97 protein-coding genes and 2 tRNA genes (2 of these 99 running past the window's edge) are annotated in these 115,343 nt (G+C 58.8%); 50 read left to right on the forward strand and 49 right to left on the reverse strand.

Features of this window, described 5'->3' with window-relative positions; genetic code table 11:
- Nucleotides 1-4,831: the 5' portion of a sugar-binding protein gene (locus tag SH664x_RS05585; protein ID WP_437205752.1), read on the reverse strand. Its footprint begins 293 nt before the window's first position; only the first 4,831 of its 5,124 coding nucleotides appear in the window; its start codon is at nt 4,829-4,831; its stop codon lies beyond the left edge, outside the window.
- Nucleotides 4,832-5,668: 837 nt separating this feature from the next.
- Here SH664x_RS05585 and SH664x_RS05590 point away from each other — a divergent pair.
- Both SH664x_RS05590 and SH664x_RS05595 read left to right on the forward strand, forming a co-directional pair.
- Nucleotides 5,669-7,609 (forward strand): heavy metal translocating P-type ATPase, encoded by a 1,941-nt coding sequence (locus SH664x_RS05590; protein WP_437205754.1) that lies wholly within the window; start codon nt 5,669-5,671, stop codon nt 7,607-7,609.
- Nucleotides 7,610-8,262: 653 nt separating this feature from the next.
- On the forward strand, nt 8,263-8,670 hold the full coding sequence (locus tag SH664x_RS05595; protein ID WP_437205755.1) for a hypothetical protein: 408 nt from the start codon (nt 8,263-8,265) through the stop codon (nt 8,668-8,670).
- Between the two features lie 208 nt (nt 8,671-8,878).
- Here the strand turns inward: SH664x_RS05595 and SH664x_RS05600 are convergent, their stop codons facing one another.
- The 3 genes from SH664x_RS05600 to SH664x_RS05610 all read right to left on the reverse strand — a co-directional run bounded on the left by SH664x_RS05600 (nt 8,879) and on the right by SH664x_RS05610 (nt 12,325).
- Complete coding sequence (locus SH664x_RS05600) at nt 8,879-10,813, reverse strand: SulP family inorganic anion transporter (protein ID WP_437205757.1); 1,935 nt, start codon at nt 10,811-10,813, stop codon at nt 8,879-8,881.
- Nucleotides 10,814-11,177: 364 nt separating this feature from the next.
- Nucleotides 11,178-11,849, reverse strand: coding sequence for a carbonic anhydrase (locus SH664x_RS05605; protein WP_437205758.1), 672 nt, complete (start codon nt 11,847-11,849; stop codon nt 11,178-11,180).
- Nucleotides 11,850-12,010: 161 nt separating this feature from the next.
- Complete coding sequence (locus SH664x_RS05610) at nt 12,011-12,325, reverse strand: hypothetical protein (RefSeq protein WP_437205759.1); 315 nt, start codon at nt 12,323-12,325, stop codon at nt 12,011-12,013.
- Nucleotides 12,326-13,079: 754 nt separating this feature from the next.
- Between SH664x_RS05610 and SH664x_RS05615 the strand changes: the two genes are divergently transcribed.
- Complete coding sequence (locus SH664x_RS05615; protein WP_437205760.1) at nt 13,080-13,952, forward strand: NlpC/P60 family protein; 873 nt, start codon at nt 13,080-13,082, stop codon at nt 13,950-13,952.
- Nucleotides 13,953-14,041: 89 nt separating this feature from the next.
- On the opposite strand, the gene SH664x_RS05620 is transcribed toward SH664x_RS05615, so the two are convergent.
- Nucleotides 14,042-14,506 (reverse strand): hypothetical protein, encoded by a 465-nt coding sequence (locus SH664x_RS05620; protein WP_437205762.1) that lies wholly within the window; start codon nt 14,504-14,506, stop codon nt 14,042-14,044.
- Between the two features lie 450 nt (nt 14,507-14,956).
- Between SH664x_RS05620 and SH664x_RS05625 the strand changes: the two genes are divergently transcribed.
- From SH664x_RS05625 to SH664x_RS05640, 4 genes are all read left to right on the forward strand, one after another.
- On the forward strand, nt 14,957-15,700 hold the full coding sequence (locus tag SH664x_RS05625) for an NTP transferase domain-containing protein (protein WP_437205764.1): 744 nt from the start codon (nt 14,957-14,959) through the stop codon (nt 15,698-15,700).
- A gap of 78 nt (nt 15,701-15,778) precedes the next feature.
- A complete protein-coding gene (locus SH664x_RS05630) occupies nt 15,779-16,387 on the forward strand; it encodes a pyridoxamine 5'-phosphate oxidase family protein (RefSeq protein WP_437205766.1) in 609 nt (202 codons plus the stop codon).
- A gap of 125 nt (nt 16,388-16,512) precedes the next feature.
- Complete coding sequence (gene rfbA / locus SH664x_RS05635) at nt 16,513-17,439, forward strand: glucose-1-phosphate thymidylyltransferase RfbA (protein WP_437205768.1); 927 nt, start codon at nt 16,513-16,515, stop codon at nt 17,437-17,439.
- 104 nt (nt 17,440-17,543) lie between these two features.
- Nucleotides 17,544-18,533, forward strand: coding sequence for an RluA family pseudouridine synthase (locus SH664x_RS05640; protein WP_437205769.1), 990 nt, complete (start codon nt 17,544-17,546; stop codon nt 18,531-18,533).
- Between the two features lie 51 nt (nt 18,534-18,584).
- Here SH664x_RS05640 and SH664x_RS05645 read toward each other — a convergent pair whose 3' ends face one another.
- The gene (locus SH664x_RS05645; RefSeq protein ID WP_437205771.1) at nt 18,585-19,394 is read right to left on the reverse strand and encodes a hypothetical protein; all 810 of its coding nucleotides are present in this window, start codon (nt 19,392-19,394) and stop codon (nt 18,585-18,587) included.
- 910 nt (nt 19,395-20,304) lie between these two features.
- Between SH664x_RS05645 and SH664x_RS05650 the strand changes: the two genes are divergently transcribed.
- On the forward strand, nt 20,305-20,901 hold the full coding sequence (locus tag SH664x_RS05650) for an STAS domain-containing protein (RefSeq protein ID WP_437205772.1): 597 nt from the start codon (nt 20,305-20,307) through the stop codon (nt 20,899-20,901).
- Between the two features lie 4 nt (nt 20,902-20,905).
- Complete coding sequence (locus tag SH664x_RS05655) at nt 20,906-22,210, forward strand: GspE/PulE family protein (protein WP_437205774.1); 1,305 nt, start codon at nt 20,906-20,908, stop codon at nt 22,208-22,210.
- Nucleotides 22,211-22,276: 66 nt separating this feature from the next.
- On the opposite strand, the gene SH664x_RS05660 is transcribed toward SH664x_RS05655, so the two are convergent.
- Complete coding sequence (locus tag SH664x_RS05660; protein ID WP_437205776.1) at nt 22,277-24,625, reverse strand: tetratricopeptide repeat protein; 2,349 nt, start codon at nt 24,623-24,625, stop codon at nt 22,277-22,279.
- A gap of 317 nt (nt 24,626-24,942) precedes the next feature.
- Here SH664x_RS05660 and SH664x_RS05665 point away from each other — a divergent pair, with 317 nt between their 5' ends.
- The 6 genes from SH664x_RS05665 to SH664x_RS05690 all read left to right on the forward strand — a co-directional run bounded on the left by SH664x_RS05665 (nt 24,943) and on the right by SH664x_RS05690 (nt 33,480).
- Complete coding sequence (locus SH664x_RS05665; RefSeq protein ID WP_437205777.1) at nt 24,943-25,239, forward strand: large ribosomal subunit protein bL28; 297 nt, start codon at nt 24,943-24,945, stop codon at nt 25,237-25,239.
- Nucleotides 25,240-25,848: 609 nt separating this feature from the next.
- Nucleotides 25,849-28,572 (forward strand): pyruvate, phosphate dikinase, encoded by a 2,724-nt coding sequence (ppdK, locus tag SH664x_RS05670; protein WP_437205779.1) that lies wholly within the window; start codon nt 25,849-25,851, stop codon nt 28,570-28,572.
- A 199-nt stretch (nt 28,573-28,771) separates the two neighbouring features.
- Nucleotides 28,772-29,797 (forward strand): DUF1559 family PulG-like putative transporter, encoded by a 1,026-nt coding sequence (locus tag SH664x_RS05675; RefSeq protein WP_437205781.1) that lies wholly within the window; start codon nt 28,772-28,774, stop codon nt 29,795-29,797.
- A gap of 412 nt (nt 29,798-30,209) precedes the next feature.
- A complete protein-coding gene (locus SH664x_RS05680) occupies nt 30,210-32,279 on the forward strand; it encodes a serine/threonine protein kinase (RefSeq protein WP_437205783.1) in 2,070 nt (689 codons plus the stop codon).
- A gap of 202 nt (nt 32,280-32,481) precedes the next feature.
- A tRNA-Arg gene (locus SH664x_RS05685) sits at nt 32,482-32,555 on the forward strand.
- A 487-nt stretch (nt 32,556-33,042) separates the two neighbouring features.
- A complete protein-coding gene (locus SH664x_RS05690) occupies nt 33,043-33,480 on the forward strand; it encodes a hypothetical protein (RefSeq protein ID WP_437205785.1) in 438 nt (145 codons plus the stop codon).
- A 260-nt stretch (nt 33,481-33,740) separates the two neighbouring features.
- Here the strand turns inward: SH664x_RS05690 and SH664x_RS05695 are convergent, their stop codons facing one another.
- Nucleotides 33,741-35,126, reverse strand: a complete 1,386-nt coding sequence (locus SH664x_RS05695; RefSeq protein WP_437205787.1) for a neutral/alkaline non-lysosomal ceramidase N-terminal domain-containing protein — start codon at nt 35,124-35,126, stop codon at nt 33,741-33,743.
- A 198-nt stretch (nt 35,127-35,324) separates the two neighbouring features.
- Here SH664x_RS05695 and SH664x_RS05700 point away from each other — a divergent pair, with 198 nt between their 5' ends.
- From SH664x_RS05700 to SH664x_RS05710, 3 genes are all read left to right on the forward strand, one after another.
- Nucleotides 35,325-36,539 (forward strand): XylR family transcriptional regulator, encoded by a 1,215-nt coding sequence (locus SH664x_RS05700; RefSeq protein WP_437205789.1) that lies wholly within the window; start codon nt 35,325-35,327, stop codon nt 36,537-36,539.
- A gap of 348 nt (nt 36,540-36,887) precedes the next feature.
- Entirely contained in the window at nt 36,888-40,676 is a 3,789-nt protein-coding gene (locus SH664x_RS05705) for a PVC-type heme-binding CxxCH protein (protein ID WP_437205791.1), read from the forward strand.
- A 267-nt stretch (nt 40,677-40,943) separates the two neighbouring features.
- Nucleotides 40,944-42,254 carry a peptidase C45 gene (locus SH664x_RS05710; protein ID WP_437205793.1) on the forward strand — a complete coding sequence of 437 codons (1,311 nt, stop codon included), beginning with the start codon at nt 40,944-40,946 and terminating at the stop codon, nt 42,252-42,254.
- Between the two features lie 289 nt (nt 42,255-42,543).
- Here SH664x_RS05710 and SH664x_RS05715 read toward each other — a convergent pair whose 3' ends face one another.
- The 8 genes from SH664x_RS05715 to nuoH form a co-directional block, all read right to left on the reverse strand.
- Nucleotides 42,544-43,401 carry an alpha/beta hydrolase gene (locus SH664x_RS05715; protein ID WP_437205795.1) on the reverse strand — a complete coding sequence of 286 codons (858 nt, stop codon included), beginning with the start codon at nt 43,399-43,401 and terminating at the stop codon, nt 42,544-42,546.
- A 91-nt stretch (nt 43,402-43,492) separates the two neighbouring features.
- Nucleotides 43,493-43,939 (reverse strand): hypothetical protein, encoded by a 447-nt coding sequence (locus SH664x_RS05720; protein WP_437205797.1) that lies wholly within the window; start codon nt 43,937-43,939, stop codon nt 43,493-43,495.
- 23 nt (nt 43,940-43,962) lie between these two features.
- Nucleotides 43,963-45,645 (reverse strand): NADH-quinone oxidoreductase subunit N, encoded by a 1,683-nt coding sequence (locus SH664x_RS05725; protein ID WP_437205799.1) that lies wholly within the window; start codon nt 45,643-45,645, stop codon nt 43,963-43,965.
- A gap of 88 nt (nt 45,646-45,733) precedes the next feature.
- Nucleotides 45,734-47,374 carry a complex I subunit 4 family protein gene (locus tag SH664x_RS05730; RefSeq protein WP_437205801.1) on the reverse strand — a complete coding sequence of 547 codons (1,641 nt, stop codon included), beginning with the start codon at nt 47,372-47,374 and terminating at the stop codon, nt 45,734-45,736.
- Nucleotides 47,375-47,462: 88 nt separating this feature from the next.
- Nucleotides 47,463-49,895, reverse strand: coding sequence for an NADH-quinone oxidoreductase subunit L (gene nuoL / locus SH664x_RS05735; protein WP_437205803.1), 2,433 nt, complete (start codon nt 49,893-49,895; stop codon nt 47,463-47,465).
- Between the two features lie 104 nt (nt 49,896-49,999).
- Nucleotides 50,000-50,311, reverse strand: a complete 312-nt coding sequence (nuoK, locus tag SH664x_RS05740; protein WP_437205804.1) for an NADH-quinone oxidoreductase subunit NuoK — start codon at nt 50,309-50,311, stop codon at nt 50,000-50,002.
- Nucleotides 50,312-50,375: 64 nt separating this feature from the next.
- Nucleotides 50,376-51,017 carry an NADH-quinone oxidoreductase subunit J family protein gene (locus SH664x_RS05745; RefSeq protein ID WP_437205806.1) on the reverse strand — a complete coding sequence of 214 codons (642 nt, stop codon included), beginning with the start codon at nt 51,015-51,017 and terminating at the stop codon, nt 50,376-50,378.
- Entirely contained in the window at nt 51,017-52,279 is a 1,263-nt protein-coding gene (gene nuoH, locus SH664x_RS05750) for an NADH-quinone oxidoreductase subunit NuoH (RefSeq protein WP_437205808.1), read from the reverse strand. Before nuoH ends, SH664x_RS05745 begins: the two co-directional genes overlap by 1 nt.
- A 408-nt stretch (nt 52,280-52,687) precedes the next feature.
- Here nuoH and SH664x_RS05755 point away from each other — a divergent pair, with 408 nt between their 5' ends.
- The 7 genes from SH664x_RS05755 to SH664x_RS05785 all read left to right on the forward strand — a co-directional run bounded on the left by SH664x_RS05755 (nt 52,688) and on the right by SH664x_RS05785 (nt 58,966).
- Entirely contained in the window at nt 52,688-53,962 is a 1,275-nt protein-coding gene (locus tag SH664x_RS05755) for a glycosyltransferase family 4 protein (protein WP_437205810.1), read from the forward strand.
- A gap of 36 nt (nt 53,963-53,998) precedes the next feature.
- Nucleotides 53,999-54,889, forward strand: a complete 891-nt coding sequence (locus SH664x_RS05760) for a TylF/MycF/NovP-related O-methyltransferase (RefSeq protein ID WP_437205812.1) — start codon at nt 53,999-54,001, stop codon at nt 54,887-54,889.
- 75 nt (nt 54,890-54,964) lie between these two features.
- Nucleotides 54,965-55,609, forward strand: a complete 645-nt coding sequence (locus SH664x_RS05765) for a sugar transferase (RefSeq protein WP_437205814.1) — start codon at nt 54,965-54,967, stop codon at nt 55,607-55,609.
- Nucleotides 55,587-56,546, forward strand: coding sequence for an aldo/keto reductase (locus tag SH664x_RS05770; RefSeq protein ID WP_437205815.1), 960 nt, complete (start codon nt 55,587-55,589; stop codon nt 56,544-56,546). Before SH664x_RS05765 ends, SH664x_RS05770 begins: the two co-directional genes overlap by 23 nt.
- Before the next feature lie 37 nt (nt 56,547-56,583).
- Nucleotides 56,584-57,405: a transketolase gene (locus SH664x_RS05775; protein ID WP_437205817.1), complete on the forward strand. Its 822-nt coding sequence runs from the start codon at nt 56,584-56,586 to the stop codon at nt 57,403-57,405.
- A 55-nt stretch (nt 57,406-57,460) separates the two neighbouring features.
- Nucleotides 57,461-58,411, forward strand: coding sequence for a transketolase family protein (locus SH664x_RS05780; protein WP_437205819.1), 951 nt, complete (start codon nt 57,461-57,463; stop codon nt 58,409-58,411).
- 153 nt (nt 58,412-58,564) lie between these two features.
- Entirely contained in the window at nt 58,565-58,966 is a 402-nt protein-coding gene (locus SH664x_RS05785) for a diacylglycerol kinase (protein ID WP_437205821.1), read from the forward strand.
- A 173-nt stretch (nt 58,967-59,139) separates the two neighbouring features.
- Here the strand turns inward: SH664x_RS05785 and SH664x_RS05790 are convergent, their stop codons facing one another.
- Nucleotides 59,140-61,341, reverse strand: a complete 2,202-nt coding sequence (locus SH664x_RS05790) for a BatA domain-containing protein (protein ID WP_437205822.1) — start codon at nt 61,339-61,341, stop codon at nt 59,140-59,142.
- A 356-nt stretch (nt 61,342-61,697) separates the two neighbouring features.
- Here SH664x_RS05790 and trhA point away from each other — a divergent pair, with 356 nt between their 5' ends.
- From trhA to SH664x_RS05810, 4 genes are all read left to right on the forward strand, one after another.
- Nucleotides 61,698-62,396 (forward strand): PAQR family membrane homeostasis protein TrhA, encoded by a 699-nt coding sequence (gene trhA / locus SH664x_RS05795; RefSeq protein WP_437205823.1) that lies wholly within the window; start codon nt 61,698-61,700, stop codon nt 62,394-62,396.
- Nucleotides 62,397-62,787: 391 nt separating this feature from the next.
- Entirely contained in the window at nt 62,788-64,731 is a 1,944-nt protein-coding gene (dnaG, locus tag SH664x_RS05800; RefSeq protein ID WP_437205825.1) for a DNA primase, read from the forward strand.
- Between the two features lie 30 nt (nt 64,732-64,761).
- Nucleotides 64,762-66,444, forward strand: a complete 1,683-nt coding sequence (rpoD, locus tag SH664x_RS05805; RefSeq protein WP_437205827.1) for an RNA polymerase sigma factor RpoD — start codon at nt 64,762-64,764, stop codon at nt 66,442-66,444.
- Between the two features lie 274 nt (nt 66,445-66,718).
- On the forward strand, nt 66,719-67,438 hold the full coding sequence (locus SH664x_RS05810) for a zinc ribbon domain-containing protein (protein ID WP_437205828.1): 720 nt from the start codon (nt 66,719-66,721) through the stop codon (nt 67,436-67,438).
- A gap of 296 nt (nt 67,439-67,734) precedes the next feature.
- On the opposite strand, the gene SH664x_RS05815 is transcribed toward SH664x_RS05810, so the two are convergent.
- Both SH664x_RS05815 and SH664x_RS05820 read right to left on the reverse strand, forming a co-directional pair.
- Nucleotides 67,735-68,436 carry a hypothetical protein gene (locus SH664x_RS05815; protein ID WP_437205830.1) on the reverse strand — a complete coding sequence of 234 codons (702 nt, stop codon included), beginning with the start codon at nt 68,434-68,436 and terminating at the stop codon, nt 67,735-67,737.
- Between the two features lie 225 nt (nt 68,437-68,661).
- Nucleotides 68,662-68,925, reverse strand: a complete 264-nt coding sequence (locus tag SH664x_RS05820; protein WP_437205831.1) for a hypothetical protein — start codon at nt 68,923-68,925, stop codon at nt 68,662-68,664.
- Between the two features lie 257 nt (nt 68,926-69,182).
- On the opposite strand from SH664x_RS05820, the gene SH664x_RS05825 reads away from it, so the two are divergent.
- The 8 genes from SH664x_RS05825 (at nt 69,183) to SH664x_RS05860 (ending at nt 72,606) form a co-directional block, all read left to right on the forward strand.
- Complete coding sequence (locus tag SH664x_RS05825) at nt 69,183-69,605, forward strand: hypothetical protein (RefSeq protein WP_437205832.1); 423 nt, start codon at nt 69,183-69,185, stop codon at nt 69,603-69,605.
- Nucleotides 69,606-69,879: 274 nt separating this feature from the next.
- Nucleotides 69,880-70,407 carry a tyrosine-type recombinase/integrase gene (locus SH664x_RS05830; RefSeq protein WP_437205834.1) on the forward strand — a complete coding sequence of 176 codons (528 nt, stop codon included), beginning with the start codon at nt 69,880-69,882 and terminating at the stop codon, nt 70,405-70,407.
- A 281-nt stretch (nt 70,408-70,688) separates the two neighbouring features.
- Nucleotides 70,689-70,982 carry a hypothetical protein gene (locus tag SH664x_RS05835; protein WP_437205835.1) on the forward strand — a complete coding sequence of 98 codons (294 nt, stop codon included), beginning with the start codon at nt 70,689-70,691 and terminating at the stop codon, nt 70,980-70,982.
- Nucleotides 70,979-71,116 carry a hypothetical protein gene (locus SH664x_RS05840; RefSeq protein ID WP_437205837.1) on the forward strand — a complete coding sequence of 46 codons (138 nt, stop codon included), beginning with the start codon at nt 70,979-70,981 and terminating at the stop codon, nt 71,114-71,116. The genes SH664x_RS05835 and SH664x_RS05840 overlap by 4 nt, the downstream gene beginning before the upstream one ends.
- 161 nt (nt 71,117-71,277) lie before the next feature.
- Nucleotides 71,278-71,727, forward strand: coding sequence for a 3-hydroxyacyl-CoA dehydrogenase family protein (locus SH664x_RS05845; RefSeq protein ID WP_437205838.1), 450 nt, complete (start codon nt 71,278-71,280; stop codon nt 71,725-71,727).
- 106 nt (nt 71,728-71,833) lie between these two features.
- Entirely contained in the window at nt 71,834-71,971 is a 138-nt protein-coding gene (locus SH664x_RS05850; protein WP_437205840.1) for a hypothetical protein, read from the forward strand.
- A gap of 18 nt (nt 71,972-71,989) precedes the next feature.
- Nucleotides 71,990-72,133 carry a hypothetical protein gene (locus SH664x_RS05855; protein ID WP_437207185.1) on the forward strand — a complete coding sequence of 48 codons (144 nt, stop codon included), beginning with the start codon at nt 71,990-71,992 and terminating at the stop codon, nt 72,131-72,133.
- A complete protein-coding gene (locus tag SH664x_RS05860; protein WP_437205842.1) occupies nt 72,100-72,606 on the forward strand; it encodes a hypothetical protein in 507 nt (168 codons plus the stop codon). The genes SH664x_RS05855 and SH664x_RS05860 overlap by 34 nt, the downstream gene beginning before the upstream one ends.
- Here the strand turns inward: SH664x_RS05860 and SH664x_RS05865 are convergent.
- The 3 genes from SH664x_RS05865 to SH664x_RS05875 form a co-directional block, all read right to left on the reverse strand.
- The gene (locus SH664x_RS05865) at nt 72,571-73,005 is read right to left on the reverse strand and encodes an IS5 family transposase (RefSeq protein WP_437202032.1); all 435 of its coding nucleotides are present in this window, start codon (nt 73,003-73,005) and stop codon (nt 72,571-72,573) included. The genes SH664x_RS05860 and SH664x_RS05865 overlap by 36 nt on opposite strands.
- On the reverse strand, nt 72,960-73,280 hold the full coding sequence (locus SH664x_RS05870) for a transposase (RefSeq protein ID WP_437203707.1): 321 nt from the start codon (nt 73,278-73,280) through the stop codon (nt 72,960-72,962). The genes SH664x_RS05865 and SH664x_RS05870 overlap by 46 nt, the downstream gene beginning before the upstream one ends.
- 977 nt (nt 73,281-74,257) lie before the next feature.
- Nucleotides 74,258-74,479: a transposase gene (locus tag SH664x_RS05875; protein WP_437205844.1), complete on the reverse strand. Its 222-nt coding sequence runs from the start codon at nt 74,477-74,479 to the stop codon at nt 74,258-74,260.
- Nucleotides 74,480-74,935: 456 nt separating this feature from the next.
- On the opposite strand from SH664x_RS05875, the gene mdlC reads away from it, so the two are divergent.
- A complete protein-coding gene (gene mdlC / locus SH664x_RS05880) occupies nt 74,936-76,549 on the forward strand; it encodes a benzoylformate decarboxylase (RefSeq protein ID WP_437205845.1) in 1,614 nt (537 codons plus the stop codon).
- Between the two features lie 63 nt (nt 76,550-76,612).
- Nucleotides 76,613-77,008, forward strand: coding sequence for a tautomerase family protein (locus SH664x_RS05885; RefSeq protein ID WP_437205846.1), 396 nt, complete (start codon nt 76,613-76,615; stop codon nt 77,006-77,008).
- Nucleotides 77,009-77,128: 120 nt separating this feature from the next.
- Here SH664x_RS05885 and SH664x_RS05890 read toward each other — a convergent pair whose 3' ends face one another.
- From SH664x_RS05890 to SH664x_RS05905, 4 genes are all read right to left on the reverse strand, one after another.
- Nucleotides 77,129-77,893 carry an SDR family oxidoreductase gene (locus SH664x_RS05890; protein WP_437205848.1) on the reverse strand — a complete coding sequence of 255 codons (765 nt, stop codon included), beginning with the start codon at nt 77,891-77,893 and terminating at the stop codon, nt 77,129-77,131.
- 64 nt (nt 77,894-77,957) lie between these two features.
- Nucleotides 77,958-78,422 carry a carboxymuconolactone decarboxylase family protein gene (locus SH664x_RS05895; RefSeq protein WP_437205850.1) on the reverse strand — a complete coding sequence of 155 codons (465 nt, stop codon included), beginning with the start codon at nt 78,420-78,422 and terminating at the stop codon, nt 77,958-77,960.
- A 59-nt stretch (nt 78,423-78,481) separates the two neighbouring features.
- Complete coding sequence (gene sigJ, locus SH664x_RS05900; RefSeq protein WP_437205852.1) at nt 78,482-79,333, reverse strand: RNA polymerase sigma factor SigJ; 852 nt, start codon at nt 79,331-79,333, stop codon at nt 78,482-78,484.
- A 27-nt stretch (nt 79,334-79,360) separates the two neighbouring features.
- Nucleotides 79,361-79,849, reverse strand: a complete 489-nt coding sequence (locus SH664x_RS05905; protein WP_437205854.1) for a cupin domain-containing protein — start codon at nt 79,847-79,849, stop codon at nt 79,361-79,363.
- 751 nt (nt 79,850-80,600) lie between these two features.
- Between SH664x_RS05905 and SH664x_RS05910 the strand changes: the two genes are divergently transcribed.
- Nucleotides 80,601-80,912: an RHS repeat domain-containing protein gene (locus SH664x_RS05910; RefSeq protein ID WP_437207284.1), complete on the forward strand. Its 312-nt coding sequence runs from the start codon at nt 80,601-80,603 to the stop codon at nt 80,910-80,912.
- 184 nt (nt 80,913-81,096) lie between these two features.
- Here SH664x_RS05910 and SH664x_RS05915 read toward each other — a convergent pair whose 3' ends face one another.
- From SH664x_RS05915 to SH664x_RS05935, 5 genes are all read right to left on the reverse strand, one after another.
- Nucleotides 81,097-83,472 carry a hypothetical protein gene (locus SH664x_RS05915; protein WP_437205856.1) on the reverse strand — a complete coding sequence of 792 codons (2,376 nt, stop codon included), beginning with the start codon at nt 83,470-83,472 and terminating at the stop codon, nt 81,097-81,099.
- Nucleotides 83,465-83,632, reverse strand: a complete 168-nt coding sequence (locus SH664x_RS05920) for a hypothetical protein (RefSeq protein ID WP_437205858.1) — start codon at nt 83,630-83,632, stop codon at nt 83,465-83,467. The genes SH664x_RS05915 and SH664x_RS05920 overlap by 8 nt, the downstream gene beginning before the upstream one ends.
- A gap of 75 nt (nt 83,633-83,707) precedes the next feature.
- Nucleotides 83,708-84,181 (reverse strand): hypothetical protein, encoded by a 474-nt coding sequence (locus SH664x_RS05925; protein WP_437205860.1) that lies wholly within the window; start codon nt 84,179-84,181, stop codon nt 83,708-83,710.
- A gap of 93 nt (nt 84,182-84,274) precedes the next feature.
- Nucleotides 84,275-84,727: a hypothetical protein gene (locus SH664x_RS05930; protein WP_437205862.1), complete on the reverse strand. Its 453-nt coding sequence runs from the start codon at nt 84,725-84,727 to the stop codon at nt 84,275-84,277.
- Between the two features lie 60 nt (nt 84,728-84,787).
- Nucleotides 84,788-86,032 (reverse strand): phage portal protein, encoded by a 1,245-nt coding sequence (locus SH664x_RS05935; protein WP_437205864.1) that lies wholly within the window; start codon nt 86,030-86,032, stop codon nt 84,788-84,790.
- A 202-nt stretch (nt 86,033-86,234) separates the two neighbouring features.
- Here SH664x_RS05935 and SH664x_RS05940 point away from each other — a divergent pair, with 202 nt between their 5' ends.
- From SH664x_RS05940 to SH664x_RS05955, 4 genes are all read left to right on the forward strand, one after another.
- The gene (locus SH664x_RS05940) at nt 86,235-86,651 is read left to right on the forward strand and encodes a hypothetical protein (protein ID WP_437205865.1); all 417 of its coding nucleotides are present in this window, start codon (nt 86,235-86,237) and stop codon (nt 86,649-86,651) included.
- Between the two features lie 23 nt (nt 86,652-86,674).
- Complete coding sequence (locus tag SH664x_RS05945; protein ID WP_437205867.1) at nt 86,675-87,031, forward strand: helix-turn-helix domain-containing protein; 357 nt, start codon at nt 86,675-86,677, stop codon at nt 87,029-87,031.
- Nucleotides 87,032-87,076: 45 nt separating this feature from the next.
- Nucleotides 87,077-87,388 carry a hypothetical protein gene (locus SH664x_RS05950; RefSeq protein ID WP_437205868.1) on the forward strand — a complete coding sequence of 104 codons (312 nt, stop codon included), beginning with the start codon at nt 87,077-87,079 and terminating at the stop codon, nt 87,386-87,388.
- A 201-nt stretch (nt 87,389-87,589) separates the two neighbouring features.
- On the forward strand, nt 87,590-88,714 hold the full coding sequence (locus SH664x_RS05955; RefSeq protein ID WP_437205870.1) for an ATP-binding protein: 1,125 nt from the start codon (nt 87,590-87,592) through the stop codon (nt 88,712-88,714).
- Nucleotides 88,715-88,816: 102 nt separating this feature from the next.
- Here SH664x_RS05955 and SH664x_RS05960 read toward each other — a convergent pair whose 3' ends face one another.
- The 6 genes from SH664x_RS05960 to SH664x_RS05985 form a co-directional block, all read right to left on the reverse strand.
- Entirely contained in the window at nt 88,817-89,077 is a 261-nt protein-coding gene (locus tag SH664x_RS05960) for a DnaB-like helicase C-terminal domain-containing protein (protein ID WP_437207187.1), read from the reverse strand.
- 287 nt (nt 89,078-89,364) lie between these two features.
- Nucleotides 89,365-90,300 (reverse strand): aromatic alcohol reductase, encoded by a 936-nt coding sequence (locus SH664x_RS05965; protein WP_437205871.1) that lies wholly within the window; start codon nt 90,298-90,300, stop codon nt 89,365-89,367.
- An 80-nt stretch (nt 90,301-90,380) separates the two neighbouring features.
- On the reverse strand, nt 90,381-91,712 hold the full coding sequence (locus SH664x_RS05970; protein ID WP_437205872.1) for a hypothetical protein: 1,332 nt from the start codon (nt 91,710-91,712) through the stop codon (nt 90,381-90,383).
- Nucleotides 91,713-91,797: 85 nt separating this feature from the next.
- A complete protein-coding gene (locus SH664x_RS05975; protein ID WP_437205873.1) occupies nt 91,798-92,043 on the reverse strand; it encodes a hypothetical protein in 246 nt (81 codons plus the stop codon).
- A 251-nt stretch (nt 92,044-92,294) separates the two neighbouring features.
- Nucleotides 92,295-92,368: transfer RNA gene (locus SH664x_RS05980), tRNA-Arg, on the reverse strand.
- A gap of 250 nt (nt 92,369-92,618) precedes the next feature.
- A complete protein-coding gene (locus tag SH664x_RS05985) occupies nt 92,619-93,647 on the reverse strand; it encodes a stage II sporulation protein M (protein ID WP_437205875.1) in 1,029 nt (342 codons plus the stop codon).
- Between the two features lie 119 nt (nt 93,648-93,766).
- Between SH664x_RS05985 and SH664x_RS05990 the strand changes: the two genes are divergently transcribed.
- Entirely contained in the window at nt 93,767-94,558 is a 792-nt protein-coding gene (locus tag SH664x_RS05990) for an RDD family protein (RefSeq protein ID WP_437205876.1), read from the forward strand.
- Nucleotides 94,559-94,624: 66 nt separating this feature from the next.
- On the opposite strand, the gene SH664x_RS05995 is transcribed toward SH664x_RS05990, so the two are convergent.
- The 5 genes from SH664x_RS05995 to SH664x_RS06015 form a co-directional block, all read right to left on the reverse strand.
- Nucleotides 94,625-98,425 (reverse strand): FHA domain-containing protein, encoded by a 3,801-nt coding sequence (locus tag SH664x_RS05995; RefSeq protein WP_437205878.1) that lies wholly within the window; start codon nt 98,423-98,425, stop codon nt 94,625-94,627.
- Between the two features lie 648 nt (nt 98,426-99,073).
- On the reverse strand, nt 99,074-100,534 hold the full coding sequence (locus tag SH664x_RS06000) for an amidohydrolase (RefSeq protein ID WP_437205880.1): 1,461 nt from the start codon (nt 100,532-100,534) through the stop codon (nt 99,074-99,076).
- Between the two features lie 117 nt (nt 100,535-100,651).
- Nucleotides 100,652-101,590, reverse strand: a complete 939-nt coding sequence (locus SH664x_RS06005; protein ID WP_437205882.1) for a UDP-glucuronic acid decarboxylase family protein — start codon at nt 101,588-101,590, stop codon at nt 100,652-100,654.
- 53 nt (nt 101,591-101,643) lie between these two features.
- Nucleotides 101,644-102,615 (reverse strand): NAD-dependent epimerase/dehydratase family protein, encoded by a 972-nt coding sequence (locus SH664x_RS06010; RefSeq protein WP_437205884.1) that lies wholly within the window; start codon nt 102,613-102,615, stop codon nt 101,644-101,646.
- A 10-nt stretch (nt 102,616-102,625) separates the two neighbouring features.
- Nucleotides 102,626-104,026, reverse strand: coding sequence for an ElyC/SanA/YdcF family protein (locus tag SH664x_RS06015; protein WP_437205886.1), 1,401 nt, complete (start codon nt 104,024-104,026; stop codon nt 102,626-102,628).
- A gap of 380 nt (nt 104,027-104,406) precedes the next feature.
- Between SH664x_RS06015 and SH664x_RS06020 the strand changes: the two genes are divergently transcribed.
- Together SH664x_RS06020 and SH664x_RS06025 are read left to right on the forward strand one after the other, a co-directional pair.
- Nucleotides 104,407-105,393, forward strand: a complete 987-nt coding sequence (locus SH664x_RS06020; protein WP_437205887.1) for a GDP-mannose 4,6-dehydratase — start codon at nt 104,407-104,409, stop codon at nt 105,391-105,393.
- A gap of 192 nt (nt 105,394-105,585) precedes the next feature.
- Nucleotides 105,586-106,425, forward strand: coding sequence for a DUF4159 domain-containing protein (locus tag SH664x_RS06025; RefSeq protein ID WP_437205889.1), 840 nt, complete (start codon nt 105,586-105,588; stop codon nt 106,423-106,425).
- A gap of 95 nt (nt 106,426-106,520) precedes the next feature.
- Here the strand turns inward: SH664x_RS06025 and SH664x_RS06030 are convergent, their stop codons facing one another.
- The gene (locus tag SH664x_RS06030; RefSeq protein ID WP_437205891.1) at nt 106,521-107,516 is read right to left on the reverse strand and encodes an NAD(P)H-dependent glycerol-3-phosphate dehydrogenase; all 996 of its coding nucleotides are present in this window, start codon (nt 107,514-107,516) and stop codon (nt 106,521-106,523) included.
- A 223-nt stretch (nt 107,517-107,739) separates the two neighbouring features.
- Here SH664x_RS06030 and SH664x_RS06035 point away from each other — a divergent pair, with 223 nt between their 5' ends.
- The 3 genes from SH664x_RS06035 (at nt 107,740) to ruvX (ending at nt 109,690) form a co-directional block, all read left to right on the forward strand.
- Nucleotides 107,740-107,973, forward strand: a complete 234-nt coding sequence (locus tag SH664x_RS06035; RefSeq protein ID WP_437205893.1) for a hypothetical protein — start codon at nt 107,740-107,742, stop codon at nt 107,971-107,973.
- Between the two features lie 174 nt (nt 107,974-108,147).
- Nucleotides 108,148-109,197 carry a mannose-1-phosphate guanylyltransferase gene (locus SH664x_RS06040; RefSeq protein ID WP_437205895.1) on the forward strand — a complete coding sequence of 350 codons (1,050 nt, stop codon included), beginning with the start codon at nt 108,148-108,150 and terminating at the stop codon, nt 109,195-109,197.
- Nucleotides 109,181-109,690: a Holliday junction resolvase RuvX gene (gene ruvX, locus SH664x_RS06045; protein WP_437205897.1), complete on the forward strand. Its 510-nt coding sequence runs from the start codon at nt 109,181-109,183 to the stop codon at nt 109,688-109,690. Before SH664x_RS06040 ends, ruvX begins: the two co-directional genes overlap by 17 nt.
- A 57-nt stretch (nt 109,691-109,747) precedes the next feature.
- Here ruvX and xylA read toward each other — a convergent pair whose 3' ends face one another.
- The 6 genes from xylA to SH664x_RS06075 all read right to left on the reverse strand — a co-directional run.
- Nucleotides 109,748-111,061 carry a xylose isomerase gene (gene xylA, locus SH664x_RS06050; RefSeq protein WP_437205899.1) on the reverse strand — a complete coding sequence of 438 codons (1,314 nt, stop codon included), beginning with the start codon at nt 111,059-111,061 and terminating at the stop codon, nt 109,748-109,750.
- A gap of 98 nt (nt 111,062-111,159) precedes the next feature.
- Nucleotides 111,160-111,528, reverse strand: coding sequence for a DUF4870 domain-containing protein (locus SH664x_RS06055; RefSeq protein WP_437205900.1), 369 nt, complete (start codon nt 111,526-111,528; stop codon nt 111,160-111,162).
- 40 nt (nt 111,529-111,568) lie between these two features.
- The gene (locus SH664x_RS06060; protein WP_437205901.1) at nt 111,569-111,844 is read right to left on the reverse strand and encodes a hypothetical protein; all 276 of its coding nucleotides are present in this window, start codon (nt 111,842-111,844) and stop codon (nt 111,569-111,571) included.
- Nucleotides 111,841-113,889 (reverse strand): transglutaminase-like domain-containing protein, encoded by a 2,049-nt coding sequence (locus tag SH664x_RS06065; protein ID WP_437205903.1) that lies wholly within the window; start codon nt 113,887-113,889, stop codon nt 111,841-111,843. Before SH664x_RS06065 ends, SH664x_RS06060 begins: the two co-directional genes overlap by 4 nt.
- A gap of 96 nt (nt 113,890-113,985) precedes the next feature.
- Entirely contained in the window at nt 113,986-115,221 is a 1,236-nt protein-coding gene (locus SH664x_RS06070; RefSeq protein WP_437205904.1) for a DUF58 domain-containing protein, read from the reverse strand.
- A protein-coding gene (locus tag SH664x_RS06075; RefSeq protein WP_437205906.1) for an AAA family ATPase crosses the window boundary here: on the reverse strand, nt 115,218-115,343 show its 3' end. 867 nt of this gene lie beyond the right edge of the window; the window shows 126 of its 993 coding nt (coding positions 868-993); the start codon falls outside the window, past its right edge; the stop codon is at nt 115,218-115,220. The genes SH664x_RS06070 and SH664x_RS06075 overlap by 4 nt, the downstream gene beginning before the upstream one ends.

A 115,343-nucleotide genomic window follows, 5' to 3' on the forward strand; every position in this document is an offset into this window, starting at 1 on the left:
ATCCATGCCCAGCTGCGTTGGTGTCGATGTAAATGGTGTTGCCTGTTGCCAGGCCCAGCACATTGCCCGGCAGGTCTGTGATCTGGAACTGGAGTCCGGCGAGTGCCGAAATGTCGGCGCCTGCCAGTTGCCAGCGAGACATCGCCGCCACGATGATCGGTTGCAGCGCCGACTCTGTCAGGGTGGGACCGCCCGATCCGGGACGGGCCGTTGTCGCTGCCAGCTGCGGTGCGGCCAGGTACGCCGTAGCGAAGGTGCTGGCGGTGTTCCAGGCAGTATCGAGCGGGTTGTACCACGAGATGTTCGCATCCCGTGCTCCGCCATCGTCATCATCGTTGACGTAGACATCAAGGCCGAGCTGAGCCCCGGCGGTGACGCTCGATTGCCCGAGTGCCGCCCAGGTAATGCTGGCTTCGATGAAGTAGCCCCCCGTGACTGCCACCCGCTGGGCACTGACGCCGGTCACGGTTTGTGACGCGCCTGCCTGTATCCGGGCAATCGTCAGTGAAGAGCCGTTCCAGGTAAATCGGAACTGGTGGTCGGTGCTGCCGTACCCAGTGCTCGGAGCATCCTTGTTGGCGTCAATGAAGACTTCCACGCTGTCGTCGTTGTAGGTTGCGGTCCCCGAGTCGTTGACTTGAGTGTCGTCTGTGACCTCAACCAGAATATACAGGTTCGTGCTGTCCCAGAGCGTCCGGAAACTTCCCGACAGATCGCTTGAGCCTGAGACCGAACCGCCGACAAGGTTGCCCAGTGTCTTGGTGACCGCATTGTTCCAGACGGAATCAATTGACCCTCCGAGTGTCGGAGCGGTTGTCGTCCGCACAATGGTGATATCCCCGGCGATATTGACGGTCAAAAGGAAGGTGTCGGTCGTTGTCAGGGCGCCATCGTCGACCGTGACGGTGATCGTCGAAGTCCCAGACTGGTTGGCAATGGGGATGACATTGAGCGTTCGGTTGGCACCGCTTCCGCCGAGCACCAGATTTGCCGAATTGTTCGGAACCAGACTGGTATTGGAGGACGAGGCGGTGACGATCAGGCTCGAGGCAGATGTCTGAAGATCCCCGATCGTGAACGAAATCGCTCCGGTCGAATTTCCCTGATTGATTGTCTTGTTGGTGATGTCGGTGATGGTGGGAGCGGTGTTGGTGGCGGCGACGAGAGCCGCTCTCCCGAAGGCACTGGCGGTGTTCCAGGCGGTATCGAGCGTGTTGAACCAGGCGATGTTCGCATCCCGTGCCCCGCCGTCATCATCATCATTGATATAAACATCGAGTCCGAGCTGGGCCCCCTCGACAACGCTCGATTGTCCGAGTGCCGCCCAGGTGATGCTGGCTTCGATGAAGTAGCCCCCCGTGACTGCCACCCGCTGGGCACTGACGCCGGTCACGGTTTGTGACACGCCTGCCTGTATCCGGGCAATCGTCAGTGAAGAGCCATTCCAGGTAAATCGGAACTGGTGGTCGGTGCTGCCGTACCCAGTGCCCGGAGCATCCTTGTTGGCGTCAATGAAGACTTCCACGCTGTCGTCGTTGTAGGTTGCGGTTCCCGAGTCGTTGACTTGAGTGTCGTCTGTGACCTCAACCAGAACATACAGGTTCGTACTGTCCCAGAGTGTCCGGAAGCTTCCGGACAGGTCACTGGACCCGGAAATCGAGCCGCCCACAAGGTTCCCGATGGTCTTGGTGACCGCCGTGGACCAGATTGCGTCCACACTGCCTCCCAGTGTCGGAGCGGTGGCTGTCTGGACGATGTTGACGTCGATTACGCCCGAGCTGCTGACTGTCAGCAGGAAGGTGTCGCTTGTTGTCGTGGTTCCATCGCTGACAGTTACAGTAATGGTGGAGGTGCCTGTCTGGCCGAGGGCGGGAATGACATTGAGGGTGCGGTTGGCGCCACTTCCACCCAGCACCAGATTTGCGGAATTGTTGGGGACGAGAGTCGTATTAGAGGAGGTGGCAGTCACCGTCAGGCTGCCAGCCGCCGTCTCCACGTCGCCAATCGTAAATGAGATCGCCCCCGTGGAGGTGTTCTGGACAATCGTGCGATCGGTGATGTTGGTGATCGTCGGCGCATCGTTCACGCTGTTGACGGTCAGGACGAACGTGTCCGTTGTTGTCAGCGTCCCGTCGCTGACCGTCACCGTGATGGTCGTGGTGCCGAACTGATTCGCGGCCGGGATCACGTTGATCGTACGGCTTGCGCCGCTGCCACCCAGAACCAGATTTATGGGATTGTTCGGTACGAGCGTCGTGTTGGAGGAACTGGCGGTCACAATCAGGCTGCCGGGGGCCGTCTGTGCATCGCCAATGGTGAAGGAGATTGCCCCTGTGGAGCTGTCTTCGTTGATCGTCCGATTGGTAATGTCGGAAATTGTCGGAGCGGTGTTGGTCGGTGCGGGAATAAAGGGTGAGTTATCGAATGCCGAACCGAGCTGATACATCACGATCAGATCGTTGAGGCCGATCTTGAAGTCGGTCGTCTGGTAGGGTTTGCCATAGGTGCCCCGATCCTCGACGAGGGCCTGTTCCCCGGTGCCGGCTTCCCGACCGATCCCGACCATCGTCACCAGCACACCGTTGGAATCATTACGGACATCCACAAGGGGACTGACCGCATCCGAGCCGCCGTTCCCGTCCAGACCGTCAATCCAGATGTTGTCCGAATTGTAGACCTCGAAAACAGTCTGGTCGCGGTGTTCGGTTTTGAAGTTGAGAATCCGCACATTGGACGAGTTCTCGATCGCGACAATGCGGGGCTCATCATTCGGGTTGGTTGTCGTTGTCTGGCTTTTGTTCGCCGGCCGCTCGATATTCAAGCCGTAGATGGTGAGTGGTTGCGAGGTTCCTGAGATTCGCAGTCCTGCATAGTCACCCCGGATCGAGTTCCCGACCTGTGTGATGGGAGACCCGAACCAGCGACCGCCGCCGTTGCCGGTGATCAACACCTGCTGGGAGACGCCGGCTGCGAGCGTTGGATTGGAGGGGAGATACGTTGACCAGGAGAAGATTCCGAGCTCACCCAGATTGGCGACAACCGAGTTTTTGCCAGCCTGCCAACGGACCATTTCCAGCCAGGGAACACGATTCGGGTCACCGATGATGTCCGGAGTCACTGCCTGTTTCACCGGCATGTCGACATTAATGTCGGCCATGTAGGTGGTGGCGGTCGCGCTGTTGACGGTGGTAATCAGATAGGGGCTGGACGTGGCGGTCCAGGCAGGATCGGTGCTGAGGTGGGGGCCCTTGACCACTGTTTCCATATTTGTCGCGCCGAAGATGACAGTATTCTCCTGCAGCGTCAGCGGCTGGGTGATCAGATAGGTCCCCTTCGGCAGAAAGACCGCTTTGCCCTGGGACTGGCCATCATTGATCGCTGTCTGAATGGCGTACCAGTCATCTGTCGTCCCGTTTCCGGTGGCGTTATAGGGAGCCGCTTTGACGTTGATGATATTTGTCGAAGTCCGGATGTCCGGAAGGTCCGGCAGCGCGTGTTGACTGAGCAGATAGGATGGAGGCGCTGCTGCATTCACCACCACAGAAGCGACCTCGGGAAGTTCGGTCGGCGTGCTGCTTCCATTCGAGGTATAAATGCGGCCTCGGCCGTCAATTCCGTCTTTACCTCCGCCGGCATTGGTGTGGTTTTCAGGGTCCGCGTAAGCGTATTCGTCAACTCTCGTCCACGACCCGGAAGCAGCGATGGCTGGTTGCGTGCCGCTCTTCAGAACGTTCGTTGCTCCAGAGAAATAGACGTTCCGCATGTAGATGCTCTCTGCAGCGGAATTGTCGATGGCGTAGGTCGTGCTTCCCCCCACCGTGATTTTCCCATCGATCAGGGTGATGGCTGCAGTCCGGGGCTGCGAAGTGTTGTTCGGGAGGGTGATGACGGGACCGGAGTCTTTTTGAATCTCGAATCCTGCCAGCGTCAGGTGGAACCAGCCCGAACTCTTATAAATCGCTGCCGTTTCCTGGTCGAGAAGTCGTACGTTGGTCACCGCAGAGCCCGCAAAAGCGGTTGGATTTCCAAAATACATACCGTACTGCCCGCCGGTCACTTCAATGTTCGCCACCGTCGAGCCGGAGCTGGGAATGCCCATGATTCCGCCCCAGGCATCCGTGAAGCCGCCTGGTCCATCTCCCGCAATGATGTTCACATTCTGCAGAGAGCAGTACTGGGTACTCGCCATGACGAGCCCTACCGAATTCCTGTTCCCCTGCCCCATGTCAATCGTCAGATTCCGGACGTTGAAGCCGAATGCGAAGGAAGATGCTCCGGTCAGTCCCGTATCGTAGTCATTGTAGAAACGGATGACTGGCTGCAGGTTATTAGTCGTTGTGAAGGCGGAGGTAAACGTATTGTCCGCCAGCTTGATGACCGGTCGGGTTCCCCCTTCGGGCCCGACCAGCGTCGGGCCTGTTGTGGCACCGGTGGTGTTGGGCTGGGGCTGCAGCCCGATGATGGTGTTGTTCACCACATACGTTCCGCTCCGGAGGTACGTCACCAGCTTGTTGGCGCGGGCGTCTTCGATGGCGGTGGTGAGGCCGGCGGTGTTGTTGTTAATTTGCGTCCCGGTAGGACTTGTACTGTTGGTGATGCCGTAGTGGGCTGCGAAGGCCATGACATCCAGGTACCCATTCTGGTACATCGCATCGCTGGTGATTCCGGTCGGCAGCGCGAGCATGATCCGGGCTTCCAGCGCTTCGACATCATTGCCGGTCGAAAGGCGTCGTCGGGCACGCGACCGAAACTTCGAACTCCCCTGTCGGCGTGAGCTGCGGCGATTGAAGGGGAACACGGCGCGAAACAACGACGAGAAGGTGATGAGCATTCGTGTCACTCCTGTGGCCAGAACCGCACGGTTGCCTCGCTGTCGACCGACTTGAGTTGAAGTCAGGGAGTCAACCGGCAGGATGAAACGGAATCGCGAGATGATGACAATGCGACTGCAATGTGGAATCGGGACATTAACATGTGATTAAATAACGTCTAGTATGGATCGCGAATGTTTTCTGTAAATATTGACCAAGCGTGTGTGGCGCGAATTCCGTCGAAAGGCTGCTGAAAAGGCCACATGCACGCGGTTATGAAAGCATTCTGGTGAGGGCGCTACGGGCTATTGTTGCACTATTAAAAGTCGTTCTGGAACATTTTAAAGTGACCTAGTACATTTTGGATGTGATCTGGAACATTTTAAAGGTGCGGTCGTGTTGGCGTGTTGTGTCAAGGGAACGTCGTTTTTGGAATGAAACATGTCCTGCGGCTGGGCTGCCGCAAGTGGATGTCCCGGTCGCCTGTGGTGTCTTTGTCAGTCGAGGTGGTCGCGATCGATGGCGGTCTGGAACGCTCGTGTCGCCGGTGATGCGACCGCAGCCCAACTCAGAGCATCAATCTGCCGAATCCATTCTCCGGAAGGCTTTCCGGGCGCGGCCTGAAGTCACCGTTGGAGAGTGACCGGTGCTGGCAAGGGAATCTGTCGGCAGGACCGGGACCGGAACAAAATTGCGATTTGATTGTGGGGACGACGCAGCGCGCCGGAGTCCTGCATCATCTTCAACGCTGTCAATCTGGTTTTTCTTGCGAGGATGAGCGAGGCTCTTGAAGGGGGCACACGTGAGTGTAGGGGGAGACGAATCGATTCGACTGCGAAGGATTCGCCGAGGACGACATGACCCATCAGGTGCGAAAAACGTCAGGGACGTTTGGTGATCTGGCACTCCTTCTGACCGGATTGACCGTTTTGGGAATGGTGTTTGCGCTGGTTCGATTCCTGCCTGATGTGGGGCAGGCGTCGACACTGCTATCGGGTGTCGGTGTTTCGCTCGTCTATCTTGCGGCGGGAGTTCCGGCTCTGTGGCGCGCGTTGGCGGAACTGAGACGCGACGGTGTTTTCGATATCGACTTGCTGATGGTGATTGCTGCGGTGGCGGCTGCTGCTGTCGGCGCCCCCTTTGAAGGGGCGGTCTTGCTGACGCTCTTCAGTCTTTCGACCACACTGGAAAAGCGGGCGTTGGGGCGGGCTCGCCGGGCCGTCGAAGCTCTGATGGCACTTCGACCGGAAACGGCCTTCCGCCGGCAGGCGGACGGAACGGTGATCGAGATCCCCGCTGCGGACTTGCAGGTCGATGACATTGTTGTGCTTCGTCCGGGGGCTCGGGTGCCGGCAGACGGGACGATCCTGGCCGGCCGAAGTTCTCTCGATGAATCCAGCATCACGGGTGAATCGATGCCGGTTTCCAAGGCATCCGGAGCGCCAGTTTTTGAGGCGACGGTCAATCTGGAGGGGGTTCTTGACGTCCGGGTGACCCGCAATCTGGCTGAGAGTACGGTCGCCAGGATGATTGCCCTGGTCACGCAGGCGCAGGCGACCAAAGCCCCCTCCGAGCGTTTCAGCCACTGGTTCGGCCAGCGGTATACCGTGGCAGTGTTCGTGGGGGCACTTCTGGCGTTTGCCGTTTTTTGCGGACTCGGTCGAGGCTGGGAGGAAGCGCTTTACCGTACTGCCACGCTGGTTGTCGCTGCGAGTCCCTGTGCAATCGTTATTTCAGTCCCGGCCGCAATTCTCTCTGCGCTTTCCGCTGCCGCTCGGGGTGGGGTGCTGTTCAAAGGAGGGGCAGCTCTGGAAACGCTTGCAGCCGTCACTGTTTTTGCGTTCGACAAGACGGGCACGCTGACGACGGGCAAGGCCTCGGTGACCGGGGTCGTCGCCCTTGATGGGGATGAGGACCATTTTTTGTCGCTGCTGGCGGGACTGGAGGCCCATTCGGAACATCACAGTGCCGAGGCCATCCGACGAGAAGTGACCGCGCGCGGGATTCCCTCTGCTTCGGTGTCCAACGTGATGAACCGTCCGAGTGCCGGCATTCTCGGGAGTTTTCAAGACGGGCAACTCTGGGCAGGCAATGCAAGAATGGCGGCCCAGATGAACGCGGTTGTCGATCACCCTGCCCTCGTCCGCCTGTCGGAGGGCTCACAGGCGATTATCTATCTCGGCCGGGATCAGCAGGTCCTCGGGGCCGTCAGTATCGCTGATCAGCTCCGGGCCTCAGCGCGTCCTGCGCTGGCTGCTTTGAGGAAGAACGGTATTCAAAAGATCGTCATGATGACGGGGGATCGGCGACCAGTTGCCTTGCGAATTGGCGAGGAGCTGAGGCTCTCGGTCGGCTGCATCTCCGCGGACATGCTCCCCGAAGACAAGGTTCAAATGGTGGGGAGCCTCGCCAGTGAGGGGAAGGTCGCGTTTGTGGGGGATGGAGTCAACGATGCCGCTGCCTTGGCACGGGCAGATGTCGGGATTGCGATGGGGGCTGCGGGATCAGAAGTTGCACTGCAGGCTGCAGACGTGGCCCTGTTGTCCGATGACCTGCAAGGTCTGGCAGACGCTCTTTGCCTGGCCCGAAGAGCTGCGGCAATCATTCGCCAGAATCTCATCTTCGCAATGGGGGCGATGGCGGTGCTGGTGACCGGGGGCTTATTCTTCGCGCTCCCGCTCCCGCTGGCTGTCATCGGGCATGAAGGGGGAACGGTCCTGGTGGTGCTGAACGGATTGCGACTGCTCGCGACCCCTTTTCGGACTTCCGCCAAGTCTCGGATGGGGGCGGGAATGTGATGTCCGCTGTTCGGAGCCTCTCAGTTGTCGGGACGATGTCAGGCCGTCGATGTTGTTGCCGCGCTTTCATCTTGTTTGGAAAGGCCTTTGGTGTGGGGAGCGGATCATCCTCCCGCGAGGCTTGGTGAAGCGCGGCAGAATATTCCGATTCGGCCGGTCTCGTTTTCAGCAGTTCTTACAGAGACCTGATGGCACTGGTTGTGAATTTGACAACGGAATTTTTGTTGTCGAATACGGTGCGTGAGGTGTCAATGTGTAATAAGTTGTTTTTCTGTATGGGAATATGATGTTTGTTAAATTGATGGCGCGTGTTGTGGCATGGGTAATGCGTTGTGACTCAATTCGAGAACACATTGGTGGTTCTCAGTGATCAAACCCGCCTCAACAGGATCCCTGTCATGCTCAGTTCACTTCGACATGTCGGATTTCTCGCTGTCGTAACACTTCCCCTCACTGCTACCGCTCAAGGGTGGAATGCCCCAACTTCATTCACGCCGTCCCACAACTGTGTGAATGGCGTCTGTACGCCCAATGGACACCAATGTGTTCCGGGCGAGAACTGCGATCCCAGCCAATGCGCAAATGGAAACTGCAGTCCGCTGCAGTGTGGCCCGAATGGTTGTACCGTCCCCCCCACGCAGAGCTTTCCGAATTTGAATTCTCCTGCTGGGGGGCTCAGCCAAGGTTGGGGAAGCCCGTATTATTCCGCTTCCCCCGCCACGGGAGGAGCCAATTTCTCGTCGCAGTTGCCGACCAATGCGCCGGCACTGAATCCGGCCGGGGGGCAGCCCCGGTTTGATCGTCGTCAGGGGGGAATGCCTCCCCGCGGAGGGTTCGGTCGCAATCTGCCTAACCTGCCCGGCAACGGAAATACGGGAATTGTCCCACCCGTCGGAAATTCGGGCTTCGCGCCCTCGCCGATGCCGTGGAGCCCGGCTCCTGGACAATTCTCTTCCCCCGTGGACATGAATTCCCAGATGAACCTGGGAATGGGCATGGGGCTCGAGCAGTTGCGGATTGAGTCGGCTCCGGTCAGTCGAGGAGGCTACAACCTCCAGTAAGCCTGGTGGATACGCAGCGAGATTTCGGAAGGGCTCTCGCCACCTATAAAAAGAAGCCCCTGGAATTTTCCGGGGGCTTCTCGCATTTGGTCCCAAGAGCGTTGGGGCATTTTGGCGATGAATCGCCCCGCGGAGATCAACAGCTGGCCCGGCGAAATCGTTGCAGCGCGGGGACTGCAAGAGCAACCAGCTCGAGATGGGAGGGCTCTTACGCAACGTGGGTTGACACTCTCGGGTCGGGCTTTTCTTCTTTCACCAGCGACCTCAGCGTGTGGAAGTCGATATCCACATTCCCGCCGACAGCCTGGTATTGCTTCGCCCACTCTTCGATCAATTCGAAGCACGCTTGGTCAACTTCACGCAGGTGTCGGAGGTCAATCTCGACTGATTTTCCGGCGGGAAGACGTTCCAGCGCTTGCGCGAGCTTCGGCAGGCGAATAAACGTTGCAGCTCCATAAAGGCGAACGGCATAACGTCCTGAGTTTGCCGACGATTGATCTGTCTGGATTCGCAGCCTGCTGAAGCGGAGGACCAGTCTCAAGACGGCCAATGCCAGGCCGACGAGTACGCCGATCAGCAGGTCAGTTGCCACGATCGTCATCAACGTGGCCGCGTAGATAACCACCTCACCACGACCGTATTGCGCGAGCGATCTGATGACGTTGATATTCACCAGCTTAAACCCGGTGTAAACGAGGATGGCTGCCAGCCCCGCGGTCGGAATCATGCGCAAAAGGCTGCCCAGCAATGCAACGAACGCCAGGAGCCAGATACCGTGCAGAACGGTAGACAGTCGAGTTTTTGCACCTGCCTGCACGTTGGCCGAGCTGCGAACAATGACCCCGGTAATCGGCAAGGCACCGACGAGCCCACAGCACAGGTTGCCAACGCCTTGAGACAGGAGTTCCCGGTTGTAATTGGTCCGGGGGCCGGAATGCATTTTGTCGACGGCACCTGCACTCAGCAGAGTTTCCGCACTGGCGACGACAGCCAGCAACAGTCCAGTTCCCAGAACCCCGCCCCAGTCAGCGTCACTCAAAATGTTCCAGTTAATAAAGTGCAGCTCGTCTTTGATGGAGTCTGGAATCTCCACGTAGAGGACGGGAATTTCCCACATCCACGCCACGGTCGAAACGATTACAATGGCAATCAACGGCCCAGGCACCATGCCCAGTCGCCCCTTGGCGTAGGTCTTCCAGAGAACAAGAATAATAATTGTCAGGATGCCCAGGCCCGCGGCAAACTGTTGGTTGCGATAGGCCGACTGAAAAGCCGACAGCGACTTGAGTGCATCTCGGGAAGACTTAAGGACGACATCAGGGCGGTTGTTTTCAAGATCTTCGAGACTATGGCCAATCGCAGTTAAGGCGTTGGAACCGAGTTCGGCGACCCGCTTCTGTCGGCTCGGCTCCGATGCAAAGATCTTGGTGCTTTCCGAGATCAGCTTTTCAACTTGGCTGTAGATCGCTTTCTGGGTGGTTGCCAGATCTTCAACCTCAATCTTCAGAATTTGTCGGCCGGTTGTATCCTTGCGGGGGATTCGTTCCCCAAGTTGTTCATTGAGCATGACCTGCTGACGGTGGAGTTCGCCCAGCTGCTGGAGCAGTTCACGCCGGGAATGCCAGGCGTCTTTGGAGAACGGCCCAGGTTGAACCATCACCGTCTTCAAAGATTGTGGAATCGAGACCAGGTTCTTGATCCCGCTCCCGTAGGGAGCCTCGTCGAGCATGACGTGAAACTGACTGGCGACGATGAGAACACCAATGCCTGCGAGCATCCCGTGGACAACAGCCGGAGAAATGGCACGGAACCATTGGCCAATCCGTGCGGTTCCTGCGAGGATCTGCAGGATTCCAGCGAGGACGACAATGACTCCCAGCGTCTGCAGTCCGTGGCGCTGCACCGCTTCAAAAACGATGACAGTCAGGCCTGCGGCGGGACCGCTTGCCTGCAATGGGCAGCCTGACAGCGAACCAGCGACAATGCCGCCGATAATGCCGGCCACAAGTCCGGCGCACACCGGCACTCCTGACGCCACCGCGATGCCCATGCAGATTGGCAACGCCACCAGGAAGACGACGATGGACGAGAGCAGATCATTCGGCCAAGTACGCGTGTGAGATGTATCAGTCGTTGGGGTCATGTTTTGGTTTTAGCTGAAGGAACTGTGTCGGGCAAAGCCAGCGCAGCATTTGAACATCGTTCAATGTGAGGCCGGCGACTGCAAATGGACATGCAACCGTCGGGAAGAAAGCAGGGGACGCAGGCCCGTGGGCGTCCCCTGCTCCTTGTCACCCTGCTTTGGGTGTGCAGTGGCTCCATCGCGGGAGAAGTCGAACTCTCCCATGTAGGAAAGGTGGCACGACTCTCGATCTGGAAGTGCTGGTCACTGAACCTGGGCCATCAAATTGACGGCGGTCCCAGGTCACACTGAGCGACATTCGCGCGCAGGCTGAGGGCGGCTGCGCGCACTCATGTCAAAGCCAGTTGGGAAGTGCGGAGGGCACTTAAATCGCGGAAAGCTGTGGAATCGGCCGCTGCAGCGACATCGGACGGTCCCCTTCTTGAACAGGAACAAACTGCTCCTGCTCGCTGTTGTAACCGAAGACCTGCCCCGTCTCCATCTTGTAAACCCAGCCGTGAAGGTTGAGTTGCTTACGAGACAGCGCGGAGAGAACCGAGGGGTGTGTCCGCAGGTTCTCCAGCTGGACCAGCACGTTTTCCTGAATCGCAAGATTCAGGCGTTCGTCTTCGTCGAACGTCTTGCTGTAGTTCTCAGCCATGATTCGACGGGTCGCTTCGGCATGCTTCAGGTATGAGTTCAGAGCGGGATAACGCTCCAGATTCTGGTCATCCACCAGCGCAGAGACCGCGCCGCACAGTGAATGTCCACAGACGATCACATCGGAAACCCGCAACACCGAAACGGCATATTCAATCGTAGCTGCTTCTCCGCCGGCTCCGCTTCCGTACGGGGGGACGATGTTTCCGGCCACCCGCAAGGTAAAGAGGTCGCCCGGCTTGGTCTGGGTGAGGAGGTTCGGGCAGATCCGCGAATCGGCACACGTGATGAACAGGGCCATTGGTTTTTGGCCGTTACTCAATTCGGAGAAGAGTTCGCGTTCTTCGGTGAAAACGTTATTGGTGAAACGGTGAATTCCGGTGACGAGCTTTTTCATCGGTTGGGTCGCCTTCACTTGAATGTGGATTGCAGGCTCCCTGGTCCACACGACGATGACGCCGGATTTTGAGCCGGTGAAGCGTGGGACGGGAGTCGGAGAGTCGATGTCAGAAGCACAACGGGCAGCGCCCGCAGCGACAGCGAAGCACAGCAATTCACCTAAGTGGTGAGGGGAGCATTCAAGCCATTCGCCAGAACATGTCCTGTCGCGACAGAGCCGATCTTCTCGAAAGACGAGGAGCGGTGCAGACGGGATTTGGCACAGGGGACAGCTCCGGGGACTTTCTGCTCACCCGGGGGAGGAACTTCACAGCGATGGCCTACAGAGACCCGTTCCTCGGCGGTTTCAACTCGCTCGTTGGTCTCGACCATTGTTCCCCCTGCAGCGCGGAGGATCGGGAATGGCAAGACCGTCGCCACCATTGAGAAGATCACCAGGGCGAGCTTCAGAATTGGTGAGAAAGATTGCAACATAGAAGTGGGAACAGCGGATTAGGGAATACGCAAGTCCACCTTGCTAGCTAACGGAAAAGTAATGTGCGGCCTCATCCTATCGACTATCAGTCCCGTCGCCAAGACGAAGAAATCCCCTTTTCTGGACATTTTTCACAAGTACTTTTGCGTAAAGTGTTTCAGAGATGTGGATTTTTCGATTTGATCGGCAGACGCCGCTAGAGGTCCACTTTCCCTCCTTGTCGACAGCGGCAGACATGCATAAGCCCATGCCTCGGGGTTCGGGGTGTTTGACTCGGTGTGACGTAAGGGTTTTTACAGTAATGCGTTACGGGAAATGATGTGTCGACGCTCGCTTGCGCACATTTTTACCTGCGATGAATCTTGGTCGATGTAGCTGCACCTGCGTTGCATGCTCGTTGCGTCCGCTCTTGCCTGAGCAGGAGGGGCGTTACAGGTCTCGCGGGGCTCGGGTTTCTATTGGAGAATTGCAGACAGCTGCGTGACGAGCACGGGGCAATCAGAAGTCAAAATGCTCTCACTCGATCCCGTCAGACAGAGTCGTCTTGTTGAGTAGCAGAAATTCTCACAGGGCAAGAACCGGCACCAACAACCTGCTCTATATTTCAGCAGCCTGACCTCGCAGATGCCGGCGGCTCGACCTGGTCGGCATAGCGTCCCGCACCTGCCGGAGGTCTCTCGAATGCGTGGAACCGGTGCCTCCCCGGCTCCACGACAATCCCCATACGACATCGCTGCCAACAACTGGAAACCCATGAACGCAATTCGTTCTGTCTTGGGTGGAGTCCTGCTCCTCATTATCACCTTCAACAGCCCGTTCCTGAAAAGCGACGGTCGATGTGCTGCGGAAGAACCGGGTTCCTACGTCTCGCCGTACCGAGTGAATTTCCGCGGCGAGCGGGAGGAACTGGTTCGCGACCTGCTGGAGACGGAACGGGGAAATCCCCGGCTGGAAGCGGAGGTTCCTCATCTGGAATGGTACTCGCGACGCGTGCATCTGCGATGGGGGGCTTGGGGACCGGTTGCCCGTCACTATCCCGCTGCTGTGCATACGGAAGGCTGGAGCGTCGAGGCGAAACGCGAGCGTGTGATCGCCACTGCGCTCCGCTTCCTCGGCTACGGATATCAGCACCACCACATCCCCGACTGGGACCCGCCACGGGAATGGAAGTGGTTACCCACGTGCGTCGGGCACAATGGTCGGGGCGTCGACTGCAGTAACTTCACCGGCTTTGTCTATAACCAGGCGTTTGGTCTGAAGCTGAACACCGAAGTCGTGCACCAGTCGGAAGAACTCGAGGTCGCCGGCCCCGGGCTGGAACGGACCACGGAACTCCAGCGGATCGAACTCCCTGAGTCCTACCAGGAGCGGATCAACACGCTGCGGACGGGAGACCTGCTGTACATTCGCAGCGACAAAGGTCAGGTCAGTCACGTCGTGCTCTGGATTGGCTCGATTGGCGTTTCGCCAGACGGGGTGCCGCTGATTCTCGACAGTCATGGAGGGGGAGTCGACGACAGCCACGGCGTGTCGATTCCCTGCGGAATTCACCTGCGGCCATTTCACGAGAAGTCGTGGTACAACCACAGTGCCGCTCATGCTCACCGGGTTTTTGTGGACGAGTGAGCTTGCCGGCGTGCAGGCTGTCAATCAGATCGACGGATCGTCAGCGAGACCCATGAGAGGGAATCGGCCCTCGGATCGTGTGGGCAACGTTACTTTTTGCCTTCTTCTTCGTCGAACTCTTCGAAGTTGAAGTCGGAATCAAACGAGTCGCCGCCCGACGCGTCTTCGTCGAACGATTCAAACTCGTTGCCGGAGAGGGCATCGCCATGCTCTTCGAATTCCGAGAATTCGTCGCTCGTGGCGAACTCATCCCCTTCGGCCGGCGAAAATTCTTCGTCCACTTCGGGGGCAGCCACCGTGGGTGCGGCTGTCGACCCCTTCTTGTTGGAGGTCGCTGCCAATGGTGAGCCGGCGGGGAGTTCGTAAGGCGTGGCCCGGAACATGATCAGCGCCCAGGCGGGAAACAGGGCCGCCGCAGCCGCCACGAGCAGGACCAGAATGATCAGCACCAGCAACTTGGTTGGGATCGATTCCAGATTGTTCAACAGCGCGATGACCAGCAGAGCAGAGAGAACTGCGCCGGGAACCGCAGCGACCAGAGATGCGCCTGCCAAGCCCATTTTACCCACGATCGTCCCCTCACAATAAAATCCGGCGTGGCCTCACGGGGTGAAGCACCTCATGACAGTTCTGCCACAGCGCATACAAGTCCGCCCGCCGTTCCAGCAGGCTGCACTTCGAGAATCGTGCAGTCCCCCCCTCGCAGTCAAATGATTCCGGCTGAAACTTGAGTCGCGACGGCGACAATCATTTGGAATCCCTGAGAATCGCGGCAATTGGTACAGCCCGTCGCTGTCAGGCGGCGAGCCCGGGGCTCGCCCTGCCCGGTCTGAAACCGTCGGCTCCTACCGCACGATTGCGGAAGAGCGGTTGTGCTGGAGACGCCGACTGGCCATGATCTGTGGTTCGGCTCCGGGGCGGGCGAAAATGCGGATGATTTCTCGAGTGTTTTCTGCGGCCCGGCCTGTCTACTTTGTGGAGATCTGGCAAGGAGGTTCTGCGACATGGCTGACACAGTGGCAATCATTCTGGCGGCGGGCCAGAGCAAGCGGATGAAGTCGGAAACCCCGAAAGTGCTCCACCAGGCCGCCGGGACACCGATTGTGGACCATGTTCTCAATGCGGCGCGCGAGGCCGGAGCGAAACGGCTGGTCCTGGTGGTCGGCTTTAAAGCCGACGTGGTGAAAGGAGCTTTGCAGCACCATCCCGATGTGGAGTTCGCACTGCAGACCGAGCAACTCGGCACGGGACACGCCGTCATGAGTGCCCGCGACCTGCTCAAGGGCCATCAAGGGCCAATACTGATCCTGGCGGGCGATACCCCACTTCTGCGTGGCGACTCACTTGCCGGGCTGGTCAGCGAACTGAAAAGCAGCGGAGCGGCCTGTGTCGTCGGCACAGCGCGGACCGAGCAGAACGAAGGGCTGGGACGAATTGTCCGCGACGCTCAGGGACATTTTCTTCGAATCGTCGAACAGCGTGACGCCTCTCCGGATGAATTGAAAATCACGGAAATCAATACCGGCTGCTTCGCATTTGACGGGCAGGCGCTCTTCGAGGCGCTCGATCAGGTCCGTCCTGAAAATGCTCAAGGAGAATACTACCTGACCGATTGCGCGGAGATCCTGAGAACGCTCGGCCGGAAGGTCGTTGCCTCCTGTCGGCTCGATATTCAGGAGGCGATGGGTGTGAATACGCAGGAGCAGCTGGCAGAAGTCGAGAAGATCATGCAGGCCCGCACTTCGTGACCCCTGCTGCTGGGACTTCCTCCAGCAAGGCCATGATTTCGGTACAGGCACCCACTGTTTGATTCCCGGATAATGACGATGTCGTTGACTGCCGTTCCCGCCGGACTTGAGGCCATTCTGCCGCTCGTCTGGAACTCTTTGAGTGCTGCGAGCAACCAGCTGGCCAATCCCTGGTGTTATTGCACTCTGGCCACGTTGAAGGAGGGGCACCCGGAGCAGAGGCTGTTGATTCTGCGGCATGTCGACCCGGCCACGCGGGAGCTGGCGTTTCATACCGATCGGCGTTCCCCGAAAATCGGACAGCTTCAAGCTTCTCCGGTTGTTTCCGGCCTCTTCTTTGATGGCGTCCAGCGCCTGCAGTTGACGGTCAACGGGACCGCGAGCATCCACACAAGCGACGCGGTGGCCGAACGGGAATGGGCCCGGGCGAGTGCCGGTCGACGCCGGTCGTACCTGATTCTGCATCCTCCCGGGACACCTGCCGGCGGGCCGTCTCCCAATCTGCCCGACTGGGCACTGCAGCGGCCCCCTGAAGATGACGAACTGGCGGCGGCCCGTCCGAATTTCGCCGTGATTCAGCTGCGGCTGTCGACCATCGACATCCTGTCGATCCAGCCGACGGGTTCCTGGCGGGCCCGCTTTGTATGGAATGAAACGGATTGGCAGGGGGAATGGCTGGAGCCCTGAACCATTTCCGACTGATTTGCCGTCACCGTCCTGTTGCACCCCGCGTATGATTGGCGGAACAGAACATCGACGGGTCCACGGACCTGCAGCGTCTCCCTCTCCGATTTCAGCGGGATCCATTTTCCATGTCACAGCAGATTCAAAAAGGGATCATTCTCGCCGGAGGAGCCGGCACGCGGCTGCACCCCATGACCGCCGTCATCAGCAAACAGCTGCTGCCGATCTACGACAAGCCGATGATCTACTATCCGCTCAGTGTGCTGCTGCTGGCAGGAATCCGCGACATTCTGATCATCAGCACGCCCACTGATCTCCCCCTGTACCGGCGACTCCTTGGTGATGGTTCCGGGCTGGGAATTTCCCTGACGTATGCCGAGCAGGCCGAGCCCCGGGGGTTGGCGGAGGCGTTCATTATCGGCGAGAAATTCATCGGAGGGGGTGGAGTCTGCCTCGTCCTCGGAGACAACATTTTCCACGGGCACGATCTGTTTACACTTCTCCGTTCGGCCGCTTCCCGCAGCAGTGGAGCGACAGTGTTCGCGTATCGCGTGCGCGATCCGCAGCGGTACGGAGTGGTGTCATTCGACGTGCAGGGACGGGCGGTCGAGATCGTGGAGAAGCCCGAGCAGCCGAAGTCGCGGTATGCGGTCACCGGACTTTACTTCTACGACAACGATGTCATCTCCATTGCCAAGCAGGTGCGTCCTTCCGCTCGTGGCGAGCTGGAAATTACAACGGTGAATCAGACCTATCTGGAGCAGGGGAAGCTGCAGGTGGAGTTGATGGGGCGAGGCTTCGCGTGGCTCGATACGGGAACTCCCTCGGCTCTGTTGCAGGCTTCAGGGTTTGTGGAAGCGATCGAAAGCCGGCAGGGGCAGAAGATTTGTGTGCCCGAGGAAATCTGCTGGCAGCTGGGTTACATCAATGATGACCAGTTGAGAAAACTGGCGGAGCCGCTGGGCAAAAGCGATTATGGGCGCTACCTTCTCGATCTGCTGGCCGATGGCAACGATCCCGCGACCCGCCGACTCGCCGGAGCCGGTGGAGGCTGACGAATCTCCGTTCGCTCCGACGGACGATCGGGACGAGCGGGTGACGTGCTCCTCGACCGCAAATCCGCGTCTGCTGTCACCCTGTCCGGCCGCAACCTTCAGATATGCCCGCACCGACATTTGAATTCACTGTCGAAACGGAACTGAGCGGTGTACGCATCGATTCTTTTCTGACGAAGCACCTGCGCAACTACAACTCGTGGCGGCTCCAGCGGATTGCCCGGGCGGGGGGAGTGACGGTCAATGAGGCCCAGGTCACCGAAACGGACCGCGTTTTTGCCGGCCAGCGCGTCCGTATTACGCTCTGGGAACCGCCAGACAAGTTGCTGGCTCCCGAACCGCTGCCGCTGCAGATCCTGCATGAAGATCCCTGGATTATCGTCGTCAACAAGCCCGCCGGTCTGATTGTCCACCCTGTCGGGGAGACGCAGACACGCACGCTCGCCAATGCCCTGCAGTCCCATCTGGATCAGCGGGGGCCTGCGCGCGGAATTCTCCGTCCGGGAATCGTGCATCGGCTGGACCGGCAGACCAGTGGGGCCATTGTGACGGCGACCACTCACGACGCCCATGCGACCCTCTCCGCCGCCTTTGAAGCTTCGCGCGTCGCGAAAACTTACCTCGCACTGGTGGAAGGGCGGGTCGCCGCCGACCGAGGTTCGATGGACTGGGCGATCGGCCGGGCAAGGACGGGACGGCATGTGCTGATGTCGTGTCGGGCCGATGCACTCGACCGCAAGCCGGCCCGCACCAATTACGAGGTCGTGGAGCGGTTTGCGGACTACACGCTGGTCCTGGCCCGTCCGCGGACCGGTCGGAACCATCAGATCCGGGTCCACTTTGCCCAGTTAGGTCACCCGCTGGTCGGCGATGAGTTCTACGAGACACAGGGCCGATTCAAGCCATTTCATGCGGAACGGGCTCCGGATGACGAAAGAGAAATCGAGACCGGTCTGCCAATCCGCCGACATGCTCTGCACGCTGTGCAGCTCGAATTCGCCCATCCCGTTTCCGGGCACTGGCTGCAGCTGCAGGCACCCCTGACAGCGGATTTTGCAGCCACAATCGCGGAGCTGCGGTCGCGCGAGACCTGACCGTGGAGACAGGGCCGCCTGTACGCAGCCAGACGAACTGCGTGGGGAGCATCAGTTCGACAGAAACTCGGACTCGGCGTCTCTTCCAAGGGAGACGACTTGCAGTTCCTCTTCGACGGAACCGGTCGGCTTGAACTCGGAGCGTTCTTCCGTCGAGACTTTGGCCTCGTTCACGGTTTTGGCGGTCCACTTCACAATGCCAAAAGGAATTGTGGGGCTGCGATAGATCTCGGCGGTGGTCAGCGAACGGTAGTTCCCGGTCTCCATGGAAGTCGTCCCCTTCCAGAGCGTTGTCTCAAACTCCCCGGCGGGGGTGGTGACCGTCTGGGATCCGGCGTCGGTCAGCTCGCGAAAATGCCGCAGCAGCGAGACGACGGGGTAGAGATGGAACGTTCCGGCATCAATCGGCTGGGCTGGTTCATCACCAATCCGGCGGAAGCCTTTGACCACCGGCAGAAACTCCGCGAACATCTCGCGATTGTGGGGGATCGGCTTGTTCACCGTTCCCCGGATTTCGCTTTCAGGGACGAGCAGCTTGTACATCCGCACTCCACCGGGGCCGGCGTCGAGGACTCCCTCGGTCGCCTTGCCGGTTTCGGACTTGATTTCAATCCAGCGGCAGGGCTGCACCTTCCCTTCGAATTCCGCATCTTCCCGTCCGACGGATTTAATGGTGACATTGCGTCGCCACTGCAGCTTCAGGTCTCCGTCTGCGGAGTCCGGTCGGCGCGTGATCTGCGTGTAGGTCCCCTCGTAGCGAATCCACTGTCCATCGTCCGGAAGTGACCAGATCAGTCCCTGAGCCATTGCAGTCTGGCTCAGGCAGGTCAGTAAGCCGGCGAAAACGAGGGACCATCTCATGGATTTCACTCCAACGGCCGGGGTAAGCCCGCCACGAAACATAGGGAACGTCGGAAACGACATTCGCGATTGTGCGTTACATTCCGTCAATGCAGTCCTGCAGACGAGTCCGTTCCGACGGTCCGTCATTGGACTCTCGGAAGACTCCCTGCACAGACTTTTCAGTTTCTTCAGAATCGAGTTCCGGCAACAGGAAGTCGCCACCACAATTCCGAAAATTGCGAGTGTAGCGTGCTGTCACGTCGATTGTCCGGAGCGTAACAGCCCCCGACATCGTCGATTCAGCACCGACCCTGTCAGTCCTGCGGATCATGCCCGAGACGACTCCTGTCCGGGCGTCGCCCCCGCACCCTTTGCCCGAAATCGGTCCTCGGCTGAGGATCGCCCACTTTGCTGCTCCAGTTTAGCGGGAAATATCCGTAGCGGAATCATACGGGCCGATCCGGAGAGGTCAGCTGACGGTCAGGCTGTTCTGAGACTCCCCCGGTTGCCCTGCACGGGCCGGTATGAGTCGACAGGGCGCTGCCGCTTCCAAAGCCCCCTGTGGGAGAGCGAGCCTGCCGGCAGGGGGAAATGCTCAGTCTGCCAGGAGAACTGGGCCTTTTATCAATGGGAACAGGTCCTCCGGGGAATGGGAACAGGCGATCTGTTCCCGCCTTCTTGCCGTTCAAGCCTGGCAGACTCGCACTGGAAAACCTGATTTGTCGACCGCGTAGTCTGCATCACTTCGATGCAGCGAAGTTGGAGAGTTCTTGATGAAATTGAAAGCACTCTCTTGCGGGAATCGGTTACGCATCTTGAAATAGTGAAAACCGGGTTTTCAGGTTGGAGGTCAGCCTTGGCTGCAACGTCGACGCCTTGTGAATTGAGACGGCAACCACACTCAGTCACTCTGATCCTTCGTCCCGCCGTGACAGAAGCCAGCTGGTCAGAGATTGAAGCGTTCGGGGCCGATGTGAAGGCCGAGCTGGAGTCCCGCACTCGTCCGGCCTGCCTGGTCGACCTGACGCCGCTGGATTACATGGGCAGCTCGATCGTGGCGCTCATTGTGCGGGTCTGGAAGGTGGTGCAGTCGCGACAGGGGAAGATGGTCGTCGTCTGCACCCATCCGATGGTGCTCGAAGTCCTGCGACTCGCCGGGCTGGATAAAGTCTGGAAGATTGAGACCAACCTCGAACGCGGCGTGGAAGCTCTCGGAATCCAGAGTGGCGATGACGCGATTCTGAAATCCCGCAAAGTCGTGAAGGCGACGACCCGGGTGCGCCGCTGGTCGTATCTGTCCGGTGTGCTGACAGTCCTCGTGGCGATCGGCGGAGCCTGGGTTCTGATTCAGTATACCAGTCTTGGCGAACGCCTGAACAAAGACGAGCCCATTGCGAAAGATGCCACGATTGTGACGCCGACCGCAGAACCGGCTGCTGCCACCGCTCACTCCCTGCTTTCCGAAGAACCCGCCAAACCGGCCGCCAACGAACAGACTCCCGCAGTATCGAAGCAGAAAGAATAGACCTGTGGCCCACGATAAAAGCCTGTCGGGCGACGAGGACATTGACGGCATCACGATCGAGGAGGATTCTCCTCTGCTGCAGCGGCCCCGGGCGTTGCCCCCCGAAGCCCGTCAGCGCGCATTGCATGAAGAGCTGACGAGCCTGATCGGGATCGTCGGTCCAGCTCCCCTGGTCGACCTGCTGCTGGAGCGGGCCTTTGAACTCGGGGCTACCGACGTCCACTTCGACCCCCGCCGTGATGGATTGCATCTGCGGCTGCGGCTGGACGGCATTCTGCACAACATTCTGCGGCTCGATTCCCAGTATGCTCCGCAGGTGATTTCCCGCATCAAGCTGATGGCCGGTATGGACATCACCGAAAAGCGGACCGCGCAGGATGGTCACATTTCGGCCTCCGTCCTCCGACACCAGCGCGACGTGCGGATCGGCTCGGGCCCGACGATCTACGGTGAACGGGTCGTCATGCGACTGATGCCCGACGGCACACGCTATACAGATCTGACGCACCTCGGCCTTTCGGCGACTCAGATCGAACATGTGAAGAAGGCGATCAACTCCCCGTTCGGAGTGGTGCTCAGTGTGGGGCCGGTCGGCTGCGGCAAAAGCACGACCACCTACAGCTGCCTGGAAGCGTTGAATATTCCGCAGCGCAGCCTCGTTTCCATTGAAGATCCGGTCGAACGTCGGATCGACGGCGTCAACCAGATTCAGATGGATCCGCGGATCAACTTTGGCTTCGTGGAAGCGCTGCGAGGCGTTCTCCGGCAGGACCCCGATGTGATCATGATCGGGGAGATCCGTGATCCGGAGACAGCCCACATTGCGATCCGGGCGGGGCTCACCGGAACGCGAGTGCTGAGCACCCTGCATGCCGGGGACACAGGCGCCACGGTCGACATGTTCCGTGAGTTCCAGGTGCCGCGCATGTTTCTGGCCGATGCCATTAAGTGCATCATCGCGCAGCGGCTGCTCCGCAAAGTCTGCGAGAAAGACCGTGAATACTACCATCCCGATGTCGCCGCCGGACAGTTCCTCAAGCTGAGCGAAGAGGAAATTCAGCAGGTCCAGCTGGCCCGCGGAATTCCCTCCGACGCCAACTTTCATACCGGCTATTTCGGGAGGACCGGCGTCTTCGAGGTGATGGCTGTCGATGCTGAGCTGCGAGAGATGTTGCTGAGCGGGAAGCCGGGCCGCGCCATCTATGATGCCGCTCACCAGAAGGGGATGAAGACACTCGAAGAGTCCGCCCGCGAGAAGGTGCTGTCCGGGATCACTTCTATTGAAGAGATGTATCGCCTGCTGATTTGATCGGCAGTACGGCGATGACGGCAGGTCGCACGTGCCATCGCGGTTTGTGGTCAAAGCGTCTCACGCCTATCGGGCCAGGCGTTGCAGCATCTCCGCAACCCGTTGCTGGTTTTCGCTCAGCGTGGCCGGCTTCGCTACAGAACCGGAATTCTGTCCCGCAGGCGTGGCGATTGCGGGAGTGGATTCCAATTGCGCCAGCGCCGCCTGCATGACCGCCGGGGCATTCCCTGACTGGGCCAGCTGCAATAGCCGGAGGACCTCCTGCACATCGGGGCTCTCCGCGCCGTATTGCTCTGTATAAAGCCGTGCTGCCAGCTGCAGGCTTTGTTCCGCCCTGGGGGCCTGCCCCGTCATGATCCACGACTTGCCCAGTTCGATCAGGAGATCGCCGTAGGCTTCGTGCTGTGTCCCGAGCTGTTCGCGGAGTGGTTTCTCCAGCTTCAGTAACTCGCTGGCGGCGGCCTCGGGATGGCCGAGAACCCGTTGCAAACGGGCCCCCTGCAGTGCCACTTCCAGCACGTCCGGATGTGACTCCCCCAGCTTTTCGAGCAGCAGTTGCTGCCCCTTCTGAAACAGGGCCTGACCCCGGTCACGCTCATTGCTTTCGATCAGCACCGTTCCCAGTTCGGTCACGGCATGGGCCACCTCGGGATGGTCTTCCCCCAGTTCCTGACCCAGCAGGCCGACCGCCTGTGTCAGGGCTGTTTTGGCGAGCCCATGTTCGTTGATGTCCCGATAGATCCGGGCTGCCTGCCGCAGCTGATCGGCGTGTTCCGGATGTCTCTGCTCCAGCGCGGAGAGCGCGATCTGTCCGGCAGCTTTCAGGGCATCCCGCGCCATCTCCTGATGATTCATGCGGGCCTGCACGCGAGCGAGATTGGTCAGCGAGGCCGCCAGCGGCTGACTTTGCGACCCGAGTCGGGCTTCCTGAATTTCAATCGCGGTCAGCAGCAGCGCTTCCGCTTGAGCATAGTCCCCTCTTTCTGCGAGCAGCACCGCCCACTGGTTGATCGCCAGCGCGTAGGCCGGATGCTCTTCCCCCACCCGCGCGGCGATGAGTCGACAGGCTTCCCGGACCAGTGGCTCGGCCTCGGGTGTTCTCCCCTGGGCCCGGCGAAGGGTCGCCAGTTGCAGGAGCGGCTCCGCCGTGGCTGATGACCGGCTCCCCGTCAGGGAATCGAAGATGCCGATGGCCGTTGTCAGCCAGGATTCCGCCTCCGCCAGCTTGCGGAGCGGAATCGCCGCCATGGCAGCATTCCCCATTGCGACAGCCACATAAGGATGATTGTCCCCGTGGGCCTTCTGCTGCAGTTCGATCGCCCGCTGAAAGGCGGTCAGGGCCTGCGCAGGCTGTCTGAGCCGCATGGAGTAATTGCCGATCAGGTTGAAATTGTCGGCCAGAGCCGCATCGGGATCCGCTTGTCCGGAGTAGATGCGATTGGCTTCCTGCGCGAAGCGAAGGGCCTGCCGGACGTCGCCCGTTTCGGCAACATACAGCGACAGATTGTTAATCGCTGTGGCGTACTGCAGATCCTGTTCGCCCAACACTTCCTTGGCCATGCGGGCGACGCGGACCTGAATCCGGGCCGCTTCCTGAGTTTCGCCCGCCATGTGCGTCGCTGCGGCGAGGTCTCCCAAAGCTCCAATCAGAACGGGGTGGGGCCCGACCAGCCGCTGGGCGATGCTGGCCGCTTCCGACAGAATCTGCTGCGCATGTGTCGCCTTTTCGGCGTCCAGCATGGTATGCCCCAGCACCCGCAGCGCGATGGCCGTCGTCAGCACGTCACGGCCCAGGACGGTCAGTTGAATATTGGCCACTTCCGTCTGCAGTTTCTCGGCCGTGGCCAGGTCTCCCCGGGCCGCTGCTTTGGAGGCCTGTGCAAACAGCTCCTCCGCTTGCCCCAGTCGCGATCGGTCCTCGTTCGAAAGTTGTGCGATGACCAGGGACCGACTTCGCTCCGCCTCCGCCGACTTCACCTGCCAGTGCACTTCTCCGAAGAGGCTCGAGCGGACTGCAATCGCCTGATTCCAGATGGCGGCAGCGGCAGCGGGGTCGGCGAGATCGTACTGTTCTGCGAGCCAGCTGAGCAGCCCGTTGTGTTCATCGAGCAGTTGCAGTCTCGTCGATTGCGGAAGCGTTTGCTGGAGCAGTGCGGATTCAATCTCACGCACCTCTTCCGCCAGTTGCACCCGTGTTTCGGGGCGTGCGGCGTCTAGGAACTGCTGGAGTAAGGCGGCCCGACGGTCCAGCTTTTGTTGGATCTGGGCGGGAGCGAGTTGCTCGGCCGCGCTCGAGATCCGACAAATGCCAAGGCAAACCGAGATGCAAATGGTGAGGAGGTAGCATTCGGTGACGGGCGCGAGCCTGCTGGCGGTCCTGCACTGACCGTCGTGTCGCGCTGCCGTTTCAACCATGAGCCCTCTCCTCCTAAAGGATTGCAGGCATATACCTTGGAAACGCTGCGCAGGTCAATGCGGGCTTCGCGGCGCCCGAGGGAAGACGACAAGGCATCTGTTGTGGTTGATGTGTTTTTTGGGGGGCATCCGTGTCGCGAGCCATTGTTTCCTTGCGATTGACGCGAATGCCCTGTAGCGGACCGGTTCTCACGGTCGAATTGGGACAGGAAGCCCGTGGGCCGGGGTTTGCGATTGAAGTTCTGATCGCAAGAGACTATTTTGCTCTGTTCCCGCAAGCGGGCAACGATTTCTGATGAGGATGGATCGGGTTTCCCATGAGCACACTGAAGAAAAACAAGCGTCTCAAGCTGGCCAAGAAGTTCGAAAAGTACGGCGAAAACAAGCCAGCCCTGGGGAACAGCCTGTCACAGCGTGGTAAAGCCAAGTACCTCGGCGGTAACGGTCGCAAGACGACCGGGATCACCCGTCGGAAGTTCAAGATCAACCTGCAGTCCATCCGGGTGCTGGAAGAAGGTGAAGTCGTCCGCCGTCGCGTGCCGGTCAGCCTGATTCGCACCGGAATGATCGAAAAGCCGGTTGTGCGCAAGCCGTTTACGCTCGAAGGCAACTGATTTTTCCGTTGGCTCTGCCATGGGAATTTGCCTGCTTTCATGCGGTCGATCTCGCTGCGATTCTCCCTCAGGGCTGGGGGGTGGTTGCAGAGTTCGAGGAGTACGCGTGGGAGCTGCATTCGCGCACTCCGGGCTTTCAGTGAAACATGCTCCCTGCGGGTGAGCTGGCATTGCATCGCGCGGACGCTGCCTTTGTTGCGGGCAATCGGCTCGGCAATGGACACGGAAGGACTGTGGCCTGCTGCGCGGGTCTCCCTCCCTGTCGCCTTGACGAGTAGTGCTAACTACAGTCTTGACGGTTAATGTATCGGGCGGTGTTGATGCGGCTCGGTTTGTTTCCGGCATCCCCGCGAGGTCTCCGTGTTCCCGGTCGCACTCTGACTCGGCTGTCAGCACTTGCATTGTGATCGTCGAGTTCCCTTTGAGTCTGGGGGGAGTGTGTGAGCCTGCCCGACCGTTCTGGACGGATCGCAACGCTTGAAGCGCAGGCTGCAGACTGATAGTTTGCGGCGGAGAATTCTAATCAGACCCGGGAGGGACCGATGAAGGTCCGCCCCGCTGGCGTGCTCGGGCTCGCCTCAAAGAGCCAGTTTTTCCAAGGAAATAGAGATGTCGAAATACGTATACAGCTTCGGCGCCGGTCAGGCGGATGGCGATGGCAGCATGAAGCCGCTGCTCGGGGGAAAAGGGGCCAATCTTGCAGAGATGAATAAGATCGGCCTTCCAGTACCAGCCGGATTCACCATCACCACCGAAGTCTGCACGTATTACTATGACCACGAGCGGACCTATCCGCCCGAACTGAAAAAGCAGGTCGAAGACGCCATCCGGAAGTGCGAAGAGACCATGGGGGCCAAGTTCGGCGACGAAAACAACCCCCTGCTCCTCTCCTGCCGCTCCGGTTCCCGCGAATCGATGCCCGGGATGATGGACACGGTGCTCAACATCGGTCTGTCCGACAAGGTCGTGGAAGCACTCGCCAAGAGCTCCGGCAATGAGCACTTCGCCTGGGACAGCTACCGCCGCCTGATTCAGATGTACGGCGACGTTGTGCTGGGCCTGAAGCCGCAGTCAAAGACCGACCCGGATCACTTTGAAGAGATCCTGGACCATGTCCGCGAAAAGGCCGGCGTCGAACACGAAAAGGACCTGTCCGTTGATGCTCTCAAGGACATCGTGAAGCAGTTCAAGGAAGTCATCAAGAAGCACGCCAAGGTCGAATTCCCCAGCGATCCGATGGAACAGCTCTGGGGCTGCGTCGGTGCTGTGTTCGGCAGCTGGATGAACGACCGCGCTGTGGTGTATCGCCGTCAGTACGGAATTCCTCACAACTGGGGAACTGCCGTGAACGTGCAGGCGATGGTCTTCGGAAACCTCGGGAATGACTGTGCCACGGGCGTCGGCCTGACCCGCAACTGCTCCGTCGGAACCCCTGGCTTCTGCGGTGACTACCTGATCAACGCTCAGGGTGAAGACGTTGTCGCGGGAACCCGCACTCCCCTGCGGATTGAAGAGACACTCGGCAAGGATATGCCAGAGTCCTTCAAGCAGCTGACGGAAATCGGCAAGATCCTCGAGAAGCACTTCAAGGAAGTCCAGGACATCGAGTTCACCGTCCAGAAGGGTAAAGTCTGGATGCTGCAGACCCGGAATGCCAAGCGAACCGGCTTTGCGGCGGTGCGGATTGCCGTGGACCTGGTCAACGAAGGTCTGATCGACAGCAAGACCGCCCTGCAGAAGCGCCGGATTCCGGCTGACGACCTGAACCAGCTGCTGCAGCCGATCTTTGACCCCGCCGCCAAGGCGCAGGCCCAGAAAGACAACCGTCTGCTGGCCAAGGGGATCAACGCTGGTCCGGGCGCCGCCACGGGACAGATCGTGTTCCACGCCTCTGATGCAGAAGAACGCTGGAATGCAGACAACAATCTGCAGTTGGTCCTCGTCCGTAAGGAAACCAGCCCGGAAGACCTCCGCGGAATGAAGGTCGCCAAGGGCATTCTGACCGCCTTCGGGGGAGCGTCATCGCACGCTGCTCTCGTGAGCCGCCAGATGGGCAAAACCTGCGTTTGCGGTTGCTCGGCTCTGAACGTGGACTACGAAAAGGGAACGATCACCGTCGGCGACAAGACCCTGAAAGAAGGGGACTGGATCTCGATTGACGGCTTCACTGGCGAAGTGTTCGCCGGCAAGATCGACACCGCTGCTTCGGAAGTCATGGACGTTCTGACCGGCAAGAAGAAGCCGGAAGAGTCCGAAATCTACGGCCGGTATGCCCAGCTGATGAAGTGGGCGGACGAGTACCGTCGCCTGAAAGTTCGCGCCAACGCGGAAGCGGGCGATGCCGAAGCGGCTGTCGCTCTCGGGGCTGAAGGGGTCGGACTGTGCCGCACCGAGCACATGTTCTTCGATCACCTCGACGAAATTCGCGAGATGATCTTCTCAACGAAGAAGGAAGATCGCGAAAAGGCACTGGCAAAGCTGCTGCCGTTCCAGCGGGAAGACTTCACCCATCTCTTCAAGACCATGGGTGATCGTCCGGTGACGATTCGTCTGCTCGATCCGCCGCTCCACGAGTTCCTCTCGGAGCACCACCTGCACGACGACGAGACGCTGGCTCCCAAGCTGGCCAAGACGTTCGGTGTGAGCGTTGAGGAAGTCCATCGCCGGGTGGAAGAACTGAAGGAAACGAACCCGATGCTCGGCCATCGAGGTTGCCGTCTCGGAATCGTTTATCCGGAAATCACTGCGATGCAGTCCCGGGCGATTTTTGAAGCCGCCTGCGATCTCAAGAAGCAGGGGATCAGCGTCATTCCGGAAGTCATGGTTCCGCTCGCCGGCTTCAAGGCCGAGTACGACAATCAGGCCAAGATCATCCGTGACACTGCAGAAAAGGTTTTCGCCGAAAAAGGAGTGAAGGTCGAATACCTGGTCGGAACGATGATTGAAGTTCCGCGGGCTGCCCTGACCGCCGACGAAATCGCCGAAAACGCCGAGTTCTTCAGCTTCGGAACGAACGACCTGACCCAGACCACACTCGGGATCAGCCGCGACGATTACAAGAGCTTCATCGGTTACTACACCGAGCACGATATCATTGGTGCGGATCCGTTCCAGACCATTGATCAGGCCGGTGTCGGCAAGCTGATGAAGCAGGGGGTCGAAGGAGGCCGTTCCACCCGCAAGAACCTGAAGATCGGGATTTGCGGAGAACACGGGGGAGATCCGAAGTCGGTCTTCTTCTGTCACGAAATCGGTCTCGACTACGTGAGTTGCTCACCCCGTCGGATTCCGATCGCCCGCCTGGCCGCCGCTCAGGCTGCATTGGATAAATAAGCGTGAGCTGATGAGTTCTCCGTGAGGGAGGATCCCGGGAGCTATTGTTCCCGGGATTTTTTTATGTATTGAATTTCTCAGATAGGAATTCTCTCCAATCAACCGAATCAAATCTCAATTAAGAGATGTCAGTTCTGGCTGCCGCTCCCTTTTGTGCCTGCTCGTGATGAGTTTCGATACATTCCTGTACGGGGTTCCTATGCGCCATCGTTCTCGTGGTTTTACGTTGATCGAGCTGCTGGTCGTGATTGCGATTATCGCCGTCCTCATCAGTCTGCTACTGCCGGCTGTTCAGCAGGCACGTGAAGCGGCCCGTCGCAGCCAGTGCAAGAACAATCTCAAGCAGATGGGACTGGCGCTCCATAACTACGCTGATGTCCATCAGCAGTTTCCGATGCTGTATGTGAACTGGCCGGGAAACGGATCGAACACCGGCAACTGGGGTTGGCAGACGTTTATCCTCCCTTACATGGATCAGGCCCCGCTCTACAACGAACTGAATCCGGGCACCTGGGTCGGGCAGGATCGTGATGGGTTCTTCAAGGACGTGGCAGTGGCCCGGCACCCGACCAAGTACACGCTGCTGGGGACGCCCATCAATTCGTATCGTTGTCCCACCAGTGTCGCCCCACCCGCGGGTGATGGATACAACTTCGGGAATGCTGGGGGCGGCAATCCGGCTTACGTTCTTGGAAACTCAAGCTACGGTGGCAGTTGGGGGAGCGGATTCCCCACGCCGCTGAATATGCCTCAGCAGATGGCCAACGGTGTGATGGGACGGTCCTGGGGTTCGAAGCTCAGCGAAGTCACCGACGGACTCTCGAATACCATTATCGTTGGCGAGAAGGCTTTCATTTCACCCTGGAGTACCAACGGTCTTCGCCAGCAGGGAACGACCTGGGCAGGGGCCCGCAGCAATGCGAATTCTGCCGACGCCGGTTTTGTCCAAGTGGGAGGAGGGGGCTTTGTGGTTCTGAATGCATCTTGCATTACCACTGCGGAGGGGGCTTACCTCAACGCAGACTGCCGATTTGGTTTCAGCAGCGAGCACACTGGCGGTGCACAATTCCTGCTGGGCGACGGATCGGTGCACTTTATCAGTGACAACATCGACCAGAAGCCCGACATTCTGCGGGGTTCTAGCGGGCGGAATACGGAATCCGTCACCAGTACCTACCAACGACTGTTGTCCCGCAACGATGGCCAGCCGATTGGGCAATTCTAGGGCATTTTGACAGTCGGTTGCCTCGTCCTCGCCACCCGGATACCAGAATTTCAATATACGAAACGCTTACTGCGCGGACCGGGGAAAGAGCAATCTGGCTGTCGACCAGTTGGGACTCGACGGGCAGGGCCGTGAGATTTCTTCCCGAGGACCGTGCTGCACGGTCCTGGAGGGCATCGTTCGACTCAATTTGAAATGCGGGTCGGTCCCCCCCTGACAGCAAGCGGACAAAATTGAAAGAATCCCGGTGGCTTGGGCCGTCGGGATTCTTTTTTTCTGTTTGACGCTCCCTCCTGCGTGGGAATCTGTACGACGCGATGCGTCACCTCTGGAAGATCGCTATCTCTCCGGCAGTCCCCCCGGCTAAAATCCCCGTCGACGGTATTCGTCGATAAGGGAGAGCGGTTTGGCCATGGATCGGGACCAGAAGTCGAGTTCTGCTGGGGGAAGTGGCGCACACGATCTGACTCCCGTTCAAAACGAGAGTGGTCTCGACACTTCGCGTCGCCAAAGTCTCCGCAAGGGGGAGGTGCCCGCCACAGTTGCCGGCTACGAAATCATCCGCCCTCTGGGGGAAGGGTCCTTCGGGACCGTCTGGCTGGGGCGCGAACGGAAAACCGGCCGGCAGGTCGCCATCAAGTTCTTTACCAAGCGGAACGGACTCGACTGGACCCTCCTGACGCGCGAGGTTGAAAAACTGGCGGTACTGGACGCCTCACGCGATGTTGTGCGCCTGCTCGATGTTGGCGTCGACCACGACCCTCCATACTTTGTAATGGAGTACCTGCCGCACCGTTCGGTCGCCGTATTGCTGGAATCCGGCCCGGTTCCCGTCGACCAGGCGCTGGAGATCACCCGCAGCGTGGCGCGGGCCCTCGTCCATGCCCACAGCGCCGGGATTCTGCATTGCGATATCAAACCGGGAAATGTGCTGCTCGACCACGGCGATTCGGCCCGCCTCGGAGATTTCGGACAGTCACGGCTGGCGACCGAGATGAGTTCATCACTCGGAACGTTTTATTACATGGCCCCCGAGCAGGCTCAAAAGAATGCGATCCCCGACGTCCGTTGGGATGTGTATGCCCTCGGCGCATTGCTGTACCACATGCTCACAGGAACTCCCCCCTATCGCACGGAGGAGACTGAAGAACAGCTGCAGACTGCAAAATCACTTGATGAACGGCTCGAACTCTACCGGCATCTGATCGCCACCTCTCCATTCCCGGCAGACCATCATGTCGTTCCCGGTGTCGATGCGGCACTGATCGAAATCATCGACAACAGTCTGCATCGTGACCCGCTCAAGCGGACGGCGCATCCGCAGATGGTTCTCGACGCTCTGGAACGGCGGGAGATGAACCGGGCGAAGCGGCCCTACGTCTGGATTGGAATTCTGGTTCCGGTACTCTTTCTGCTGGCCTCGTTGTGGATCGCCGGCAACGCCATCCCCGCAGCGGTCAGGCAGGCAGAGCACAACCTCGCGGTGCAGGCGCTGGCGAGTGAGCAGGCGACCGCCCAACTGCTCGCCTCCAGCGTGCAGGGTGAGTTGCTGGATCGTCAGGCGGATCTGGAACGCCTGGCGGCCCGGTTAACAGTTCGTGATGATCCGAAAGCCGCCACGTTCCGTCCTGATCTGATGGAGACGCTGGACCGTTGGCGCGAACAGACCGACGAACGCTACCTGAAGCAGCAGCGGACACTCGATGAGAGCATCTTTCTGACTGACCATAACGGCGTGCAGCTCTACCGTTCCCCCTGGTCTGACTCCGTCGGCCGGTCTTTCGCCTACCGCGATTATTTTCACGGCCTGGGGCATGAACTCAGTGCCACGCGTGACGACATCGCGCGGATCGAGCCCCGCAAGGTCTCCGGGATCTCACAGGCCTATCGCAGTACCAGTACCGGGCATTTCATGGTGGCGATCGCAGTCCCGGTCTGGAACGCCGAGCGGACTGAGGTGATCGGGGTTCTGGGGCGGACGCTCCCCCTGAACGGGCTGTTGGATCAGTGGGAACGTCGAATTCGGGGTGCCCGCCCGGAAGAACAGCCGGCCGATGACTGGAATCGACTGCTGTCGCTCATCGACATGCGTCAGGAGCCCCCCTTGATCCTGGATCACCACTGGATGGGGACACACGAACTGAGAAGGATGGACGAAGAAGCGATCAATATGACGTTGCGACTGACCCCCGCCGAAAAGCGGACGATCCGTCAGGCACTCAAATCCCATCGGGGCATTGAGAATTACGTCGATCCCGTGGCGGATGCAGATCCTCAGTACGACCAGTCCTGGCTCGCGGCGGTGGCAGCCATTCCCGATATCGACTGGGTCGCGGTGGTGCAGGAACGGCAGGATCTGGCAGTCGCGCCGATGTCGCAGCTGTATTGGGTGTTCCTGCGCTACGGGCTTCTGCTGCTGCTCGTTTTCGCGTCGACGCTGCTGGCGTTGTGGTGGTTCATCAAGCGGGCAGCCCAATTGTAGGAGCCTCACCGGGAGAGTCGTGGTTCAGGGGGGCCTGGCTGGGGAATGGGCAGCCTGCGGATGAGAATGATTTCGCGGGAATGGTCAGCGCGAACCCTGTTCAATTTCGGATGGTCTGTTCATAATCTGCTGCGAACATTGCCCTGTTGAAGGAAGATCCCTAAGCTTTCCCGAGCGGAGGATTGTTTCCGCCAGAGAGTCGGCATCCGTAGCTCAATTGGATAGAGCACCGGTCTTCGGAACCGGGGGTTGGGGGTTCGAACCCCTCCGGGTGCATTTCTGTAGAGTCTTGCGTGTTCACAGGTTGTGACGCCTCTTTTTCAAAAGAGGAAGGTGTGCTGTCGTTACGGCCTGTCTGAACGAACTGGCGGAAATCGCGGGTTCTCCAGGCTGGACTTCGTGTCAGCCTGTTGTCGAAGCACCCGGGCCTCACTGCTTTCGAGCGAGCCGCTCGCGGTTTCCAGCTCCGGCGCTGTCCAGTTGTCCGCAGTGAAAACATCTCTTGCTGTGGCGCTGGCGGCAGACAATAAATGACGTTCGGAAGATTCGATCAGGTTGCCGCAATCGCGCAGGACCGCAATCTGTTCAACAGGACAGCGATCTGTTCCAACGGTGACATCTTTAAGCCTCTTCGCGAGGGCCGGAAATGAGCGCATCCGGGGTCAACCTGCCAGGCAGAGACCACTTGCTGCAAGGCCTCTCGAAATTCGCGCGACGGGAGATAACTGCCGGAGAACTTTCGAAGACATTCCTCGAACAGGGGATGGAATCCAGTGACGGTGGGGTGAAACAGATCGCGGCGCAGTTCTTAAGCTTCTACTCCGATGCGCCTCACCATGTCGCAGACCAGTCGACTCAGGCAATGGAAGATGCTCCTGAATTCGTCTACCTCCGCAGCAGGTGTCCCGCCCAGATCACTCGACCGGCACCCAGCGTCGCACTGCTGGCGGTTTTGCTCGTGAGTGTTGTCTCGATCGCGTGCCTGATCGTGTTTCTTGTCTTGGGCGATTTCTCGATCGCGTTCCTCTGCTTCGTCACGCTGGCAGGCTCAGTCTGGATGGCACGGAGGCTGACGACTCAAGACGAGCGTGTGAATGAGTGGTGGCCGTTCTCGGACCGTGAGGACTACCTGTTCTGGCGCGAGAAAACGAATCGTCCGGTGATCACCACGCCATCGGAACCCGATGGCCGGAACGATTAGAACAGGTGGCTCCTTCCGCTGCGGGCAGCAGTCGTCACGCACGGCCAAATGCTCAGTGCCCCGTTCTCTTCCATTGAACCATGAGTCGAGCCATGCGGGGTCGGCTCGCGCGCAGGCTCGCGAATGTGCGGTGAACAGGAAGTTCCTGCACACCAGCGGATGTTCGCACGCCGTTTGTTGACGTCACGGGGGGCCCCCAATATCGCCGATGGCACCTCTGTCACCAGCGCCTCCCGTCCAAGTCCGACGCGGCGGCTCTCTCACGGTGCCGACAATTCCCGAACCGTCTGCACGATCGTTTCTTCGATCTCCGGTGCCCAGACCGTCGGAAGACCGTAGTACACCATCGAACCGGCCCCTTCGTACCCACCTTCCAGCAGGACTCGTCGCGAAGGAATGTAGGCCATCACATCGTTCGCATATCCGGCACACCAGATACGAGTGGGAAGCTTTCCAACGAGCGGGTCTTCCTTGATTCGCAAGGCATAGTCTACAACAGGTTCTCCGCCGAGCAGGACGAGTTTCACTTCGTCCCCCAGTTTCCAGAGTGCAACCGGATAGGGGTAGGACTGACGTAGCGGCTGGCCGTTATCGAGTTGACTCAGCAGTGATCGTGCCCGGCCCGCAACGTACCTGTCGTCCGACTTCGCATCTTTCTCGAGCTTCTCCCGGGTTGGCTGCGCCCCCAACTTCAGATCCACTTCCTGATAGCGTGTCGTCAGGCGCTCTTGAATCGGTGTCATGGGGCCATTCACAACCTGCTCGACCGCTTCCGCCAACTGGGTCCCGTAATTTTTCGCGAGTTCGACAGAGCCACGCGGCAGAGGATCCTGATCGCCGCCGCAGCCCGCCCAGAACATTGCCTGACATTCCGGGTACGCTGCTTCAAGATCCAGCTGCGCAAACCCGGCGTAGTCACCGGACCATTGCATCGACGAGAGCGTCGTGTTGTGACAGGCGTAGCCGAAGACAATGGTGGTGGGCTTTCCATTCTGCCGGACCACCAGCACGGGAACATCGTGATCGCTGGGGCCTTTCAGTCGTCCCTCTGCGCGGAGCGTGAGAACTTCGGAAGGCTTGTTTTCGCGTCGATTGACGGCAAATTCCGAATGCCCATTGCCGCAAAACAGCTCCGCGGGTTCCAGCCGCGTGAGCGCCTCGTTAACGAGGTTGACGAGGAGCGGCTTGAGGCTGTTGATATACTCCCAGCGGTGGCGGTCGGCCTCCGAGTCAAAGGACTCTTGCAGCACGGAGGTGAGTCTGGTTTTAATCGCCGGACCCGAGTGATTGTGGGAACTGCAGATGGCGATCTGGTCTCGTCCCCATTGATGCTGCTCCTGCAGGGCGCTGCAAATGGACTGCGAGAGAGTGCGATCCACCCCCAGCAGGTCGAGAGTGATCAGCGCTGCGCGATGTCCCTGGGCATCCTCCAGAACCAGAACTTTGGCCCACAGGTCAGTCAACGTTCCTTCGGAGGGCTTCCCTTTCCGGCTGGCAAAACCTGCGAGCGGCATCGAATGTTTCGGAGTGATTTTGCCTCGGGCGGTTCCGGCCTTCCATCCTGCGGCGGGGACGGGGAGCGGCTGCATGAGAGTGCACAATCCACCAACCATCACCGCGATGACGAGACTCGTTCTGGATTGCATGCGACTTCCGTTTCAGTTTTCGCGTGGCCGTCGAACTTCGAACGCAGGGATTTCCCCCGGCCGATCTGTTGATACAGGAGCTTCAAAGATTGTCAGGTTTTCATGGTTGTTTGCCGACAACAGTTTCACAATGCCGCTTCGCGACACTATGATTTCGATTTTGCGACTCAGCTGAAGGTCGTGTGCGAGTGAGCCATCATGGTGCAACATACTGCGAGCCACGCCACGGATGCTCCACATGTGGCCCTGCTGATCGAAACGTCCAAGACCTTTGGACGCAGCCTGCTGCTGGGCATTTCGCGATATTCCCGGACTCACGGTCCGTGGTCGATTTATTTCGATGAGTTCGGTCCCGACAGCAAGCTTCCCCGCTGGCTGAAAACCTGGAAGGGGGATGGGATCATCACGCGGACCCGCAACCGGGCCATGGCGGAATCCATTTTGAGTCTCGGTGTGCCGGTGGTGGACACCCTCAATCAGGTCTCGGGACTGGATGTCTCGGGAGTCTATACGGATGACGGCCTGATCGCGCGGGCAGCGGCCGAGCACCTCCTCTCGCAGAGAATTCAGCATTTCGCGTATGTGGGTGTCGAGCGCGCCAGCTGGTCGACCCGACGAGGCAATGCGTTTGTGGAGACGCTGCGTCAGGCAGGGTTCGATTGTCATGTCTATTCCCCGATCTCGCGTCGCCGCTTTGCCGAGAGTTGGGAAGGAGGACAGGAGGATCTGGCCGACTGGCTGAAGGAACTCCCGAAGCCTGTCGGTCTGCTGGCAGGCCACGACATGCGCGCGATGTGCGTGTTCGATGCCTGTCGACGGGGTGAGATCTCAGTCCCTGAGCAGGTCGCCATTGTCGGTGTCGATAATGACGACGTGATCTGCAATATGTCGGACCCTCCGCTGACCAGCATTCCGCATCGCGGAGAGCAGATCGGTTACGAAGCTGCCGCGCTGTTGGCGCGGCTGATGGCGGGTAAGGTGAAAAAACCTGAATCAATCATGATTCCTCCGCTGAGCCTCGTGGTGCGCCGCTCGACCGACATCGTGGCGATCGATGATCCGCTGATGGCGACCGCTCTCAAACTGATTCGCAACTGCCATGGAGATATCAGCGTGGATGAGCTGGCACAGCGGCTCGGCTTGTCGCGACGGGCGATGGAGCGGAAATTCTCGGAGACGATCTCTGTGGCTCCGCATGATCAGATCATCGCGGAGCGGTTGCAGCGCCTCAAAATGCTGTTGCAGGATACGGACTTCTCGCTCGAGGCGATTGCCCTGCAGATGAAGATGTCCAGCGCTGCGTACGTCAGCACGTTCTTCAAGAAGTTGACGGGACGCACACCGGGTGAGTTCCGGAGCGAATGTCGACTGGCGACACCGGGAGACGGTTTCTATCCGGTGGAAACCGTCTAGGGCAGCTAGGCCATTAGTCGGCCCGTCCCTGCCAGTCGCAAGTGAGCATTTCACCCCACGAAATGCACTTGTGATTCCGGCTAGGCAGATTGTTCACGCGGCAGCGGACCGCCGAGAGCGGTCGAGTCCCCCCAACCAAGGGGGGCCCTGTCAGACCTTGCTGCGGGGCTGGAAGAGGAAGACTTTCGGCGCTCGAACGACTGACATCTGAGTGAGGGTCGCAAAATCGAAACCGGCATGTCGCGAATGAACATTGTGATCCGGTGGGGAGGGGGCCACGATGAGAGGAGATCGGGTGAGCGACCGCTCCCGACTGATACCGCTCCTCCTCTAAGACCCAGTCGTTTCATGTCGAATACGGTTTCATCATTGAAAGACCTTGTCAGTCGTTCGGTTCTGAGCAAGGTGCCAGGCAGGAGCGGAGGACGCGCTGGAGGGCTCGCACGCTGTCTGGTCTGCCTGACCTGCTGGACTGCAATTGCTTTCTGCGGTGCTGCGGCTGCTGCGGAGGATCAGAAATCCGCGAGCCAACCGCGTCAGGTGGCAGCTTCGGAACATGATGTATCAAAAACCGGTGGGACCGCTCCCCTCACACCAGAGGAATCGATCGCCGCGATGAGCGTACGCGACGGTTTTCGCGTTGAGGTGGTCGCTGCCGAGCCGTTGGTCGTTGATCCGGTGGCCATTGATTTTGGTCCGGATGGCAAGCTGTGGGTCGCCGAAATGCGGGACTATCCGCAAGGAGTTCCCGGGGTCGAAGGGCCGGGGGGCGTCGTGCGGTTTCTGGAAGATACCGACGGCGATGGGCATTACGATCGGTCGACTCTCTTTCTGGAAGGAATCCCCTTCCCTACGGGCGTGACTGCCTGGAAAAATGGCGTCCTCATCTGCAGCGCTCCGGATGTCCTGTATGCCGAAGACACGGATGGCGATGGCAGAGCGGACGTCCGTGAAGTTGTTCTCAGCGGCTTTGAGACACACAACTATCAGGCCCGTGTGAACAGTCTCTCACCGGGGCTCGATAACTGGATGTACGGGGCCGCAGGGATCTTTGGTGGCAAGATTTCCACGCCGGGAAACAAGCCGGTTGACGCCCGGAATCGTGACTTCCGGTTTCGGCCTGATCAGAAAGTGGTCGAAGCTGTTTCGGGACGAACACAGCAGGGCCGCGCCCGCAACGACTGGGGGGACTGGTTCGGCTGTTCGAACGAAGTCCTGCTGATGAGCTATCCGACATCACAGTATTCCTCAGCCCGCAGTCCCCTCCTGCCGGTGCCTCCTCAGGAGGTGAATCTTGTCAGTGATCCCAAACTGTATCCAAGCGGCAAGCTGGTGCAGTTCGAGAAAAGTGGTCCAGCCGGATTCCCGACATCCGTCTGCGGGCTCGATATTTACCGCGATTCGCTGCTAGGCGAAGAATTCTCCGGCAACGCGTTCGTCTGCGAGCCGGTCAATCAGCTGGTCCATCGTCGGTTGCTACTCCCGGAAGGCGCAACCTTCAAAGCTGTCCGGGCGCCTGGTGAAGAGACGAGTGAATTCCTCGCTTCTGCCGACAGCTGGTTTCGTCCCGTCCAGGTCCGGACAGGTCCGGATGGGGCACTGTATGTCGTGGATATGTACCGATATGTCATCGAGCATCCCAAGTTTATTTCCGAGGATGTGAAGGCGAATCTCGACATCCGCGCGGGAGATTCCCGCGGACGAATTTATCGGGTACTCCCGGTCGGCACCTCAGCCCGCAAGATTCCAAATGTTCGCGCATTGTCCGATACCGAACTGGTTGCGACTCTCGATACTCCCAATGGAACGTTGCGGGATCAGGCGCATCTGGAACTGTTGCGTCGGGACGCACAGGGCGTTGCAGGGAACCTGAAGCAACTGGCTGCGCAGGGGACAACGCCTCAGGGAAGAGTTCATGCGCTCTGCGTGCTGGAAGGGTTGAAACAGCTTGACGCAACGACCATCGTGAATGTCCTCGAAGCGGAACAGCATCCCGGAGTGGTGAGAAACGCTCTGCGGGTCTCCGAAAACCTCTTCAACTCGGACCCTCGTCTGGCTGCGGCATGGGGGCGATTTGTTCACAGTCAGGATCTCCCGGTTCGACTCCAGCTGGCCTTTTCTCTGGGAGCCGCTCGCTCGCCTGGCACGACTCCGATCCTTTCCGAACTGCTGAAAACAGTCGGAGAAGACCGCTATCTGCAGCAGGCAGCCCTCAGTAGTCTGACCGCTGCGAACATTGGTCCCGTACTCAAGGACCTCTCGCAGCAGGGGCTTTCTCTGGAAAGCATGAGGCCGGTCATTCTGGCTGCGGCCGAGATCGCCCCTCCCGAGGTGTTGCAGCCTGTGCTCGAGCAGCAGTTGAACTCGGCCAGCGCCGCCGACCCGACAGGCCGGCTGAAGCTCGCCATCACGGTGCGGCAGACATGGAAACGGCGACAAGTGCAGCCTGGTCCTGCCGATGCAGCCTTCTGGAATTCCGTTCTCAACCAGTGTTCTGAACTCTCTCTCGACTCCGCTACGCCAACTGACGTGCGCATCGTCGCGATTGCGGCGTTTCCATTGGACAGTGATTCCGCACGAGGAATCGCAGGTTTGGCGGAATGCCTGCAACCGCAGCAACCTCAGGGAGTGCAGGAAGCGGCGATCAGGGGACTGGCTTCGATGAAAGCAGAACAGGCCCAGTCTCTGCTGTTTGATAGCCTGCGGGGGTTAGCCCCTTCCGTCCAGGCGTTCGCATTGAACGAAATCTGTGCTCATCAGAATCTGACCGTCGAGCTGTTGCGGCGGCTGGAAGACCAGTCCATTCCCCGAACGCTCATTGACTCGACCAGAAAGCAGAAATTGACGTCGAGTCCCAATGCCGAGATTCGACGGCGGGCAGAAGGACTGTTCGCTCAGCCATCCAACACCGAAGTGGCGACACAATTGATGGAGGCCCGGAGAGCCGATCTGGCAAACGGGAATTCTGCATTGGGCAAAGAGCTGTTCACGAAACATTGTGCCGCCTGCCACCGCGCTGAAGGTCTGGGCAGAGATGTGGGCCCCGATCTGGATTCAATCACCGATCGCTCCAAAGACTTTCTGGTCACGTCCATTCTCGATCCGAACGCCGCGGTCGATCGACGTTATGCCACCTATTCCGCAGTGCTGACAGATGGCCGTGTGTATACAGGGATTCTGACTTCGGAATCGGAGAACTCGATCTCCCTCAAGGAAGCCGAAGGGGTGAAGCGAGACATTCCACGTTCAGAAATTGAAAGTCTGATCGACACCGGCAAATCGCTGATGCCGGAAGGTCTTTCGCGGGAACTTGGTCTCGAAGATCTGCGGAACCTTCTCGCCTTTCTGAAAGCGACCCGACTCGACGGGGCGCCGGGAGTGGCCGGTCGGCCGGTGGAGGCACGATTTGCGTCTGTTCGTGAAGCTGCCGTGTTGATGTCACAGGTGCAGATCGGAACTCAGGATGAATACCGCCTGATTCCACAGGTGTTTCAGGTCTCCATTGCCGCAGGCAAACGGAACGATGCCGGGGAAATCAAAGCAATTCTGGAATTCGCTTTGCCCGGTCCCGGCGAACCTCTGCGGGACTGGGAAGCGGTGGTCGTGGGAGGGGGAATTATCAACGGCATCAGCCTGTCGCATGTCTGGCCGGCCCGACGGATTCAGGAGATTCTCGGGGAAGATGAGTCGCTGAATGAACGCTGGCAGCGGACCCTCGAACTCGCCAAGGTGATGTGTGACGACGAAAAAGTTGAAGTCGGGACGCGGTACGATGCACTGCGGATCGTGGCCATGCTCCCGTTTGCGGAGAGTCGTGCCCTCCTCGAGCACTATCTGAAACCGGGGACGAATCACGATCTGATTCAGGGGGCCGTCAGTGGACTGGCGGATGTCCCTGACCCGGAGGCGGCGGTGCTGCTCGTGAAGGCGTATGGGCACATTCCCAAGGGACTGCTGTCGTTTGCGCAGAACGGACTGGCCCGGCCGGATGGCGGCCGCGTCTACCTGCTGGATGCTCTCGATACGCATGCGATCGCCGCCAGCCAGGTTCCTGTCAGTGTCGTCCGCAAGCTATTGAATCACGACAGTGAAGCAATCCGGTCGCAAGCAGCCCGGCATTTCACCCTTCCCAAATAGAGCGACTTGCTCATTGGGATCCTTGCGGAATGGGCAGGCGATCGACCAACCATGCAACTCCGCGGTGCGGAAATGTGCCGTTGAATCATTGTCATTGTGTCGCTGCGAGGTGGAGACGTTGGCTTCTCGCTCTCATTGTGCGGACCAGTGCCATGGGAGCCGGTGACTCGCTGGCTGCGCCGCGACCGAAGACACCTATTCTCCTCGCGAATTGTCTGCTCGCCCTGACAAACCCTCCCTCTGAAACCTGACGATCGGAGTCACTGAATGCTTCCCTGCCCCTACGAAAAATCGAGCCCCGCACGTTCGGAGGGATCTCCCTCGATTGGCCGGAACCGCATCCTTTTCCTTTATGTGTTGCTGTACTCGGTCTGTCTCTCGATCAACCCGGTGTCGGCCTGTACGACGGCCATCTTCAGTGGCAGAGTCACTGCTGACGGCAGACCGCTCCTCTGGAAGAATCGGGACTTCAATATCACTGCGAATGAAGTCATCTACTTCAACGATGGCAAGTATCCCTGCATTGGCCTCGTCAACGCCGCCTCCCGCACTGCGATCTGGATGGGGGTCAACAACGTCGGTCTTTGCATTGAGAACTCTTTGAGCCCTGATCTGGATCATCCCAATACCGTGAAAGGATACGGGAATGGGGACTTCATGCTGACGGCACTCAAAACCTGTGCGACGGTCGCTGATGTCGAGGAGCTGCTGAAAAAGACCAACGTCACCGGTCGCAGTACCAGTGCCAACTTCGGTGTGATTGATGCGCAGGGTGGGGCGATCATCTTCGAGACCAGCCACAACAACTACACGCGTTTCGATGCCAATGATCCGGTGACCGCTCCGCAGGGATACATCGTTCGGTCGAACTTCTCCGTCACAGGCCGGCGTTTACCGCAGCTGCCCACACGGGACGATGTCCGAAAAATCAAGTCCGCGGATCGCTATCTCCGGGCCACCGAACTGGTGAATCGTGTGGTGTCAGGGGGAATCGACATGAAGTATCTGCTGCGGAACTGTGCGCGCGATCTGGACTGCGCCGGAGAAGATTGCCCGGGTGGAGTCAATGCTGGCGGTGGATCGCTCCCTGAGTTCGTGCCGACCGCCAATACGATCAGCCGAACGACGACGGTCTCGTGGGTGGTCTTTCAGGGAGTCAAGCCGGACGAAGATCCGCTGCTGACTACAATGTGGCTCGGACTGGGGGATCCCAAGTTCTCTGTCGCTGTGCCATGCTGGGTCGCACAGAAGATGGTCGCCAGCGAACTGCAGGGGAAACAGGGAGGACCAATTGGGCAGAAGGCCGTTGAACTGCGCAGCTGTTTCTATGACCGCAAGCAGGACGGAATTCGGACGGATGGCCTTGAGGAAATCTGGTCGATCCTCTGGGCCCATGAGGACAAGACATTGGAACTTGTTGAACGTCAGCTGCAGCAGTGGAGAGACAAAGGGATCGAGCCAGAGTCGATGAAGGCCATTCATCTTTCGTCCGCGGAACAGGCGCTGGCCTTGTTGTCGGAATTGGCTCGGGAAGCAAACTCCGTGAGAACAGTTCCCGCTTCAACCGATGCCAACTAAAGCGGGATCGATTTCCTGTTGATGGGACGCCTGGTGCGATCAAAGTGGATCAACTCATCAGGCTCCGCTTCATCGTCAATTGCCCCGGCCGCTGATGCCGGGGCAAATTGATGATGAGAGTGCGTGGAGATCTGGTTGAGACGTGCAGCCTGCCTACGCGCCGGGGTGAGACATCTCGCTACAGCTCAATGAGAGAATTTTGTCTTTCGATGGCCCCGCCCCGCCACGCGGATGTGAGCATTTCATCAGACGAAACGTCTGGTGCGCCGGCACTGAAGAGAGCAAGCTGTTAGCGCTTCGCGGTCACGAGAACCTCGGTCAGCCAACGGACAGTTCTGCCCATGAAGTCCGTCTCGGAGTCATTCCAGCGGGTGAAACCGTGCCCTCCTCCCGGGATGACGATCAGTTCGCAGCGATTCCCCTGCGCCTGCATCTGCTGCTGGAATCGCTGCGACTGCTCGAGCGGAACGTTGGCATCACGATCACCGTGCAGCAACAGGTACGGCGGCATCCCGGGATGGATGTAGGTATTGGCGGAAACCTCTCGTAACTTGGCCCACGTGGCTTCATTCAGCTCGTTCACCTCGAATGCAACCCGCGTTGACTCTTCGAGCACGTTGTGCCGCCGGATCTGAAACTCGCGGTCATGTGCTCCGTAAAACGAGACCACGGCAGCCACTCCCGTGTCTGTCTGCGGTCGCGCCCCGCAATAGGAAACGAGGTATCCTCCTGCAGAATCCCCGATCAGAGCAATCCGGCTCGCATCGACCCGGTAGTCGGCCGCGTGTCTCTTCAACCAGCGGATCGCCGTCTGCACGTCGTCCGCAAATGCAGGCCAACGATGTTCTGGAGCCAGACGGTAATTGATGCTGAAGCACGCAAAACCCGCTTCGGTGAGGGGTTTGAACAGCTTCTTCATTCCGCCCGCTTTGTCTCCTTTCGAGAAGCCGCCCCCATGCACCAGAAGACACGCCGGAAACGGGCCCGGCCCCGGAGGAAGCTGCAGGTCGAGCTTCAACTTCACGCCATTTGTCTGTCCGTACTCAACATCATTCTGAACCACAGGGGGAGCAGACTGCTCAGCAGACGAATACCGACCGACGCTGATGAACAGCAGGACCAGCAGAGCCGACAGTCGAGGCGACATCGTCATTCTCAAAAGTTCAGGGAGGAAATTCGCAGTGAAGTGCTCCGGGGATGGGACCACTTGGCGTTGAAGAACAGAATGGCGCGCGGGGTTATTTCATCCAGGTGCCGACCGCAGACGATGTGGCCGCGCGCAGCTCGTTCAAAGCCGCCCGTTCGGAATCCACCACCTGACGCAGCACCGCCAGCGCCTGCGGATCGCTTTGAAAACTGATCAGTGAATCTTCCAGCTGACGGACAATTGCGGTCTGGGAGGCGACCAGTTCCTGCAGCAGATATTCGATCGCCACGTAGTGCAGGCTGGTAAACGCAAGCGGATACATGCCGAAATCGATGCGCTGACGACGGCTCATCAGCAGTTCGGCAAGGCGTCGGACGTTGTCTTCCTGTCCTGCGGCGAGTCGATGGACCAGATCTTCCAGACCCTGGTCCTCGACCTGTGACCACGTCCAGGCTTCGGCCACATAACGGAGCAGGCTGCGATGGATGTCAACCAGCAGGTCGTTGAGTCGATCGTAATTGGTTGAGTCAGTCATCACGATTGGTGCATCTTAAGCCACGGTTACTGAAACAGAGCATCGGCCACATATTTGGCAGTCGCGGTCAGGTCACCCATCAGCGGCGTGGCTCCCAGAACCACAATCGGCACTGTAATCAGGGCGACATAAGCTCCCAGCATGCCCGGCATTTCGAGCGGGCGGCGCTCCACTTCCGGCGGAGTGATAAACATCGCTTTCAGCACCCGGAGGTAATAGAACAGACTGAAGACCGCATTGAGCCCCCCCGCCACCAGCACCACCCACAGGAACCAGTGGACGGTTCCCGCTTTATACGCCGAGATAAAGATCAGCAGTTTGGCAAACGCACCACCAAAGGGCGGAATGCCTACGAGACTGACAAAGCTGATGGCCAGACAGATGCAGAGCACCTTGGTGGTCGTGTTTCCCTGGAACAGGCCGTTGTACCCACTGATGTCTTCGCGAAACGTCTCGTTGCGGATGAGTGCCACACAGGCAAACGCACAAAGATTCATGAACAGATAGACCGCCAGGTAGTACATGAGCCCCTCCATGCACTGACTGGCGTCGGCTAGTGGCTGGACAGGGCTGCCTGCGGGAGCATTCATCAGAATCAGCATGGCCGACACTGCCATCGCCATGTAGCCGGCATGTGCGATTGTCGAATAGGCCAGCATCCGCTTGATGTTGTCCTGTGCATAGGCTGCCAGATTTCCATAAGTCATCGACAGGATCGCCAGCACTCCCAGAGCCAGCCCGAACATCGTTCCGAGCTGTCGCGTCGCTTCGGAAGCGGCTTCGAATCCCAGAACAAACCGGACGAGCACCGCAAAAGCGGCCGCTTTAGAGGCCACGGACAGAAACGCACAGACTTCGGCCGACGCTCCTTCGAAGGCATCGGGACACCAGAAGTGGAACGGGACCAGCGACAACTTGAAGGCCAGTCCGCAAAGGACCATCAGCAGCCCCAGCATCAGGGTCACGACCGCAGCGGTCGGTGGCACGATCGATCCAGATCCCAGCACGACAGCCACGCGGGCTCCCATCTCTGGCAGGACGGCTGTTCCCAGCAATCCCGAAATCAGGCTGATTCCGTAAAGCATCACCCCGGCCGCACCGGCCCCGTAGACCACATATTTCAATGCGGCTTCCCCTGCCTGTCGACGTCCCTTCTGGAAAGCGACCATGACATAACTGGGAACGCTCATCATTTCGATCGACAGAAACAGCATCAGCAGGTGGTTGGTGCCAGCTGCCAGAAGCATGCCGACCGTTGCCCCGAGCAGCAGCGTGTAGAAGTCCTGCCCATCTTCTTCATCGGGAATTCCGCTGAGAATCGTCAACGCGATGAGCAATACAAGGAACAGCGTCAGACCGAGCCGGAAAAAGACGGCGAACTGATCATGCACAAGCAGGTTCGTGAAGTAAGGGCCGACGGTGCCGACGCCCGCTTCGGTAATGCCGCAACATTCATACAGCGCTGTTAGAACATTCGCCGAGTCTGGTCCGACCTTCAGATACATGAACTGCGCAAAGACAGCGAGGAACGCGAGCAGGCTGGCTGTCAGCGCGACAGCGTTCGTCGGCAGTCGCTTTTGCAGATCGAGCATTCGCACGAACAGCAGCACCACGAGGCCCACGCTGAGGATGAGTTCGGGCACGAAGATCTGCAGCGACCGGGGAAGGTCGTGCTGGGTCAACTCTTCGATGAGTGTGGTAACGGACATGGCGAGTGGCCGGTTCGGTTTCAGTGCGCTGGGGCAAGGGCGGGACGGGAAGCGGGTTGCCCCGCCCGACGGCTCAGGACAGGTTGCATCACGGGCCTGCCAGCGGGCGGCTGACCTCCCCTTCCTGTTCGACAGGCAGGGACGTCAGCGCCTGTGGAGGCCGATGCAGTACGGCATAGCCGCTCGACATCGATTTCGTCAGGTTGACCACCGTTTTTTCCATGAGACCCAGCATCGTATAGGGGAAGATTCCCAGCAGGATCGCAAACACCACAAGTGTCGCCGCTACAGAAGTCTCGCGACCATTCATCTCGGTCAGATCTTCAGGGTGCGGGCCTTTGTATTCAGGTCCCAGGTAGACCCGCTGAATTGTCCAGAGGATGTAACCGGCGGTCAGGATCACACCGGAAGCAGCGATAACCGCCAGCAGCGGACTGAAGTTCCATGTACTGAGCACCACCAGTGCCTCACCGATAAATCCGCAGAGCCCCGGCAATCCCAGACCTGCGAAAAAGAGGACGACCGCCAGCCCGCTGTAGAGCGGCATCTTCTGCATCAGGCCGCCAAATTTATTGAGATCACGATGATGGACCCGGTCGTAAATGACACCGACCATAAAGAACATTCCGGCAGAGGAAATTCCGTGGCCCAGCATCTGGAACATCGCGCCCGACAGTCCCATCTGCCAGTGATTGATGTTCACAGTATCGCCACTGGCTTCGTTGATTTTCCAGACCGCCAGGCCGACCAGCACGTAGCCCATGTGGCTGACGGAACTGTACGCGACCAACCGTTTGAAGTCGGTCTGCGCCATGGCGGCGAATGCACCATAGATGATGCTGAAGACCCCCAGAGCGACCAGTGCATAACCTGCCACCTGGGCTCCATACGGGCAAAGTGGCATCGCGATGCGGACAATCCCATAGCCCCCCATTTTCAGCAGGACCCCCGCGAGGATCATGGAAATTGGTGTCGGAGCCTCGACGTGGGCATCGGGCAACCACGTATGCACGGGGAACGACGGGAGCTTGATCGCGAAGCCGATAAACAACAGCCAAAAGGCGATGATTTGCATCGTCCGGGTGAACTCACCCGCCTCACCAATTTTGGCGAGGGTCATCAGGTCGAAGATGCTCTGGTGTCCTGACAGTGCGGATGAAGCACTGTCGAAGTAGAACATCAGAATCGCGATGAGCATCAGAACCGAGCCGGCCAATGTATACAGAAAGAACTTGATGGCGGCATATTCCCGACGGGGACCACCCCAGATCCCGATCAGGAAGTACATGGGTAACAGCATGACTTCCCAGAAAACGTAGAACAGGAAGAAGTCGAGCGCCAGAAAGACCCCCAGCATGCCGGTTTCCAGCAGCAGAAACAGCACGAGGTAACCGCGCACTTTGTCTTTGATGCTCCAGGAGGCGAGCATGGCCAGCATGCTGATCAGGCTGGTCAGCAGAATCAACGGCAGGCTGAGCCCGTCGACACCCAGCTTGTAGTTGATGTTCCAGGTCGGGATCCACGCTTTGCTCACCAGCATCTGCATGGCCCCGTTCGCGGCATCAAACTGGCCCCAGATCCACAGCGTCAGCACGAAGGTGGCAGCGGTGACTACGAACGCGAAGGTCCGCATCGCCTCTTCCGCTTTCTTGTCAAAGGCGAACAGAAACAGGGCGCCGATCGTCGGGAGGAAGATCGTCAGGCTCAGCAGCACGGTAGGATTGGACATGGCGGCGATTGGCTTCGAGAAACTCTGGAAATGTCCGACAAATCGAACTGCAGGTCGACCCCGGAACAGGGGCAGCCTGCCGACAGGCTCAATGCCCAGGCAGCAGGGTAAACAGGATCAGGAACAGGGCGACCACACTGACAGCAATGAACGTGATGTACTGACGCAGCTGCCCGGTCTGCAGCTTGCGGAACGTTTCTCCCAGAGAATGCGTGGCATCACCGAGAATATTGACGAAGCGATCGACGATTCGTTCGTCAAACACGCGGTCCCATTTGGCAATTGCCACAATCAGCCAGGCCAGCCAGCTGACAAAGGCATCGAGCACATATTTGTCGAAGGCCTGCACCCAGCTCGAAATGACGTGGACCGGCCGGACCCAGACGACCTCGTAAAGTGTGTCGAATCGCCACTTGTCGAGCAGAAACTCGTGCGTGCCCCGAAACTGCCGAGCGATCAGGGCCACATCCACCTGACGGGTCGCATAGAACAGATAGGCCAGCAAGGTTCCGGTAAACGCCACCAGCAGTGCCGCTGCGCCGGCCAGGACGTGGTGATCATGAATCTGGATTCGACTGGGGAAGCTCAGCACTCCCAGACCGCTGGTCAGTCCCGCTTCGACGTGACTGGGCTCCGCCGTGTGGAGCAGCCGGACGAGAGGACCATTTTCGCCGGCAGAGCCAATGAAGATGGCGAAGAACGACAGCACCAGCAGGGGAGCCGTCATGATTCGGGGCGATTCATGGGCATGGTCGTGAACGTGGTGATCTTTCGGCGTCCCAAAAAAGGTCATGAACCACATGCGGAACATGTAGAACGCTGTAATGCCGGCGGTCACCAGCGGTACCAGAAACAGCAGGGCGTGGGCCGGATTCAGATCGACGAACGACAGAGCCGTTGCGAGGATCGAATCTTTGGAGTGGTAACCCGAGAACGCAATCGGTCCGAACCACGGCAGCGGAATGAGGGGCACGGCTAGTCCGCAAATCGCGACCACTCCGACGAACATGGTCCAGCAGGTCACCGGCATCTTCCGGGCCAGCCCCCCCATGCGGGTCATGTCCTGTTCATGATGGCAGCCATGAATCACGCTGCCGGAGCAGAGGAACATCAGCGATTTGAAGAAGGCGTGAGTGATGAGGTGGAAAAGTCCTGCCATCCAGCCCCCCACCCCCATTGCCAGCATCATGTAGCCGAGCTGGCTGATCGTGGAATAGGCCAGCACTTTCTTAATGTCGGTCACAACAAGAGCAATCGTGGCCCCGATGAATAGCGTGATGCAGCCGGTATAAGCAATCACCAGCAGTACATCCGGCGTGAACATGCAGTAGAACCGCCCCACCAGATAGACCCCCGCCGCGACCATGGTGGCGGAATGGACGAGTGCCGAGACGGGCGTCGGCCCTTCCATCGCATCGGGGAGCCAGGTTTGCAACGGGAACTGGGCGCTCTTGCCGACACAGCCGGCAAAAATTCCCAGACCGGCAACCGTCAGCAGCCAGTACGGAATCGATGCCGGTCGGCTGGCGTTCAGGTCGGAACCCGAATTCTCAAGTCGGCGGCCACCATCCTGAAAATAAACGAGCCGATCCATGCCGACCCCTTCGGTATCGAGTTGACCGGCCGGGGTTCTCACCATTTGAAACAGTCCCCCCGGCCCGGTTGTCTCCGGACCGGTCTGGGCAAACTGGAAGACGCCAAACCACGTCCACAGAATCATGAGCCCGATGAGGAAGCCGAAGTCCCCCACGCGGTTCATGATGAAGGCTTTATTGGCAGCTGTGCTGGCGGAATGGCGTTCGACGTAGAACCCGATCAGCAGGTAACTGCAGACCCCCACCAGTTCCCAGAAAATGAAGACCTGGAAAATATTTCCGGCCAGTACCAGCCCGAGCATGGCGAAGCAGAACAGCGACAGAAACGAGAAGAAGCGGTAGAAACGCCCCGGCCGATGAAAGTGACGGCCGCCGGGCAGATGAACCGAATGGTCTTCATAGTTCGTGGTCAACTCTTCGCTCATGTAGCCGATGGCAAACACATGAATGCAGGTCGCGATCAGCGTCACCATCGCGAACATCACAACGGTCAGACCGTCGATGAAATAGTCCAGCGAGAGATCAAGCTGGCCAAACCTGGCGAGCCGGTAATAGGTTCCCGTGAAGGCCGCTTTGAGAGGATTGTTGGGAGTCGACGGGGAGGCTGCTGCGTGATGCTCTGCCGTCGTGTGTTCCTCCGCGACGGCAGTTCCGTCTCCGGAATGTCCCGCTGCATGGTGAGCGGGCGCCGCGGCGAACAGGGTCACATCGGCGGCGTGAATCCACAGACAGAGGGCAGCCAGACTGAGGAGAAAGCCGGTTCCGATACAACCGACCGCCAGATAGGCCGCCGCTTTGCTGGTGCGGGAACTCCAGCGGGCTCCAAAGACTTCAACCACAAACCCGAACAGCGGGAGGAGCCAGGCTGTTGTCAGCAGCCACTTCAGCGTCGTGCCGACATGCAGGAATTGTTCGGGAGGCATCATTTCTCGCCGCGTGAGAACTTTGGATCAATTGGATCGATACGTCATTCCGAACTCGAAGTCACTTCAAATCTGGTCCGACGCTGCAGCAGAATGACCAGTCGTACTCAATTCTTCAATTCATTCGCCTGATCGACATCGATCGTCAGGTGGTTGTTATAAAAGTTAAGGGCAATCGCCAGCGCCACCGCCGCTTCCGCAGCGGCCAGGACGATGACGAACAGCGACATCACCTGTCCGTCGAGCCCAAGCACCCCATACCGGGAAAAGGCCACCAGGTTGACATTTGCCCCGTTCAGGACCAGCTCCACCCCCATCAACACCCCGATTGCATTCCGCTTGGTCGCCATGCACACCACGCCGCAGACGAACAGCACTGCTGCAACGGCCAGATAAGCATTTAAGGGGACGGTATGCATCGTGATTGAGAAACGTTCGAGGAATTTCGGGGCTGAATGGAAAACGAACTGAGCTCAGTTCTCTTCAGGTGATTGAGTCGCCAGACGCTGCGGGTCGCCGCTTGGCTCGAGCCAGATACGCAGCCCCCACCAGCACGACCAGTAAATGGACGGAAACAATTTCGAATGGAAGCAGATAACCAGTGCTGCCGGCATCGGGATTTCGAGACTGTCCGTGAGCGGCGGCGTGATGCAGATCGCGGTCAAACCGGAGTCCCAGCAACGCGGTTCCGATCGGACGAGTGGTGTTTCCTTCCCCTTCCGGGTTGTAACCGGTTTCAGCGGGGAGCTGACTTCCCGCCGCCACGAGACGGGTGTTGATTTCCTGCCAATTCACAGACAGGACGCTCGCCATGACCACAAACAGAAACGCGAGCCCCACCGCTCCCCCCTGCAGCAGTTCTCCTGGCGTCGTTTTGATGGACTGGAACGGAGCACTGGAGGTGAGCATCACGCCGAAAATCAGCAGCACCACGGTGCCACCGATGTAGATCAGCACCTGTGTGGCCCCGACAAAGTCCGCGTTCAGCAGAAAAAAGAGGGCCGCCACCGAACCGAGGGAAATCACCAGATAGAATGCCATCCGGACGACATTCTGGCTCAGCACGACTGCCAGAGCCCCCCCACAGGCGAGCGCGGCGTACAGGATGAACATTGCCTGTTCCATCAATGTCCTCCCTGCGGGGCTGCATGCTGTTCGGCCGAAGTCTCAACTCGCGTTTCGACGGGAGTTTTCGCAATCACTTCGTGAGGCCGGGCGGCTGGAACCCGTTCTCCGGTCGGCTCGAAAAAGGCAAACAGCGTGGTGCGCTGCACAGTGCTGGCCAGCACCAGCGGCCAGATCACTGCTCCCAGAAACAGGAAGCAGCTGATCGGAACCAGGTATTTCAGGCAGGTGGTCATCACCTGATCGATACGCAGACGGGGCAGGGTCCACCGGATCCAGATCTGCACGAAGACCAGCAGCGAGGCTTTTTTCAGCAGAATCACCATTCCGATAACGCGCGAAAGATACGCCATTGCGGGCGAGGTGTCATTCAGAGCGACCAGCGCCTGATCGATCGGTGCGATCCCCGTCCACCAGCCACCCAGAAAGAGCAACACCCCCAGCATGCTCACGAAGAACATCGCGGCGTATTCGGCGAGGAAGAAGAACGACCACCGCATCCCCGAATATTCAGTATGGAAGCCACCGACCAGTTCGCTTTCCGCTTCGGCGAGGTCGAACGGCGCCCGCTTGTTGCTGGCCAGTGTGACCGTGAAGAACACAAAGAAGGCCAGAAACGTAAAAACGTTGTGAAAGACAAGCCAGTTCGTGAACCAGCCTGACTGAATTGAGACGATCTCACCCAGATTCATCGTTCCCGCAACCACGACCGGGACGACAGCCGTCAGCCCCAGCGGAACTTCGTAGCTGACCATCTGGGCCGCTTCCCGCATCCCGCCAAACAGCGACCACTTCGATGCGCTGGAATATCCCGCCAGCACGATCCCCAGCACTTCCAGGCTGAGCACCGCAAGCGCCACAAACAGGCCGGTATCGGCTGCCACCGACGCCCAACCGTCACTGAACGGGATGAAAATGAACGCAGCAAACGCCGCCACAACGACAATGTAGGGCGAAATCCGGAACAGAAACTGGTCCGCCGCCTGCGGCGCCAGATCCTCTTTCTGAATCAGCTTGATTCCGTCCGCCAGCGATTGCAGCCAGCCGAACCTTCCCCCGACGCGGGTTGGACCGAGACGGTCCTGAATCCGTCCCGCCACTTTCCGTTCCGCCCAGATGAAGACCAGAGCGGGGAGTCCGAAGAAGGCGCCCACGAGTGCGGTATGCACAATCGCGACGATCAACGAGGGAAGCCAGCTGGGTGAATCACCCAGCCGTTGACTGATCCAGGAGGTCATTGAGGCTAATAACAGAGATTGCATTCAGCGATGCCTGTCTGCTTTCTCGCGACCAGTCCACGATTCCCACCCACGGTCATCTACAGACAGTTTTGCCCGCAGCTTGATACGCAGGAGGCGACACAGATCAGCGCAGAGTTATGACAGAACAGTCAGGGGGTTTCAAGCGACCGAATCCCCGTTACCGCAGGTGGGAAAATCGGTTCGGGAATCTTGGGCCCGGAGCACTTAGGACATTCTCTCTCATCTCGCGAGCTCACTGCGCCAACGCGGGCCGATCGAGCCTCCTCGGCCGGCAACCCAGTGCATCTTGACCTGTTTTCCAGAATCCCGGTACAGTCCGCGCCGATTGGGGTCCATTTCGGAAACGAAGCCTGCTGTCACAGGCTGGTTCATTGACACAATTCTCTGCAGCACTGAATTCTCTTCGATATGCGTGCCTGGCTGATCCATCCTGCCGAACCGGTGCCGACTGACGGTGACGTCAGACTGTTCCGCTACGGACTGCTCTGCCGACAGATGGCAGCGCGGGGGATCGACGCGACGCAATGGGCCTCCACGTTTAATCATTTCTCCAAGACACAACGCGCGGATGGTCCGGTGTCCCGACAGGTGGAACCCGGCTACCGTCTCGAATTGATTCCCGGCCGCTCCTACCAGCGACACGTGGGATTTCGTCGCATTGCCTCCCAGCGGGATGTGGCAGCGGGCTTTCGTCAACGTGCCCGCGAAGTCGCCCGGCCCGATGTGATTCTCGTCTCGCTGCCGACGCTCGAGCTTGCGGAAGCGGTGCAGGACTATGCCGCCGAGGCCAAAGTCCCGGTTGTCGTCGATATCCGCGATCTCTGGCCCGATGTCTTTCTGACAGCTGTCCCTGCCGCACTTCGAAAACTCGTCGCACCGCTTCTCTGGGGATACGAAAAACAGGCCTGCCGCATTTGCCAGCGGGCTCACTCGCTGATTGCGGTCTCGCGGGATTATCTCGACTGGGGACTGCAGAAGGCCCAGCGGCAGGCCTGTCCGATGGATCGAGTGGTGCATTCCGCCTATCAGCAATACTCCCTCACCCAGCGCGACCGGCGGGAATGCCAGGCGAACTGGGAAGCCCGAGGCATTACCGGACGGCGGGCACTGCGCTGCTGTTTCTTCGGCACACTGGGGGAAAGCGCGGGGCTGGAGGTCATCGCCCAGACGGCCCGGCGCCTGCTCCGACTGACTCACGACGACATCGAGTTTCTGATTTGTGGCGGCGGCCCCCGCGAACAGGAACTGAAGCAGTTAATCGGCGACCTGCCTAATGTCCGGTATCTCGGCTGGGTCACCTCCCGCGATCTGGCCTGGATCATGGAACGGTGCGATGTCGGCTTCGCGGCCTACGCTCCGGGTGTTCTCCAGTCACTGCCGAACAAACCGATTGAATACCTGGCCGGCGGCCTGCCGGTGCTGACGACACTCCGCGGCGAACTGGAGTCGCTGCTTCGCGAATACGACTGTGGTGAAGCCTGCGACCCGTCAGACATTGACGGCCTGAGCCGCTGGCTGATCCGCATGAAAGAAATGGAAGGCCTGCGCAGCCGCCTGCGGGCGAATGCTGTGCGACTGTTTGAAGAACAGTTCAATGCCACCCATGTGTATGGGGCACTGATCGATCACCTGACACAGATCGCCGGACAGGATGAACGTCGGCGTCTGTCGCGAGCAGCCTGAATTCAAAATCGTTTCCGCAAGCATCCCAAGGACGAGATGATGGAAGCCACTCAGCCGTTTCACAATCCCTATGATCAGCCGAGCCTGGTGAAGCGCGTGGCGACGCCGATTCTGCAGGTGCTCAATGCGGTGCTCCCGCAGAAAGCCTACGACGCCATCTATTTCCCGGCGTTCGGAACTTATCAGTGGACTCTGCGATCCGCCTACGCCGGCAAAATCCGGCAGGCCCGCCGTCGGGGTGATCAGACAGCCGCCCTGAAAATGGAGCGGGTCCATCGTGTGATGAAGTATTCACTCGTCGGCACTCCCGGACTGGAACATACCCATGACCTCGCGCAGGATCTGGTGAACCGCAATGTTCCCGGTGCGTTCGTGGAATGCGGTGTGGCACAGGGGGGGTGCGCAGCGCTGATCGCTCAGGTCGCCAGCGGCGACAAGGCATCCAGAGATTGCTGGTTCTTCGACTCCTATGAAGGATTGCCGGAACCGACCGAACTCGACTTCGAGGGGGGCAAGACCGGCCGGCACATTCGTCCGCTGCCGAAAGGTTCCTGCCTGGGAACGATCGAACAGGTTTCGCAGCTGCTGTTCGAGGAAATGAAACTCTCCCGCGAGAAGATTCATCTGATCAAAGGCTGGTTTCAGGACACCCTGCCGATTCAGAAAGCGAACGTCGGCCCGATCGCTCTGCTGCGTGTCGACGGCGACTGGTATGACTCCACGTGGTGCGTTCTGGAAAATCTGTATGATCAGGTCTCGGAATCGGGTTACGTACTGATCGACGACTACTGCAGCTGCTATGGCGCCCAGAAAGCGACCGACGAATTCATGAAGCAGCGTGGCATCAATGCGACCCTCGTCCCCGATGGGCGGGGCGGCGCGTCATTCCAGAAGCCCCTGCAGTCCGCTGCCCGGAAAGTCGCTTAGAGCTGCCACCCATTTACAGATTGCCCCACGGTGGAAATAGACAGGCCCCCGCGGAGCTGGAGTCAGTCGTCCGGTATGGATTTCGTGAAACGCACCTTCGACATTCTGCTGGCACTCATCGGCATCGTCCTGTGTGGGCCGGTCATGATCGCCGCAGCGCTGCTGATCCGCATGACCTCCCCGGGACCTGTCATCTATCGTGGCGTGCGGACCGGACGGCACGGAATTCCGTTCCACATCTATAAGTTCCGTTCCATGCTGGTGAACGCTGAACAGCTCGGCGGAACTACAACCGGCAGGAACGATCCCCGCATCACTCCTGTCGGGGCGTTTCTGCGGAAGTACAAGCTCGATGAACTGCCGCAGCTGTTCAATGTGCTGTTTGGTGACATGAGTTTCATCGGCCCCCGTCCGGAAGTGGCCGAGTACACCGATGCTTATTCCCGTGAAGAGCGCGCGATCCTTTCGGTGCGTCCCGGAATTACAGACCTCGCCTGTCTCGAATTCAGCGATCTGCAGTCACACGTCGGAACCGACAATCCCGACGAAGTGTTTCGACGTCAGATTCTGCCTCGCAAAAACGCGCTGCGGCTGAAATATGTCCGTGAGCAGTCGCTGTGGCTTGATTTGCGAATCCTGTGCAAAACGGTCTTTCTCGTCGCCTCCAAACCTTTCAAGCGCGCACCGGCGCATCATCATGGAACTCGTCAAGCTGCCTGAACTCGAACTTCCTGTCTCGCGAATGGGCCTGGGTGGCTGCCCTTTGGGTGGTCACGGCTGGGGACAGGTTGAAGATTCGGAGTCGATCGCAGCCGTTCGTGAAGCCTACGAACAAGGGGGCAATTTCTTCGACACCGCCGACGTGTACGGCTTCGGACATTCGGAACAACTCCTCGCCGAAGCGTTGGGAACTGCGCGGCATCGGGTGATCATTGCCTCCAAGTTCGGCGTCCGTCGACTGGAAGGAAACCGGATTACGAAAGACGCGAGTCCGGCCTACCTGCGGAGTGCCCTGCAGCAGTCCCTCAGGCGTCTGCGCATCGAACGCCTTCCACTCTACTACCTGCATTGGCCCGATGGAAAAACGCCCATCGAAGAGACAATGCAGGAACTTGCACGCTGCCGCACCGAAGGTCTGATCGGGGGAATTGGATTGTCCAACGTCTCCGCCGACGAGCTGGAACGGGCCTGTCAGATCACGCTGATTTCCGCCGTGCAGGTGCAATACAGCCTCGTCGACCGTGCCCCGGTCAACCAGCTGCTTCCCGTTTGCCAGAAATACAGCATTCCGCTGGTCACGTGGGGATCGCTCGCTCAAGGGCTGCTCACCGGAAAGTTCAACGCACAGTCACAGTTCGCCGCCAACGACCGCCGCAGCCGCTACGAGAACTTCCAGGGGACGAAGTTTCAGACCAATCTGCAAATGGTCGCGTTGTTGCAGCGACTCTCTGCGGAAACCGGTCGCACCCCGGGACAGATCGCCATTCGCTGGCTGCTGCAGACCCCCGGCGTGGGGAGCGTTCTGTTTGGAGCAAAACGACCGACGCAGGTGTCGGAAAATCTGGGAGCCATGGGATGGACCCTCACTCCCGAGCAGATGCAGCTGTTGACCAACTGGACTCCTCACCAGGACAGCTCAGGGATGCAGGCCGCCTGAGAACAGGTGGCCCACTCGTCAGGAAGACGGAAAGACCATGAAGACCGCAGCCGAATGCCGGGAACTCGCTCGCAGAATTCGCATGCATGCCGTGCGTATGACCAGCTCGGGCCAGAGTTCCCATGTGGGAGCCGTGCTGTCGATGGCGGACATCATGGCGGTGCTCTATGGAGCCATTCTGAACGTGAATCCGGCCGACCCGCGCATGGCCGGGCGGGACCGCTTCATTCTGTCGAAAGGTCACGCCGGGGCGGGTGTCTACGCCACGCTGGCGGAGTGCGGCTTCTTTCCAACCGACTGGCTGAAGACACATTACCAGAATGGTTCGCTCCTCAGCGGACATGTATCCCACAAGGGAATTCCCGGCGTCGAGCTCTCCACCGGCTCACTGGGACACGGCCTCTCCGTCGGCGCGGGAATGGCCTACTCGGCAAAAATCCGCAGCGCGGACCATCGTGTGTTCGTCCTGCTCAGCGACGGTGAATGCGATGAAGGGTCGAACTGGGAAGCCATTCTGTTCGCAGCCCATCATCGACTGGACAATCTCGTGGCGGTGATCGACTACAACAAGCTGCAGAGTCTGGCGCCGGTCTCCGAGACACTGGGACTTGAACCTTTCGCAGACAAGTGGATCAGCTTCGGCTGGAATGTGCGGCAGGTCGATGGCCATGATCACGCGGCCCTGATCGAAGCCTGTTCCCACACCGCGAACGACGCCGGCCGACCGACGTGCGTGATTGCCCATACCACCAAAGGCAAAGGGGTCTCCTTCATGGAGAACACCGTCAAATGGCATTACCACAATGCGCAGGGAGCCGAACTCGAAACCGCTCTGCGTGAACTGGAACAGGCTGCCTGACGTTCCTCCAGTCCTCAATATTTGCCAACCCCTCGCGCTCCCGGAATCACCTGTCATGCGTAACAGTTTCGTTGACCGCCTGATGAGACTTGCCGAGCACGATCGCCGGATCGTGCTGATTACCGGAGATCTCGGCTACAACTGTTTTGAACCGTTCGCCGCCAAATTCCCTCGACAGTTTCTGAACGCCGGCGTCGCCGAACAGAATATGACCGGGCTGGCGACCGGACTGGCGCTCGAAGGGCATGTCGTCTTCACCTATTCCATCGCGAACTTCACGTTCATGCGTTGTCTGGAACAGATTCGTAATGACGCGGCTTACCATGACTGCAACGTGAACGTCGTGTCTGTCGGCGGAGGCTTCAGCTATGGGGCACTCGGTATTTCGCACCATGCCACCGAAGACCTGACGATCATGCGGTCCATTCCCAATACCACGGTCGTCGCCCCGGGTGACGACTGGGAAGCGGCGGAAGCGACCGAGGCGATTGCGAACACGCCGGGCGTCTCCTATCTGCGGCTCGATCGCAGTACCGCTGGTTGCACCCAGCGGCCGGCAGAAGAATTCGTTCTGGGGAAAGCCCGTCTCCTGCGGCAGGGGACGGACGTCACGTTCGCCGTGACGGGTGGCCTGCTTGAGCAAGTGCTGAAAGCGGCCGATCTCCTGGAGCAACAGCACGGCATCTCCTCCCGGGTACTGAGCATGCACACGGTCAAGCCCCTGGACGTCGAAGCCTTGAGCGCTGCCGCCCGCGAAACCGGTGGATTGATTACGGTCGAAGAACATCGGGTCGATGGGGGACTTGGCGGCGCTGCTGCCGAAGCACTGCTGGAACGGGGAGAAATCCCCCGATTCTTCCACCGCATCGGATTGCGGGCAGGCTTTTCCTCCACCGTCGGGAATCAACAATATCTGCGCAGCGTCTACGGGATGGATGTCGCCGCCATCTGTGCCGCAGCGCTGGAACGTCTTTCCCCCCGGCTGGCGATCCGGCGTGCGGGATGAAGCGAGTGAAGTTATGAAGCACCAGTTCTCACCGCGCGGAGTTGTCTCATTTCTCAATGAGAACGCACCCTGTGCGGCCACAAGAAGAGCATCCTGTTCGAGCATGCCCCGTCCTTGAAGTCACTGCCTCCTTCCCTTGCGACAGCTTGAGTCATGGCCATCAGGTTCGATCAACAGGAACTGCACACCGCGACACCTCCGAGACGCTCTCCCTGGCGTCAGCGGCTGATTGATGCCGAGCGAGGCTTCCGCATTGGGCTGCGGGCGGACAGTACACTCTTCGGTTACTTCTTTTACACGGGCATCGCTCTGCTGATGGCCACGGTCGTCGGACTCGAACGTCTGGAGTGGGCGATCCTGATTCTCTGTCTGGGAATGAGCTTCGCCATCGAACTGGTCCATCAGCTCTGCAAACAGCTGATCGTGGATTACGCCGAACAGCTCTCCCCGTCAACGCTGCAAACATTGAGGCTCGGTTCAACAGCCGCGGTCGCGGCTCACGTCACAGCGTTTCTGGTGACGGGCATTCTGTTGTGGCAGCGGCTCAGTCCCTGAGCGCAACGAGGTCGATGTCCTCAATCCTGACGGTGTGGCCGGGACCTCTTCGGCAGGCCGCAGCGGGAACTCTCTCCACCAGATCAACGGAAAGGAGGCGTCGCCGCGTGGCGGAAGAGGCGGCGTCAAAGATCAGCGTCCATTCAATAAATGGAACACGACCTCAGCACGAGTCAGGTCTCGGTCGGCGCATCGAGAGCCAGATGCCCCCCCTGCACCATTCTGCGGGTGACGGCCGCCTCCGCGACCAGAAGAGCCAATACCATCAGGATCAGCAGCCACCAGAGCTCTACCGGTGGACGCTGCGTCGTCTCCGCCTGCAGTGCCTGCCGCATCGATTCGATCTCTTTCAAACCGTGCTGCTGCAAATAGTCCTTCCAAGTTCCCTCACCAAAGCCCCGCAAGTCCGACTCCCGGCGGTCATCGTCCACGGCGAACGGAACAGAGAAGTCTCGTCCCGCCTGACGATCTTCGATCCGGTACAGCCCCGGGAGGAGAGTGTCACGAAACGTGGCAATCCGAAGTTCTCCCCGAGTCTGGATGTCGATGGTCCGATCACGCAGGCCCGGACCGAGCACGGAAAGCTGACCGACCCGCACAGACTCCGGTACCGTCACGACCAGCGGAGCCCCCACATCGACATTGCGATGGGAACTCTGAGCGGTGAGCATGAAGACCAGTTCATGCAGAAACGGCACGAAGTCGCTGCGAGCCGGGAATGTGCTCCAGTCGGCATCCAGTGGAACAGCGAACTGCAGCACCGATCCCCGCCCCAACGATCGTGAGACCAGCCAGGGTGCACCGTTCGACAAACTCGCCAGAATCTGAGGTCTGGAGCCCTCCTCGCTGGCCCCTTCGTTCTGGGCTTTTAACTCCCACCACTTGGAAAAGCGGGCCCGGTGGAAGTCAACCGCCTCCGACTGTCGAAACGGAGACAGCCATCCGGCCTGCAGGGAGAGAGGATCAACGGTCACGCCGTGGCCACCTTCAGGTTGTTGCTCGCTCTGAATCTCCCCCAGACTGGCCGGGAGCAGGGTCTGCAGGGAGAGCTGGTTCCATTCCGCTGCCTCCGTCTGATCTCCGGGAGCGATCACCAGGCCGCCCCCCTGCATCACGAACTGCCGCAGCAGTTCCCCCTGCTGCCGGGAGAGCGCGGCGACGTTGCACAGGAAGACGATCCGGGTGCGGCTCAGTCCTTCTGCGGTCAGCTCGGCTGGTCGAACGGATGTGGCCTGAATCCACGGCGACTCGGAATCCACAGCGGCAAATGCGGAAGCCAGAAAGAACGTTTCATCACGGGAGGGATCCACTCGCGGCGCGCCGTTTACCAGCAGCACAGTAATCCCCGATTCCACCTGAACCACTGCGTTGTTGCGGTCATCAGCCGGGAGATGGTCAGCGGGCAGCGAAAAGCTGACGACATAATCTCCCGGAGTGGCAAAGGTATAAGGGACTGCGAGCGTTGCCTCTCCATCGGGCAGCAGATGAACTGTCGTCGTCTTGTGCTCGATCTGCTGACCGTTGATTTCGAAGGTGACCGGCTGCTGCACCGGTTCTCCCCCCGATTGGCGGATCGTACTCCGGATCGTGACCGGAAAACCGGGGACAGTCGCACTGCGCGAGAGCTGCATCCGGCCGACAGACAGATTTCGTCGCGGACCCGGTTTCTCCAGCTGCACCACTTCGATGGCCGGCCTTGTCGGAAACTGCTCAAGCAGCTCCGTGACCCTCCCCCAGTGGGCCTCTTCCTGCGTGGTCCAGGGGAGCGACTGACGATCGGTCAACACGATCACCCGCCGCTGCGGATTCAGTGTAGTGGAGAGAATCTGCAGTCCCTCCGCAATGACCGGGACCAGCTGGCAATCCCCTGCAGGGGGCAAAATCCGGGACAGCCGGGCGCGAATCGCCGGCAGATCATTCTGTGGAGGAAACACGGTCCGCACCGGGCGGTCGCGGGCTTCCAGAACGGTGACGGTATCCCCGGGACGAATGGTCTCGAGCGCCTCGTGCAGCCATTGAATCGCCGCCTGATGGGGTGATTGAGGTCCCCCTGTCCACGCCATGCTTCCTGAAGAATCGAGGATGAACACGACATCCTGCGGAGGGGCCGACTGGAAACTGCCAAACAGTTTCCCCTGCCCCCACGGTCGCGACACCGCCAGCACGAGAGCGACGACAATGGCGATCCGCAGTAGCAACAGCAGCAGATCCTGCAGCCGGATATTCCGACGTGTCCGCTGCCCCAGCTGGAGGAACCGCATCGCTCCCCACTCGACCACATCAAACCGCCGCTTGCTGAGAAGATGGGCCAGAATGGGCAACCCAATGGCCGCCAGCCCCAACAGCATTGCCGCATGAAAGAAGCCGAACAACATAACTCTCAGCAGACCGGAGTGAACGGGAGCATCATCTTCTCGCTATTGTGACAGCCGTCGACGTATTCAGCGAGCGGAGAGACCACCGCTCTGGAGAATCCGGGATTTTGACCCAGCTTCCCGGGACTGCCTGATGACCGTTGCGAGTGATCTTCTGTGGAAAGTCAGTCAGGAGTCAAACCGGCCGACCAAAGTGAACCGTCATTGGCCTGAAAACTGCAGAGAGTCGAATCCAAACGGTCGCCGCTCCGACAGGAACCGCGAGCCTCTCCCACCTCCGCATGTTCCTGTTGTTGCGTGGCGGAAATTGTGCGATTCTTCGAAGATCGACACCCTCTTTCTTCCTAAAATCTGACATGAAAACGCAAGTTCAGGACATCCATCAGCCTCGCTTGGGACCGGCCGTACCGCCCGCACCCATGGCGGCGGAAGTCCGCCCGGAAGACGAATTTGCGAACTTCCTCACACATGGGTACGGGTTCCTGCTGAGTGTCCTGGGTTCGATCGTCCTCATGGAATTTGCCCTCAAGCACAGCCCCCCTCGCGTGCTGGCGGGATGCGGGGTCTATTGCTTCAGTCTGATCGGTCTGTATGGAGCCTCGACCCTTTCGCACTCCTTCTATGATCTGCGCTGGCGACGCTGGTTCCGTACGCTGGATCAGGCGTTCATCTACGTTCTGATCGCGGGATCGTTCACGCCGTACGCCACCGTCTTTCTGATGGAGGGGCGCTGGCCGCTGCTGCTGGCCGCCATGTGGTTTTTCGCGCTGCTGGGTGTGGCGTTGGTCCTGTGGATGCGGAATCTTTCCACACTCGCCCGGTTCACGTATGGAATACTCGGCTGGCTGCCGGTTTTATCCGTCCCCGAGCTCGTCCGCGTCGCCCCGATGAACATCCTGTTCTGGGTGCTCCTTGGCGGTGTTTTCTATTCCATCGGGACCATCTTTCTGGCGAACGACCGCAAGGTCCGGTACCTGCACGCGCTGTGGCACGCATTTGTCATTGCGGGGAGCACGTCTCACTACATCGCGATTCTGCTGCTGGTCATCTCGTGACCACCATTCCGGCGGCGCCGAGTCCCGAATCCCAAGTGTCCAGCGTCGGGCTCCTCTCCAAGAGCGACCTGCTCATCAGTCCGCCGTCTCTACTGGCGCTGCCCCAGGCCTGTTGATCTGTCTTGGAAACCTCTGCCGACTGCGCCTCTTTTCAAGCGCTTATCGATTCCGACGTTGTGTCGCGCTTCCTTTGATGCTTCCTCGCGGGGAAAATTTGACCCGCTTGCCGCAGGGGGTAGACTGGAGTGTCGTCCGTTGATTTTGTGCCTCACAGCCTTGCGTGGTCGTTCGTCCACTTGTCAAACTGACGGTGCGAGGCAACAACGTACACTGCCTGTAGCGGTTATTCGGTCCCCCACGCCCGTTCACCGGCGCAGTTGTCAGGAAACACGTGTCGCAGCCGACTCCTCAAGAATTTCGGGAAACCGTTCGCTCGCACACGGACATCGTGAGCCTGATCGGCGAAACCATTGCCCTGCAACCGCGTCGTGGTGGGGAGCACGTCGGCCTCTGCCCCTTTCATGAAGATCACAACCCCTCTCTGCGGGTCTATGCTGCCCGCCAGACGTTCCGCTGCTGGTCCTGTGCCACCGGGGGGGATTGCTTTACGTTCGTGATGGAACGGGAGAAAGTCACCTTTCCGGAAGCACTTGAGATTCTGGCCCGCCGCGCCAACCTCCCGATTCCGAAGCGAAGTGCGGAACCGACGGTTGTTACTGAGTCTCGCCCCAAGATCTTTGAAGTGCTGCAGTGGGCCGAGAATGAACTCCACAAAGCGCTGCTGGAGCTGCCGGTCGCCGAGCCGGCGCGGCAATATCTGAAAGAGTCCCGCGGCTTTACCGACGAGACAATCAGCAAGTACCGCCTCGGTTTCCATCCTGACAACTGGACATGGCTGCTCGAAAAAGCAGCCGGGAAATATCCGGTCAAGCTGCTGCAGGAAGCCCGACTCATTGGGGAACGGGATGGCCGACATTTCGACTTCTTCGTGAACCGGGTGATTTTTCCGATTCACAATGAACGGGGACAGCCGGTCTCGTTCGGCGGACGCGTCCTCCCCGGAAGTCGCGACGATGCGAAATACTGGAACGGCCCGGAAAGTATTGTTTTCCATAAAAGCCGCCTGCTCTACGCACTCGACCGAGCACGTGACGCCATCACGAAAGAGAAGCAGGCTCTCGTCGTGGAGGGCTATACCGACTGCATCACCTGCCATCAGTATGGTGTCATGAACGTCGTCGGGACGCTGGGAACCGCCCTGACCGATTCCCACGTGGCTGCTTTGAAACGCTTCACCCATCAGGTGGTGCTCGTCTTCGATGGGGACGACGCCGGACAGCGTGCCGCTCAGAAAGCGGTCGAGCGGTTTCTGGCACAGGACATGAATCTGCGGATTCTGACTCTCCCGGGCAGACTCGACCCGGCCGAATTCCTGGCGGAACAGGGTCCGGATGCCTTCCGGCAGCTGGTCGCCACCGCCCCCGAAGCGTGGGAATTCCAATTTCGGAACCTTCGACGGGCTTTCGGTGTCGAGTCCATCGACGGTCGACAACGCATTCTGGATGGAATGCTCGGCCTCATGGCCAAGACCCCCAGTTTGTCAGGAGGAATTCGCGAAAGTCTGTTTATTGCAAATCTTTCACAACGTTTGCTGCTGCCGGAACAGGCGGTCCGGGATCGTCTGCAGGAGATTCGTTCCACGGAAAGTCAGCGGGTTCGCATGGAAAAAACCGTGCAAACCCGTCGGGATCGAACAGAAGCGGTGGCCCGCATCATCCGGGGCAGGATCTCCCGGGAGGTGCAGCTGGAATGCGACTTGCTTGAGATGACACTGGCCGCACCCGGGCATGTGCAATACGTCATGCAGTGTGTCAGCGACCTCAGGTTCCGCAGCGAGATCATCCATTTGCTCCTGTCGAACTGTGCGTGGGAAGACGAGGAGATGGGACAGGTCACTGTCCCGGGCCTGCTTTCCCGGCTGGATGATCCGGATCTGAAAAATCTGGTTGTCTGGTTCGATGAACAGGCCACGGCGAAGGGGCTCGCCAAAAAGTTGACCGACAGCGGGTATAATGATGATGGGTGTCCGCAATTGCTGATGCAGGCCATTCACAACCTGCATTGGCGCGAAGCGGAACAACAGCAGCAGTCGGTCGACATCCAACTGTCGCAATACGGTTCGGCACAATATGACTCGGCACCACAGAGCCTGACACGGGACGAAGCGGCCCGGCGCGAACAGGGTTCCTCAGAACTCGACGACGCCACCGCCCAGTTGCTGCTGCAGGCGGCCGAATTCCACAAGCAACGAGCAACCCGTAAGACCACCGCGTAGCGTTGACCGGCATCTGCCAGGAGAAACTGAATGCATCGATTCAATGACAGCTTGCGGGAACTGACCGAGCTTGGGCAGCTGCAGGGTTATTTGACGTTTTCCCAGATTAACACCTATCTGCCGGATGAGGCAGTCAATCCGGAGAAGATCGACTCGCTGCTGCTCTCTCTGGAAGAGCTGGGGCTTTCCATTCGGGACGACCAGCAACCGCATCGGGAATCGAAGAAGCCAGCCAAACCCGGCAAGTCTCCCCGGAAGGAGCCGCCCCGCCGACTGCAGGCGGTCAACATGTCGGGCCTGATCGAAGATACCGGCGCGCGGGCCATCGATGATCCGGTGCGGATGTATCTGTCGCAGATGGGCGAAATTCCTCTGTTGACCCGCGAAGAAGAAATTTCGCTGGCCAAGAAAATCGAAGTGACCCGCAAGCGGTTCCGCCGCACGCTGCTCGAATGTCATTTCATTTCGCGTGAAGCCTATGACACCCTCGTGAAAGTCGAGCAGGGGGAACTCCCCTTTGACCGCACGATCAAAATCTCGCTGACCGAATGCACCGAACGCAATCAGGTGCTGGGGCGAATGCCGTATAACCTGCGGACCGTCAACCAGCTGCTGAACCAGAATGAGCTCGATTTCGAAGCCTCGCTCGATCCGGGGCTGGCGCCGCTCGAACGTCTGGAGAAAGTGGCCACGCTCGACATTCATCGCCGCAAGGTGGCGACCCTGCTCGAAGAAATGAGCCTGCGCACGCAACGTCTGCAGCCGCTGACTCGTCGACTCGAGCAGATCTCCCGTCGCATGAACGAGCTGCAGCGTGAGGTCAACCGTATCTCGGGCGACCGACTGTTGAAAGATCGCCGCGCCAACTATGAGCAGGAGCTGCGGGACCTGATGCGGCTGACCTTGGAAACCCCCGAGTCACTGCAGCAGCGGATTGCAGAACTTCACGAACGCTATGCCGCCTACGATCAGGCGATGCGGGACCTGTCAGCGGGTAACCTGCGGCTCGTGGTCTCGATCGCAAAAAAATATCGAAACCGGGGTCTGAGCTTCCTCGACCTGATTCAGGAAGGGAATACCGGCCTGATGCGGGCGGTTGACAAATACGAATACCGCCGGGGCTACAAGTTCTCGACCTACGCCACATGGTGGATTCGTCAGGCGATCACCCGTGCGATTGCCGATCAGGCCCGCACGATTCGCATCCCTGTGCACATGATCGAGACGATGTCCCGATTGCGTCGTGTCAGCAAGAGCTTGGTGCAGGAGCTCGGCCGCGAACCGACCGTCGAAGAAGTGGCGGAAGCCGCCCAGGTGAACATCGAGGAAGCAAAACGGGTCCTGCGCATGTCGCGGACCCCCGTCAGCCTCGACAAGCCGGTGGGTGAGTTCGATGACAGCCTGTTCGGCGATTTTATTGAAGACACCAGCGATCACAGTCCGGTCAGCCAGGCCGCTCAGGAGATGCTCAAGGACAAAATTGATCAGGTCCTGAAAACCCTGACATATCGCGAGCGGGAGATCATCAAGCTCCGCTATGGATTGGGAGATGGCTATACCTACACACTGGAAGAAGTCGGCCGCATCTTCAAGGTCACACGAGAGCGGGTTCGACAGATCGAAGCCAAGGCGGTGCGCAAGCTGCAACATCCTGCCCGCGCCAAGCAGCTGCAGGGCTTTCTGGAGCGTCTGGCGTTGGCCGGAGCCAATTAAGGTCGACAGCCCGCATCGGTGAATTTCGGTGTCGATCCATGTGCAAAAAACCGCCAGGGGGGCCTCGCCTGTGGCGGTTTCTGCATTTGGGGACCTTCCGTTGTGCACAGAATGGAATTTCGTCTGAGTCAAACGGCAGCCCAAGATTGAAAGCTGCGGCAAATCTGCCAGACTGAAAGAACGCTCCGTCACAGAACATCTCCCCGGACCAGCTCCGTGGAGGCGGGACGCGCGGAGAACTGTCTCGCTCTTTTCAGATTTCAGGAGTGCCGCGATGCCGTCATACGGTGGGGAATACCGTGCCCTGCATGAGTTGTATAACCAACTCAAGGAAGTTCAGGATCAGCTGACGCGCGGCCCACGGCAGATCAAGATCCGGCAGGGGAGGGTCACCGAGGCGGAAGCTCAGCTGGCAGAACGCGAGCAGGAACTCAAGGACGCCCGCACCACCACAGACCGCAAGAACCTCGACCTGCGGTCGAAGGAGTCGCATCTCAACGACCTGCAGGGCAAGCTGAACACCGCCTCGTCCAACCGCGAGTATGACATCATCCGCGGGCAGATCGAGGCAGATAAAGCGGCCAAGGCTGTCCTCGAAGATGAGATTCTCGAATGGCTGGATCGGGTCGATGCCGGTCAAAAGGCGGTCGCCGCCGCCAAGCAGCGGATCAAGGATCTGGAGGCGGATGCCCGGTCCTTTGCCAATGAGTTCGAAGTGAAAGCAGCGACGCTCCACAAGCAGGAAGCCTCGCTCCGGCAGAAGATCGCCATCGCCGAGCAGATCATTCCGAATGAGCTCAAGGAGCAGTATCGGCGACTGGTCGATGCTTACGGCGCCGACTCAATGGCCTCCGTGCAGAAGGGTGTCTGTAACTTCTGCTATGTGTCGCTGACCCCCCAGTCACGCGTGCAGATCGGTCTGGGTCGGCTGCTCTTCTGTCCCTCGTGTGGCCGTCTATTATACCCCGGCGAAAAGAACTCCGACGAAGGCTGATCGCCCATCACCGACGGGTGCCGGTAGCCTGTCGTGCGTGAAACACATTCGCCGAAGGGACTGGTCCGCTTCGACGCTGCGCCGCAGTTCACCTGTGTGGGCACAGGACCTCGCGTCGCGGCGTTCCCGCGTTTCACCAACAAAAACACGCCCAGGCTGCGGGCGTGTTCGATCTCTTGCGGTCGATGACCGGCCGAGAGCATTTCGACCGTGGATTGCCCCGTCCCCGCGACGCGGATGTCGGTATTTCAGCCAACGAAAGGCTTGCTTTGCGGGACTGGAACGACCAACCTGCTCTAGGCGGTCATTCGCAGCGTGGCTGACTCTTCTGTCTTGGCACGGGCCTCACAGAAAGCTTCCAGCTGTTCCTGCAGACGCTGCTGGGTCTGTTCCAGTTGGGCAGCATGTTCATGGAGGGCCGCTTCTCGGACATCCAACTGCTCAGACCGGGCTTTCAGCTCGGCCAGCAGATTTTCCATGGCGGTCGCCTGCTGGAAACTGGAGGCCCGGGGCCCTTCTCCCTGACCTGTTTTCTGGGCAGCCTGCAGCAGCGCTCCGAGTCCGCGCTGCCGCTTGGCTTTCAGTTCTTCTAACTCCCGCATTTCTGCAGCCAGTCCATCGACCAGCTGTTCTGCGGTCTGCAGAGGAAGCGGCGTCGACTCCGCCGCGGGCTGGGCTGCAGCCTGCTGTCGGGCTGCGATGCTGAACACAAAGCTGCCAATTTCTACCAGGTCACCCGACCGAAGTTCGGCTTCACGCACGTTCGCACCGTTCACCCGGAGCTCGGGCGAAGCCACGACGGCATCGATCCAGAGGTGATCCCCCTGGGGAATAATAATACTGTGGAGGATGGGCATCTCGCCCCCCAGTTGCAGCTGGCAGTTGCTGCCCGCACCAATCAGAAAGCGATCGCGATCAACAGGGCGTTCCGGAAACCGGGTCTGGCCCCGCTCGATGATCAGTGAGAAGCCTGTAGCGGAAGGTGAAGTGGGGTGCATGGCACCATCCTTGTCGTTGCAGCCACGCCGTCGTTTCGGCGACGAAGGGGATTCAAAGTCGCGGCTGCATCGGAACGCAGCGCGATATTTTCTTGATTCGGCAAAATTCGCGAGTTTGCATCATCCGAAAACCGGGTTGTTTCGTCCGTTTTTCGAAAAGAATGTTCACCGGCACGCGAAATCCAACAGGGCCGTTCGCAAATCGGCTGCTGTCGCCTCCGCAGCTTAACGACTTCCGGCCGAGTTTGCCGAGGGCAATGCGATCGCGTACAGCATGGTCACTCCTCCCAGGCCAATACACAGAAACGGCAGCCATTCCGGAGGATTCATCGCACGCTGTCCGCCGGCGTTGGCGTGCGAGATCAGCGACATCAATCGGGGAGCCTTTGTGGAAACGGGCTCGGTCAGCGTAATCTCGTCGACGAAAAACAGGCCAGACCCGCACAGGACCAGATACAGGCCTGCAGAGAAAAAGACAGAGCGGATCATGACGGACTATCCTCGGACGACAGTTTCTCTGTTCCTTTTCGGCAACAGCACATCGGAATGATTGGGCTCCTCGTGCTTTGCTGGCTGAAAAGTTGAGCCGGAACTGGATTCAGACGATCTTTCGACAAATCTGGCAGAATAGACGCCGGCACGGTCTACGCTGTCAGGTTGACTGCTCTCGCTTCACCGACCGGAACAGACGCGACAGAATCGACGAACGAACGGTCGCGGCGACTGGGAGACAAGGAAAAATTCACATGACAAACGATCCTTCCGCCCCGGGTCATCAGTTCGCAGGCTCTCATGCGATGGAGTGTCTGGAGATTTACATCCCCAAAAATCTGGAACACCTTTCTGAACTTTACAATTACCTCCGGCGCAAGCTGACCGAGCGGACACAAGGCCAACTGTCAGCCACAACAATCGATGGATTCTCACTTTACGAAGTTGATGGAGCGTTCGCGGGCGGAAGAATTTACCAGGAGCGCACGCTGGTGATCCGCATCCTGTTCAAAAGAGAATCGCACGACGACCATTCGGCGATCCAGTCCCGGATTGAAGCGATCGGACGCGAGATCGCAACGACAGTCGTCCTTGGACAGGAAGAAATCTGGATCTGCCACTATCCGCAGACCGCCCTGATCTACAAAGCGATTGCGACCAATTCGGTAGAGATATAAAAAGAGCCCGGAACCGCAACATGCGATTTTCCGGGCCAATCAGCGTCCCCGAGAGGATTCGAACCTCTGACCTTTAGCTCCGGAGGCTTCAGGCCATCCGGACGCCTTGCGGAACATTTCCCGGTTGAAACACCTTCGCTGATTTTTTCGGAACTGCGGCCGTGGTGGCTGCAGCGAATCAAAACAGGGTGTTTTGACATGGCGACGGACGCGTGATTTTTTTGCGAGCGTGCAGACTCCGTGGGTGCGGGTAAGTCACGTGGGCGCGTGCGAAATGAGCACTCAGAGCATTTTGGGCTTCGTTACAAATCTCTATGCGAAACATCACAGCGAATGCGGGGACAAGGGGCTCCGGCAAGTCGTCTGTGCGGCGAAGCAATTGCAGGTCCAGTTTGGACGGGACGTCGATGTCGCCGAGCTCTCCGAAGAACTGATCTGCTCCCATCTCCGCTGGATGCGGGACCGTGGCCTCGCTCCCGACAGTCGACGTCGGCGACGAGGGCACTTGCTCACGATCTGGAAGCTGGCACATCGCCTCTCTCTCAATTCGAATCCATTCTGGAAGGCACAGCTGCCGATTCCAAAACGGCCGAAGTTGAGCCCCAAGGCCTGGTCAACACACGACCTCGAGCAGATGCTGCTGGCTTCCGATCGGGTGCGGAACTGGCAGTTTCAAGGAAAGCACTGGCGGGCACTGCTCCTGCTGATTTACTACACCGGGCTGCGAATCTCTGCAGTGCTCGCGCTCCGAAGACGCGACTTGCACGGCTGGATTCTCACAGTGCCGTACACAATCCAATAAGGACAAAGAAGAACAGGTGTTTCGCCTGCCGGACGGGCTGGTCAGCCTCACTTCTCAGGCACCGTCTTCTGGCTCAAAGGTGTTTAAACCGCAGCGGCTTCGGGACCGACCTCGATTGAGGCTCTTCCATGGTCCCCGGGTGAGGTTCCTTCGAGGGTAGCTCATATCAGCTCAGCAGATCGTGATGTGCTTGACCACCTTGGTCGCATTTTTCGGTATGTGTGGGTTGGAAGACCGCTTTCGCCGTCCCTGAGACAACTAGGACACTGGCGACGATCAAAATGAGCGGAATTGCAAGCAGCTGTGAATGGCTCTTCAACGCCTTCAATTCCGGAAAGCTCCGGTTGGAGCCCGGCCGAGTCATCTTCGGAGACGTCGGCATCCGCTTCAAAGGATCGCCAATGCCGGAGCTGACCAAGTTCGAGAACTCCGTGCTGGTCCGCTGGCGGGACGGTGCGGAAATTGACCTGCCCGGTCCCATCGACCCGAACATTCGTCAGAGTCGAGTGTTTTCCAACCACGCCACGATGGAATTTGCGGTCGGTGCATCGATCAGAATTCAGGACACCACATGAAGCGACTCACAAACGCTCAAACCGCAGTCCTCGAAGGGCACATTGCGGACCTGATGCCGCACGCAGAGCCGTTGGCTCTTTCGGTCGCCGGCGAGGGTCTGGACGAACGCCAACTGAGGAAAGCACTCGCCTAGAAAGTGACGGCCATGCCGATCTATCTGATCCGGTGCTCAACTCCCTGATCTGGATTGCGATTCAGCAGGTCGCGAAATGGATCCTGCGGCAGCGGGGATTGATTGTCGACTCGGGAAGTCGATCTCGACAGCTCGGATGGCTATGATAAAAGCCTGAGACGATGGCAACGGAACAACCGAGCCCGTACACCCTGTCACCCGTCCTGCCTGTGTGGCTGAATGGCCAACTGCAAATTCTCGCATGGGGCTCCCGGGACCGGCGTTCCAGATATCCGCAGGCATTCTTCTGTTTTCAAGAAGAACTGGAATCAGGATCCTGGTCAGGTTCTCGACCGATCCCCGTTGAGATTCCGCTGTCGTACGGGTTGGCTCGGGGAGTCCGGTTTGCCGGCCACAGCTGCATTCGCGGGGTTGTCGTGGGGAATGTCGTCTACCCGATCATGCCCATGGGGCCGCTGGAGTTGCTTGACGTTGTCGGAATCGATGTGGCTTTGGACGTATCGCGCACACTTTCTCTGCTTGCGCAGCAGTCGAAGCCGTCGACGCATTACTATGAGGTCATGACACGGCAGAAACGAATGCCGGTGTTTGCGACGGGCGACGTTATTTAGAAATCTCTTTAACCCAGCTTTGCGTCGGACATCGTGAGGGCGCTGGAAAATCGCTTCGGAACATGGCATCGTTCTGCGGTCTCAATATACAGCGAGGGCAAACGCGATGAAGACATTGTTCGGGCATCACTTCCGGCCAACGGAGAAAGAATTCGAGGGCCTCTGGAAGAACGGAGCCATTGTTCTCGACACCAATATTCTTCTGAATCCTTACCGGTACTCCCCAATGACCCGCGGAGAATAGCTCGCCTTGCTGGAATCGTTGAAGGAGAGGCGGTGGGTACCCTGTCAGGCGGCTGAAGAGTATTTTCGGAACCGACGCAGCGAAATAGCTACTGAACACACCCAATACAAAGTCTTCCAAGAGAGCCTATGTCAAATCTTCAACCGCCAGAAGGTGTGCTGAAGTGGATCTCACAAGTCTTCACGGAGTGTGACCATCGCATCACTCAGAAGATTCACAACAATCCAAACCTTCTCGAGGAGTCACTGGACCTAACTTGGATTGAACATCTCTCACAGTTTTCTGCGCCAGTACGCATCGACGGAGCGTGGACTGTGAAAATTGAAAGCCATTTTCTCGGGGGGCTTCGTCATTTTTACCAGTGGGAGATCGCAGACGTTGGTGTGCTGCTGTTTGTTCGTTCTTGTGGAAAGATTCAGCTTAGCAAGGTGGCGCTATTACAATCGAAGCGTCTCTGTCCAACGAGCAACCGTGTCGTAGAAGAAGGAAGAATTGACTACGAAATCGGATTTGCTCGGATTGCCGATCCGGAGGACTTAGCTCGCTCAATTGCTGTAGAGCGTGAGTTCGAGTTTACAGAAAAGTGCAAAGAGGTAGTTTCACAACCCTTTGATGATGGTGTACAGGCAGGCTAAGTGAACGAAGCCTTCGAACAGTTCGGCGTAGTATTCCCAGCGAGTGATCAATCGGCGGCAGTTCTGCAGCCAACTGAAAGTGCGCTCAATTCGGTATCGGCGTTCGTATCGCCGCAATGCTCGACCGTCCTGCAGTCGAGGCTTGGTTCGTTTGTCTCGGTGCGGGCAGATCAGTTCGATGCCACGGGACAGAAGATGTTCCCTCAACCAGTCGGCATCGGCAGCTTTATCGTACAGCAGGCGACGCGGCTTGCCGTGTGGAGGGCATTGATCAATCAATGTTTGGATCGTGGTCACCTCGCTGTAATTGGCAGAGGTGGTATATGCCGAGAGTGGAATGCCTCGTCCATCAGTCAGGAGGAGGATGCGGGTTCCGTTGCCACGATGACAACGTCCCACGTCGTCACCCCTTTTTTTGCCCGTGAAAACGAGCCATCACCGATCGCTTCTTCCCAGTCGATGCCACGTCGCTGTAGCAGCTTGCTGAGCAATCGATCCCAGGCTGCACGAAAGACCCCGTTTCGAGTCCAGTCACGATGGCGTCGCCAACAGGTGACTGGTGAGGGGTATCGTTCTGGTAAATCTTTCCAACGGGCCCCTGTAATCAGTACCCACAGAACGCCTTCCAAGCACTCACGAGAAGATCGCCAAGGGCGTCCTCCACGCGGTCCCACCGGAAGATCAGGAAACAGATCCGCGATCAGAAACCATTGTGCATCAGAGAGAAAGGGCTTCGGGGCCGTCCTGGACCCTGTCCTGTTCGGCCGCCGTCTCGCGGGCCATTTCGACAGAGTAATGAGCATGAAAGACTCCTTTCACCCTGCTCATAAGCACATCCCTTGCCAATCCTGTTCAGTAATCTAAAGGTTGTGAAACTGGCTCAATACAATGCACTGAAATCTGGGTCTGAACAGATTAACGCGATCGACAGCTATGAGAGAGAGAATGAGCTTCCCGTCTACTATCAATTCTATAATCCATGGACACTTCCGTACACCAGGCGTGTCCCTATCGCTCAATACGAGAACCCGCCAAGTGGCGTTGGGCTTGGCACGAGGATCATACCTGCATAGGCCGTCCATGAAATGATCGCGAGTCACAAAACTGGATTTTCCCCATCGGTCAAAGATATCCGCGGTCTGACCGGCGATGGCAACTCAGAAGGTTGGACGCTTCCCAGTTTTGTCGCAGATCTATTTCTCGGCTGTAAAGAGGGCGCCCGCTTTCACGGTATTCAGGACAGGCGAGTACAAAATCTGTTTTACCGTCGATCTGGACCGATCGCGGCAGCGATCTCTATCGTGATCGAGGGGCCGTGAGCTATAGCATCCAAACGAGGGAGGGATGCCATTTCGGGATTTGCCTTACGGCAACGCTGGCACACGATCGTGCGGCGGAACGATCTGTCGCAACACATCGTTCCATTCGGTTCCTGGCTGGGAAGGAATGTCCTCGATGATCCGGCGGTCGGTCGGGGCGAGGGCATCGCGGATCTACTTGTCCAGATTGAGGACGCCGTCATCATGATCGACCTCCAGGACGACCGTCGATCCTGCCGGCACTGGGAGTCGGTTCCCGCTGCTGAGCCAAAGACTCTCGCACCCCCTTCTCGGAGCCCATCCACCATCAGTTTCCAGGTGCCGTCATCCCTTCAGGTGGAGAAGTATTCGAACACGCTGCTGCAAGGAGGGAGATGGTGCGGCAACATGTCCCACTGACAACCACTGCGTTCCAGATACAGCGGAGCGTTGATCACTTCCCGCAGATTCACACCCCGCTGACGACCACCGGACTTGGCGGGAGGAATGAGATGCGAAATCAGTTCCCACTGAGCATCCGAAAGATCACTGGGACAAGGCTTGCGTGTCAGCATGGGCCTTCCTTTGCTCATCAACCAAACGAGTCCTCCAAGACCACGCAGGAACTTCATCTCAACCACGGATTTACAGCAAGGTCACTTTCCGGATAGCCTCTAACCCTTCAGACCCGGCAATCCAGACGTTGATTTCCACGGAATATCACTTACGAACGCGCCCCACCTCCGCAGGACGGATCTCGAAGTCCGGCTGCACGAATTAAGGTCGCGGACAAGAGGCTAAGTTCTCCTGCTTGGGGCCTGCGTTGGCGGAGACCCGCATGCTCAGGTGATGGGTGTTGTCATAACTCACGTTATGAAACAGCGAGTGGCGCCGTGTCGATCCGAACAACCTGGCGCCACATTGTCGCGAAATGCGACTTATTCTATCCTTGGCGACCACTGGTCATTGGGCGCTACAAGAACCAGGTATGTCTGCGGTGATCTTCACCTCCTGATCGATTGGAGAATCGAATGACTTTCCAAAGAACGGTGCATGACGCGACTTACGATCTGCTCAGATCATTGGGATTGACCACCGTCTTTGGCAATCCGGGCTCAACCGAGCAATCGTTCTTGCGCGACTTTCCCGATGACTTCACTTACGTGCTGGCGCTTCAAGAAGCATCAGTGCTCGCGATTGCGGACGGGTTCGCCCAGGTCACCGGCAGACCCGCCTTGGTGAATCTGCACACAGCGGCGGGAACTGGCAACGCATTGGGAAGCCTGGTAGCTGCCTATCGCGCCAATACCCCACTCATCGTCACCGCGGGGCAGCAGACGCGAGAGATGTCTTTGTCTGACCCTTACCTCAACAATCCAAACGCGACTTTGTTGCCTCAGCCGTGGGTGAAGTGGTCATTTGAGCCAGCTCGAGCCGCAGATGTGCCTGCAGCGTTTATGCGGGCATACGCTGTGGCGATGCAGCCCCCGAAGGGACCGGTTTTCATTTCGATTCCCCTGGATGACTGGGACAAGCCTGCTTTAGGGGCGGCGGTCGTGCGCAGCATCAGTGAACGTGTGGCCCCTGATCCGCAACGCCTGGCCAAATTCGCTGAACGGATTAATGGGGCAGAGCGCCCATTACTTTTGATCGGTCCTGAAGTCGACAGGGCGGGAGCATGGGATGCAGGAGTCGCCTTCGCTGAAAAGCTGAACGCCCCCGTGCATGGAAGCGCATTGCCCGACAGGGTGTCATTTCCTGAAGATCACCCGCTCTATGCTGGGCCGCTCCCGATGACCATCGCCGAGGTGGAGCAGACATTACGGGGACATGACCTCGTCGTGGCGATCGGCGCACAAGTCTTCCGCTACTACCCCTATGTGAGCGGCCAATATTTGCCCGACGGTGTCGAGCTGGTGCAGATCACGTCGGACCCACACCTCACTGCAGTCGCGCCCGTGGGGGACAGCCTGATTGGCGATGTCGGCCTGGCGTTGACCGAACTGACTCAGCTGGTTCGTCCGAAAACTCCTCAGGTGGACGGCCCACTCTTCGTGCGGCAACAAAGATCGGACTCCCCTTCGTCTGCTCCGCTCACTCCGAATGCTGTCTACGAAGTGCTGAAGTCGACTAAACCTGAAGATGCAGCTCTGGTCATGGAGTCGACTTCGACAATGCTCGACCAATTCAATTGGCTGCCGACGACGCGGTCTTGCAGCTTCTTTGCGACGGGGAGCGGTGGAATCGGCTGGGGGGTTCCCGGTGCAGTTGGCGTCGCTCTGGGCGATCGTGCAAGAGGCGTCAAACGAACAGTCGTCGCAACGATCGGAGATGGCTCCTTCGAGTATTCAGTGCAGGCCATCTGGACGGCCGCACAACACAAATTACCGATTGTGTTCGTCGTCTTGCGCAATGGCGAATACGGGATTTTGAAATCGTTCGCTCTGCTGGAGAAGACGCCTGGAGTGCCGGGCCTGGATCTTCCCGGACTTGACATCGCTTCTCTTGCGATCGGCTTTGGCTGCCGGGGAATTAACGTTGACAGCACCGATGCGCTCGCCCGGGAGTTTACTGCCGCTTTGAACGCCGACGGACCGACTGTGCTGGTGGTCCCCACCAAGCCACAGCTGCCACACCTGGGGTAGCTCGGCGACAGAGGAATGTGCGTCAGTAGTCAAGCTCGTATCAACTGTTCGCAGGAGTGTCGTATGCCGGTTTATACCTGCACCATCGCTCAGGGGACGCTGCCCCCCGAGGTGAAGTCGAAATTAGCCGCCGAAGTGACTCGAATTCATTCTGCCGTGAATCATGTTCCCGGAACTTATGTGAATGTCGTTTTCAACGAGCTTGCGGCCGATAACGTCTACACGAATGGTGAGCCAGCCCAGCCGTTGATCATTAATGGATGGGTCCGCACGGGGCACCCGGACGCTGAGACGTCCCGACTGGTCTCTGCGATTGCTGAAGCTGCGACATACATCACCGGGATCCCGGCAGCTCGCGTACTGGTTGTCATCCAAAACAGTCCTGCCCGCTTTGCGATCGAAGGGGGCCGCATCCTGCCAGAGCCAGGACAGGAACAAGCCTGGCTTACAGAGAGATGAAGTCGCGTTGGTTGTGCTTTGTTAAGATGCCTCTGGTTATGAGAATTGCCCCTATGGGACAGGGCATCGTCCAGTCTCCGGGGGGTGGGAGTTCTCCGCTAACGCTGCTGAATCGTTTCATCAGCCAGTCTTCGTTCTTTGAAACGCATGCTCCAGCCACTCTGAAAACCGCGTCATGCCTGTGAGCGGTGCTGTGCTGGGCATCAGGCTGCCATCGTCCACGGGAGTGCTGAAGTAGTAGGCCTGCGGATCAGCCAGGACTTCATGATTCTCTCCGCTGGCAGTCAGAAATCGACGCACGAGTTCGTCCATGCGAATCACTTCCGGGCCCGCGAGTTCAATCATCCCGTTGACGGGAGGAGACATGGCGGTGTCCGCCAGTGCGACGGCGACATCGTTGGCAGCAATGGGTTGCATCAGGACCGAAGGAAGACGGATGTCCTTCCCGTTCATCCCGGACTGGGCAATTGTTTCGGTGAACTCAAAGAACTGTGTCGCCCGGACAATCGTATATGGAATGCCAAAGTCCTTGATCAACTCCTCCTGCTTCAGCTTCGCACGAAAATATCCCATCTCTTGCAGCCGCTCGGTTCCGACGACGGAGAGGACAATGTGATGTTGTACCCCGGCGATTTGCTCCGCGGATTTCAGGTTCCGGCCCGCAACCTCAAAGAAATGCAGCGAGGTCTGATCGTCAAACGACGGGGGATTGGAAACGTCGATCACCACCTCGGAGCCAGCTAACGCCTGTTCGAGGCCCTCCCCGGTGACGGCGTTTATCCCTCTTGAAGGAGATGCGGCAACAGCGTCGTGTCCGCGTTCTCGCAAGTGATGGACAACCTGGGAACCAATCAGACCACTCCCCCCAATGACGACGATTTTCATGGAAATCCCCTTTTGGTCAACGAAGCCTGCCTGAAAAGCGACACCCTCTCCGCCGTATGGCCGGTTAATGAACTTTTTGAGGAGACTGATAAGCGCCGGGAACGCTCCCGAATCCAATGCTCACCCGATTCCATGCATTGATGGTTGCCACAACCCAGATCAAATCTCCCAGTTCCTGCTCACTGAACTGACTGCGAGCCTGTTCAAAGACTTCTTCCGAAACCGGCCTGTCGGCAATGCGGGTCAACTCCTCGCAGAGCAGCAGTCCCGCCCGTTCCCGATCGCTGTAGTAGGGAGATTCCCGCCAGGCAGGCAGGCCATACAGCCGTTGTTCCGTCTCTCCAGCTGCGCGGGCATCTTTCCAGTGCATGTCGATGCAGAATGCGCATCCGTTGATCTGGGAGACCCTTTGCTTCACCAGTTCTCTTAGCGACGATTCAATGCTGCACTGTGCCAGAACTTTTTCCACCCCCAGCATTGCGCGATAGGAATCCGTTCTGGATTTATCGATATGAATACGTGCTTTCATCACCTTGTCCTCATGTCATGTGTCAAGAATCAGGATGTCGACAAACAGCTTTTCTATCGTCACTGGATTCTGGCGACAGACCAGCGGGAGAGCTTGTCCGGATTATTGGTGAGATAAACGGCACGAACTCCCGCCTCCAGATGCAAGGATGCCACAAGCACGACAGTTCCTCGATCCGAAAGGAAGGCTCCTGGTTCGCCGTTCACTTTGGTGATCGTCATGGCGCAGTGCCGACGCTTCCTGCTGAACACTCCCGCAAGGAAGCGGGCTGCCCTTTCTCGGCCGTGAATCACAACTCGTGCCGCAGAGACTTTTCCGCCGCCATCGGAGTGAACTTCGACATTCTCAGTGAAGAGTTGCTCGATCGCTTTGACATCACCGCTTCGGCAGGCAGACAAAAATCGATCTGCCAGTTCATCCGCTTGTGGAGACGTCGAGCAGAAACGTGGCCTGTCTTGCGTCACTCGCAGATTCGCACGACTGACGATCTTTCGAACATGAGCTTCAGACCTGTCGACAATCGCCGCGATCTCCGCGTATTCGTATCCAAAGACTGTCCGCAACAGAAACGCTGCCCGTTCCACGGGAGACAGTCGCTCAAGCAGGAGCAGGAAAGCCTGAGTCAGGGATTCTCCCAGCGTCGCCAGTGGCTGGCAGTCTTTGGTGTCGACAGGTTCTGGCACCCAAGGGCCAATGTACGATTTACGGTGCTGCGACGCCCGGAGATAGTCAATACATCGACGCGTGGTGGTGGTGACCAGGAAGCCTTCAGGTGAGGTCACTTCTCCAGCCAACTGCAAACGGAGAAAAGCATCCTGAACGACGTCTTCAGCGTCCGCCACGCTGCCAAGCATACGATAGGCGACGGACATCATGCGGGAGCGGAACTCTTGAAAATTGTAGTCTTTCATGGATTGGCTCCTTGCCGGCAATTGTAATCATTGAGGCTTGTGCACCGCAGCTTCGGGAACGGCGATCTCCTTTGAGTCTCGCGGATGCAACACAAAGGCGATCAATCGCGTGCGGCCTGTTTCGGCGGGATTTCGAGAAACGCGATGCAAGCTTCCGGAGGGTTCGTAAAAGGTTTCACCTGCTTTAAAAATTTTCGTCGGCTGCTCGTCGAGTCCCAGCTCGTAGGTTCCTTCGAGCACATAAACCAGGACCGGTCCCGGATGCCGGTGAGCATGTCCCGCTTGCCCTGCTTCAATGGTCACCTCCGCCACCGTGACGGCGGCTTCTTGGCCTTCAAGTTTCTCTCTGAGTTCGTGAGCTCCGATGACACGCACGACCTCTCCCTCTTTGGCATCATGGAAATGTGCGGACGCGCCACAGACAATCACAAAACCAGAAAGGAGAACCACGAATACCTGCTTCATGTCATGCTCCCTTGAAAAAGTGTTCAGTGAATCGACATGAGCCGTTTTCACTGACGGTCATGTCGCCCTCTGAATCAAGGACGTCCAGAAGAACACATCTGTGACAGCCCTCACGCGATTTTCTGCGGATTTTTGCAATTGACGCTCCCGTCGTTCTGATGTCGCGTTGGCCCGACAATGCTCGCGCCACTTTGGCCAATTGATGTAAACACCATGAGGCATTCGACATTTCTCCATTCAGGACGAAGCCAAGCTTCAGAAAAGCCCACAAGCTGGTCAGCCTCGGGGGTTCGCCAGAGACGAAGATGTCGAAATTTGCCCCCCCTTGCCGGACTCGGGCACGCTCGCGCGTGGCGCATGGACGGGTGCCCATTTTTTTCTGGCGTGTGTGAGTCGTAAATTCAAATCTCGACGAGATTCCCCTCCTCGCCCCCCGGACATTCTGCCCGAGACTGTCTCTCAGAGTCACGAACCCCAATGGTGCCACGCAGTTATTCCACATCTTTTTGTTTTTTGCGAATTCCACCGTCCAAAATCTGTGACGCGCGGGATTTCTAATCGGGGCGTGGTGTCTAATCATCCCCAAAGATCAGTCCAGCTAAAGTCATCAAACTTGAGAGCTCGGTTCGTCACGGGTGAAGAGAGTGTCTGTCAATCTTCAGCAGCAGAAAACGCCGCCGGTTCCCGACGCGTTTCTCCGGCTGTACCTCACGAATGAACGTCAACTTTACGCGTTCATCATTTCTGTGCTGGCCGATCCTGCCGAAGCGGATGACTTTCTCCAGGAAACGGTTCTAACCCTGTGGCCGGGTGCCGCCAACTGGCCGAGATCATCCCCGCGGGCTATCGCACCACCAATGTCTACAGCGATGCCCGCCTGGCAGCGAATATCGATCCGTTCAGCCAGCGGACCAGCTACACCTATAACCTCAACGGCGAGCGGATCGCCACGACCAACGCGCTGAACCAGGTCAGCACCACCGTCTACGATGCTGCCGGTCGACCGATCGAGACAATCGATCCGCTGGGAGCGGTCTCGACCACCATTTACAACGGCGCGGATGAGCCCACAGCGACGATGAATCCCCTCGGGTTCCGCACCAGCGATGTTTAGACTCCTCGCTGCGAACCATCGCCATGGGGCCCCCCCTCGGCCATCGCACGACAACAATCTACAATGCCGACAGCCGGGTGATCGCCACCATCGATGCACTGAACCAGGTCAGCACCACCGTCTACGACGCTGCCGAACAGCCGATCGCCCTGGTGAATGCCCTGAATCAGATCACCACCACGGCCTACGATGCTGCGGGCAGGAGATCGCGATGGAGAATGCTTTGGGGCAACGGTACACCTCCACCTATGACGCCGACAGACCACTCGATTGTTCCGTTGCTCTTGGCCAGCCTGGTGAGTCGGCCATCTCTCAGTGCAATGATGGAATCGGTGTTGCCGTTGAGCCGGGCTCGGAGTGGAGTCGTTGTCAGCGTGGGCGGAGTCGCGGGGGCTGTTTCAAACGGCAGGTCCGTCATCCACTCCACGTCGTCGTAGGTGTAATCCGCCATCGCTCCGGGCAGCCGGATCACCCGGGGATACCGGTACCACATGTGGTGAATCAGATCGGAGTCCGCAGGACGATCGTCGAACGTCCGCACGATCAGCTTTTTCGTCGCCGACGGGTCACTGTGATCTGTGTCTTCAATTTTGAAACTGTTTTTCAGTGCCGGGTTGGTGTCCATTGAAGCAAGGTCGCCATTCCAGGCGGAGAGAGCCGATCCTCCATTGGCGTCGTCGAGGATCGTGCGTGGTTTAAACGTGCCTGGGAAAACGCTGCCGTAGATCGATCCTGTCGGCACGCCGACGTCTGTAAAGCTGACCTCCCAGAGATTGGTGCGGCCTGATGTTTTCGTCCATGAACTATGAGTCTGCGTGTATCGCCGAAAGAATTTCCCGATGAGGTAGGCAGCTGTGCCGTCGTGATGGAACCGGCCCCGGCCGGCGTGACTTTGTTTGGCGACATTGGCGAGCGTGTGGGTCGCCGGATCTTCACCATCGACCTGCACGTGGCTTTCGCCGTTGTAGCTCGCCGACTCCAGGGTGTGGCCCGTGAAATTGGCACGATGCCAGCGGTAGTCGAGTGCTCCGACACTTCCCAGTCCCGAGGGATTCAGTGATGAGTACAGGGCGTAGAAATGATCGTCAACAACGCAGGTGCCGCGAATTCGCTCCGCTGGCTGGGAAGCACCAACAACCGTTTCTCCGTAAGAGACGGAGTAACTGGTTCCGTCACTGCGAGTGAACCGGAACCCGCTCCCGGCCGTCGATGAGGGGTAGACTGCCACCTGATCTTCCAGTGGCTGTCCGCCGTGCGGAACTGTGGCTGCCGTGGGAACCAGGATTGAGGTTCTCGAGCTGCGGTTGCCGGCGGGAGTGCGGGTGTAATACTGGCTGCCGGTCTGAATGCCGATCCGGTCACTGAACGGGGTGCCGACCCTGATTCCCGTGGCTCCTGACGGCAGAGTGGATCGCTCGGCCCAGATCAGTTTGCCGGTGTCGGAATCACACACGATCAGGGCGTTGTGCCACGACTGCAGGTTGCCAGTGATGCAACAGGGAGGCTCATGGGTGAACGTGACCTCGAGGGCGGTGATCCGGATCTGCACCGTCGTGTCCGCCCCCTCGCGTTGGAAGTACTGCGGCCGGAGCCGGAGTCGGACGTTGGACCAGTCGTTCAGCTGCAGGTGCTGCCCTTGCAGGTTGAACGTCGCTCCGTAAACCCGGTAATCGTCGCTGCGGATCATCAGGGCCACGGATTCGCTGCTCATGGCGGTTGTCTGGTCCGCCCGGTACAGCTGCAGAGAGATCGCCACGTCGTCGGGCTCGCCAGACACTCCAGAGATCACTCGCTTCGCGGCAAACGTGACATGCAGGCTGCGGATGCCGGCGACATCCAGATCGCTGGGGAGGTTCTGCAGCACTGTAAAGAGGGAGGCAGTCGACTTGTCTGGCGACTGAATATAGGTTGTATCTCCATCGTGCGAGGCGACGGGAGACTGCATTTTGCTGGCGTGCGAGCCCGTGGCGGGAAAGCGGGTCCAGCCTGCATTGCTGCCGTCGAAGTTCGGCCTGACGAGGTAGGGGTTGCTGTTGGCGACCCACATCGCAACCCAGGCGGTGTGAGCCCATTCCTCATCTCTCCGAGCGGACACCATGACCACCAGTTCACGGAGTGAGCGTGGCCCCGGATCAATGCCCAAGATCCCCGCCAGCTGCAGGCAGAGTTCCGCGGCGTCGGAACGTTGACGGCTCTTGACCCGGTCTCGTCTCCTGCGGTGCGACGGCTCCCGTTGTTCCGGAAAAAACTCCACAATGGCCCACAGGATGCACTGGTTCGCCGCCTCGCAGGTCTCTCCACGCTGCATGCGTGCCGCGAACTCGGACTCCGTCAGCCTGCGATCCCGCAGCTGCTCACGGAGCAGCTCGCACAACACCTCGAACTGAACAAACTCGCAACGGAACCGCTCCGACGAGGCCGACTGCGTGTCAACCAAGTCGACGACGACGATTCCCGTCCTGCGTTTGACGGCGACCAGCTGCGAGTAGCTCAACGACACGAACCACGACTCTCCTGTCGAGTCGTGGAATCGTGTGCGGTGATGTTCAGCGTCACTCATCGTCGGTTGCGGCCTCAGGCTCTTCCTGCGTGGACTCTTCCACCTTGGATTCTGGCGTGGAGACCGTTGACGCCGGTGAGCTGAGTTCCTCGTTCAGGACTCGCACCGACACCTCTTTGACGACGCCGTTTCGGCGTTTGACTCTTTGTTTCTTGATCACTGTGGACTCTCCGAGCTGTGGACTCTCCGGGACGTGTGGATGGCGAATTTTCCGATTCTCAATGCCCGCCAGTGATTAGCCTGGTGGCGGGGCTTCCTCCTCGACGACGACGTAGACCGGTTCCTCGTCTGATTCGGCGGCCGGTTTGAACGTGATGTCCACCGTCTGGATGTCCTCGAAGGGTTGCGGGCTGGTCATCGCGGTCACGTAGCAGTCGAGCTGCATTCCCTCTTCGCCGGGGGTCTCAATGTCTCCAGTCATGGCTGCGACGGCGATGGGGACCCCTGTTTCATAGGCGGCTCTCACTGCCGCCAGCGTGGCGTCCCCTTTGACGTGCGTCACCGTCGCGTCGATCGAGTAGACCCGCTGCCCGAGTTTGGTTTTCTCGAACTGCGACCGGCGATCCTTGACGGTCCCCTCGTTGCGGGTGTCGTTGATCGTGACTTCGCCCACGGGCTCCAGTTCTTCCCATGTCGGTCCCCCCTCATCTCCGAGCAGGTCCTCGGAAATGTACAGGCAGGCGTCGAGTCCGATTGTTTCTCCGGCCATCAGCAGCTCCCTCGCATTTCGTCCAGACTTGCAGTCAGTCCATTCAGGTCGTTCACCAGAGGGAGGCTGGATTGCGCGGGGAGCGGCAGACGGTCACCGGCTGGTCACGGAGTTCGACCAGAGGGAGGGAAATTTCGCTTTGACCACGCGGGAGGCGGGGCCCATGTAGGGCCGCGCGGCGAACCGCTGGGTGATCCGCTTTCCGTTGCGGCTGAACGAGACAGTCCCCCCGAATTCGAGGAGCTCCGGCACCACGTAACCGCGACTGCCGGCGAGCTTGGCCGGGCCGATCACCATTGAGCGGGACTGCGGATCCCACTGGTAGTACAGGAAGTCCCGCAGGTAACCGAGCCTTGCACTGGGGGGACTGCCGGGCGTGCTGATCCGCTTGCGGCGACGCATCGACTGCCGGGCGATTTTGCGCGTGATCGCCCCGGCCCGATTGAGGACCCGGGCTTCCCCCTTGCCAACGGCGTCAATGATCGCCTGGCGATCGAAGAAGTATTCGGCCGAAACATTGCCGACACGGGTGCGACGCCGATTCACAGGAACCCCTGATAGGTGATCGTGAACAGGATCGAGACCTGATTCCATTCCCGCAGGGCATCATCGGACATGGTCCGTTCGTAGCTCTGCGGTTGAAACCTGCGGTTCTGGGCGTCGGTGACCGGTTGAAACGCGGCCTGCAGGCAGCGCTCGGCGAAGTCGGCAATGCCGTTGATCTCGGTAGTCAGCGCGGGTGCCGGGATAGCCGCCGTTCTTATGCTCCCCGAGGGCTCGCCCCAGCGGCATCGCGTAACAGCCGGCGACGCTGCCGGCGATGATCCGGTGAAAGGCTTCGAGCTCGGCGGATTCGCCGCTGGCCTGAAACTGGAACGGCTTGTAACCATCGGGGAGAACGGTGCCGATCCCCTGTCGACCCGGCATGTTGATCTGCTGCCACCACTGCGACTCATCGCTCCCCCCTTCTTCCCCCTGGTCACCGGGAGCGGTGGACTCGAGCATGAACGCATAGGCCGCGCGGAGAGCCTGCCGGTTCACATCGGCTTCGAGATATTTCCGCAGGTAACCGGCAATCGGCAAAGCCGACACATAGCGGCAGTTCCCCCGGTGCTGTTCCGGCCGACGCTGGCGAAAGGCGTGCAGGACTTCGCTGGCAGGAAACGTATCGGCTTCGAAGATCTCGCTCAGCACGTCGATATATTCGGTCCCGGGGTGGGCCTTGAGCAGGTCATACGCCACGGGGACCCGTGTCCCGGGATGCAGGTGCACGCCGTCGATATAGTTTCGCCGGTTGCCGTCTTCCTGTGTGGGGGAGGCGAGCCGGTCGCATTCAATGGGAGCCACATCCGTGGCCACCGCCACCAGCGGATGCTGCAGCGGCACGATTTCCGGATTCATGTGGATCAGGCCGACCGCTTCCCCGTCGACCGATTCCGCCTCCACGGCGGTCCGGAGTTTTCCGGCCTGATTGGAAGCCGTCCACCAGCGGGCCCAGGCGGTTTCGATGAAGGAGTTCACCCGGTCGTTGCCGCTGGCGACCGTCATCCACGGGCCCCCTTCGCCCACGACATCTTCGGCGAAGACGTTGACGACTCGATCGACCAACGGATTGTTGGCCCGTTCGTAACGGCCCCGGCTGCGGATCCGCCGGCGGATGTGCGGTTTCAGCGTGGCGTCAGCGTCGCGAAAGTCGGCCAGCGTCCACAGGTCATCCCGGGGCAGCCCCGCCTCAAACGAGGCTTTGATCAGCTTCAGGCCCCGGTTCCAGTGCTTCCAGTCGTCGTCTGCGATGACTGGTTCGACAGGGGAGCGAAAAGCGGAGAACGCGGCGCGGATGCGATCGAACATGAGTGAGCCTCTGGGGGTGTCACTCATGCGGCGCGGATTGCGCCTTGATTTGTACTCTTTACCAGATTCACAATTTTCCGCAGGACCTTCCTCAAGATTGCTTGCGGTGGATCCGGTATCCGGATATTGTGCTTGACTCTACTATTCAATGGGATAAAGTTAAGGCAGGGACGCATGACGCGACGAAGAAGGATCGTACTCCATGAAACGCCAGATCGTTTCGGCAATTTTGGCCTATCCGAGCCATTATCCCGTGCCCGTAGATCTCCTGCACTTCATTGAAATGAAGCCGTTTACCCGGGCTTGGGGCGAGCTCCAGCTGGGAGACGAAGTCTTGGCGGCAGTGCAGACCATGATCATGGCCAACCCAAAATTTTCCCCAGTCATTGCGGGTACGGGAGGCCTCCGCAAGATGCGGTTTTCCCCGCAAGACTGGAATACGGGCAAACGAGGTGCCCTGAGAATCTGTTATGTGTTCTTCGAGGAGTTTCATATCGTGACTTTGAATCTGGTCTACCCGAAGTCTCAAAAACTGGACCTGCTGCCGGCGGAGAAGAAGACCGTCAGCCAAATCATCGAACGGCAACGGAATGCCTTTGCGAAAGGAAGATATAACTAGTCGTCTGGTCTAGGAGTCCGAGCATGAAATCAAAACAAACCAAGAAGCGACTTGCTGCTGAACTCATTGAGGGTATGCAGGAGTTCACCGAAGCTTTGGAGTCTTCCTCCGAAATCTCCGAGCAGTTCAATGTTCGCACGATTAAACTGAGCCTCCAGCCGACCCACTATTCACCCCAGACTGCCCGAGCGGCGAGGGAGCTTTTGGGGGCCAGCCAAGCGGTATTTGCCGAATTTCTCGGTGTCAGCGTGAAAACCGTCCAGTCTTGGGAACAAGGGGTCAATCCTCCGTCGGGAATGGCCGCACGTTTCCTCGACGAGATTCGGCATAACCCAACCATTTGGAGAAAGCGCCTATTACAACTTGCTGAGCCGGTATGATTCGGAGCAGCACCTGGACTAAGTGCCGAAGGGTCATTCGACAGAATGACCCTTCTTTCGTTGATGCGGTACGACCTCTTCACTCTTCCGAAAAGCATGGTCCAACTCCCTCACCGTGATCCGCGAACAGAGCCGCTGATCCGCTGCGCGATCGAGCCGCAGCCGGATGGCTCCCTCACCGTGCTCGGCAGTCTCGACGACGGCCGCGTGGCAGTGGAGTTCGAGCACCAGCTGTCAGCGGGCGATGACACCGAGGTGCAGGGGGTCCCCGCTGCCGAGTTCTTCGCGTTTCTCCAGACGCGGCCGAAGGGAGGCGTGGCACTCATCCGAGGCGGGAAGCTGGTCCCGCTGGGGTGATCAGCCTTTGTCGTCGATGACGATTGTGATTCTTCCCCGGCCTTTGCTTCCGGTGATGTGCACGCAAAGATCGCTCAGTAGGCAATTTCCGGAGGGGACACCTGCCAACCGGTAGCCGGCTGGCTAGAATCGACCGCACTGGGCAAATCCCTGACGAGACGGCGGCTTCGAGAGTCCTTTTTCTTATCGAAGGAATGGCGAATGCGATTGTCGGAATTTATTCCACATCACATGGAGGCGATTGTGCAAGAGTGGGTGGCATTCGCTGCCACGCTTCTGCCTGCGGCACGGCATATGACCGAGCTGGCACTCCGCGACCATGCGCAGGAAATCCTCCTCGCGATTGCCGCTGACATCACCACCCCCCAGAGCCGGGAGGAGCAATCCGAAAAGTCCAAGGGCAGGGCGATCCAGGCGCCAGACGAGCCGGAAACGGCAGCTCAGACGCATGCGGTGCTCCGGGCTCGGAGCGGCTTCGACATCAACCAGCTTGTTGTAGAGTACCGCGCGCTGCGTTCGAGTGTCCTGCGGTTGTGGATGGACCACAGCACCGCTGCCGAACCGGAAGTGGACGAAATCATCCGGTTCAACGAGGCCATCGATCAGGCCATTGCCGAGTCGGTGAGCCATTACTCTGCCCTCGTGGAGCAACATCGGAACCTATTTTTGGGGATGCTCGGGCATGACATGCGGAACCCGCTCAATGTCATTCTGATGACGGCCCAGTATCTCTCGGCGCTCAATGCGGGTGAAGAGGTCTCGGAAGCAGCCGAATTGCAGATCCGCAGTGGAGCGTCGATGCAAGCGCTGCTGGACGATTTAGTGGATTTCAATCGGACGACGTTGGGCCTGGGCATCCCGATCGCCCCGTCCGACATAGACCTGATGGGGATTGTCGCGGACGAACTGGGGCAGCTGAGGGCCACGCACCCCGAACGCAAGATCGAACTGTCCGCAACGGGCGAGAGCCTCGGGTGTTGGGACGGTCCGCGCTTGCAGCAGCTGCTCCGCAATCTCGTATCCAATGCCATTCGCTATGGGTCCGCTGACAAGCCGATCCGCGTGACGATCAGCGGCGATGAAGCGGCTGCCTCTCTGGTAGTGTCCAATCACGGCTCCACAATCGATGCCGCCATGTCGGAACAGATCTTTAATCCACTCCGGCGAGGTACTTCGGGGGTGGACAGTCAGACCGACGACCGCGGGCTCGGTCTGGGGCTCTATATCGTTCGCGAAATTGCGAGATCCCACGGCGGCGATGTCGAGGTACATTCTGCGGGCGGAGTGACCACCTTCACAGTCCAATTGCCGCGACGTCAGGCGTAATTCTCCAATCTCCTTGACGCGAAGTTCCCGCTGCGGTGATCAGCCTTTGTCGTCGATGATCACAATTTTGCGAGGTAATCATGCCCCCACTCGTCGCGCTACTCACCCGTGTTGATCAAGGCCGGTGCTGAGTCGTGATCCGGAAGAACCGGAGGAATCCGGGGAGGGGCTTGCGACGCTGCAGGCCCTGCTGCTGCGCGCGGCGCGCATCCACCCAACGGCTTTGTCACCAAACCGCAGCATCTCCTTGAGCCAGACAAGTTCGACCGTTCCGATGGGACCGTGACGATTTTTGGCCACGATCAGGTCTGCCTCGCCCGGGCGGTTTTCCGGATCGTACGCCTCGGGCCGGTGCAGAATCATCACCCCATCAGCATCCTGCCCAATGGCTGTGCGACACCGCGATTCAATGGAGCACGTGCAATCACCGGGATGTCGAGCCTCTTGGTCAGGAACCTCAGCCGTCGCACGGAGAACGTCGCTGCGGTTGCTTGGTGGCAGAGCATGTGGCGAGCATGCTTCATTCTCAGTATGGACGAGTTCTCGCCTGTCTCGCCCCAAAGACGATCAGCAAGAATCTGACCCGGGCTTCCCCCGGACAGCACGCTGAACATCGAGCAGCGGGGATTTTCAAGCGGCACAATCCCTGTTCAGGGTTTCCTGCGATCGGGAAGGTTGCCTCGGGCCCACTTCTCGACATCCATGACTTCGATGCCACGGAGAGCATTGAATGTCTGGGCAACATCCCAAGAGACTCCTCGGCCTTCCGCAAACACTAACCGGTACTTTTTGAACGTGTTCTCGGGATCTTTCGCCAGTTCATCTTTCAGGAATGGGACGCTCCATTCCACACGTTGCACCTGGCAGTTCAGTACGGAATCAACGACGTCGGCCAGTTGCCGGTAAGTGATGGTGTCGCCTGCCGTGTAGACAATGCGATTAACAAATCGCGGCTCCGTGAAGACGATCTCCGCCGTCAGCTCTCCGATGTCCTCTGGGGTCGTCACCGTCACCGCAGTATCCCAGCTCCCGAGCGCATGCACGGTACTATTTGCAAGATCGACCACTCCGAAAGAGGGCTCGAAAAGGAAGCTGGTGAACATGCCCGTTGAGATGATGACCCATTCCGTGCCGTCTTGTGAACGCAGCAGGTCTCGCACATCGAGTTGTTCGTCGAACAGATCCTGAGCACTGCCTCTGCCAATGACGTCGTAATCGACCCCAAACTGCCAGGGGAAGAATCGCTTCACGCCAGCCAGGATTGCAGCCTGGGCCTGTTTCAGCAAATTCCGGCGCCCTGTGACGAAGCCGGTACAGCCAATAACAGTCTCGAAGTCGGCAAACAGGCTCGCAAGTTCGGCGGCGGAACTCGACACGAGGTCACCGGCGAGAAACTTCACACCGAGCGATCGAAGCTCGGCGATGACCCGTTGTTTTGTAGGGTCATTGCTGGCGATTGCTGAGGGACGGAGAAGAACAGTCAAATCGGCTTCCGAGCGTTGGCTGCCCCGCTTGGACAAACTCCGAAGAATGGACATGCCAAGTTCCCCTGCACCGAGAACGAGAATCGAGCTTTTGTTTGGCATTATTTTCATCTCCGTAAATCATCGATGGACGTGGGTAAATTATTTGGGAGGCTCTCGCCTGTCGTTTTTCCTTCTACTCCTCAGGAGTTCGAGATTGCACACGGACAATTGCGGCATCGCCAGTTGTGTTCATTTGAAGGGGCATTTCCCTGCTGCATTATAGATCCCTCCATCTGGGGGACCAGAGTCGGGAGTGCCGGTGGAATGAACACCCGGAGTTCGCCCCCTAGCAAGGAGACCCACAGGGGAGAGGCCTTGTTCTCGGACAGCTTCCAGTTGTGTTCTGCGATCAGAGTGGACTTCTGCACGAGTGGAGCCACATCGATTCGCGTCATTGTTTCCTGGAGCTCGATCGAGACCTGCAGATCTTCCTCGCAGGCGGCAAGATGCTGTTGGGCGTCTTCCAGTGCTTGTTGCAGTTCCCGAATACGAGAGCGAACCCGACTCACGCTCGCCTGTTTCTCAACGACATCAAACTCAATGCTCTCGAGTCGCTTGTTGTTGTGCAGAGCGGCTTCAACTTCCTTCTGAACCTCGGCGGGGTCCAGCGGCTCCTCGGTTTCCGGAAGTTCGTCGTAATGCGGCATCTGAGCGGTGACCGCCACGTACGTTTCCAGTTCCCGTTTCTGCTGCTTCCGATCTTCAAAGGCATCTTCGATGTCGGAATTAAGATCGATCGTGTCGACTCCCACCAGCCGCTTCAGAATCTCCACCTGCTCCTGCGGCTTCATCCTGGTAAATGCCAGCGGATCAAACGCGACAGAGCCGACGAGAGCATCCAGCACCTTCTGGGGGCTCGTGACTTTCGATTCGATTCCTTCCTTGGTTTTGTGCTTGATCTCCAAAGTCGATTTGCCGTCTTTGTGGATCTTCCTGCGGACGTGCAACGGCGGTGATGTGCTGATCGTCAGTTCGATATTGGCTTCATCGGCACCGACTCGGACCGGATGGGCGGGCAGCTCGCCTTCCTTGGAGGGCAATCTCGTCAATAAGGTGCAGACGCGATTCACGTCGTCCTGCTGTTCGACGACGTTCGCGGTGGGGTCGGAGCGGCCGGAGGAGTAACAGTCGAATGATTCGACCGTAATCGTCTTCCGGGCGGACTCGCGGCGGTCGTTGGCCATGGCCGCCAAACCGGGATCGGCAGCCGCGTTTACTCTGGACGTCTGCGGCATCAGGAACCAGGTCGCAATTCCGATCAGTACAGCCAATCCGACCGCGGAAAAGGCGGTGAGTTTGAACTTTCCTTTTCGGGGGGGCGATTGCGGAGTCGCTTCTGCTGCGATCGCTGCAGTCCCTTCGTGACCGGAGAAGATGTGCTGACAGTTCCGGCAGCTGCATTGCCGCTGAAGCTGGTCAGCTGGAAGCCGGAACCTGGAGCCGCATTGCGGGCACTGGACAATCGTCTTCACGACAAACTCCGCCCAAGAGGTCTATCTGCAACGATCCGCGCAGATGGTAGGGGGCGGCTGAACCAGAAGCAATTCGCGCGAATTCTCAGGCCACTTCAGCAGCTTCCTGCTGTTTCGGCTCACGCTCACGATGACGAACATTCTCGCGAAGCCACTTCACCGACTTCTCAGTGAGTGTGTAATAGCCGCGGGAGGTGCCGGGGAATTCGTGATATTCCGCACCGGGGCAGTTCCCGTTCCGGCAGTGCAAACGAACGGTAACCTCGGCCAGTCCCAGCATTTGGGACGCCTGTTTGACGGTATAGCGGTTCTTTGCAATCACGGCGGTCATACCTCCATTATCTGGGGAGCAGCAGAATCGCTCCCCAGATTTCCTTGACCACAAAAATCGACGTCGATATAAGATTGGCGGCAGTTGCTAGAAACCAGCCGACCGACTGGAGTCAACCACGCGGCCAACTGGCACCCGTCCTCGCGGAGTGGGTCAACTGCCATACGCCTGAGTTGACCGCGCCGCGATGCGGCTAACGGCCTGTCTCAGGCGAAAATCTCGTTTCAACCGGGAAATCTCCTCAAAAAAAGCGTCCCCGAGAGGATTCGAACCTCTGACCTTTAGCTCCGGAGGCTAACGCTCTATCCAGCTGAGCTACGGGGACATGTGTCGTGCGTTCTCCGGCAATACCGGAGAGTCGGGTGAGCGTCATTTGGGTTCACCGTCTGCCGGAAGATTACAGACTCAAAGCGGTCAACTCAACCGGACGGGGGCAGATCGACGAGAAATCAGTGGTTCCCCCCCCGCAGACGCCGTTCGAACCCTCCGGCAGGCTTGTCCAGAATCCCTCGCGGGATTCGCTGCTGACGCGGGAGGTCCCGGGGCGAACGGAATTGGAGGCTACCGCAGCCCGTTCATCCGGTCACCTCCCCACGGACGGAAAGTCCCGAGCCGGGGCGATTCGTTTGTGCCAGACGCTCCCGTCGATACCCATTCCAGAAGTAAAGAGCCCAAAAGATCGCTGTGGCGGCAGCAAACCAGAATCGGGCCGCGGTCGTCAGGTGGCTTTGTCGTACGTAGCTTTCGATGATCGCCGCCAGAAACAGCATCCCCCCGCAGCCCAGACAAATTTTGGCCGCTTCCCAGCCTGTATCGACAAGGGCCTGCCGTCGCGTCAGGATTCCGGGACAGACCACGGCCCGGCCCAGCATCAGTCCCATGCCGCCGCAGAGGACGATCGCTCCCATTTCCGTAATCCCGTGAGGAAGGATCCAGGCCCACATCTCCGAGACGATCCCCACCTTGTGATGAATGGCTGCAAACACCCCCAGGAGCATGCCGTTCAGCAACATCAGAAACACTGTCGGGACGGCCGCCAGAAACCCGCTGGCGAATGCGAGCACGCCGACCTTGAAGTTGTGTTGAAACAGAAACGAAGCGAACAGGAATTTCACGCCCCCTCCCTGCTCCCGACCGCCACGCAACACTTCTAACAATTGTTCCGGGGAGGAGCCGGGTTGTCGGGGATCGTGAGCAGGCCAAAGAGCATGGGCGACCAGTGGATGACTCATCGCGGCGAAATATCCGATTAATCCTCCTCCCAGCAGAAGCAGCAGCGAAATCAGATGTGCGCGGCCATTTCTGGCGACCGCTCGGGAAAACCCTTCTGTCACAAACCGCACCACCTCCCGCGCGACAGACTCGCGCGGGGGAAGATAGATCAGGCTATGGGCCGCCGCAGTCAGGTTGTTGAGGTACGTCGCCAACTGTTGATCATGAGATGCGGTCGTCACCCGGGACAGATGAATCGTTGCCCTTCGGTAAAGCTGATCGAGTCGATCCAGTTCCTCGGGCCCCAGCTTCCGTAATGACTTTCGGGCGAGTTTGATAAGGTACTCGAGCTCCTCCCAGTCCGCCTTGTTGCGAGAGATAAAACTGCTCATACTCGAACTCTGGGAATCGAGGGGAATCAACGGTGATCGGCGCGCCACGATCAGTTCGCTGAGAGCTCACCGCATCCGCAGGCTATCATACCGGGCGACGCAGCAGATCGAGAGCCAACATGGAGAATTTTGCTCGCTTTGAAACCCCGGAAAATGTCCAGATTCAGTACGAATTTGCGGGACTCGGATCCCGGTTTCTCGCATGGCTCATTGACCAGATCGTTTGCACACTGTTCTTCATTCTGGTGTCTGTTGGGGGCTTCATACTATTGCAGTCAATAAAAGAGCAGCTCAGAGAGCTGTTTCCCGAGTCGAATGGGCTCGAAGTGGTCTTAATCGTCGCCGGCCTGTTTTATGTGGTGTGGCAGTTCTCCAGTTTTTTTTACTTCGGGCTGTGCGAGTACTTCGGGCGCGGCCAGACCTTGGGTAAAAAACTTTATCAGATGCGGGTGGTCAATGCTGACGGCTTCGCTTTGAACGGAACGAGCATCCTGATTCGCAATCTCGCGCGGGTGGCCGACAACCTGCCTCCTCTGTGGCTGGTCCCTTTTTTCTCGACCAGGCTGCAGCGGGTGGGAGACATGCTTGCCTCGACGGTCGTGGTCTGGGATCGCCCCCGGGAGCTGTCCGAAGTGCGCACGCAGCTCTCTTCAAAGAATGCAACGGAGGCGGAATTTCGCTTCAGCGCGAGCGAACTCAAATTGCTTCGGACGGAAGATGTCACCGCGATCGAGCAGGTTCTGGAACGCTGGTCCTCTTTGTCCCACACTCAGCGGGAACAGCTCGTCGAGACGCTCACTAGTGCGCTGGCCCGGCGGCTCAATGTCGAGGGTCCCAGTCCGGAACGTCGAGTGAAATTTCTGGAGGATCTGCTGGCGGCGGAATTTCGACGCCAGCATCGTTCGCTCTGACGTCGTCCTCTGGTGCGAGCCCCCCCGTGTCCCCCAACTGCGGCCTGTTGGAGAGAGTCGAAGGGCTTACATGAATGAGAGTGGGCTGTTTTTTACCGGCGGCATTTCGGCATCGTTCTCGGGCAGCACGGTGCTCTCCGGCATCGGAAGAGAAGTGGTCCGTAACGCTGACTTGTCGATTTCCCTCTCAGAAGTGGAGGCTCCGCTCGCGACGTCACGAGTCAGACGACGGACTTCGTAATAGCGCCAGCCTGCCAGCAATGTCAGCACCAGCGAGAGCATGGCGCAGACCATTCCGGGGAACCGCTGGGACGTCGCCAACCAGTATTCCATGCTCAGAATCAGAATCGTCATCGCCCAGCCACACAGACTGAACGCCCAGATGATCTGCATCCCGGACGTTTTCTTCTGGGCATTCGACTTCGCCACCGCTTTCCGGGCGGAGTGATTGGCCAGTTGGCGGAACGAGGTCAGATCGGCCCGCAGGGCAGCCTTCTCTTCCGGGTTCAGCTTGCGGGCTTTGCGGCTCAGCGATGATGACTCATCAACTGGTTCGCTGGCGACCACCGGCTTCTTGACCACCGGCTCGACGCGCAGGGGGACTGCTGCGGAGGTGGAAGAGAGGCTCCGATCGTCCTGCTGTTTGCGAGTCCTCGCCAGCAGGCGTTCCATGTACGCAGAGACGGATTCGTCGTCCGTCAGACTGGGCGGGGCTTCTTCAACTGACGCAGAACGGGAGGACGTGGGCGTCACAACCGGCTCCGCTGCCGCGACTGCATCTGCGTCAGGAACTTCATCCACGACGGACACGGAGTCGGGCGTTTCTCCGTCGTCCCGGGAGGGCAGGTCTTCGCGAGGAGCTTGACCTTCGGGAATTCCAAACAGCGCCGCCAGCTCCCGACGAAGACGCGAGGCTCCATCGGGAGACTCACCCGCTGTTGATTCCGCCGCATCGGACTTTGGACGTTCGCCCAGCTGTCGGGATTCAGAAAGTTCCGCCTGTGGCTCCTCTGGGTCACTCGATTGCAGGTCGACGGCTCCCCGAAGGGCAGGGATCTCGGGATCGGTCGCGTCAGCTCCAGGGACTGCCTGCTGGGCGATTCGTTGCCCGTCCAATTCCCGCTGCAGTTCGGAGAGTCGAAGCGATTCGGCCTGCACGGCCTGCCGTTCCGCCTGCAACCCGGAGCTCTCCCGCTGAAGCTGCTCATGTGCCTGAGAGAGCTTGATTCGACTCTGTTCCAGTTCGGTCCGTTCCTGCTCCAGCTCAGCCCGAATCAGACGCAAAGTATCCTGATCCTGTGCGATGGCGGCCCGCTGTGAATGAATCTCGGCGTTCTGCTCAATGAGCAGCGACGGAGCAACGCTCGTCGTTTCGTACGCCGCTGCGGCTGCGATTCGAATTCGCTCGGCTTCCAGTTCCTGCTGCAAACGGTCGATTTCCTGACGACATTGGCTCACGACTTCCGTCTGTTCGGCAAGTCGCTGACGCAGCTCTCTGATGACCTGACCTTCCGATGTTTCCCGCGCTGCGAATTCTGCACGAACCGCGTCCAGCTCAAGGAGCTGCCGAGCGAGATGCTCTGATCGCTCTTCGAAAGACGCAGCCTGCTGCTCCTGCCGGGCTGTCAGCGCATCGCTGCGAGTCTGTAGTTCAGTGCGGGCCTGATGGATTTCAGTCTGCAACTGTTCCAGACTCTGTTCCCTGCGCGCGAACTCTTCGTGTCGGCTCTGAAGTTGAGCGGCCGCTTCGCGTTGCTGGGATTCGAAGCCCTGGAGCTGCCGCTGCAATTCGGATTCGCGTGCCTTCAGGCTGCGTGAGAGCCTGACGAGTTCCTCGGCACGGCTGTTCTGTTCGGAACTCGATTGTTCGGAAAGAGTGTGCCACTCCGCTTGAGCAGCTGCGAGCCGACTTTGCTGAAGCTCAAGTTCAGCGCGCTGTGCTGCTATTTCAGCGTCATGCTGGCTCTGGGCGGCCGTGAAGTCCTGTCTTTGGGACCGCAGCAATTGATACTGCCGTTCGAGTTCCGCTTCTCGTTCCTGAAGGGCTTCGTCCCGGAGCTTCTGCTGTGCGAATTGTTCGGTCCGCTCCGCAGCCAGTTGCTCCTTCTGCGACTGCAGTTCGTTCTGTTCGCGATCCAGATCCGCGCACAGCGCTTCCATCTGCTGGGAGCGCTGCGCCAATGCGATTTCGCGGGATTCCATTTCGCCGGCAAGATTCTGTTCACGCCGATCCAGTTCCTGTGCCCGCCGTGCCAATTCGGATTCGCGAGTCGCGAGCGTTTGAACCTGTTGCTCAATCTCGTGCGAGCGGTTCTGCTGGGATCTTTCCCACTGTTCCTTCTGCAACTGCAGGTCTGCTTGCGCCTGCTCGAGTTCAGCCTGGCGGGTGGCCAGTGCCTGCTCCTGCGATGCAATTTCACACAATCTCCGCTGCGCGATCTGCTCGCGCTCGTTGACCGCCGCGGTCCGTGCCTGCAGATCCGCAGCCAGTTGCGAGTGATGTTGTTCGGTTGCCAACAATGCCGTCAGCGACTGATCCAGCTGCAGCCGATCTTCAAGGATTGCAGACTGCTGTGCAGCCCACGACTGCTGGTCGGCGAGGAGCTGCTCCCGCTGCTGTGCCAAGGCCTGAAGGGCTGCGGTCAACTCTGCCTGCCGTTGTTCACCCTCCTGGGTCGATTGCAGGAACTGTTGTTCGCGTTCTTCCAGCAGCCTGTGTCGCTCCTCAAGCCGGGCTGCTGCTTCGCTCAGTTCGCTCTTTTGTTGAAGGAGCCGTTGCTGTTCATTTTCAAGTTCTTGCGATCTCTGGGAGATTTTCAGTTCGAAATCTTCCAGAAAAAGTTCCCGACTCCGGCACTTCTCTTCGAAATGCTTCATCGCCTCGCCGCAATGCTGCTCCTGGATTGTGACGGTGCGTCGCAATCGGGTGAGCTGCTCGTTCTCGTTACGCAGCAGCTCCGCGCGCCGCTCAAGTTCTGCTTCGCGCAGGTCAATCTGCCTCTGCCGCGCTGTCGTGCGGGCGAGATGAGTCCGGATTGTTTCATCCCGCTGGTGGAGATCCTGTTCGAGTTGCAGAAGCGTCGATTCGCGTGACGCCAGATCCCGATACTTTCCTTTCAGATTGCGGGTCAGCTTGGCCAGCAAGGAGCAGCGTCCTGCCAGCTCCAGTTCCCGGTCAGCCACCGCGTTGCGGGAATCGACAGCGGAAGCGGATGCCGTCGGGGAATGCACTCCACCTGAACTGGCAGGTTGCTCGTGATGACAGGCCTCATCGAGAAGATCCTGAACGTCGGCCAGCGCCTGTTGAATTTCTGTTTCTCGCCGGACCGGTGGTGGGAGCTGGTCATGAGTGGTCGACCGCGCAGCGACTGTCGCAAACAGATCTGCAAGATGGTCTGCAGGCAACTCCGCCGGACTCGCAGAAGATCCCCGCAGAACTTCCAGTTTGAATTCCACGGGACCAAGAATCAGTCGATCCCCGTGACGGATTGTGGCTTCGGTGACAGAGCCGTCGTTCAACCAGGTCAAAGGAGACCACGACTTGATGAAGCAGTGCTGGGGCTTGACGAACAGCGTGCAGTGTCGGGAGGCAACACCCGACGACGGAATCTGGATGTCGGCCTGCGGACCTGATCCGAGCGTATATCGCCCTGGCTGCAGGACGATCGGATCAATCTTCAGTGATTTTCGCAGCGGCACGAGACGAAGGCCCACGCATGCCAGATCCGGCGAAGGGGATGAATCAGCGAGGCGCTCAGCGATGCGGGGAAACATGTCGGTCGACTGACGGTCTGTGGAGTAAATGCCCTGACGAAAACCAGCGAACGGCGGACTTTGTTCCGGAAGGAGGTTGGACTTGTCGCTCATGGCACGTCTCTCTGGTCGAGAGGTGAATCGGTCGCCGGGGGTCGGTTGCCGATCAACGTATCGATGGAGGTATTTACTTCACATCTGTCGAGGGGTCAAAAAGGGGATCTCCCTCATCGGCCAAGGATTCCGGATTGGCGTCGGTCGAGCGCTCAATCCTGCGACATCAAGGCCTCGCAACCCCGAGATACGGCACAACCGCTAAGACCCGTCAAGCGGCTACAGCGGAGATCATCTCTCAATTCGAGATAATCGAATCTCCTAAAACCAAGGTGGTGCAGAGGGATCAGGAACGACCAATTGGTCAAGGGGCAGCTGCTCAGCCCGAACTGAAATCCCCCAGAGTCAATACGATCCGCAAAATCCATAAGACCGTTTGAATTAACACGGGTTCCGGATTCTTCTTCGATACCTGGCTGAATCGTGGCCGATGAGCCGACCGTCGTACCCCGCAAAACGAGAAAGGGACCGCATTGTTAAGTGCGATCCCTTTCGTATCTCAGCAATTGGATAGACGGCTCTCAGAACACTTTTCTCGACTGGCCTCCTCCCTCAGAGAGAAGCTCCTGGATTTCCAATAGAGTCTTTGAACTCCCGAGTGAATGATCGAGACGCGTCCTCAACGATCGCTGGGAAATGTCGTCGGCTTTAATCGGCGACAGACGTGGCGGCCGGACGCTTGCGGTAATCAAGGGGAGGCTTCTGATCGGGAAGAATCAGCGGACTGTATCCCTCACCACCATTCCGCTTTTTAAAATCCGCCTTGGCGGCATCAATCAGCTCGGGCCGGGTGAGCAGTTCATAGCCACTTCCCGCCAGAGTCTGAGCGGCGAGAACCATTCCGCCGCGCGCCATGTCCTGCGTTCCCGCTGCCACCACCTGCCACGAATGACCGGGAGACCCGGGAACCCAGCAACTGGTTCCAAAACCGGCTGTCGGCACGACCCACGAGACATCACCGACATCTGTCGATCCACCGCCGGTTCCCCCGGAAACATGGGTCACTTTCCGGACATCGAAATCACCACTTCGCGCGGGGAGGGTTTCCGCGATTTTCGCTGCGAACTGACGATCAGCGTCGGTCCACGAGAGCTTGTTATACGCCTTGAGATTTTTGCCGGTCAGTTCGGCGAGCGGCGTATTGGGAAGGACTTCGACAATCCCCCCTTCGTAGTTGATTTCCAGTCGCGTATCGGTGGCGAGGGCACCCGCCTTCGCGCAATTCAGGACCCGCTCGTACAGACTTCGAACTTCGATGGACTGAGGATGCCGGATGTAGTAATAGACTTCAGCGAAGTTGGGAACGACATTCGGGGCATCGCCCCCCGCGGTAATCACATAATGAATGCGGGCATCGCTTTTCACGTGTTCCCGCATCATGTTCACGGCATAGTTCATGATCTCCACAGCATCCAGCGCCGACCGCCCCGCATGCGGAGCTCCTGCGGCGTGGGCGCTCTTCCCGTAAAACCGGAACTTGGCCGCCATCCGGGCCAGTGAGCTTTTCGTGCCCCAAGAGTTCTCCGCGCTGGGATGCCAATGCAGACAGACATCCGCATCCTTGAACAGCCCCTCCCGAACCAAAAACGTCTTCCCGGAGCCACCCTCTTCCGCAGGACAACCGTAGAAGCGGACAGTCCCCTTCAGCTGTCCCGACTTGATCTGCTCACCCAGTGAAATTGCGGCCATGGCACTGGCGACACCAAACAGATGATGTCCGCAGCCATGTCCGTAATACTTGCCTTCCGGCTGTTCCTGATAGGGAACCGCAGCCTGTGCCAGGCCCGGAAGCGCATCGTATTCCCCGAGAATCGCGATGACCGGTGAGCCGCTGCCGATGGTTGCGGTGAAGGCGGTCGGAATCCCCGCAACACCCCGCTCCACGCGAAAGCCTTCTTTCTCCAGCCAGTCCGCGAGCAGTGCCGACGACTTTGTCTCCTGATAGCCGGTCTCCGCCCAGTCCCAGATCTGACAGGCGTGTTGCCAGCCTTCGGGCGTCAACGCCCCCACGCGGGCATCAATCTTTTGACGAATGGGGTCCTCTGCGGCCCGCGCGAAATTACTGGCCAGAAGCAAAAACGAAGCAATGAACAGGTGGGGCAACTTCATAGGGCATGTCCGCAGGGAAAGGGGTGGGCATTCCCTGCATCGTAGGACTGCCGGGACTCCAATTCAATCCGTGGCGAACAGATCAATTCCCCCTAACACCTGCGTTCGCCAGCGCGATCACTCGCTGAACTGGGTGCGGCGATAATAGTCAGCGGTCCGTTCCAGCCCTGATTGCAGGTTGACACGTGGCTCCCAGCCGAGCAGGGCTTTCGCCTTGGTGATATCCGGGCACCGTCGTTTGGGGTCGTCCTGCGGCAGTGGCTCATAACGGATGGTCGACGATGATCCGGTCACCTTCAGCACCGCCTCGGCCAGTTCCAGCATCGTGTTCTCAACCGGGTTCCCCAGATTCACCGGGCCGATGCACTCCTCCTGTTCCATCATGCGGATAAATCCATCGATCATGTCGTCCACAAAACAGAACGAGCGGGTCTGCGCCCCGTCGCCGTAGATCGTCAGCGATTCCCCCCGCAAGGCCTGCATCAGGAAGTTCGACACGACCCGACCGTCACTGGGGTCCATCCGGGGTCCGTACGTATTGAAGATTCGAACGATCCGCACGGCCACCCCGTGAGCCTGGTGATAGTTCACACAGAGCGATTCCGCGACACGCTTGCCTTCGTCATAGCAGCTGCGCGGACCGACCGGGTTGACGTGCCCCCAGTAGTCTTCCCGCTGCGGATGTACTTCCGGGTCCCCATAGACCTCTGAGGTGGAGGTATGCAGCACGCGGGCGCGGCAGCGCTTGGCCAGTCCAAGCACATTCACCATTCCGACCGTCGACGTCTTGATGGTCTTGATCGGGTTGTACTGGTAAGCCACCGGCGATGCAGGACAGGCCAGATTGTAGATCTGGTCGACCTCGAGCACGAGCGGTTCGACGATGTCGTGCCGGATCACTTCAAAATGCGGATTGCCGATCAGATGCCGGATGTTTTCTTTCCTGCCGGAAAAAAAATTATCGACACAGATCACATCATGACCAAGATTGACCAGTCGTTCACACAAGTGGCTGCCGAGAAAGCCGGCACCGCCAGTGACCAGAATGGTGGGCATCGTTCGCGTCCTGAGGAATCCGCCCGGGGGCGGTAGAAAAGAAATCGATGGAATCAGCTCTCGGAGGGGAGCAATTTCTGGGCGAACCAGGCTGCGGTTTTTTGCAGCCCCTGCTCGATTGCCACCTGCGGAGTCCAGCCCCACACCCGCTCTGCCTTCGCGTAGGAAACCAGATTGGAACGCAGGTCGCCGGCCCGTGCCGGTCCATGTCCTGAAACGGGAACGTCGCGCTTCACGCCGCGTGCTTTCAGCTCTTCCATACATAGCTGGCGGAGTCGATCCGAAAGTTCGTTCACATCAGTCGGACGCCCTGTCCCCACATTCACGGCATCAAAGCCCGGAAAGGGAGATCCCAAGGCCGCCAGGTTCGCACGCACCACATCCGACACATGCACGTAGTCGCGCACGTACTTGCCATCACCGTTGATGGTGGAGGCTTCACCTCGCAGCATCCGGGTGCAGAAGATGGCCACAACCCCTGCTTCCCCGTGCGGATTCTGACGTTCGCCGTAGACGTTGGCGTAGCGCAGAGCCGTTGAGGAGAGTCCATGTTCGTTCGCGAAGAACTGCAAATAGCGCTCCCCGCACCATTTGCTGATTCCATAGGGAGACACGGGGTTGGCCGGAGTTTCCTCCGGGGCAGGGGTGGTCATCTCGCCATAGAGCACCCCTCCTGAAGAAGCGAAGACAACCCTCTTTGTTCCGGCTTCGACAGCGGCGGAGAGGACGTTGATCAATCCAACGAGATTGACTTCTGCATCGAAGTCGGGCTCGCGGACAGAGCGGCTGACCGACATCTGTGCTGCCTGGTGGCTGATCCAGTCGGGTCGGAACTCGGAAATCACTTTGCGGACGCCCCCACGATCCCGGATATCGATCTGATGCAATGTGGCTCCGGCGGGAACGTTTTCACGTGTTCCCGAGGAGAGATCGTCGATGATCGCAGCCTCATGCCCTGCTGCCAGCACCGCATCCACGATGTGGCTGCCAATAAATCCTGCGCCCCCCGTGACAAGCACCCGCATGAATCTGCCTTTATTGAACTGTCTTTGCCAAATTTGCGGCCACACGTTTCTGATGCCGGGATCGCCGCCATTTCAGGAGAAACAGCACCAGCACCGAACCGGCCAGCCAGTATTTCCCATCGGCATACTGAATCCAGTATCCGGTCAGCTTGAAATACTCCGACACGATACACAAGGTTCCGACTTCGCTTTTCCACCAGTCAGAGGCACTGAAAAGATCGGTCGGAGCCGCGATAAAATGAAACCTCTCCGCATCCTCTCCGAAGACGGAGCGCATCACAATCCGCGCTCTCCTCGTATGATATCCATTCGTAACAACCGCCACAGTTGAGGTCGGATCTGCAGCGAGTGCGGCCCGGGCAGCCCGTCCATCACCAATGGTCGAGTCGCTCGGCTCATCCAGCACAATCACGCTTTCATCTGGAATGTCCCTCAATTTCAAGACAGCCAGAGAAATTTCATGGATCGGCCCAACGATTCCGTCCTCTTCCTGTGGGCTGGGAAAATTTCTGGGGAACAGGATGTCGCGGGCCAGACCAGCCCGCACCAGCGCAGCCGCCACGAACGGACGGGAGTTTTCTTCTCCGGGAAGCAGCAGCACATGATCGACACGCAAGGGGGGCTCACTGATGTCGAGCCACTCGGCAGCCCGCTGTCGCCAGTCGTTCTTTTCAGCCGGAATTGCCGACGGGGCAGCGGGAGCCGTGAGGGCTGCTTCATAGGCATCGGGACTCCAGTCCGTCAGCCGCAGCGGTTCCGGCCGACCACGCACGACCGTATCGCACAGAGAAATCGTGGCATACAGGAAGTCACGAATCCCCGCCCGTGACGTCCACCAGTTCGTCACATCATGACGGCGATCGGGAAGAGGATGGATCGCCACCCGTTGCGGTTCTTCCAGTAACTGATCGACCATCATCCGTAACCGGCGGGTGTGAAAGGCATCACATAGCAACAGGACACTGGAATCACGATGCGTCTGCAACCAACTCCGGATGGCTGTGACATCATCCCAAAGAGTGTCGGAGTTGCCCGGCAGGATGCCCAGCGCAGTGTCGGGCACCCCTCGTCGGCGAAGTTCCTGTCGGAACTCCTGGGCATGATCGAGTCGCAGCCCCAGCTGTTCCAGTCGCAGACGACGCGGCTGCACCACCAGGAGTTGTAATTCCGGATGCTGGCGAGACCACTCCGCCGCGACGTCATAGCAGCGGTCGCCCGAAAGGGCGACGACCGCAGACGGGCTTACGGCGGCTTCACTGACGACGAGTTGACTTGCCAGCAGACGGCAGAGCGGAGCATGAAACAGAGCGGCGATCAGACCGATCAGGCCGAGCCAGAGCCCCCAGCGTCGCCAACGGGCGGGGGCGCGAACCTGAGAAGGTTGAACAGACTTTGCACTTTCGTGCCGCACAATCCGACTTTCGTTTCAGTCCAGCGTTGATTTTTCCCGGATCTCGCTTTCCGCAGAGGTTCCGAACAGACCATACTTTGTCGAAGGACGAAGTCGGTGACAACAGAACACGTGATGTTCCCTGCAGTCACATGCCAGGATCGGCCTCAGCGAGAACCCTTTGGTTTTTATGAACACGTTCTCGCCCCGGAGTTGTGCTCTTCATCAGGTGCAGGAGGCACGTCGCGTGTCCAGATCGGGGCAAGCTGCTCTGATCGGGAAGGGAATGCGTCCCCTGAGAGGGGCGCATCAGGAAATCGGAAATCGCAGCGAGAAGTTTTCAGCCCGCAGAGTGCGGGAGCGGACCTCCCGCACAAGACATTCAGGAACCCAACTCAGCAATGCCGATCGCACTGATCACAGGGATCACCGGACAGGACGGCTCCTACCTGACCGAGTTGCTGCTCGAAAAAGGCTACACCGTTCATGGAATTGTCCGGCATTCCAGCCGGACCGTTCGGCCGCGCATCGATCATCTCACCTGTGACCCGTCGATCTATGGCACGAGACTGTTTCTGCATTACGCCGAATTGGAAGATACCACCGTCCTGAGGCGGCTGTTCTTAAAAGTCCTCCCCGATGAAGTCTATCATCTGGCAGGGCAGAGTCATGTCGGCTTGAGCTTCGAGATCCCGGAGTCGACCTGTCGACTGGCAGCGATGGGGACTCTGGGACTGCTGGAAATCATTCGCGATCTCCCAAAGCGGCCCCGGTTTCTGAACGTCGGCAGCAGCGAGATTTTCGGCAACGCGGAAGAAGTGCCGCAGAACGAACAGACCCGCATCAGTCCGCTGACTCCTTACGGTGTGGCCAAAGCCTTCACGGTGCAGATGACGCGGGTGTACCGCAACTCCCTCAACATCTTTGCCTGCAACGCCATTTGCTATAACCATGAATCTCCCCGGCGTGGAGAATCGTTTGTTACCCGCAAAGTCACTCGCGGAGTCGCCGCCATCAAGTGCGGCAGACAGAAAACACTCTCACTCGGAAATCTGGACGCTCAACGTGACTGGGGCTATGCCAAAGAGTACGTTGAAGGCCTGTGGAAAGTTCTGCAGCATGAGACGCCGGAAGATTTCGTGTTTGCGACCGGCAGACAGACCAGCGTCCGCGAGTTTGTCGATCTGGCATTTCAGGCTGCCGGTCTCCACTGGCAAGATCATGTCGTTCTGGACCCGCGCTTCCTGCGCCAGGTCGATCCCACACAATTCGTGGGTGACTCCTCCAAGGCGCGGGAGCTACTCGGCTGGGTCCCGCATGTCGGGGTGCCGGAGCTGACGCGGATGATGGTCGAGGCAGATCTGGAGCTCTTGCAGCAGAAAGAGTGATCCCGATCAGCGGCTTGAGAGCGATTTGCTCCGACCATTGGCGGGGCCGGTGGGGCATTGACTGGAGCACGACTGGCAGACCTGCTGCAGGGGGGGTAGACTGAATTGCCCCCACTGGTCCCGGACGGGCGATCCCGGACAGGGGCACAGTCACGGCCGTTCCTACCGCAGTTTTGCTGATGGGGCCCATTGATGCGCATCTGGCTCGTGTTGTTCACAGCAGTCTTTTTCGCGGCTGATTCCGCCGAAGCTCAGTTTCAGCGGGGGCGACGCCCTCGCTTCCCGCGTCGGGACGGCGAACTGGGACAGGACTTCAAGATTGACCGCAATGGCGTGCCGACGTGGGATGTCGATAAAGAATTTCCACGTGACGTCTTCACCTTCGTCCGGATCAAATTCAACGGCGAATTCGGCTATTACGGGGGTTGGCAGACTGACTATCCCGACAGCGATCTGAATTTTTCGTTTCGACTGCAGCAATTGACCTCGCTGAAGGTCAACCCTGATCCGATCGTGCTGGAACTCACCGATCCGCGGCTGTTCGATTATCCGTTCATCTATTTCTGTGAGCCCGGCCGAAGCGGCCTGGGATTAACCCCGGAGGAAACCAAGGCCTTTAGAAAATACCTCGACAACGGGGGCTTTGCGATGTTCGACGATTTCTGGGGAGACCATGAGTACGACAACTTCTATCACGATCTGAAGAAAGTTTTCCCCGAGCGGGAAGCGGTCGAAATCCCCCTGGAGCATCCGATCTTTCACATCGTGTACGACCTGAAAGAGAAGCCGCAGGTCCCCTCCATCGGTGTCGCCATGAGCGGCCGCACCTATGAATCGAGTGACGCACGGAACCCCGACTACCGGGGAGTCTTCGACGACAAAGGCCGCCTCATGGTCATGATCTGCCACAATACCGATCTGGGTGATGGCTGGGAGCGGGAAGGGGAAAACAAGTGGTATTTCCACGAGTTTTCCGAGAAGAAAGCCTACCCGATGGGGATCAATATCGTCGTCTACGCCATGAGCCACTGACGCTGCGCAGCTTCCCCCCCAAGCTTCAGTTGACGACTTTCCTTCGCCCCCTGTGCACAGCATCTCTCACGTCACGTCGGACAGTGAGCCGACAGCTACTCTTCTCTAGGTTGTCGACTCATCAGGCGATCGGTCGCCTCTGCGGGGGGCAATCCTTCAAACAACACCTGGTACACGTGCGAGGTGATGGGCATGTCGATGCCCTTCTGCTCTGCCAGATCATGCACCGCACGGGTGGTGCTCACACCTTCGGCCACCGCTTCCATCGTCGCGAGAATCTGCGTCAGGCTTTCACCTTTTCCAAGTCGTTCGCCGACCTGCCGGTTTCTGCCAAAGGGGCTGATACAGGTGGTGATCAAATCCCCGATGCCAGCCAGCCCGGCAAAAGTCTCCGGCTCGGCCCCCAGCGCGACACCAAAGCGACTGATCTCAACGATGCCCCGCGTCATCAGCGCGGACTTGGCGTTGTCGCCAAATCCCAGACCATCACAGATTCCGGCGGCGATTCCGATGATGTTTTTCATGGCTCCGGCCAGTTCCGCTCCGATCAGATCCTGATTGGTGTAGACGCGGAAACGATCGGTTGAAAACATCTTCTGAACTTTTTTGGCCATCGCGACGTCGCCGCTGGCGGCCACGACACTGGCCGGAAGACGCCGGCCGATTTCTTCGGCATGGCTGGGACCGCTCAGGGCGATCACCACGCGGCTGCCGATCGTCTCTTCGATCACCTGACTGGGACGGAGAAACGTCTCGTTTTCAATTCCCTTGATCACACTGACAACGGGACGATGCCCGGTCAGATAGGGGGCCAGTCCTTCGAGCGTGGTACGGAGGTACTGGGAAGGAATTGCGGCAACGAGGAGTTCAGCCCCCTGCAGCGCCTCTTCCACATCGTGGGTAATTTTTACCTTCGGTGGAATCGGAATCCCGGGCAGAAGTCGGGCATTCTCCCGCTGCTCGTTGAGTTCCCGGGAACTCTCCTCGGTGCGGGCCCAGATCGTGACTTCCTGGTCAGCATGGTCGGCCAGCAGAATCGAACAGGCTGTCGCCATGGCACCGCTGCCGAGGATTGTTGTTTTTGTCGCCATAAAAACCGATCTCGCCGCTACGGGTGGAAATTGTCGTGTCACGATCCTTCCGCAGAATCATTGCGTGACAGCCGGTCCACATCAACCGACAGAATCGGCAGAACGGGCACAGCCCAACGATTCGCGCCAATTTCAGCATCCCGGCGCCGAAAATCTTTCCGGAATGGCACTTTCCGGCCTAGGCTTGGGGATGTTTGTCCAAGTGTACAAGCGAGACTCGAACATGAATCAGACCCAGGATAAACTCCCATTCGTTGACCGGCGCCAGCCTCTCCCCCCGGGAAGCAGCCCGGCGGTGATTGAACGTCGGCAGTTTTCCGACTCACGGAATTCCGGTCGGCCGGAAGTCGACGAACTCGCACGCGCTGTGGACCAGTACAAACTGCTGCACCGCCGCCGGTTTATCACATTCGAGGAATTGTACGACGTCTTCACCTCGCTCGGCTATCACAAGTAGTCCTTCTGCGAACTGAAGAGTCCCCTGAATTCCCGCCTGCCGGCAAAGTGGTTACAGTGAGCAGCGAAGCCCGCGAGGGCACTGTGCCCGACGCAGTCACTCTTGTGCGTCCGGCATCGGATACCATTCTGAAGTCGCCTGCCCCCTGTCAATCCTATGTTGCATGCAGTCATTATGGCTGGCGGAAGCGGAACACGCTTCTGGCCGGTAAGTCGTCGTTCCATCCCGAAGCAATTTCTGAAATTCACGGGAGAACGCTCCCTGATTCAGCTGGCCGCTGATCGCTGTCAGCCGGCCATCCCTCCTCAGCGAACCTGGGTGGTCACGAACACGCGCTTTGGAGAGCAAACACAGCAGCATCTGCCCGACGTTCCCGTCTCCCAGATTCTACTGGAACCGTGTGCGCGGAATACCGCCCCCTGCGTCGGACTGGCAGCGCTCTGCCTGCTGGCAGAGGATCCGGACGCCATCATGCTGTTGACTCCCGCCGACCAGATCATCGACGATCCGGGTGCGTTTCAGGCGGACATTCAACGGGCCGTCGAGTTGATCAATGCGGATCCCCGTCGACTGGTGCTGCTGGGGATCACCCCCACCTATCCGGCCACCGGCTTTGGTTACATCGAGCGTGGCGCTTCTTTGGGAAGTCAGGCTGCGGAAGTGACCGCCTTTCGTGAAAAACCGGATCGCGCCACCGCCGAAGAATATCTGCGGGCGGGGCGGTTCTTCTGGAACTGCGGCATCTTCATCTGGCGCGCCGACCGCATTCTGCAGGCGATCGCCACGTATGAACCCGAAATCGCTCGACTTCTCGAAGAGCTGAAGCCGCATGTCGGTCAACCCTCCTGGACCGACGAACTCGCACGGGTCTTTCCGCAGATGAAATCGATTTCGGTCGATTACGCTGTTCTCGAGAGAGACCCCCATATCGCTGTTGTCGAGGCCACGTTCGGCTGGGACGATGTGGGGAGCTGGGGAGCGATGGCCCGGCTCAACAAAGCGGATATCAACGGCAACTCGGTGATTGGCACGTTCTGTGGCATCGACACCTCGAACTGCATCGTCCATTCCACGGCGGGACGTCTGGTGGCGACGATCGGCATGCACGACTGCATTATCGTCCAGACCGACGAGGCCACTCTGGTGGCCGACCGTCATGATGAGGACGCGATCCGCAAGCTGATCACCATGCTGGAAGAACAGGGTTATGGCAGCTTCCTCTGACAGTTTGCTCCCTGACGATTTCCCGCGGTTCGGGACACTGCTGGGGATCGACTACGGCACCAAACGCATTGGTCTGGCGATCTCAACACCCGACCAGACCATTGCCAGCCCACTGGAAATTTATACGGTCCGCAACCCGCAGCTCGACACCCGCTACTTTCGGGAACTCTTCGAAAACTACCGGGCCAAAGGACTGGTGGTCGGCCTGCCGATTCACATCAGCGGCGAATCGAGTCAGAAATCACGCGAGGCTCAGGCGTTCGGAAATTGGCTGGCCACACTCTCCGGCCTGCCGGTGGCTTATTGGGACGAACGGTATACCTCGGCAGCTGCGGAGGATTATCTGCTGAACGCGGAACTCTCGAGCAAGCAGAGGAAGCGTCGCGTCGACATGGTCGCAGCGCAGATCTTCCTGCAGGCGTTTCTGGACCGAGACCTGGGCAAAAAAGCTCCCTCGTCCGCAGAGGTGGGTCCGACGGACGAGGGAACATGAACTCGCAAGTCGTGAAGACGGGGGAGTCAAAAGTCAGAATGCTCGACTCACCGCGACTCAGAGATAGTCGTTGATCAGGTTTTCGATCCATTCCTGACGACCGCTCCGGTTGGCCGCCGCTTCTCCTTTCTCCAGAATGTACTTTTCCAGCGAGGCAAAGTTCGCCTTGCCCGCTTCAATCTCGGCTCCAATGCCCGAGTCGAAACTGGAATAGCGCTCCTGAACGAACTTTTTAAGCACGCCGTCCCGGCGAATTGCGGCAGCGATTTTAGCACCGCGAGCAAAGGCATCCATCGCCCCGATATGGGCGTGGAAGAGGTCAATCGGCTCAAAGCTTTCACGACGGACTTTGGCGTCGAAGTTGGTTCCACCAGTGGTGAAGCCCCCTTGTTCCAGCAACACCAGCATGATCTGTGTCGCGACGTAGACATCGGTCGGGAACTGGTCAGTATCCCAGCCAAGCAGCAGATCGCCGGTGTTGGCGTCGATCGAGCCGAGTGCATTGTGAATACGGGCGTATTCCATTTCGTGCATCATGGAATGCCCGGCCAGCGTGGCATGATTGGTTTCAAGGTTCAGCTTCACAATGCCGTCCAGCCCATTGCGGCCGATGAAGTTGAGGCAGGTGGCCGCGTCGAAATCGTACTGGTGTTTGGTTGGCTCTTTCGGCTTCGGCTCGAAGTAGAACTGTCCCTCAAAGCCGATCGATTTCGCGTAGTCATGTGCCATGTGCATGAACCGGGCGAGGTGATCGAGTTCACGCTGCATGTTGGTGTTGAAGAGGTTCATGTACCCTTCACGACCACCCCAGAAGACGTATCCCGCCCCCTGCAGGTCGTGGGTCACTTCGATTGCCTTCTTCACTTGCGCGGCGGCGAATGCGAACACGTCCGCGTTGCAGCTGGTGGCTGCACCATGCAGAAAGCGGGGGTTGCTGAACAGATTGGCGGTTCCCCACAGCAGTCCGATGCCGGTCTCCTGCTGCTTTTGCTTCAGTTTGGCGGCGACTTTGTCGAGGTTGGCATTCGACTCCCGCAGCGTCGCCCCTTCCGGCGCCACGTCCCGATCGTGAAAGCAGTAGAAGGGGGCTCCCAGTTTGCTGATGAATTCGAACGCGGCATCGACGCGCCGCAGTGCATTCTCGACGGAGTTGGAGCCGTCATCCCAGGCCCGGTGGATCGTGGCGGAGCCAAAGGGGTCACTTCCCGTTCCGCGCATCGTGTGCCAGTAGGCCACGCTGAAGCGGAACAGCTCCTTCATCGTTTTGCGTTCCACAACCTCATCGGGGTTGTAGTGCTTGAAGGCCAACGGGTTTTTGCTTTGAGGCCCTTCAAAGCGAATCGTCTGCACTTCCGGAAAAAACTCGGACATCGGGTGTTGATCCTATGAGGCACTGAGTTCCACTGATGAACGGAAATTTATACGAACGCTCCTCAGTAGGGAACCGAGCGGTGTTTCCCTCGTGAACGTCAGTTCGGCCCGATGAACTCGATCGTCAGCGGATACTTCCAGACTTCGCCATTCATGGCCTTGACCGCACCAATGATCGGGAAAATCACCCCCAGCAGCGAAAAGACGATCAGCAGGGGAAAGCCGATCAACACGAAAACCAGGAGGCCACTGATCGCCAGATAAATGAACTGCGAGATCAGCCAGTTCACGATATTTCTGCCGTGCGGATCAAGCTGCGGCATTTTGTCCTTCTGCAGCTGCCAGATCACGATCGGAGCCACAATTCCGGCAATGGGAACAAAGTACGCGGCGAACTGCGAGAGATGCAGCGCCATCGCCCATGTCCGGACCTGCTGTTCATCAGGTGATTCGGTATCGAAGGTCATGATCATCTCCCGAAGCAGGTGACCCGGTTACAATGAAAATTTACTCCACCACATCGGTCAGCAGCGAGAGGCTGACCACCTGACTTTTCTGAACGAGCACGCGCTTCCGGTTGACACCCACTCCATGCCGGCGCGAATCGAGGATGTAGAGCTCTCGCGTGGTGCTGCTGTCACGCAGATCGTGCACATCGGCATCCCTCAGTATCAGGTAGTGATGGTCTTCCCCGAGCAAGGTCCCGATGTAGACATAAGGGGCAGCGACATCCAGAACAACCGGCTGGTCGATCCACGCAGCCAACGGCGACGGCATACTCATGTTCGAGCCTTCCCGGCATTATGAATGAGAGACCGACGAGACTGTCGAATCCCTTCATAAGATTCCTCTCCCAGTGATGCGACCGCATAGCGGAGCACGGCATATCGACGGTACCAGTCTGCAACACCGGCAGCATTCGGAATTCGTTGTTCCCCTTCCAGACGTTTCGCAAAGCGGCTGAGCGTTTCGTGCTCGGGGCGGAGAATTCCCTGCTTCGCGAGGAACTGGTCCATCTTCTGCCGTTCGGTTGTCAGCCGCGACTGGGGACTCTCCGTGACCTCGGATTTCACGCGCTCCGTCAGTAGCGACCGGATCCCATTTCGTAATGACCCGACGAGGAACACCAGCCCCGCCAGCAGCACCAACGGTCCGGCGATGGCTATAGCCAGACGCTTCAGCGCCCCCCCTTTCACGAATTCACGGACCCTTGTCATCCAGAATCTCATCGCATCAAACGCATCGCGCGAGGGGGGCTGTTCCACCGCACTCGGGACGCCATTGGAGGGGGTCGACTCGACGATCACCCAGCGTTCTCGCTCCCCGTCGTAAGCTTCCACCCAGGCATGGGCATCCTTGCGACGGGCGACCCACGAGCCATCCAGGGGATTCTGCTCATCAACGACAAATCCGGTCACGTAACGTGTCGGAACTCCCGCAATCCGCAACAGAATTGCCGAGGCGGTGGCAAAATATTCGCAGTGCGCCGGCACGCGTTCCAGAAGAAAGTACGCGAGGCGGTCATGCTCGCGCGAGATGTGAACCCCCAGCTGGTACTGGAAATTCTGATGAAAAAAATCCTCTACCGCCCGGATTTTCTCGGCGGTTGTTTCCCGCCCTTCGCAAATCTCCTGCGCCAGTTTCCGCACCTCCGGACTCAGCCGCTCCGGCAAAATCAGATAGCCCGACAGATCGCGCAGTCCTTCCGACGGCTGTGGTGCGAGGTAAGTGATGTAGGAATTCATGGTGTCGGGCGACGGACGCTGCACCACATTGCTGGCGTCGACCATAATTGCGTCCGATCCGCAGGCCACCGCGACGGTTCCCAGCTGCGAAAAGCAGAAGCCGAATGAATCGATATTCACCGGCCAGATTTCGAGCTTCCGCAGGCCGTCCGACTGGTGCCGGCTGATGACGAACAGATTCTCGTGCGGACGATCCTCGGCCGGAATCGCTGAAGCCCGTGTCGGCAGCAGCGTGACATCCTGATACGTATTCTGCCAACGGTCGTCGAGTAGCAGGTTGAACGACTGCCCCCGCATGTATCCGGGACGATTGTCAGCCTGAATCCGGAGCGTCTGGAGCTCTCCGCCCGAGCTTTTCCATCGCGAAATGTCGGACAGTCCCCCCCGCCCTGAAAAACCAGCTGCGTTGAAATTCTGTTCGGTGACGGACATCCACTGCGTCAATACGTGCTCCAGCCGGCTCTCATGGCGGAACAAAAGGGATGACCCGACATAGCCGATCGTTCCGCCGAAAGTGAGCACGAGCAGGATCAGAATGCTGCGTACTGCCGGGGCTCTCTGGCGCGCGGCCGACCCCTTGCGGCAACAGGCGCAAAAGGCCATCCAGCACAGCAGGTATGCCAGAATCAGTGCGATGATTCCCTGCCGCAACTGCGGGGTAATGCGGATATCGCCACTGAAGACGAAGCCGACAGCCGAAGTCGCCAGAAACCAGACGGGAAGCTGCTCCGCATAGCGACGCGACCAGAGGGTCCAGACGCCGATCAGCAGACTGCCGCTGGCCAGTTCATAGGCCAGCTCGCTGTTGACAAACGTATTGTCAAAGTCGAATTCCTTCGGCATGAAGTAGTATCGGCCAATGCTGATCAACACGATCATCCAGTAGCCGACGGCGAGGTGACGTTCCGACAGCAGCAGCCTGCGCGGCATCTGCCAGCTGAGCAGTACCAGAATCATCGCCACCACAGACAGCGTCGGGGCCTCCATCAGGAACCGCAACGCGCAGGCCTGAAGCAAGACCATCCCCACCGCAGCGGTCCGCTGTAGGGAAGGAAGTCGGTGAAGTCCGATCCAGTTCTGCATCCGTCTATTCTGCCGGGAAACTTGTCCGCCTGACTACTTCGAACCGCAGATTTTCAGGAGCCGCACCCCAATCCGCATCCGCATCAACAGCGGGGCCTACAGGGATCTGACCTGTCCCTGCAAGATCTGCTGTGGCGTAAAGTGGGTGTTCGACTCGTCGCTGGGAAATGCCTTTTCCGGCAATTGTTCACGGATCAGAAACACCCTGAGGGCACACCCGTGTTCCACAATCTGGCGGGTCAGCTCTTCCCGGGAATCGTCCCAGTCCAGAAATACGCAGATCACGACGGATGTCGATTCCAGTGATTCCGCGATCACCGGAGTCAACTTTTCGAACGGGTTGTGCCGCGAGGTTTCCACCGCCGCCAGAATCTCCAGCACCGATTCGAGGTAGGTGATCCCGGAAACGGTCTGAAAGAGATACAGGTCAGGCCCTGCTGCGAAAACATCGATCGCCGCCTCGGCTCCATCGAGAAAGTCGGCGATGGATGCTGTCAGACTGACGGCCGCCTCGAAGCGGGGAAAGGTCTCCGGCTGGAACTGACGAAAGCGATAGGGGATGTGGGTATCGAGCACCATCGCGACGCGCGAGCAGTATTCATCCTGATACTCACGGACGACCGGTTTGCCGACGCGGGCCCACGCCCGAAAGTCGACGCGTTTGAGTGCTTCCCCCGGGACGTAATCCCGGTTTCCGATATACTCGGGAGCATCACCGATTTTGCTGTCCTGCAGCATGGTCCCCAACTGGTAGCGTTTCGAAATGGGAATCGCGAACTGTTCAAGCCGATGAAACGCGGGAACAACCGTCAGCTTCCCGGCCGGAACCACCGCCCGTCCGAAACGCATCAGGTTCAAAGGAAACGTGCTGTGCACATGCATTTCGGGGAGGGCATATTCACCCCGCCGAACTCCTTGCAGAGTCACCGGCAGCAGCCGACGTTCTCCCTTGGGAATTGAGGGGAGCATGCCGGTCGCATCCCGGTGCGACAAGCCCGCAGGCAGTCCAAACAATCCGCACATGATGTCCAGCGCGGGCAGAAAGCCGACGTTCTCAATGGTCACCGAGCCCGTTGCGACTTCACCGGCCGCGATCCGTTCCGGAAGCGTTCCGCTCACCTTGAGCCGGGGACGCATTACCATTCCGACGAACTCCACACACAGCAGCAGGCCGCACAACGAGCAGAAAATCTGATAGACCGGGACTTCGACCGTCACCACTCCAAAGGCGGTGAGGAACAGAACCATAATGGCGACCCGCCCCGGCGGCGTGAACTTGAACTGGAAGTACAGCAGCCAGGATCGGAGATAGCCGGAAAGTTGCCGTTTCATGTCGGGACCGGAAACTGGGTGACAATCTCTTCGACCACCTGCTCTTTGGTAATGCCGCTGTAGCGGGCCTTGGGAGTCAGGACAAGTCGGTGCGGCAGGACATAAATAGACATGAACTGCAC

This window comes from Planctomicrobium aquicomposti (assembly GCF_051466325.1).
Classification (GTDB): Bacteria; Planctomycetota; Planctomycetia; order Planctomycetales; family Planctomycetaceae; genus Planctomicrobium.

Bases quoted from the DNA above. Each gene is read 5' to 3' on its own strand.
- SH664x_RS05745 (WP_437205806.1), bottom strand. From the start codon at position 51,017: ATGGAACAGGCAATGTTCATCCTGTACGCCGCGCTCGCCTGTGGGGGG.
- SH664x_RS05990 (WP_437205876.1), top strand. From the start codon at position 93,767: ATGGAGAATTTTGCTCGCTTTGAAACCCCGGAAAATGTCCAGATTCAG.
- SH664x_RS05950 (WP_437205868.1), top strand. From the start codon at position 87,077: ATGACCCTTCTTTCGTTGATGCGGTACGACCTCTTCACTCTTCCGAAA.
- SH664x_RS05695 (WP_437205787.1), bottom strand. From the start codon at position 35,126: ATGCAATCCAGAACGAGTCTCGTCATCGCGGTGATGGTTGGTGGATTG.
- SH664x_RS05850 (WP_437205840.1), top strand. From the start codon at position 71,834: ATGAAGACATTGTTCGGGCATCACTTCCGGCCAACGGAGAAAGAATTC.
- SH664x_RS05680 (WP_437205783.1), top strand. From the start codon at position 30,210: ATGGATCGGGACCAGAAGTCGAGTTCTGCTGGGGGAAGTGGCGCACAC.
- SH664x_RS06070 (WP_437205904.1), bottom strand. From the start codon at position 115,221: ATGAAACGGCAACTTTCCGGCTATCTCCGATCCTGGCTGCTGTACTTC.
- SH664x_RS05780 (WP_437205819.1), top strand. From the start codon at position 57,461: ATGCGTAACAGTTTCGTTGACCGCCTGATGAGACTTGCCGAGCACGAT.
- nuoK (WP_437205804.1), bottom strand. From the start codon at position 50,311: ATGCATACCGTCCCCTTAAATGCTTATCTGGCCGTTGCAGCAGTGCTG.
- SH664x_RS05775 (WP_437205817.1), top strand. From the start codon at position 56,584: ATGAAGACCGCAGCCGAATGCCGGGAACTCGCTCGCAGAATTCGCATG.
- SH664x_RS05725 (WP_437205799.1), bottom strand. From the start codon at position 45,645: ATGTCCGTTACCACACTCATCGAAGAGTTGACCCAGCACGACCTTCCC.
- nuoH (WP_437205808.1), bottom strand. From the start codon at position 52,279: ATGCAATCTCTGTTATTAGCCTCAATGACCTCCTGGATCAGTCAACGG.
- SH664x_RS05995 (WP_437205878.1), bottom strand. From the start codon at position 98,425: ATGAGCGACAAGTCCAACCTCCTTCCGGAACAAAGTCCGCCGTTCGCT.
- SH664x_RS05630 (WP_437205766.1), top strand. From the start codon at position 15,779: ATGTCGTTGACTGCCGTTCCCGCCGGACTTGAGGCCATTCTGCCGCTC.
- trhA (WP_437205823.1), top strand. From the start codon at position 61,698: ATGAAAACGCAAGTTCAGGACATCCATCAGCCTCGCTTGGGACCGGCC.
- SH664x_RS05965 (WP_437205871.1), bottom strand. From the start codon at position 90,300: ATGCCAAACAAAAGCTCGATTCTCGTTCTCGGTGCAGGGGAACTTGGC.
- SH664x_RS06060 (WP_437205901.1), bottom strand. From the start codon at position 111,844: ATGAGTATGCCGTCGCCGTTGGCTGCGTGGATCGACCAGCCGGTTGTT.
- SH664x_RS05845 (WP_437205838.1), top strand. From the start codon at position 71,278: ATGGCAACGGAACAACCGAGCCCGTACACCCTGTCACCCGTCCTGCCT.
- SH664x_RS05890 (WP_437205848.1), bottom strand. From the start codon at position 77,893: ATGAAAATCGTCGTCATTGGGGGGAGTGGTCTGATTGGTTCCCAGGTT.
- SH664x_RS05700 (WP_437205789.1), top strand. From the start codon at position 35,325: ATGGTGCAACATACTGCGAGCCACGCCACGGATGCTCCACATGTGGCC.
- SH664x_RS06065 (WP_437205903.1), bottom strand. From the start codon at position 113,889: ATGCAGAACTGGATCGGACTTCACCGACTTCCTTCCCTACAGCGGACC.
- xylA (WP_437205899.1), bottom strand. From the start codon at position 111,061: ATGTCCGAGTTTTTTCCGGAAGTGCAGACGATTCGCTTTGAAGGGCCT.
- SH664x_RS05710 (WP_437205793.1), top strand. From the start codon at position 40,944: ATGCTTCCCTGCCCCTACGAAAAATCGAGCCCCGCACGTTCGGAGGGA.
- SH664x_RS05760 (WP_437205812.1), top strand. From the start codon at position 53,999: ATGATGGAAGCCACTCAGCCGTTTCACAATCCCTATGATCAGCCGAGC.
- ruvX (WP_437205897.1), top strand. From the start codon at position 109,181: ATGGCAGCTTCCTCTGACAGTTTGCTCCCTGACGATTTCCCGCGGTTC.
- SH664x_RS05660 (WP_437205776.1), bottom strand. From the start codon at position 24,625: ATGGTTGAAACGGCAGCGCGACACGACGGTCAGTGCAGGACCGCCAGC.
- SH664x_RS05715 (WP_437205795.1), bottom strand. From the start codon at position 43,401: ATGTCGCCTCGACTGTCGGCTCTGCTGGTCCTGCTGTTCATCAGCGTC.
- rpoD (WP_437205827.1), top strand. From the start codon at position 64,762: ATGCATCGATTCAATGACAGCTTGCGGGAACTGACCGAGCTTGGGCAG.
- SH664x_RS05605 (WP_437205758.1), bottom strand. From the start codon at position 11,849: ATGAAAAAGCTCGTCACCGGAATTCACCGTTTCACCAATAACGTTTTC.
- SH664x_RS05765 (WP_437205814.1), top strand. From the start codon at position 54,965: ATGGATTTCGTGAAACGCACCTTCGACATTCTGCTGGCACTCATCGGC.
- SH664x_RS05985 (WP_437205875.1), bottom strand. From the start codon at position 93,647: ATGAGCAGTTTTATCTCTCGCAACAAGGCGGACTGGGAGGAGCTCGAG.
- SH664x_RS05925 (WP_437205860.1), bottom strand. From the start codon at position 84,181: ATGGCCGGAGAAACAATCGGACTCGACGCCTGCCTGTACATTTCCGAG.
- SH664x_RS06035 (WP_437205893.1), top strand. From the start codon at position 107,740: ATGAATCAGACCCAGGATAAACTCCCATTCGTTGACCGGCGCCAGCCT.
- SH664x_RS05815 (WP_437205830.1), bottom strand. From the start codon at position 68,436: ATGCACCCCACTTCACCTTCCGCTACAGGCTTCTCACTGATCATCGAG.
- SH664x_RS05960 (WP_437207187.1), bottom strand. From the start codon at position 89,077: ATGATTCTGCACCGGCCCGAGGCGTACGATCCGGAAAACCGCCCGGGC.
- SH664x_RS06020 (WP_437205887.1), top strand. From the start codon at position 104,407: ATGCCGATCGCACTGATCACAGGGATCACCGGACAGGACGGCTCCTAC.
- SH664x_RS05640 (WP_437205769.1), top strand. From the start codon at position 17,544: ATGCCCGCACCGACATTTGAATTCACTGTCGAAACGGAACTGAGCGGT.
- SH664x_RS05590 (WP_437205754.1), top strand. From the start codon at position 5,669: ATGACCCATCAGGTGCGAAAAACGTCAGGGACGTTTGGTGATCTGGCA.
- nuoL (WP_437205803.1), bottom strand. From the start codon at position 49,895: ATGATGCCTCCCGAACAATTCCTGCATGTCGGCACGACGCTGAAGTGG.
- SH664x_RS05830 (WP_437205834.1), top strand. From the start codon at position 69,880: ATGAGCACTCAGAGCATTTTGGGCTTCGTTACAAATCTCTATGCGAAA.
- SH664x_RS05940 (WP_437205865.1), top strand. From the start codon at position 86,235: ATGAAACGCCAGATCGTTTCGGCAATTTTGGCCTATCCGAGCCATTAT.
- SH664x_RS05915 (WP_437205856.1), bottom strand. From the start codon at position 83,472: ATGAGTGACGCTGAACATCACCGCACACGATTCCACGACTCGACAGGA.
- ppdK (WP_437205779.1), top strand. From the start codon at position 25,849: ATGTCGAAATACGTATACAGCTTCGGCGCCGGTCAGGCGGATGGCGAT.
- SH664x_RS05600 (WP_437205757.1), bottom strand. From the start codon at position 10,813: ATGACCCCAACGACTGATACATCTCACACGCGTACTTGGCCGAATGAT.
- SH664x_RS05785 (WP_437205821.1), top strand. From the start codon at position 58,565: ATGGCCATCAGGTTCGATCAACAGGAACTGCACACCGCGACACCTCCG.
- SH664x_RS05955 (WP_437205870.1), top strand. From the start codon at position 87,590: ATGCGATTGTCGGAATTTATTCCACATCACATGGAGGCGATTGTGCAA.
- SH664x_RS05755 (WP_437205810.1), top strand. From the start codon at position 52,688: ATGCGTGCCTGGCTGATCCATCCTGCCGAACCGGTGCCGACTGACGGT.
- SH664x_RS05820 (WP_437205831.1), bottom strand. From the start codon at position 68,925: ATGATCCGCTCTGTCTTTTTCTCTGCAGGCCTGTATCTGGTCCTGTGC.
- SH664x_RS06030 (WP_437205891.1), bottom strand. From the start codon at position 107,516: ATGGCGACAAAAACAACAATCCTCGGCAGCGGTGCCATGGCGACAGCC.
- SH664x_RS06055 (WP_437205900.1), bottom strand. From the start codon at position 111,528: ATGACCTTCGATACCGAATCACCTGATGAACAGCAGGTCCGGACATGG.
- SH664x_RS06040 (WP_437205895.1), top strand. From the start codon at position 108,148: ATGGCTGGCGGAAGCGGAACACGCTTCTGGCCGGTAAGTCGTCGTTCC.
- SH664x_RS05935 (WP_437205864.1), bottom strand. From the start codon at position 86,032: ATGTTCGATCGCATCCGCGCCGCGTTCTCCGCTTTTCGCTCCCCTGTC.
- SH664x_RS05840 (WP_437205837.1), top strand. From the start codon at position 70,979: ATGAAGCGACTCACAAACGCTCAAACCGCAGTCCTCGAAGGGCACATT.
- SH664x_RS05875 (WP_437205844.1), bottom strand. From the start codon at position 74,479: ATGCTGACACGCAAGCCTTGTCCCAGTGATCTTTCGGATGCTCAGTGG.
- SH664x_RS05690 (WP_437205785.1), top strand. From the start codon at position 33,043: ATGGAATCCAGTGACGGTGGGGTGAAACAGATCGCGGCGCAGTTCTTA.
- SH664x_RS05730 (WP_437205801.1), bottom strand. From the start codon at position 47,374: ATGTCCAATCCTACCGTGCTGCTGAGCCTGACGATCTTCCTCCCGACG.
- rfbA (WP_437205768.1), top strand. From the start codon at position 16,513: ATGTCACAGCAGATTCAAAAAGGGATCATTCTCGCCGGAGGAGCCGGC.
- SH664x_RS05860 (WP_437205842.1), top strand. From the start codon at position 72,100: ATGTCAAATCTTCAACCGCCAGAAGGTGTGCTGAAGTGGATCTCACAA.
- mdlC (WP_437205845.1), top strand. From the start codon at position 74,936: ATGACTTTCCAAAGAACGGTGCATGACGCGACTTACGATCTGCTCAGA.
- sigJ (WP_437205852.1), bottom strand. From the start codon at position 79,333: ATGAAAGACTACAATTTTCAAGAGTTCCGCTCCCGCATGATGTCCGTC.
- SH664x_RS05675 (WP_437205781.1), top strand. From the start codon at position 28,772: ATGCGCCATCGTTCTCGTGGTTTTACGTTGATCGAGCTGCTGGTCGTG.
- SH664x_RS05810 (WP_437205828.1), top strand. From the start codon at position 66,719: ATGCCGTCATACGGTGGGGAATACCGTGCCCTGCATGAGTTGTATAAC.
- SH664x_RS05885 (WP_437205846.1), top strand. From the start codon at position 76,613: ATGCCGGTTTATACCTGCACCATCGCTCAGGGGACGCTGCCCCCCGAG.
- SH664x_RS05610 (WP_437205759.1), bottom strand. From the start codon at position 12,325: ATGTTGCAATCTTTCTCACCAATTCTGAAGCTCGCCCTGGTGATCTTC.
- SH664x_RS05835 (WP_437205835.1), top strand. From the start codon at position 70,689: ATGAGCGGAATTGCAAGCAGCTGTGAATGGCTCTTCAACGCCTTCAAT.
- SH664x_RS06005 (WP_437205882.1), bottom strand. From the start codon at position 101,590: ATGCCCACCATTCTGGTCACTGGCGGTGCCGGCTTTCTCGGCAGCCAC.
- SH664x_RS05945 (WP_437205867.1), top strand. From the start codon at position 86,675: ATGAAATCAAAACAAACCAAGAAGCGACTTGCTGCTGAACTCATTGAG.
- SH664x_RS05645 (WP_437205771.1), bottom strand. From the start codon at position 19,394: ATGAGATGGTCCCTCGTTTTCGCCGGCTTACTGACCTGCCTGAGCCAG.
- SH664x_RS05665 (WP_437205777.1), top strand. From the start codon at position 24,943: ATGAGCACACTGAAGAAAAACAAGCGTCTCAAGCTGGCCAAGAAGTTC.
- SH664x_RS05615 (WP_437205760.1), top strand. From the start codon at position 13,080: ATGAACGCAATTCGTTCTGTCTTGGGTGGAGTCCTGCTCCTCATTATC.
- SH664x_RS05625 (WP_437205764.1), top strand. From the start codon at position 14,957: ATGGCTGACACAGTGGCAATCATTCTGGCGGCGGGCCAGAGCAAGCGG.
- SH664x_RS05975 (WP_437205873.1), bottom strand. From the start codon at position 92,043: ATGACCGCCGTGATTGCAAAGAACCGCTATACCGTCAAACAGGCGTCC.
- SH664x_RS05825 (WP_437205832.1), top strand. From the start codon at position 69,183: ATGACAAACGATCCTTCCGCCCCGGGTCATCAGTTCGCAGGCTCTCAT.
- SH664x_RS05790 (WP_437205822.1), bottom strand. From the start codon at position 61,341: ATGTTGTTCGGCTTCTTTCATGCGGCAATGCTGTTGGGGCTGGCGGCC.
- SH664x_RS05705 (WP_437205791.1), top strand. From the start codon at position 36,888: ATGTCGAATACGGTTTCATCATTGAAAGACCTTGTCAGTCGTTCGGTT.
- SH664x_RS05895 (WP_437205850.1), bottom strand. From the start codon at position 78,422: ATGAAAGCACGTATTCATATCGATAAATCCAGAACGGATTCCTATCGC.
- SH664x_RS05770 (WP_437205815.1), top strand. From the start codon at position 55,587: ATGGAACTCGTCAAGCTGCCTGAACTCGAACTTCCTGTCTCGCGAATG.
- SH664x_RS06025 (WP_437205889.1), top strand. From the start codon at position 105,586: ATGCGCATCTGGCTCGTGTTGTTCACAGCAGTCTTTTTCGCGGCTGAT.
- SH664x_RS06010 (WP_437205884.1), bottom strand. From the start codon at position 102,615: ATGCGGGTGCTTGTCACGGGGGGCGCAGGATTTATTGGCAGCCACATC.
- SH664x_RS06000 (WP_437205880.1), bottom strand. From the start codon at position 100,534: ATGAAGTTGCCCCACCTGTTCATTGCTTCGTTTTTGCTTCTGGCCAGT.